97 protein-coding genes, 3 tRNA genes and 1 other RNA gene are annotated in these 90,100 nt (G+C 69.5%); 60 read left to right on the plus strand and 41 right to left on the minus strand.

Features of this window, described 5'->3' with window-relative positions; all coding sequences use genetic code 11:
• Positions 1 to 153 precede the first annotated feature (153 nt).
• The 3 genes from ACFC3F_RS06500 to ACFC3F_RS06510 are packed head-to-tail and all read right to left on the minus strand — an operon-like array spanning position 154 to position 2,081.
• A complete protein-coding gene (locus ACFC3F_RS06500) occupies positions 154 to 339 on the minus strand; it encodes a hypothetical protein (protein WP_376127782.1) in 186 nt (61 codons plus the stop codon).
• A gap of 12 nt (positions 340 to 351) precedes the next feature.
• On the minus strand, positions 352 to 1,347 hold the full coding sequence (locus ACFC3F_RS06505) for a hypothetical protein (RefSeq protein WP_376127784.1): 996 nt from the start codon (positions 1,345 to 1,347) through the stop codon (positions 352 to 354).
• A 41-nt stretch (positions 1,348 to 1,388) separates the two neighbouring features.
• On the minus strand, positions 1,389 to 2,081 hold the full coding sequence (locus tag ACFC3F_RS06510; RefSeq protein ID WP_376127786.1) for an NTP transferase domain-containing protein: 693 nt from the start codon (positions 2,079 to 2,081) through the stop codon (positions 1,389 to 1,391).
• A 195-nt stretch (positions 2,082 to 2,276) separates the two neighbouring features.
• Between ACFC3F_RS06510 and ACFC3F_RS06515 the strand changes: the two genes are divergently transcribed.
• The 3 genes from ACFC3F_RS06515 to ACFC3F_RS06525 all read left to right on the plus strand — a co-directional run bounded on the left by ACFC3F_RS06515 (position 2,277) and on the right by ACFC3F_RS06525 (position 6,175).
• A complete protein-coding gene (locus ACFC3F_RS06515) occupies positions 2,277 to 4,298 on the plus strand; it encodes an ATP-binding cassette domain-containing protein (RefSeq protein ID WP_376127788.1) in 2,022 nt (673 codons plus the stop codon).
• Positions 4,274 to 5,845, plus strand: a complete 1,572-nt coding sequence (locus tag ACFC3F_RS06520; RefSeq protein ID WP_376127789.1) for a hypothetical protein — start codon at positions 4,274 to 4,276, stop codon at positions 5,843 to 5,845. The genes ACFC3F_RS06515 and ACFC3F_RS06520 overlap by 25 nt, the downstream gene beginning before the upstream one ends.
• 63 nt (positions 5,846 to 5,908) lie before the next feature.
• Positions 5,909 to 6,175: a DUF3039 domain-containing protein gene (locus ACFC3F_RS06525; RefSeq protein WP_376127791.1), complete on the plus strand. Its 267-nt coding sequence runs from the start codon at positions 5,909 to 5,911 to the stop codon at positions 6,173 to 6,175.
• On the opposite strand, the gene ACFC3F_RS06530 is transcribed toward ACFC3F_RS06525, so the two are convergent.
• Complete coding sequence (locus ACFC3F_RS06530) at positions 6,154 to 7,482, minus strand: nicotinate phosphoribosyltransferase (protein WP_376127793.1); 1,329 nt, start codon at positions 7,480 to 7,482, stop codon at positions 6,154 to 6,156. The genes ACFC3F_RS06525 and ACFC3F_RS06530 overlap by 22 nt on opposite strands.
• Before the next feature lie 130 nt (positions 7,483 to 7,612).
• Here ACFC3F_RS06530 and murI point away from each other — a divergent pair, with 130 nt between their 5' ends.
• From murI to ACFC3F_RS06550, 4 genes are all read left to right on the plus strand, one after another.
• The gene (gene murI / locus ACFC3F_RS06535; protein ID WP_376127794.1) at positions 7,613 to 8,440 is read left to right on the plus strand and encodes a glutamate racemase; all 828 of its coding nucleotides are present in this window, start codon (positions 7,613 to 7,615) and stop codon (positions 8,438 to 8,440) included.
• A 52-nt stretch (positions 8,441 to 8,492) separates the two neighbouring features.
• Positions 8,493 to 9,230 carry a ribonuclease PH gene (rph, locus tag ACFC3F_RS06540; protein ID WP_376127795.1) on the plus strand — a complete coding sequence of 246 codons (738 nt, stop codon included), beginning with the start codon at positions 8,493 to 8,495 and terminating at the stop codon, positions 9,228 to 9,230.
• Positions 9,227 to 9,844 carry an RdgB/HAM1 family non-canonical purine NTP pyrophosphatase gene (gene rdgB, locus ACFC3F_RS06545; RefSeq protein WP_376127797.1) on the plus strand — a complete coding sequence of 206 codons (618 nt, stop codon included), beginning with the start codon at positions 9,227 to 9,229 and terminating at the stop codon, positions 9,842 to 9,844. Before rph ends, rdgB begins: the two co-directional genes overlap by 4 nt.
• Before the next feature lie 74 nt (positions 9,845 to 9,918).
• Positions 9,919 to 10,827 (plus strand): cation diffusion facilitator family transporter, encoded by a 909-nt coding sequence (locus tag ACFC3F_RS06550; RefSeq protein ID WP_376127799.1) that lies wholly within the window; start codon positions 9,919 to 9,921, stop codon positions 10,825 to 10,827.
• A gap of 6 nt (positions 10,828 to 10,833) precedes the next feature.
• Here ACFC3F_RS06550 and ACFC3F_RS06555 read toward each other — a convergent pair whose 3' ends face one another.
• The gene (locus tag ACFC3F_RS06555; RefSeq protein ID WP_376127801.1) at positions 10,834 to 13,488 is read right to left on the minus strand and encodes an ATP-dependent DNA ligase; all 2,655 of its coding nucleotides are present in this window, start codon (positions 13,486 to 13,488) and stop codon (positions 10,834 to 10,836) included.
• A 76-nt stretch (positions 13,489 to 13,564) separates the two neighbouring features.
• Here ACFC3F_RS06555 and ACFC3F_RS06560 point away from each other — a divergent pair, with 76 nt between their 5' ends.
• Positions 13,565 to 14,440, plus strand: a complete 876-nt coding sequence (locus ACFC3F_RS06560; RefSeq protein ID WP_376127803.1) for a Ku protein — start codon at positions 13,565 to 13,567, stop codon at positions 14,438 to 14,440.
• Positions 14,441 to 14,446: 6 nt separating this feature from the next.
• On the opposite strand, the gene ACFC3F_RS06565 is transcribed toward ACFC3F_RS06560, so the two are convergent.
• The 3 genes from ACFC3F_RS06565 to ACFC3F_RS06575 all read right to left on the minus strand — a co-directional run bounded on the left by ACFC3F_RS06565 (position 14,447) and on the right by ACFC3F_RS06575 (position 15,613).
• Entirely contained in the window at positions 14,447 to 15,172 is a 726-nt protein-coding gene (locus tag ACFC3F_RS06565) for a DedA family protein (RefSeq protein WP_376127960.1), read from the minus strand.
• Positions 15,173 to 15,263: 91 nt separating this feature from the next.
• Positions 15,264 to 15,345: transfer RNA gene (locus ACFC3F_RS06570), tRNA-Leu, on the minus strand.
• A 58-nt stretch (positions 15,346 to 15,403) separates the two neighbouring features.
• Positions 15,404 to 15,613, minus strand: coding sequence for a PLDc N-terminal domain-containing protein (locus tag ACFC3F_RS06575; protein WP_376127805.1), 210 nt, complete (start codon positions 15,611 to 15,613; stop codon positions 15,404 to 15,406).
• A 113-nt stretch (positions 15,614 to 15,726) separates the two neighbouring features.
• Here ACFC3F_RS06575 and ACFC3F_RS06580 point away from each other — a divergent pair, with 113 nt between their 5' ends.
• From ACFC3F_RS06580 to ACFC3F_RS06605, 6 genes are all read left to right on the plus strand, one after another.
• A complete protein-coding gene (locus tag ACFC3F_RS06580) occupies positions 15,727 to 16,902 on the plus strand; it encodes a CpaF family protein (RefSeq protein WP_376127806.1) in 1,176 nt (391 codons plus the stop codon).
• Positions 16,899 to 17,756 carry a type II secretion system F family protein gene (locus ACFC3F_RS06585; protein ID WP_376127808.1) on the plus strand — a complete coding sequence of 286 codons (858 nt, stop codon included), beginning with the start codon at positions 16,899 to 16,901 and terminating at the stop codon, positions 17,754 to 17,756. Before ACFC3F_RS06580 ends, ACFC3F_RS06585 begins: the two co-directional genes overlap by 4 nt.
• On the plus strand, positions 17,753 to 18,670 hold the full coding sequence (locus tag ACFC3F_RS06590) for a type II secretion system F family protein (RefSeq protein ID WP_376127810.1): 918 nt from the start codon (positions 17,753 to 17,755) through the stop codon (positions 18,668 to 18,670). Before ACFC3F_RS06585 ends, ACFC3F_RS06590 begins: the two co-directional genes overlap by 4 nt.
• A 19-nt stretch (positions 18,671 to 18,689) precedes the next feature.
• On the plus strand, positions 18,690 to 18,821 hold the full coding sequence (locus tag ACFC3F_RS06595; RefSeq protein ID WP_376127812.1) for a hypothetical protein: 132 nt from the start codon (positions 18,690 to 18,692) through the stop codon (positions 18,819 to 18,821).
• A gap of 242 nt (positions 18,822 to 19,063) precedes the next feature.
• Complete coding sequence (locus ACFC3F_RS06600; RefSeq protein ID WP_376127814.1) at positions 19,064 to 19,873, plus strand: hypothetical protein; 810 nt, start codon at positions 19,064 to 19,066, stop codon at positions 19,871 to 19,873.
• A 36-nt stretch (positions 19,874 to 19,909) separates the two neighbouring features.
• The gene (locus ACFC3F_RS06605) at positions 19,910 to 20,440 is read left to right on the plus strand and encodes a hypothetical protein (protein WP_376127815.1); all 531 of its coding nucleotides are present in this window, start codon (positions 19,910 to 19,912) and stop codon (positions 20,438 to 20,440) included.
• A gap of 31 nt (positions 20,441 to 20,471) precedes the next feature.
• On the opposite strand, the gene ACFC3F_RS06610 is transcribed toward ACFC3F_RS06605, so the two are convergent.
• The 9 genes from ACFC3F_RS06610 to ACFC3F_RS06650 form a co-directional block, all read right to left on the minus strand.
• Positions 20,472 to 21,299 carry a hypothetical protein gene (locus tag ACFC3F_RS06610; protein WP_376127817.1) on the minus strand — a complete coding sequence of 276 codons (828 nt, stop codon included), beginning with the start codon at positions 21,297 to 21,299 and terminating at the stop codon, positions 20,472 to 20,474.
• A gap of 163 nt (positions 21,300 to 21,462) precedes the next feature.
• Positions 21,463 to 21,768: a hypothetical protein gene (locus ACFC3F_RS06615; protein WP_376127819.1), complete on the minus strand. Its 306-nt coding sequence runs from the start codon at positions 21,766 to 21,768 to the stop codon at positions 21,463 to 21,465.
• Positions 21,769 to 22,036: 268 nt separating this feature from the next.
• A complete protein-coding gene (locus ACFC3F_RS06620) occupies positions 22,037 to 22,255 on the minus strand; it encodes a hypothetical protein (protein WP_376127821.1) in 219 nt (72 codons plus the stop codon).
• On the minus strand, positions 22,252 to 22,629 hold the full coding sequence (locus ACFC3F_RS06625) for a hypothetical protein (protein ID WP_376127823.1): 378 nt from the start codon (positions 22,627 to 22,629) through the stop codon (positions 22,252 to 22,254). Before ACFC3F_RS06625 ends, ACFC3F_RS06620 begins: the two co-directional genes overlap by 4 nt.
• A complete protein-coding gene (locus ACFC3F_RS06630; protein ID WP_376127825.1) occupies positions 22,626 to 24,515 on the minus strand; it encodes an AAA family ATPase in 1,890 nt (629 codons plus the stop codon). Before ACFC3F_RS06630 ends, ACFC3F_RS06625 begins: the two co-directional genes overlap by 4 nt.
• Entirely contained in the window at positions 24,512 to 24,652 is a 141-nt protein-coding gene (locus ACFC3F_RS06635; protein WP_376127827.1) for a hypothetical protein, read from the minus strand. Before ACFC3F_RS06635 ends, ACFC3F_RS06630 begins: the two co-directional genes overlap by 4 nt.
• The gene (locus ACFC3F_RS06640; RefSeq protein ID WP_376127828.1) at positions 24,649 to 24,861 is read right to left on the minus strand and encodes a hypothetical protein; all 213 of its coding nucleotides are present in this window, start codon (positions 24,859 to 24,861) and stop codon (positions 24,649 to 24,651) included. The genes ACFC3F_RS06635 and ACFC3F_RS06640 overlap by 4 nt, the downstream gene beginning before the upstream one ends.
• Before the next feature lie 114 nt (positions 24,862 to 24,975).
• The gene (locus ACFC3F_RS06645; protein WP_376127830.1) at positions 24,976 to 25,344 is read right to left on the minus strand and encodes a hypothetical protein; all 369 of its coding nucleotides are present in this window, start codon (positions 25,342 to 25,344) and stop codon (positions 24,976 to 24,978) included.
• A complete protein-coding gene (locus ACFC3F_RS06650) occupies positions 25,341 to 26,768 on the minus strand; it encodes a recombinase family protein (protein WP_376127832.1) in 1,428 nt (475 codons plus the stop codon). The genes ACFC3F_RS06645 and ACFC3F_RS06650 overlap by 4 nt, the downstream gene beginning before the upstream one ends.
• A 118-nt stretch (positions 26,769 to 26,886) precedes the next feature.
• Between ACFC3F_RS06650 and ACFC3F_RS06655 the strand changes: the two genes are divergently transcribed.
• The 4 genes from ACFC3F_RS06655 (at position 26,887) to ACFC3F_RS06670 (ending at position 28,534) form a co-directional block, all read left to right on the plus strand.
• Positions 26,887 to 27,297 (plus strand): TadE/TadG family type IV pilus assembly protein, encoded by a 411-nt coding sequence (locus ACFC3F_RS06655; RefSeq protein ID WP_376127834.1) that lies wholly within the window; start codon positions 26,887 to 26,889, stop codon positions 27,295 to 27,297.
• Positions 27,272 to 27,736 (plus strand): TadE family protein, encoded by a 465-nt coding sequence (locus ACFC3F_RS06660; protein ID WP_376127836.1) that lies wholly within the window; start codon positions 27,272 to 27,274, stop codon positions 27,734 to 27,736. Before ACFC3F_RS06655 ends, ACFC3F_RS06660 begins: the two co-directional genes overlap by 26 nt.
• Complete coding sequence (locus ACFC3F_RS06665; protein WP_376127838.1) at positions 27,733 to 28,164, plus strand: pilus assembly protein TadG-related protein; 432 nt, start codon at positions 27,733 to 27,735, stop codon at positions 28,162 to 28,164. The genes ACFC3F_RS06660 and ACFC3F_RS06665 overlap by 4 nt, the downstream gene beginning before the upstream one ends.
• A gap of 133 nt (positions 28,165 to 28,297) precedes the next feature.
• Positions 28,298 to 28,534: a hypothetical protein gene (locus tag ACFC3F_RS06670; protein ID WP_376127840.1), complete on the plus strand. Its 237-nt coding sequence runs from the start codon at positions 28,298 to 28,300 to the stop codon at positions 28,532 to 28,534.
• Positions 28,535 to 28,577: 43 nt separating this feature from the next.
• On the opposite strand, the gene ACFC3F_RS06675 is transcribed toward ACFC3F_RS06670, so the two are convergent.
• Complete coding sequence (locus ACFC3F_RS06675) at positions 28,578 to 28,940, minus strand: hypothetical protein (protein WP_376127842.1); 363 nt, start codon at positions 28,938 to 28,940, stop codon at positions 28,578 to 28,580.
• A 35-nt stretch (positions 28,941 to 28,975) separates the two neighbouring features.
• Positions 28,976 to 30,259, minus strand: coding sequence for an MFS transporter (locus ACFC3F_RS06680; protein WP_376127843.1), 1,284 nt, complete (start codon positions 30,257 to 30,259; stop codon positions 28,976 to 28,978).
• A 20-nt stretch (positions 30,260 to 30,279) separates the two neighbouring features.
• Between ACFC3F_RS06680 and prfB the strand changes: the two genes are divergently transcribed.
• Entirely contained in the window at positions 30,280 to 31,392 is a 1,113-nt protein-coding gene (gene prfB, locus ACFC3F_RS06685) for a peptide chain release factor 2 (RefSeq protein ID WP_376127845.1), read from the plus strand.
• A gap of 4 nt (positions 31,393 to 31,396) precedes the next feature.
• Here prfB and ACFC3F_RS06690 read toward each other — a convergent pair whose 3' ends face one another.
• Complete coding sequence (locus ACFC3F_RS06690) at positions 31,397 to 31,816, minus strand: Lrp/AsnC family transcriptional regulator (protein ID WP_376127847.1); 420 nt, start codon at positions 31,814 to 31,816, stop codon at positions 31,397 to 31,399.
• A gap of 68 nt (positions 31,817 to 31,884) precedes the next feature.
• Between ACFC3F_RS06690 and ACFC3F_RS06695 the strand changes: the two genes are divergently transcribed.
• Positions 31,885 to 32,517, plus strand: a complete 633-nt coding sequence (locus tag ACFC3F_RS06695) for a hypothetical protein (RefSeq protein ID WP_376127849.1) — start codon at positions 31,885 to 31,887, stop codon at positions 32,515 to 32,517.
• A gap of 48 nt (positions 32,518 to 32,565) precedes the next feature.
• Here the strand turns inward: ACFC3F_RS06695 and ACFC3F_RS06700 are convergent, their stop codons facing one another.
• Positions 32,566 to 33,975 carry a DUF222 domain-containing protein gene (locus ACFC3F_RS06700; protein WP_376127851.1) on the minus strand — a complete coding sequence of 470 codons (1,410 nt, stop codon included), beginning with the start codon at positions 33,973 to 33,975 and terminating at the stop codon, positions 32,566 to 32,568.
• Positions 33,976 to 34,193: 218 nt separating this feature from the next.
• On the opposite strand from ACFC3F_RS06700, the gene ftsE reads away from it, so the two are divergent.
• From ftsE to smpB, 3 genes are all read left to right on the plus strand, one after another.
• Positions 34,194 to 35,312, plus strand: coding sequence for a cell division ATP-binding protein FtsE (gene ftsE / locus ACFC3F_RS06705; protein ID WP_376127853.1), 1,119 nt, complete (start codon positions 34,194 to 34,196; stop codon positions 35,310 to 35,312).
• Positions 35,309 to 36,223, plus strand: coding sequence for a permease-like cell division protein FtsX (gene ftsX / locus ACFC3F_RS06710; protein WP_376127855.1), 915 nt, complete (start codon positions 35,309 to 35,311; stop codon positions 36,221 to 36,223). The genes ftsE and ftsX overlap by 4 nt, the downstream gene beginning before the upstream one ends.
• Positions 36,224 to 36,308: 85 nt before the next feature.
• The gene (smpB, locus tag ACFC3F_RS06715; RefSeq protein WP_376127857.1) at positions 36,309 to 36,785 is read left to right on the plus strand and encodes an SsrA-binding protein SmpB; all 477 of its coding nucleotides are present in this window, start codon (positions 36,309 to 36,311) and stop codon (positions 36,783 to 36,785) included.
• Positions 36,786 to 36,806: 21 nt separating this feature from the next.
• On the opposite strand, the gene ACFC3F_RS06720 is transcribed toward smpB, so the two are convergent.
• Together ACFC3F_RS06720 and ACFC3F_RS06725 are read right to left on the minus strand one after the other, a co-directional pair.
• Positions 36,807 to 37,478 (minus strand): SIMPL domain-containing protein, encoded by a 672-nt coding sequence (locus tag ACFC3F_RS06720; RefSeq protein WP_376127859.1) that lies wholly within the window; start codon positions 37,476 to 37,478, stop codon positions 36,807 to 36,809.
• Between the two features lie 25 nt (positions 37,479 to 37,503).
• Positions 37,504 to 38,109, minus strand: a complete 606-nt coding sequence (locus ACFC3F_RS06725) for a hypothetical protein (RefSeq protein WP_376127861.1) — start codon at positions 38,107 to 38,109, stop codon at positions 37,504 to 37,506.
• A 136-nt stretch (positions 38,110 to 38,245) separates the two neighbouring features.
• On the opposite strand from ACFC3F_RS06725, the gene ssrA reads away from it, so the two are divergent.
• Positions 38,246 to 38,615: a transfer-messenger RNA gene (gene ssrA, locus ACFC3F_RS06730) on the plus strand.
• A gap of 231 nt (positions 38,616 to 38,846) precedes the next feature.
• Positions 38,847 to 39,743, plus strand: coding sequence for a helix-turn-helix domain-containing protein (locus ACFC3F_RS06735; protein WP_376127863.1), 897 nt, complete (start codon positions 38,847 to 38,849; stop codon positions 39,741 to 39,743).
• A 100-nt stretch (positions 39,744 to 39,843) separates the two neighbouring features.
• On the opposite strand, the gene ACFC3F_RS06740 is transcribed toward ACFC3F_RS06735, so the two are convergent.
• Positions 39,844 to 41,349 (minus strand): FAD-dependent oxidoreductase, encoded by a 1,506-nt coding sequence (locus ACFC3F_RS06740; RefSeq protein WP_376127864.1) that lies wholly within the window; start codon positions 41,347 to 41,349, stop codon positions 39,844 to 39,846.
• Positions 41,350 to 41,418: 69 nt separating this feature from the next.
• On the opposite strand from ACFC3F_RS06740, the gene ACFC3F_RS06745 reads away from it, so the two are divergent.
• A complete protein-coding gene (locus ACFC3F_RS06745) occupies positions 41,419 to 41,973 on the plus strand; it encodes a helix-turn-helix domain-containing protein (RefSeq protein WP_376127866.1) in 555 nt (184 codons plus the stop codon).
• A 2-nt stretch (positions 41,974 to 41,975) separates the two neighbouring features.
• On the opposite strand, the gene ACFC3F_RS06750 is transcribed toward ACFC3F_RS06745, so the two are convergent.
• Positions 41,976 to 42,494 carry a hypothetical protein gene (locus ACFC3F_RS06750; protein ID WP_376127868.1) on the minus strand — a complete coding sequence of 173 codons (519 nt, stop codon included), beginning with the start codon at positions 42,492 to 42,494 and terminating at the stop codon, positions 41,976 to 41,978.
• A 45-nt stretch (positions 42,495 to 42,539) separates the two neighbouring features.
• Entirely contained in the window at positions 42,540 to 42,704 is a 165-nt protein-coding gene (locus ACFC3F_RS06755) for a hypothetical protein (protein ID WP_376127870.1), read from the minus strand.
• 127 nt (positions 42,705 to 42,831) lie between these two features.
• Here ACFC3F_RS06755 and ACFC3F_RS06760 point away from each other — a divergent pair, with 127 nt between their 5' ends.
• A complete protein-coding gene (locus ACFC3F_RS06760) occupies positions 42,832 to 44,955 on the plus strand; it encodes a catalase (protein WP_376127872.1) in 2,124 nt (707 codons plus the stop codon).
• Between the two features lie 31 nt (positions 44,956 to 44,986).
• Here ACFC3F_RS06760 and ACFC3F_RS06765 read toward each other — a convergent pair whose 3' ends face one another.
• Genes ACFC3F_RS06765 through ACFC3F_RS06775 form a run of 3 tightly spaced genes read right to left on the minus strand, consistent with a single transcriptional unit; the run spans position 44,987 to position 47,906 of the window.
• On the minus strand, positions 44,987 to 45,793 hold the full coding sequence (locus ACFC3F_RS06765) for an ABC transporter ATP-binding protein (RefSeq protein ID WP_376127873.1): 807 nt from the start codon (positions 45,791 to 45,793) through the stop codon (positions 44,987 to 44,989).
• A complete protein-coding gene (locus ACFC3F_RS06770; protein WP_376127875.1) occupies positions 45,790 to 46,869 on the minus strand; it encodes a FecCD family ABC transporter permease in 1,080 nt (359 codons plus the stop codon). The genes ACFC3F_RS06765 and ACFC3F_RS06770 overlap by 4 nt, the downstream gene beginning before the upstream one ends.
• Entirely contained in the window at positions 46,866 to 47,906 is a 1,041-nt protein-coding gene (locus tag ACFC3F_RS06775) for an iron chelate uptake ABC transporter family permease subunit (protein WP_376127877.1), read from the minus strand. Before ACFC3F_RS06775 ends, ACFC3F_RS06770 begins: the two co-directional genes overlap by 4 nt.
• A gap of 141 nt (positions 47,907 to 48,047) precedes the next feature.
• On the opposite strand from ACFC3F_RS06775, the gene ACFC3F_RS06780 reads away from it, so the two are divergent.
• Together ACFC3F_RS06780 and ACFC3F_RS06785 are read left to right on the plus strand one after the other, a co-directional pair.
• The gene (locus tag ACFC3F_RS06780; protein ID WP_376127879.1) at positions 48,048 to 49,037 is read left to right on the plus strand and encodes an ABC transporter substrate-binding protein; all 990 of its coding nucleotides are present in this window, start codon (positions 48,048 to 48,050) and stop codon (positions 49,035 to 49,037) included.
• Position 49,038: 1 nt separating this feature from the next.
• Positions 49,039 to 50,820 carry a siderophore-interacting protein gene (locus ACFC3F_RS06785; protein ID WP_376127881.1) on the plus strand — a complete coding sequence of 594 codons (1,782 nt, stop codon included), beginning with the start codon at positions 49,039 to 49,041 and terminating at the stop codon, positions 50,818 to 50,820.
• A gap of 13 nt (positions 50,821 to 50,833) precedes the next feature.
• Here ACFC3F_RS06785 and ACFC3F_RS06790 read toward each other — a convergent pair whose 3' ends face one another.
• Complete coding sequence (locus tag ACFC3F_RS06790; RefSeq protein WP_376127883.1) at positions 50,834 to 51,760, minus strand: DMT family transporter; 927 nt, start codon at positions 51,758 to 51,760, stop codon at positions 50,834 to 50,836.
• On the opposite strand from ACFC3F_RS06790, the gene ACFC3F_RS06795 reads away from it, so the two are divergent.
• Positions 51,759 to 53,162, plus strand: a complete 1,404-nt coding sequence (locus tag ACFC3F_RS06795) for a PLP-dependent aminotransferase family protein (RefSeq protein ID WP_376127885.1) — start codon at positions 51,759 to 51,761, stop codon at positions 53,160 to 53,162. The two genes, ACFC3F_RS06790 and ACFC3F_RS06795, sit on opposite strands and share 2 nt — an antisense overlap.
• Here ACFC3F_RS06795 and ACFC3F_RS06800 read toward each other — a convergent pair.
• Positions 53,159 to 53,311, minus strand: a complete 153-nt coding sequence (locus ACFC3F_RS06800; protein ID WP_376127887.1) for a hypothetical protein — start codon at positions 53,309 to 53,311, stop codon at positions 53,159 to 53,161. The two genes, ACFC3F_RS06795 and ACFC3F_RS06800, sit on opposite strands and share 4 nt — an antisense overlap.
• A gap of 93 nt (positions 53,312 to 53,404) precedes the next feature.
• On the opposite strand from ACFC3F_RS06800, the gene ACFC3F_RS06805 reads away from it, so the two are divergent.
• Positions 53,405 to 53,707: a DUF427 domain-containing protein gene (locus ACFC3F_RS06805; RefSeq protein WP_376127889.1), complete on the plus strand. Its 303-nt coding sequence runs from the start codon at positions 53,405 to 53,407 to the stop codon at positions 53,705 to 53,707.
• Between the two features lie 4 nt (positions 53,708 to 53,711).
• Here the strand turns inward: ACFC3F_RS06805 and ACFC3F_RS06810 are convergent, their stop codons facing one another.
• Both ACFC3F_RS06810 and ACFC3F_RS06815 read right to left on the minus strand, forming a co-directional pair.
• Positions 53,712 to 53,897 carry a hypothetical protein gene (locus ACFC3F_RS06810; protein ID WP_376127891.1) on the minus strand — a complete coding sequence of 62 codons (186 nt, stop codon included), beginning with the start codon at positions 53,895 to 53,897 and terminating at the stop codon, positions 53,712 to 53,714.
• 29 nt (positions 53,898 to 53,926) lie between these two features.
• Positions 53,927 to 54,085, minus strand: coding sequence for a hypothetical protein (locus tag ACFC3F_RS06815; RefSeq protein ID WP_376127893.1), 159 nt, complete (start codon positions 54,083 to 54,085; stop codon positions 53,927 to 53,929).
• A 96-nt stretch (positions 54,086 to 54,181) separates the two neighbouring features.
• Between ACFC3F_RS06815 and ACFC3F_RS06820 the strand changes: the two genes are divergently transcribed.
• Entirely contained in the window at positions 54,182 to 55,630 is a 1,449-nt protein-coding gene (locus ACFC3F_RS06820) for a phytoene desaturase family protein (protein WP_376127895.1), read from the plus strand.
• Here ACFC3F_RS06820 and ACFC3F_RS06825 read toward each other — a convergent pair whose 3' ends face one another.
• From ACFC3F_RS06825 to ACFC3F_RS06835, 3 genes are all read right to left on the minus strand, one after another.
• A complete protein-coding gene (locus ACFC3F_RS06825) occupies positions 55,631 to 55,873 on the minus strand; it encodes a hypothetical protein (RefSeq protein ID WP_376127897.1) in 243 nt (80 codons plus the stop codon).
• An 82-nt stretch (positions 55,874 to 55,955) separates the two neighbouring features.
• Positions 55,956 to 56,534 carry a hypothetical protein gene (locus tag ACFC3F_RS06830; RefSeq protein ID WP_376127899.1) on the minus strand — a complete coding sequence of 193 codons (579 nt, stop codon included), beginning with the start codon at positions 56,532 to 56,534 and terminating at the stop codon, positions 55,956 to 55,958.
• Between the two features lie 16 nt (positions 56,535 to 56,550).
• Positions 56,551 to 57,378, minus strand: coding sequence for an inositol monophosphatase family protein (locus ACFC3F_RS06835; protein ID WP_376127901.1), 828 nt, complete (start codon positions 57,376 to 57,378; stop codon positions 56,551 to 56,553).
• Positions 57,379 to 57,474: 96 nt separating this feature from the next.
• On the opposite strand from ACFC3F_RS06835, the gene ACFC3F_RS06840 reads away from it, so the two are divergent.
• Positions 57,475 to 57,547, plus strand: a tRNA-Lys gene (locus ACFC3F_RS06840).
• 59 nt (positions 57,548 to 57,606) lie between these two features.
• On the opposite strand, the gene ACFC3F_RS06845 is transcribed toward ACFC3F_RS06840, so the two are convergent.
• Positions 57,607 to 58,617: a PIG-L family deacetylase gene (locus ACFC3F_RS06845; RefSeq protein WP_376127903.1), complete on the minus strand. Its 1,011-nt coding sequence runs from the start codon at positions 58,615 to 58,617 to the stop codon at positions 57,607 to 57,609.
• A 219-nt stretch (positions 58,618 to 58,836) separates the two neighbouring features.
• Here ACFC3F_RS06845 and ACFC3F_RS06850 point away from each other — a divergent pair, with 219 nt between their 5' ends.
• The 9 genes from ACFC3F_RS06850 (at position 58,837) to ACFC3F_RS06890 (ending at position 67,541) form a co-directional block, all read left to right on the plus strand.
• Complete coding sequence (locus ACFC3F_RS06850) at positions 58,837 to 60,039, plus strand: substrate-binding domain-containing protein (protein WP_376127905.1); 1,203 nt, start codon at positions 58,837 to 58,839, stop codon at positions 60,037 to 60,039.
• A gap of 19 nt (positions 60,040 to 60,058) precedes the next feature.
• The gene (locus tag ACFC3F_RS06855; protein ID WP_376127907.1) at positions 60,059 to 60,823 is read left to right on the plus strand and encodes an ABC transporter ATP-binding protein; all 765 of its coding nucleotides are present in this window, start codon (positions 60,059 to 60,061) and stop codon (positions 60,821 to 60,823) included.
• Positions 60,820 to 61,566: an ABC transporter ATP-binding protein gene (locus ACFC3F_RS06860; RefSeq protein ID WP_376127909.1), complete on the plus strand. Its 747-nt coding sequence runs from the start codon at positions 60,820 to 60,822 to the stop codon at positions 61,564 to 61,566. The genes ACFC3F_RS06855 and ACFC3F_RS06860 overlap by 4 nt, the downstream gene beginning before the upstream one ends.
• A complete protein-coding gene (locus ACFC3F_RS06865; RefSeq protein ID WP_376127911.1) occupies positions 61,563 to 62,438 on the plus strand; it encodes a branched-chain amino acid ABC transporter permease in 876 nt (291 codons plus the stop codon). The genes ACFC3F_RS06860 and ACFC3F_RS06865 overlap by 4 nt, the downstream gene beginning before the upstream one ends.
• Positions 62,439 to 62,590: 152 nt before the next feature.
• Positions 62,591 to 63,643, plus strand: coding sequence for a branched-chain amino acid ABC transporter permease (locus tag ACFC3F_RS06870; RefSeq protein ID WP_376127962.1), 1,053 nt, complete (start codon positions 62,591 to 62,593; stop codon positions 63,641 to 63,643).
• On the plus strand, positions 63,640 to 65,205 hold the full coding sequence (locus ACFC3F_RS06875; RefSeq protein WP_376127913.1) for a class I adenylate-forming enzyme family protein: 1,566 nt from the start codon (positions 63,640 to 63,642) through the stop codon (positions 65,203 to 65,205). The genes ACFC3F_RS06870 and ACFC3F_RS06875 overlap by 4 nt, the downstream gene beginning before the upstream one ends.
• Positions 65,189 to 65,875, plus strand: a complete 687-nt coding sequence (locus ACFC3F_RS06880) for a TetR/AcrR family transcriptional regulator (RefSeq protein ID WP_376127915.1) — start codon at positions 65,189 to 65,191, stop codon at positions 65,873 to 65,875. The genes ACFC3F_RS06875 and ACFC3F_RS06880 overlap by 17 nt, the downstream gene beginning before the upstream one ends.
• On the plus strand, positions 65,872 to 66,624 hold the full coding sequence (locus tag ACFC3F_RS06885; RefSeq protein WP_376127917.1) for a 3-hydroxybutyrate dehydrogenase: 753 nt from the start codon (positions 65,872 to 65,874) through the stop codon (positions 66,622 to 66,624). The genes ACFC3F_RS06880 and ACFC3F_RS06885 overlap by 4 nt, the downstream gene beginning before the upstream one ends.
• A complete protein-coding gene (locus ACFC3F_RS06890; RefSeq protein ID WP_376127919.1) occupies positions 66,621 to 67,541 on the plus strand; it encodes an alpha/beta fold hydrolase in 921 nt (306 codons plus the stop codon). The genes ACFC3F_RS06885 and ACFC3F_RS06890 overlap by 4 nt, the downstream gene beginning before the upstream one ends.
• 6 nt (positions 67,542 to 67,547) lie before the next feature.
• On the opposite strand, the gene ACFC3F_RS06895 is transcribed toward ACFC3F_RS06890, so the two are convergent.
• A complete protein-coding gene (locus ACFC3F_RS06895; protein ID WP_376127921.1) occupies positions 67,548 to 67,802 on the minus strand; it encodes a hypothetical protein in 255 nt (84 codons plus the stop codon).
• 129 nt (positions 67,803 to 67,931) lie between these two features.
• Here ACFC3F_RS06895 and ACFC3F_RS06900 point away from each other — a divergent pair, with 129 nt between their 5' ends.
• From ACFC3F_RS06900 to serA, 9 genes are all read left to right on the plus strand, one after another.
• The gene (locus tag ACFC3F_RS06900) at positions 67,932 to 69,347 is read left to right on the plus strand and encodes a trehalose-6-phosphate synthase (RefSeq protein WP_376127923.1); all 1,416 of its coding nucleotides are present in this window, start codon (positions 67,932 to 67,934) and stop codon (positions 69,345 to 69,347) included.
• On the plus strand, positions 69,344 to 70,162 hold the full coding sequence (gene otsB, locus ACFC3F_RS06905) for a trehalose-phosphatase (protein ID WP_376127925.1): 819 nt from the start codon (positions 69,344 to 69,346) through the stop codon (positions 70,160 to 70,162). The genes ACFC3F_RS06900 and otsB overlap by 4 nt, the downstream gene beginning before the upstream one ends.
• A 9-nt stretch (positions 70,163 to 70,171) precedes the next feature.
• Positions 70,172 to 71,878 carry a dihydroxy-acid dehydratase gene (gene ilvD, locus ACFC3F_RS06910; RefSeq protein WP_376127927.1) on the plus strand — a complete coding sequence of 569 codons (1,707 nt, stop codon included), beginning with the start codon at positions 70,172 to 70,174 and terminating at the stop codon, positions 71,876 to 71,878.
• A 48-nt stretch (positions 71,879 to 71,926) separates the two neighbouring features.
• Positions 71,927 to 73,729 carry an acetolactate synthase large subunit gene (locus ACFC3F_RS06915; protein WP_376127929.1) on the plus strand — a complete coding sequence of 601 codons (1,803 nt, stop codon included), beginning with the start codon at positions 71,927 to 71,929 and terminating at the stop codon, positions 73,727 to 73,729.
• Between the two features lies 1 nt (position 73,730).
• Positions 73,731 to 74,240, plus strand: a complete 510-nt coding sequence (ilvN, locus tag ACFC3F_RS06920) for an acetolactate synthase small subunit (RefSeq protein ID WP_376127931.1) — start codon at positions 73,731 to 73,733, stop codon at positions 74,238 to 74,240.
• Positions 74,241 to 74,329: 89 nt separating this feature from the next.
• Positions 74,330 to 75,355, plus strand: a complete 1,026-nt coding sequence (gene ilvC / locus ACFC3F_RS06925; protein WP_376127933.1) for a ketol-acid reductoisomerase — start codon at positions 74,330 to 74,332, stop codon at positions 75,353 to 75,355.
• A gap of 163 nt (positions 75,356 to 75,518) precedes the next feature.
• On the plus strand, positions 75,519 to 76,043 hold the full coding sequence (locus ACFC3F_RS06930) for a DNA polymerase III subunit gamma/tau (RefSeq protein ID WP_376127935.1): 525 nt from the start codon (positions 75,519 to 75,521) through the stop codon (positions 76,041 to 76,043).
• Complete coding sequence (locus tag ACFC3F_RS06935; protein ID WP_376127937.1) at positions 76,040 to 76,414, plus strand: bacitracin resistance protein; 375 nt, start codon at positions 76,040 to 76,042, stop codon at positions 76,412 to 76,414. Before ACFC3F_RS06930 ends, ACFC3F_RS06935 begins: the two co-directional genes overlap by 4 nt.
• A gap of 123 nt (positions 76,415 to 76,537) precedes the next feature.
• A complete protein-coding gene (gene serA, locus ACFC3F_RS06940) occupies positions 76,538 to 78,142 on the plus strand; it encodes a phosphoglycerate dehydrogenase (RefSeq protein ID WP_376127939.1) in 1,605 nt (534 codons plus the stop codon).
• Positions 78,143 to 78,160: 18 nt separating this feature from the next.
• Here the strand turns inward: serA and ACFC3F_RS06945 are convergent, their stop codons facing one another.
• Positions 78,161 to 78,706, minus strand: coding sequence for a TetR/AcrR family transcriptional regulator (locus ACFC3F_RS06945; protein WP_376127941.1), 546 nt, complete (start codon positions 78,704 to 78,706; stop codon positions 78,161 to 78,163).
• A gap of 67 nt (positions 78,707 to 78,773) precedes the next feature.
• Here ACFC3F_RS06945 and ACFC3F_RS06950 point away from each other — a divergent pair, with 67 nt between their 5' ends.
• From ACFC3F_RS06950 to ACFC3F_RS06970, 5 genes are read left to right on the plus strand one after another with little or no spacing between them, the layout of a single operon-like run.
• A complete protein-coding gene (locus ACFC3F_RS06950) occupies positions 78,774 to 80,306 on the plus strand; it encodes an MFS transporter (protein WP_376127943.1) in 1,533 nt (510 codons plus the stop codon).
• A 9-nt stretch (positions 80,307 to 80,315) separates the two neighbouring features.
• On the plus strand, positions 80,316 to 81,368 hold the full coding sequence (locus ACFC3F_RS06955) for a 3-isopropylmalate dehydrogenase (protein ID WP_376127945.1): 1,053 nt from the start codon (positions 80,316 to 80,318) through the stop codon (positions 81,366 to 81,368).
• Positions 81,369 to 81,413: 45 nt separating this feature from the next.
• On the plus strand, positions 81,414 to 82,520 hold the full coding sequence (locus tag ACFC3F_RS06960; protein WP_376127947.1) for a branched-chain amino acid aminotransferase: 1,107 nt from the start codon (positions 81,414 to 81,416) through the stop codon (positions 82,518 to 82,520).
• Between the two features lie 3 nt (positions 82,521 to 82,523).
• The gene (locus ACFC3F_RS06965; protein ID WP_376127949.1) at positions 82,524 to 83,297 is read left to right on the plus strand and encodes a fumarylacetoacetate hydrolase family protein; all 774 of its coding nucleotides are present in this window, start codon (positions 82,524 to 82,526) and stop codon (positions 83,295 to 83,297) included.
• Positions 83,290 to 84,531: an MFS transporter gene (locus ACFC3F_RS06970; protein ID WP_376127951.1), complete on the plus strand. Its 1,242-nt coding sequence runs from the start codon at positions 83,290 to 83,292 to the stop codon at positions 84,529 to 84,531. The genes ACFC3F_RS06965 and ACFC3F_RS06970 overlap by 8 nt, the downstream gene beginning before the upstream one ends.
• On the opposite strand, the gene ACFC3F_RS06975 is transcribed toward ACFC3F_RS06970, so the two are convergent.
• Together ACFC3F_RS06975 and ACFC3F_RS06980 are read right to left on the minus strand one after the other, a co-directional pair.
• Positions 84,528 to 85,577, minus strand: coding sequence for an aminotransferase class V-fold PLP-dependent enzyme (locus tag ACFC3F_RS06975; protein WP_376127953.1), 1,050 nt, complete (start codon positions 85,575 to 85,577; stop codon positions 84,528 to 84,530). The two genes, ACFC3F_RS06970 and ACFC3F_RS06975, sit on opposite strands and share 4 nt — an antisense overlap.
• A gap of 73 nt (positions 85,578 to 85,650) precedes the next feature.
• Entirely contained in the window at positions 85,651 to 86,253 is a 603-nt protein-coding gene (locus ACFC3F_RS06980) for a hypothetical protein (RefSeq protein ID WP_376127955.1), read from the minus strand.
• Between the two features lie 101 nt (positions 86,254 to 86,354).
• On the opposite strand from ACFC3F_RS06980, the gene ACFC3F_RS06985 reads away from it, so the two are divergent.
• The 4 genes from ACFC3F_RS06985 to ACFC3F_RS07000 all read left to right on the plus strand — a co-directional run bounded on the left by ACFC3F_RS06985 (position 86,355) and on the right by ACFC3F_RS07000 (position 90,050).
• Positions 86,355 to 87,299 (plus strand): LysR family transcriptional regulator, encoded by a 945-nt coding sequence (locus tag ACFC3F_RS06985; RefSeq protein WP_376127964.1) that lies wholly within the window; start codon positions 86,355 to 86,357, stop codon positions 87,297 to 87,299.
• Between the two features lie 11 nt (positions 87,300 to 87,310).
• Positions 87,311 to 88,825 (plus strand): glutamate--tRNA ligase, encoded by a 1,515-nt coding sequence (gltX, locus tag ACFC3F_RS06990; protein ID WP_376127957.1) that lies wholly within the window; start codon positions 87,311 to 87,313, stop codon positions 88,823 to 88,825.
• Between the two features lie 72 nt (positions 88,826 to 88,897).
• Positions 88,898 to 88,969 (plus strand) — tRNA-Gln (locus tag ACFC3F_RS06995).
• Positions 88,970 to 89,240: 271 nt separating this feature from the next.
• Positions 89,241 to 90,050: a hypothetical protein gene (locus tag ACFC3F_RS07000; protein WP_376127959.1), complete on the plus strand. Its 810-nt coding sequence runs from the start codon at positions 89,241 to 89,243 to the stop codon at positions 90,048 to 90,050.
• Positions 90,051 to 90,100 lie beyond the last annotated feature (50 nt).

Raw genomic sequence — 90,100 nt, forward strand, 5'->3', positions numbered from 1 at the left:
GTATTACCCGCAGTCTCGGCGTCCCGTTGCAGTCTCGCGGGTTCCGGGGTCGGGGCCCGGGGGTCGGGGCCCGGGTCCGGGTTCCGGCATGCGGGGGTCGGGGTCTGGGGGCCCGGCATGCGGGGCCGGGGGCCGGCGGGGCGCCCGTCCGGGTCAGGACTCCGGGGCGGGGAGGGGGACCGAGACCGAGACCGAGGCGGTCGAGTCGGGGGCGAGGCCCAGCGAATCGAGCGACGTCGACGCGTCGAGGTGCGCGGCGGGCGGCTGCGCCTTCGCCGGCTCCGAGGGCAGGCCCGCCCACTCGGTGGGCTCTTCGGGGCGTTGCTGGAACAGTCCCATGTCCGTCTCCGTTCAGTCGTCGCCGTGGTCGTCGGGGTCTGCGCCGGCCGCGATCTCGCCGGTGCGCCGGCGCGGCGTCACGGCACGTCCGACCGTGCGGGCTGCCCCACCGACCGTGCGGGCTGCCCCACCGACCGTGCGGGCTGCGCCGCCGACCGCCGAGGCGCCCTTCGCGACGCCGCCGGCGATCGCGCCGCCCGCGCGGCGCACGGCGCGTCCGGCGGTGGCCTCGAGCGAGGCGGCGCCGGGGCGCGGCTCGAGTTCCGCCGGAAGTGTGAGCGGCGGCATCCCGAAGGCGCGCCGCGAATTGACCAGCACGCGTCGCCCGAGGATGTTGTTGCCCGCACCGCCGACGACGGCGCCCACGCCGAAGGGCAGGGCCTTGCCGATCCACGAAGCGCCGCCGCGCGTCGCGAACTGCCGCACGAACGCCGTCTTGAGCCGATCCACGAGCGGCCCGACCGCCGCGCGGGGGAGCGTCTTGGTGACCAGCTCGCCCCAGTATCTGTCGCGCCCGAAGCCCTTGCCCGACGCCTGCCCCGCAAGCTGGGCGACGAGGTCGGTGCCCTCCTTGCCGAGCATGAGCGTCAGCACGAGCGCTCGCGCACGCTCCGGATCGGCGACGGGGATGCCGTGCACCTCGGCGACGGACTGCGCGAACAGCGTGGTCGCCTCGAGGAACCCGACGGTCTCGACCCCGCTCAGCGCGAGCGTCACGCTCGTGCCGACGCCCGGGATCACGGCGGTCGCCCCCACGGCGGCGCCGCCCGTCGTGACGGCGGCGAGATAGCGCCGCTCGAGGATCCGGACGATTCCGTCGCTCGTCGCGTGCGGATGACGCAGACGGATGCTGCGCAGGTGCGCCAGCACCGCCGGTCGCTGTATCGCGAGCACGCGGTCCAGCAGGCGCACGGCCCGCGGGTGCTCCTCTGAGCCGACGGGCGGAAGTCCTCCCGCCCAGGGAGCGTCCTGGGGCAGGGAGTGGATGCGGTGCACCTTCTCGGCCATCACGCCGATCCTAGGATCGCCACTGTGGATGCCCGCTGAGATCAGACGAAGAGGTTCGCGCGCTCGAGGTCCTCGGCGAAGTCCACCTCGACCGCGTACAGGTCGGAGATGTCCATCGGCTCGAGCAGCAGTCCGTCTTCGGCGATGGCGAGTTCGAGTCCGCGCTCGAAGTAGTCCTGGTCCTCGACGCGCGACAGCTGACGGACGAACGCCTTCTTGTCGGCGCTGGAGATGTAGTTGATGCCGACAGCCTCGCCGATACCGCCCTTGACCGTCTTGGAGAGCTCGTCGATGAAGCCCTCGGCCGTGACCGTGTACTTGACCTCTTCATCGCTCACCTTGGCGGTGTTCACGGTCACGAAGGACTGGTCGCGCTGGATGAACTCGATCGCGCGCCCCAGAATGCGGGGATCGAAGACGACGTCGCCGTTCATCCACAGCACGCCGCTGCGGCCGGTCTTCGTGAGCGCGCGCAGCAGGCTCTTGGACGTGTTCGTCTGGTCGTAGCGGTCGTTGTAGACGTAGTCGGCCGAGGGGAAGGCCTCGACGATCGTCTCGGCACGGTAGCCGACGACGGTCGTGATGCGCGCTTCGTCGCCGAACGCGGCTCGGATGTTGTCGTGCTGCTGCTGCATGATGCTGCGGCCGTCGTTCAGCTCGGTCAGCGGCTTGGGGAGGCTGCGGCCGAGCCGCGAGCCCATGCCGGCCGCGAGGATGACGGTCTGAAGAGTCACGTTCTGCTCCTGGAGTGTGAGGTTCATCGACTGTTCGCCGACACGACACTCCTTCGTGCCGGCGTCAATGCTAACGACGGTGTCTGGGAAGGGGCAGGATGCTTGACCGTCGTTGCAGATTCGTGATAGCCGAACTGTCCGAAACGTGATGACATCCATTGCGATCATGTCGCACCCGGTTGATACCGTTGAACGGTGACAGCCTTTCTGCCGGTGCCACACGAGCCGCTTCCGGACGAGCCGGAAGAGACTGTCACGCACGGGAGTGGAGGGCGCATCGTCGAGTTGTCGAAGACACGAGCGTCGTCGGCGGATGCCACGGCCTCGGGCACGCCGAAGAAGCGCGGCTCCCGGCCCTCTCGGACCGCTGGTCCGCGGGCGATGAACCCGGCCGATCCGGGACCCCCGCCGCCGTTGCCTCACGAATTCGGTGATGCCGCCGACACGATCACGGTGCCGCCCAAGCCCGAACTGCCGGCCGACGTCGCCGCAGCCGCTGCGCCCGTGGCGCCGCCTGTTCCGCCCGCCGACGTCGCTGCAGCCGCCGTGCCGGTCGCACCGCCTCTACCGCCCGTGCCGGTCACACCGCCCCTGCCGCCCGCACCGACGCTGCCGCCCGCGGCGGTCGCGCCGCCGAAACCGAACGTCGCAGCCGATGTGGCCGCGGCGGCGTTCGAGACACCGCCGCCCGCCCCGATTTCCGAAGTGACCGAGGTCGAGCCCGACACCGTGGCGACCTCGATCTCGACGGCGGTCGATCCGGGCGACGAGTTCTCCGAAGCCGACATCGTCGAGTCTGGCGTCGAGTCCTCCGACGTCGACACCGTCGTGGCGGACGACGAGTCCTCCGGCGCCGACACCGTCGTGGCGGACGACGAGGTCTCCGAGGCCGACACCATGGAGTCTGGCGTCGAGTCCTCCGACATCGACACCGTCGAACCTGACGTCGAGTCTCCCGACGTCGATCTCGTCGAGTCCTCACCCGAGGCCGCTCCCGAGCCGCGCCTAGCCGATGCCTCGCCCGCGCTCGCGCCTGTCGAAGCGGCAGCGGTGCCTGTCGACGTCGAGCCTGTGCCCGTCGATGTCGAGCCTGTGCCTACCGACGTCGAGCCTGTGCCGGTCGATGTCGAGCCCGTGCCGGTCGACGCCGAGCCTGTGCCTACCGGCGCCGAGCCCGTGCCGGTCGATGTCGAGCCTGTGCCTACCGGCGCCGAGCCTGTGCCCGTCGATGTCGAGCCTGTGCCTACCGGCGCCGAGCCTGTGCCGGTCGATGTCGAGCCTGTGCCGGTCGACGCCGAGCCCGTGCCGGTCGACCTCGAGCCCGTGCCCACCGACGCCGACGTCCTTCTCTCCGGGCTCGATGAGCCGGTCGCCGAACCGGAGTCGTCGGTCGACGACAGCGACGCCCTCGCGGCCGTCTTCGCCGAAGCCCAGGCCGAGCTCGCCGCGGAGGACGACTCGGCGGCGCTGAGCCTGCGCGGCGTGTCGAAGAGCTTCGGCGACACGCGGGCCGTCGAAGAGATCGACCTCACGGTGCCGACCGGCACGTTCTACGGCCTCGTCGGGCCGAACGGCGCGGGCAAGACGACGACCCTGTCCATGATCGCCGGGCTGCTCACCCCCGATCGGGGTGTCATCCGCATCGCCGGCGTGGACGCGGCATCCGATTCTCTTGCCGCCAAGCGGCTCATGGGTGTGCTGCCCGACCGGCTGCGCACGTTCGACCGGCTGACCGGCCGGCAGCTGCTCTACTACTACGGCGTGCTGCGCGGGCTGCCGCGAGCCGTCGTCGAGAGCCGCACGGCCGACCTCGCGCGGGCCTTCGACCTCACCGACGCGCTCGGCCGCGTCGTGAGCGACTACTCGGCGGGCATGCTCAAGAAGGTCATGCTGGCGGGCGCCATGATCCACTCGCCGCGCGTACTCGTGCTCGACGAGCCGTTCGAGGCCGTCGATCCCGTCTCGAGCGCCGTCATCCTCGACATCCTGTCGGCGTACGTCGCGCACGGCGGTACCGTCATCCTGTCCAGCCACGGCATGGAACTCGTCGAGCGCGTCTGCACGCGCGTCGCCGTCATCGTGTCGGGCCAGGTGCTGGCCGAGGGCACGGTCGACGAGGTCCGCGGAGAGCTCACCCTCGAACAGCGCTTCATCGAACTGGCCGGTGGCCTGAGCGACGTGGAGGGCCTCGAGTGGCTGCACACGTTCTCCGGCTGAGGCTCGCGCTGCTCGTCGGCGCGCTGCGGGGGAGCACGGGCCGCACGGCCCGCATCGCGATGGCGCTGATCCTTCTCGCCGCCGTGATCTCCGCGGCCTGCTGGGCGCTCGTGTCGATGACGGATGCCGCGCCCGAAGCCCTTTTCGCCGTCACGGTGATCGGGGGATCGGCGCTCACTCTCGGCTTCGCGCTCGGACCCGTCATCGGCGGTGTCGACGACCCGCTCGATCCGCGCCGCTTCGCACTGCTCTCACTCGCGCACGGACGGCTCGCCGCAGTACTCGCCCTCGTCGGGTTCGTGAGCGTCCCCGTCATGGCCCTGATCGCGGTCGCGGTGACGTCCGCCGTCGTCTGGGGCGAGCACGGGTCGCCGCTCACGGCGGGAATCGCCTCCGTCGTGCTCGGAGTGACGACGTGCGTCCTGATGGCGCGGGTGTTCATGGGACTCACCTCGCTCTTCCTGCGCGAACGGCGGACACGCGAGCTGACGGGACTGTTCGTTCTTCTCGTCGTCGTCGTGCTCGTGCCCACCGGGGTCTTCCTCGGGTCGCTCGAATGGGACGGCACCGTGCCCGCCGCGCTCGCCGATGCCGTCGGTGTGCTCGCCGTGACGCCGCTCGGCGCCGCATGGGCCATCCCGGGCCGCGCGGCCGCCGCCGACGCGGATGTGTGGCCGGCGGTCCTGGTGGCGCTGCTCACCCTCGTGATCCTCGCGGTGGCGTGGCGCTGGATCGTCGGGCGACTGCTCACGACGACGGAGCGTCCGCTGTCGGTGCGCGAGCGCACGGGCCTCGGCTGGTTCGCCGTCGCACCCGGCACCCCGGGTGGAGCGATCGCCGCGCGCAGCCTGCTGTACTGGTCGCGGGACCGCCGCTACCTCATGAACGTCATCGTGATCCCCGTCGCCGCCGTCGTGACGGTCGTGCCGCTGATCGTGGCCGGCGTGCCGTTCGAGACCGCCGTGCTCGTGCCCGTGCTCTTCGCCGCGCTCTTCCTCGGCTGGCTCCCGCACAACGACGTCGCCTACGATTCGACCGCCGTCTGGATGCACATCGCCAGCGGCGTGCGCGGCTGGTCCGACCGCCTGGGCCGGATCGTTCCCGTTCTGCTCATCGGTCTGCCGCTGCTCGCGGTCGCCGTGCCGATCACGGTCGCGCTGCACGGCGATCCCACGGTGCTGCCCGCGCTCGCGGGCGTCACCGCGTCGCTCTTCTTCTCGGCGCTCGGACTCTCGTGCGTCGCATCCGTGCTCGCCCCCTACGCCGTGTCGCGTCCGGGGGAGAGCCCCTTCCAGCAGCCGCAGCGCACGGGCGCGGCCGGCGCGATCTCGCAGACCGTCGTCATGCTCGGTGCGATCGCATGCTCCATCCCGGCCCTGTGGTGGTGCTGGCAGGCGATGAACGGTGATGAGACACGCCTCACTCTCGCGCTGTGGGGCGGGCTCGGCATCGGACTCGGCGTCTTCGTGCTCGGCATCGCGGTCGGGTCGGTGCTCTTCGAACGGCGCGGCGGCCGGGTCATGGAGTTCGCCGAATCGACCGGCTGAGCGGATGCCGCGGCATCCGGATCGCCGCCCTGCAGTGCGGGCACGCCGTTAGACTGGCGAACCATGAGCACCCCTCTCGACAGCCCTGACCAGGGCGGGCTGGCCACCCTCGACCGCGAACTCGAAGAGCTCATCCGTGAGGAATCGATCGAGCCCGGCGATCACGAGCGCTTCTCGCACTACGTCAAGAAGGACAAGATCCTCGAGTCGGCCATCACCGGCAAGCCCGTGCGCGCACTGTGCGGCAAGAAGTGGACCCCGGGGCGCGACCCCGAGAAGTTCCCGGTCTGCCCCACGTGCAAAGAGATCTACGAGTCGCTGAACAAGTAGGCCGTCGGGATCGCGGGGTCGGACCGGCTGAGCGCGAGCGCACGAACGGGTAGCTCTTCGCGCACGCGCCCGTGATGACGGCGCGCCGGCTCGACGCCGTCTCGTCCTTCGAACCCGGGGTCGATCTCGCCGCCCTCGGCGAAGCGCACCTGCAGGGCCCGCGCGTCCGGATGCTCGGCGGGGGTTCGCAGCGCTTCGAAGCCGTCGGACACGACGATGATCTCCTTCGTCGCGGTGCCCTCGTCGAGTTCGCGGAACGCCGCCTTGCGTCCGCCCATCGAGGCCTTGTCGGCGGACGCCTTCGCGACGGGGATCCAACCGCCCGCGGCATCCTGCCGGGCGACGAGCTTGTAGACCATCCCGGCGGTGGGCACGCCCGACCCCGTCACGACCGACGTCCCCACGCCGTACGAGTCCACGGGCGAGGCCGCCAGAGACGCGATCGCGAACTCGTCGAGGTCGCTCGTGACGGTGATCGTCGTGCCGGTCGCGCCGAGTTCGTCGAGCTGCGCGCGCACGTCGGCCGCGACGATCGGCAGGTCTCCCGAGTCGAGCCGTACTCCGCCGAGGCCCGTGCCGGCGACCCGGATCGCCGTCTCGACGCCGCGGCGGATGTCGTACGTGTCCACGAGCAGCGTCGTGTCGACGCCGAGCGCCGCGATCTGCGACCGGAACGAGTCCTCTTCGGAGTCGTGCAGGAGCGTCCACGAGTGGGCGGCGGTGCCCATCGTGGGGATGCCCCACGTGCGCCCCGCCTCGAGGTTGGACGTCGCGGTGAAGCCGGCGATGTAGGCGGCGCGCGCCGCGGCGACCGCCGATGCTTCGCCCGCGCGGCGCGAGCCCATCTCGGCGAGAGGTCGATCGCCCGCCGCGATGCTCATGCGGGCGGCGGCCGTCGCGACGGCGGAGTCGTGGTTCATGACGCTGAGGGCGAGGGTCTCGAGCACGACGGCCTCGGCGAAGGTGCCCTCGAAGGTCAGGATGGGGGAGCCGGGAAAGTACAGCTCGCCCTCGCGGTAGCCGGTGATCGAGCCGGTGAACCGGTACTCGGCGAGGTAGTCGAGGGTTGCGGCATCCACCACCCGTTCGTCGCGCAGGAAGCGCAGTTCGTCGTCGCCGAAGCGGAAGTCGCGGATGAGGCTCAGCAGGCGGCCGGTGCCCGCGACCACGCCGAAGCGGCGCCCGCCGGACAGGCGGCGCCCGAACAGCTCGAAGACGCAGCGGCGCGCGGCCGTGCCGTCGCGCAGAGCCGCGTCGAGCATCGTCAGCTCGTACCGGTCGGTGAACAGGGCGCTGGAGGCGTGCATGCGGGTCAGCCTAGTGAGCCGCGCACGGAGGCCGTCTGCACGATGGAGTGCGGCGCGTGTCGTGTCGCTGGTCTCCGGCAAGGGGGGTCCTGCCGATCGCACGGGATCTGCTGGCGTAGGCTGGGGCATCGTGAATGACGCGCCGATCGGGATCTTCGACTCCGGAGTCGGCGGGCTCACCGTCGCCCGGGCCGTGTCGGCCCTCCTGCCGCGCGAATCGATCCTCTATGTCGGCGACACGGCGCGCTCGCCCTACGGTCCCAAGCCGATCGCCGACGTGCGCCGGTATGCGCTCGAGGTGCTGGACACGCTCGTCGAGCAGGGCGTGAAGATGCTCGTCATCGCGTGCAACACCGCATCGGCGGCGATGCTGCGCGACGCGCGCGAACGCTACGACGTGCCCGTCGTCGAGGTCATCGGTCCCGCTGTGCGCACCGCCATGTCGACGAGCCGCAACGGCCGCATCGGCGTCATCGGCACGGCCGGCACGATCGGCTCCCGCGCCTACCAGGACATGCTCGAGGTCAACGAGCACCTCACCGTCTTCGCCCAGGCGTGCCCGCGCTTCGTCGATTTCGTCGAGGCCGGCGTGACCGATTCCCCCGATGTGCTCGCCGTCGCCGAGGAGTACCTCGCGCCGCTGCGTCACGCGGGCGTCGACACGCTCGTGCTGGGCTGCACCCACTACCCGTTCCTCGAGGGCGCCATCAGCTACGTCATGGGCGAGGGCGTCAGCCTCGTCTCGAGCGACACCGAGACCGCGAAAGACGTCTACCGCCAGCTCGTGTCGCGCACCCTGCTCGCGGGCCCGGATGCCACGCCCCGGCACACGTACGAAGCGACCGGTGCGTCGGCCGATGAGTTCCTGCGCCTCGCCCACCGTCTGATGGGCCGCGAGGTGCGTGATGTGCAGCTCGTGCAGACCGGCGCGATCGACCTTCCCCGACCGACCCCCTGACCCCGATCGTGCAGCCCCGCCCCGGGGACCGCACACCCGAGAGGAACCCCGCATGACCGAGATCGTCCGCGCCGACGGCCGCACGCCCGAGCAGCTCAGACCCATCACGATCGAGCGCCGGTGGAGCGCGCACGCCGAGGGCTCGGCGCTCATCTCGTTCGGGGGCACGAAGGTGCTCTGCACGGCGTCGTTCACGAACGGCGTGCCGCGCTGGCTGACGGGCAAGGGCAAGGGCTGGGTCACGGCCGAATACGCGATGCTGCCGCGCGCGACCAATTCGCGCAACGACCGCGAGAGCATCAAGGGCCGGGTCGGCGGGCGCACCCACGAGATCTCCCGCCTCATCGGCCGCGCCCTGCGCTCGGTCGTCGACACGAAGGCGCTCGGCGAGAACACGATCGTCATCGACTGCGACGTGCTGCAGGCCGACGGCGGCACCCGCACGGCGGCGATCACGGGCGCGTACGTCGCCCTCGCCGACGCGATCGAGTGGGGCCGCGAGAAGAAGTTCATCGCCCAGAAGGCCACACCGCTGTTCGACTCGGTCGCCGCCGTGTCGGTCGGCATCATCGACGGTGAGCCGATGCTCGACCTCGCCTACGTCGAAGACGTGCGCGCGGGCACCGACATGAACGTCGTCGTGACCGGCCGCGGACTCTTCGTCGAGGTGCAGGGCACGGCCGAGGGCGCCCCGTTCGACAAGCGCGAACTCGACGCGATGCTCGAGCTCGGTCTCGCCGGATGCGCCGACCTGCGCGACATGCAGACCGCCGCGCTCGCAGCCTCATGAGCGGACGGGTCGTCCTCGCGACGCACAACCCGCACAAGGTCGCGGAGTTCCAGGCGATCGTCGCGGCGACGCGCCCCGACCTCGAGGTCGTCGGCTACGACGGCCCCGAACCGGTCGAGGACGGGGTCACCTTCGCCGAGAACGCGCTCATCAAGGCGCGTGCGGCGGCTGCCCACACGGGTCTGCCGGCGCTCGCCGACGACTCCGGCGTGTGTGTCGACGTGCTGGGCGGGGCGCCCGGCGTCTTCTCGGCGTACTGGGCCGGTCATGCGAAGGATGCCGTCGCGAACCGCGAGCTGCTGCTCGACCAGCTCGCTGACATCGCCGACCCGCACCGCACGGCCCGCTTCGTCTCGACGATCGCCCTCGTGAACCCCGCGACGGGCGGCGAGGACGTCGTCGAAGGCCGCTGGCCGGGACGCATCGCCCGCGAAGCGGCGGGTGAGGGCGGCTTCGGCTACGACCCCGTGTTCGTGCCCGACGAGCAGCCCGACGGCGCCGCCGCGGACCGCACGGTCGCCGAGTGGACGGCCGAGCAGAAGAACGCCGCCTCGCACCGCGCTCGGGCCTTCACCGCTCTCGTTCCGCTCCTCGAACGGCTCCCGCACGGGTGAGACTGAGAACCGTACTCATTCCCGACTGGCGGCACGATGCCCGGGCGCGAGTGAACGCGGCCTAGCCTGGGCATATGCATGATCACGCGCCGGGCGGCATCCGCGGCGCGAGCAACCGTCGCCTGCTCGCGATCTCGCTCGCGATCACGTCGGTCGTCATGCTCGTGCAGGTCGTCGGGGCCGTGCTCACCGGCTCGCTCGCGCTGTTCGCCGACGCGGCGCACATGTTCACGGATGCCGCGGCGCTGCTGATCGCCCTCGTCGCGAGCGTCGTCGCGGCCCGCCCGGCAGATGACCGGCGCACGTTCGGATACCAGCGCGCCGAGGTGTTCGGCGCCCTCGTCAACGGCGTGATCCTCATCGTGCTGTCGGTCTGGGTCGCGGTCGAAGGGATCCGGCGTCTCGTGGACCCGGGCGAGATCGAGATCCGCGGGGGGCTCATGCTCGTCGTCGCGGTCGTCGGTCTCGTGGCCAACGCCGTCGCCCTGTGGCTGCTCAGCTCGGCACAGCGGCGCAGCATCAACGTGCGCGGGGCGTACCTCGAAGTGCTCGGTGACCTGATCGGCTCGGCCGCCGTCATCGCGGCCGCCGTCGTCATCATCGTGACCGGCTGGGTGCCCGCCGACGCGATCGCCTCGCTGTTCATCGCGGCGCTCATCGTGCCGCGCGCCGTCTCGCTCCTGCGCGAGGTCGCGTCGGTGCTGTCGGAGTCGACGCCGCGCGGCATGCAGGTCGCCGAGATCCGCACGCACCTGCTGAGCAAGGAAGGCGTCGTCGACGTTCACGACGTGCACGTGTGGCAGCTCACGCGCGGCGCGCCGGTCTTCAGCGCCCACGTCGTCGTCGACGAGTCGGTGTTCCGCGACGGTACGGGCGCGCTGCTCGTCGCGCTGCAGGATTGCCTCGCGCACCACTTCGACGTCGAGCACTCGACGTTCCAGCTCGAACCGGCCGGGCACGTCGAGCACGACGCGCACGCGTGAAGCGCGTCAGCCCTCGCGCCGCACGGCGTCGGGGGACTTGTCGGGCCGCAAGCCCCGCCACCGTGGATGGCGCAGGATTCCGCCCGGTGTGAACTCTCCGTACTCGACCTCTCCGACGAGTTCGGGACGCACCCACAGCGCATCGCGTGCGTCAGCCGGCGGTACTCCCGTGAGCGGGTTCTCGTCGGTGCGCAGCGGGGTGAGGACGCGCAGCAGGTGGGCGAGTGCGGCATCGCTGAAACCCGTGCCGACCCGGCCGGCATACTGCAGGCCGTCGGCGCCGGGGATGCCGAGCAGCAGGGAGCCGAACGTGCCGGCGCGGCCGCCCTTGCCCGGGCGGATCCCCGCGATGACGACCTCCTGCGTCTGTGTGAGCTTGATCTTCAGCCAGGATTCCGAACGGATGCCGCGCCGATACGTCGACGCGGGATCCTTCACGACGATTCCCTCGAGCCGCAGCTGCTCACTCGCATCGAGGGCGGCGTCGACGTCGTCGAAGACGGGCGGCACCGCGATCGCAGGGATCGCCTGTGCCGCGAGCGTCTCGAGGATGCCGCGGCGTTCTCGCAGCGGCAGCCGGGTCACGTCGCGCCCCTCGTGCACGAGCACGTCGAAGAGGTAGTAGCGCACGGGCGTGCGGCGTGCTTCGCGCGCGATGTCACCGGACCGCTCGAGGTTCATGCGGGTCTGCAGCAGCGGAAAGCTCGGGCGCCCGTCGGGCTCGAGCGCGACCAGCTCGCCGTCGACGACGGTGCGGCCACCGCCTAGACCGGCGTCGACGGCGGTGAGCTCGGGATACCGATGCGTCATGTCGTTGCCGCTGCGGGCGACGAGACGCAGGCCGTTGTCGTCTCGCACTCCGACGGCGCGTATGCCGTCCCACTTGACCTCGACCCACGCACCCCACCGTGACGCGGCGGCGCGTGCGATCCCGGGGGTCGCCGGCGCGGAGTGCATGGGGCGCAGGTCGTTCGGCGGGGGCGGCCAGACCGTGTCGGTGGCGGGTGGCTCATGCTCCGATGCCGATGCCGATGCCGATGCCGGTGCCGGTGCCGGCGCCGGTGCCGGCGCCGCGGCCGCGGGCGTCGGTACCGCCGTCCCGGTGGCCGTCGGCGCCGGCGTGCGCGCGGGGGGCGAATCCTCCGCCGACACGCGCTCCGGTTCGCTCTCCGGCGCCGGCCTTCCGGGCATGCGCGGGGGCTCGTCCTCGTCACCCTGGCGGGAGGGTGAGACGGGCGTGGCGTCGGGCTGCGGCCGACCCGCGGCATCCGTCTTCATGCGGTGCAGCAGCCAGCTCGACTTCTCGCCTTCGCCCTCCGTGCGGATGAGCGCGAGACGCACGCGCCCGAGCGGTCCGCCGGGGCGGCCCTGAAGCGTTGCGATGATCTCGTCGTCGCGCCATTTCTCGAGCTCGTAGCGGCCCTCGTCCCAGATCGTGACGGTCCCGCCGCCGTATTCGCCCGCCGGGATCGTTCCCTCGAACGACGCGTAGTCCATCGGGTGGTCCTCGGTCATGATGGCGAGGCTGTTGCGCCGATAGGAGTGCGGAACCCCGCGCGGCACGGCCCAGCTCACGAGCACGCCGTCGCGCTCGAGGCGGAAGTCCCAGTGCAGGCGCGACGCGTGGTGCTCCTGGATGACGAAGACGGGCATGTCGGTGTCGGGCGTCTCGCCGAGCGGATTGGCGGGCACCGGCTCGGGTGTGCGCCCCGCCGTGCGCTTGGAGATGTAGGCCGACAGGGGACCGTGCTCGGCTTCGCGCGCACCGGCGTGGAAACCCAGGGCATCCATCGGGTCGCCGATGCGCTCCATGCGCTCGAGGACCTCGTCGAACGAGAGGTGCCGCAGATCGGGGGCGTCGAGCTCCTCCCACGTGCGCGGTGCCGCGACGGTCGGGTGCGGGCGGCCACGGAGCGAGTACGGAGCGATCGTGGTCTTGGCGCCGTTGTTCTGGCTCCAGTCGATGAGCACCTTGCCGCTGCGTTCGGACCTCTTCATGCTGCTCACGACGAGCTCGGGATGGTCGGCCTCGATCGCGCGAGCCAGTTCGCGGGCGAGGACCGAGGCGGCGTCGGTGGATTGCCCCGCGGGCAGCGCCGCGTAGAGGTGGATGCCCTTGCTGCCGCTCGTCACAGGGTACGGCTCGAGTCCCATGCCGGTCAGGATGCCGCGCGCCCAGCCGGCGACGAGGGCGCATTCGGCGAGACCCACGCCGGGACCCGGGTCGAGGTCGAGCACGAGCCGATCGGCGTCGCCGCGTCCGCCGTCGGGTGCGAAGCGCCACTGCGGCACGTGCAGCTCGAGGCTCGCGACCTGCGCGAGGTAGACGAGCGTGGGCACATCGCCGACGAGCGGGTAGTCCTTGGCTCCGCCCGAATGCTCGATCGGTCGACGCGCGACCCAGGAGGGAGCGCCGCGCTCGAGATCCTTCGCGAAGAAGACCGGCTCGGGATGCTCCTCGGTGCCGACCCCTTCGACCCACCGCTTTCGCGTCACGGGTCTGCCGACGATGTGCGGGAGCAGGAGCGGCGCGATGCGGGTGTAGTAGTCGATCACCTCGCCCTTGGTCGTGCCCGTCTCGGGATACATGATCTTGTCGAGATTGGTCACGCGCAGGCGGCGGCCGTCGATCCGCACGAGCTCACCGGCCGATTTCGCCATGCGCCCATCCTGCCGTGCCTGTCAAGGGGAGCGGCGAGGCTAGCCACGGGGCGTGTGACGGGTGTCTACTGGTGAGATGAGAGCGATCTGGAAGGGTGCGCTGACCTTCGGTCTCGTGAACGTGCCGGTGAAGGTCTACTCCGCGACCGAGGATCACGACGTGTCGCTGCATCAGGTGCACAACAAGGACGGCGGGCGCATCCGGTATCAGCGCGTCTGCGAGATCGACGGCGAGGTCGTGCCGTACCAGGACATCGACAAGGCCTACGACGACGGTGAGAAGACCGTCGTGCTCACGAAAGAGGACTTCGCCTCGCTGCCGTCCGAGCGCAGCCGCGAGATCGACGTCGTCGAGTTCGTGCCGAGCGAGCAGGTGGATCCGCTGCTGTTCGACCGCGCCTACTATCTCGAGCCGGATTCAGCCTCGCCCAAGGCGTACGTGCTGCTGCGCCGCACGCTCGAGCAGACAGACCGCACGGCGATCGTGCAGTTCTCGCTGCGGCAGAAGACCCGGCTCGCGGCGCTGCGCGTGCGCGGCGACGTGCTCGTGCTGCAGACGCTGCTGTGGGCCGACGAGGTGCGCGAGGCTGAGTTCCCGTCGCTCGATGAGAGCGTGCGGATCTCGGCGAAGGAGCTCGAGCTGTCGGCATCCCTCGTGGACAGCTTCGCGAGCGACTTCGCGCCCGAGGACTTCACCGACGACTACCAGCGCGAGCTGCGCACGCTCATCGAAGCCAAGCTCGACAAGGGCGACGCGCTCGACACCGCAGAGGCCTTCGGCGAGAGCGAAGAGGCGGATGCCGGTGGCGAGGTCATCGACCTCATGGACGCGCTGCGGGCCAGCGTCGAACGGTCGCGGGCGGCGCGGAACGGCGGCGGGGCGACGGCGCAGAAGAAGAGCGAGAAGAAGCCCGCGAAGAAGAAGACGGGCGGCAAGAAGAAGGCTTCGTGAGGCCGGTCAGGCCTTCGTGTCGCCCTCGGGCGTCTCGTCGAACACCTCGGGGTCGAGGACGAGCTCCTCGGCTTCGGCCGCGTCGGTCTCGGCGTCGCCGGCCGCAGCGGCCTTGCGGGCCTTGCGTCGCTCGGCGAGGAAGTGCCACAGCACGAAGATCGCGGTGCCCCCGACGGCAAGCAGCAGGATGACGTCGATGTACTCGGCGACGAGGTCACCGACGACGGGGATGTAGCCGATCGCGTAGCCGATCATCGTGAGGCCGAAGCCCCAGATGACGGCGCCGATGAAGTTGTACAGCGAGTAGCGCCGCCACGGCATATGGCCGACGCCGGCGGCGACGGGAGCGAAGGTGCGCACGATCGGCACGAACCGGGCGAGGATGACGGTCAGCCCGCCGTACCGCTCGAAGAACGCGTTGGTGCGCTCGACGTTGCGGCGGCTGAACACGCCTGATTCCTTGCGCTCGAAGACAGCCGGACCGCCCTTGTGCCCGATGAGGTAGCCGACCTCTCCGCCGACGAATGCCGACAGTCCGATCAGGAGCGCGACGACCCAGGCGCTGACGCCGAAGACGCCGTTCTCGGCGCCGGGGATCGGATGCGACAGCAGGCCGGCCATGATGAGCAGCGTGTCGCCGGGCAGCAGAAAGCCCACGAGCAGTCCGGTCTCGGCGAACACGATGAAGCAGACCACCGCCAGTGCCCACGGGCCCGCGGCGGCGATGATCATCGCAGGGTCGAGCCACGGGATCAGGGAGAGGTGCTGCACGAGGGGTCCCGTCGAGGTCGATCTTTCACGGTCGGAAGGGCACGAATGTGCGTGCGGAAGGTGGGACTCGAACCCACACGCCCGGAGGCACAGGAACCTAAATCCTGCGTGTCTACCAGTTCCACCACTCCCGCGAGTGAGATAAGTCTACTGACGCGCGCCGACGTCGCACGGGGTGCTGACCCCCGGATCTCAGTGCTTGATTCCGAAGAGGAAGTAGGTCGCCGGACCGATCCAATTCACGAGGATCGCGGGCACCCAGGCAGGTTTGGGGCCGCGCACCTCGCGCTTGTCGCGGTGTGCCAGATCCCAGAAGGCGAGGAACGCGAAGGCCACCTGCACGATCGCGAGTAACCCGAGCGCACCGCGCGCGGGAAGGGGAAGGTTCTTCTCGACGGACATGGGTTTCCTTTCCCTGGATGTCTCCATCCTGCCTGCCGATCGCCGCCATCACCAGAAGTGCGTGCTGTGGATAACTTCGCCGCGCCGATCGAGCCGCTTGCGAGGATGCTCCGGTGAGTTCCATCGTCGCCCCTGCCGCCCCCGCGGAGCGCGCCGCGCCTGCCGCCGTGCTGGTCGCCGAGCGCGTGCGCGAGCGCTTGCGGCGCGCGCAGAGCGACCCCTCGCGTGACCCGGAGTTCGCCGCGCGCGTCGCGCGAGACGAAGTCCGCCGTCACAACGATTTCGCGCTCGCCCGCGGACTCGTGCCCGTCGACGACGAGGCGGCGTGCGCGCGCGAGGCGCTCGCCGCCGTCGCGGGCTACGGTCCGCTGCAGGCCTATATCGACGACCCGACGGTCGAAGAGCTGTGGGTGAACGCTCCCGACCGCATCTTCGTCGCGCGGGGCGGGGTGTCCGAGCGTGTGCCGCTCGCACTGACCGACACGGTCGTGCGCGACCTCGTCGAGCGGATGCTGCACGCTTCGGGCCGCCGTATCGACCTGTCGCAGCCCTTCGTCGACGCTTCACTGCCGGACGGCAGCCGGCTGCATGTCGTCATCCCGGACATCACACGTCGGCACTGGGCGCTCAATCTGCGGAAGTTCCTGCCCGCGTTCCGCGACCTGGCCGGTCTCGTCGCGTCTGGAGCCCTGCGGCCGGAGGGCGCGCGGCTTCTCACGGATGCGATGCGTGCGGGGCGCAGCATCCTCGTCTCGGGAGCCACGCACGCGGGCAAGACGACCCTGCTCGGCGCGCTGATCGCGGCCTGTCCGCCCGGGCACCGGATCGTCACGGTCGAGGAGACCTTCGAGCTCGCCGTGGACGCTCCCGACCTCGTCGCGCTGCAGGGTCGGCAGCCGAGTCTCGAGGGCACGGGCGAGGTGACGCTGCGACGTCTCGTGAAGGAGGCGCTGCGGATGCGCCCAGACCGGCTCGTCGTCGGCGAGGTGCGCGATGCCGAGGCGCTCGATCTCGTCTTGGCGTTGAACACGGGGGTTCCCGGTACCGCGACGATCCACGCCAATTCGGCGCGCGAGGCGCTCACGAAGCTCGTCGCGCTCCCGCTGCTGGCCGGGCGCAACATCGACGCGGGCTTCGTGATGCCGGCGGTGGCGGGCTCGGTCGACCTCGTCGCGCATTGCGTGCGGGATGCCGGGGGTCGCCGTCGCGTCGCCGAGATCATCGCGCCGACGGGTGTCGAGGGCGGGCTCATCGCCGCGCGGACGCTGTATCGGGCGGACCAGTCATGACCGTCGTGCTCGGTGCGAGCCTCGCGGCCGGGATGCTGCTCGCGCTGTCGCCGTGGCTCTGGCCGGACGGCATCCGTCGATCGCCCGCTGCCGAGAGGACGCGCATCACGCGACTGCTCGAGGAGGCGGGGCTCGGACGGGTCGCCCCGTGGCAGCTCGCGGCGGTGTCGGTGTGCGCGGCATCGCTCGGCGGCGCCGTCGCGTGGCTCGTCGTTCCGGTCGCACCGCTCGCCGTCATCGCCGCGGGAGCGGGCGGGTTCGCGCCGGTCGTGGCGGTGCGCGCGCAGCGGACTCGGCGGCAGCGTTCCCGGCGCCGCCTCTGGCCCGATGTGTGCGATCTGCTCATCGCCTCCGTGCGTGCCGGCATGTCGCTGCCCGACGCCGTCGCGAGCCTCGCGGACTGCGCCCCCATCGAGCTGCGCGCCGGGTTCTCGGCGTACCGGCGCGACCTGGCGGCATCCGGTCACTTCGATTCGAGCGCGCGGCAGCTCAAGGCCGCGCTGGCCGACCCCGTCGCCGACCGCATCGTCGAAACGCTGCGGATGGCCCGCCAGGTCGGCGGCACCGAGCTCGGACCCGTGCTGCGTTCGCTCGCCGCATCGGTGCGCGCCGATGCGGCGCTGCGCGCCGAGGTCGAGGCGCGGCAGTCGTGGATCCGGGGTGCGGCGGTGCTCGGCGTCGCGGCGCCGTGGGTCATTCTGACGCTGCTCGCGATGCGGCCCGAGGGGGCGAGCGCCTACGCGAGCGCGGAAGGCGTCGTGCTCGTGGTCGCGGGAGCCGTCGTCTCGGTCATCGCATACCGGGTGATGCTGCGCATGGGGCGCCTCGCCGAGCCGCGGCGGTGGTTCGCATGAGCGCCGTGACCGATGTCGCCGTCGCCGTCGTCCTGGGCGCGGGTCTCGGCGTCGGAGTGTGCCTGCTCGTCGCCGTCGCCCCGCGCTGGGGAGCGATGTCTCTCGCACAGCGTGTCGGGCCGTATATCCGGGACGTGACCGACCCGCGCGGCACGACCGTGCCGGCGGCGCCGGACCTGTTCGCGCTGTGGCGAGCGGCGCAGATGCGGTTCGCGCGTGCCGTCGGGGGTGCGTCGTCGCTCGAACGGCGGCTGCGGCAGGCGGATTGGGCGATGGATGCCGCGATGTTCCGCGGGCGTCAGCTGACCTGGGGGATCGTCGGTGTCGGCCTCGGCGGCGTGCTCATGGTCGGACTCGCGCTCGTCGGCCGTGCCTCGGCGAGCGCGTGGATCCTGCCGCCCGTGGTCGGGCTCGTCGCCGTCGTCGTGTGCGACGTCGTGCTGACCCGTGCCGCGCGCGCCCGCGTCGCGCGGCTCGAAGAGGAGCTGCCGACCCTGTGGGAATTCCTCGCGCTGTGCCTGTCGGCGGGCGAGGGCATCCTCGATTCGCTCCGACGTGTCGGCGACATCGGTGCGGGGGACATGTCCGCCGAGGTGCGCGGCGTCGTCCTCGCGGTGGGGACGGGGTCGTCGCTGCCGGAATCGCTGGCGCGTCTGTCGGAGCGACTCGACGTGCCCGCGCTCTCACGCGGGGTCGACCATCTCATCGCCGCGATCGAGCGCGGCGCGCCCCTCGCGCATGTGCTGCACGCGCAGGCGCTCGACGCGCGCGAGGACGCCAAGCGCGGCCTGCTCGAACGCGCGGCGCGCAAGGAGATCGTCATGCTCCTGCCGCTCGTCTTCTTGATCCTGCCGCTCAGTGTGATCTTCGCCGTCTTCCCCGGGGTGTTCATGCTCCGACTCGGAATCGGCTGACCCGTAGGAAAGGACTCTCATGCGATACCTCTTCACCCGTGCGCACGCCGCACTGCAGGACCTCCGCGACGACGAGCGCGGCGATGTGCCCGGCTGGGTGCTCATCACCCTCATGACGGCCGGACTACCAGTGTCGACAGTGAGTGGGTAATTCCCGGCCTGACTATACGCCGCGGGGCATCCGGATCCCGAGCAAAGCACCCCCCGGCCAGCACAAATCGAAGACTGACGCGCCTGGCGACGCTCTCCGTCCTCACGAGTGAGCGAGGTCCGGGAGGATCGCGGCCTTCAAGCACACAGAGCGACGTCCTCGGATACGTTATGGCTAGTCAGCGCGAATGCCGGATAGCCAGACTGGGGAGATGGATGCACGTACAAACGAGGTCAATATGGGTGAGCGTCGCGAGCGGTGTCGGCGCTGTTGCTCTCATCGTCGGGCTCAGTGCGTGCAGCGCGGCGAGCAGGTCGGCGACGGCAGAATCCGCCAAGCCGAGTAGCCTCGCCACGCAGACTGCGACGCCAACGCCAACGCCAACGCCACCTACGCTGGACCTCGTCACCTTCAGCCTCGAGTGTCGCTATGAGGATCCGAGCCTCTACGACTGGAAGAAGGTTGGCTCCAGTCCTAGTGACGCGATTGTTCGGCTGAGCTTCGCATCCTTCCGCGATGCGTGGGCAGCCGCCAAGCCATTCGACAGCTGCGAGGCCACGCCTTCTGGAGGTCAGGACTATGGCGCAGAGCAGGTGGCAGCTGCCAAGGCAGCGGGCTATAGCGACCTGAGTCATCTGAAGTACCTCTACGCGCTCTGTGGGGCAACCTCCGGCTTCTACGTGACCAACGGGCCAGTCAGCGATGCGCAGCAGGCCGAGATAGCGGGGATGCTCGTTATTTGTCCCGACTTCCCCGGCGCTGACGCGTTGCGAGCCGCATCGGCTCAAGCGACACAGGCGGAACAGGAACGCGCGGCCGGCACTCGGTTTTGGGGCGCGGGCGTTTACGTCGTCGGTCAGGATGTGCAACCTGGCACCTACCAGGCGAGTGGCTCCATCAAGAATTGTTACTGGGCTCGCCTGGACTCAGCCGGTAACACGATCGACAACAACTTCATCCCTGCAGCGACCCAGGTCCAACTCACGGTAGCAACGTCGGACTATTCATTGGATATCCAGGGTGGTTGCGGCGAATGGGTACGGATCGGATAGCATGTCCGATTTCCGCTAGTCTGCGAGTGTGAACGCGTGACAGGTAGCGGACAGATCGGTATGACAAAAGTGGGCACACGAGGCGACGCGATGCAGAGAGCGGCGCAGGCATGGCACCTTCGCGTGCTCGGCAAGACATGGGCTGAGATCGCCGAAGCGGTCGGCTTCGCCAATGACGCCAACGCGATACGCGCCGTTCGGCGCTTCGTGGGTCGCCTTCCGGAGCCGAGTGCCGACGAGGCGCGCACGGTCTGGCGCGAGCGCATGGAGTACCTCTGGAGCGTTGCCGCCAGGGACGCCGCTGCAGGCCGCCCAGGCGCCCTCAGGGCGGGCGTGGCGGTCGCGGATAGGGCGTCGAAGCTTGACGGCCTAGATGCGCCCCAGCGGTTCGCCGTGACCCCAAACGAGGCTGAGTTGAATCGGCTTGTCGACATGCTGGTGGCGAGAAGCGGCCACGAAGAGATCTCGGATGCTGAGGTGATCGATCTCGACATCGTCCCGGCGATCGAGGCGCTCGAAAGCGACATTCGAGGCTGGGATGATGCCGACGGGGACGACGAGCGCTAGGCGTCGCCGTCCCCGCTTGCAGGTGCTCGGCCTACCCACCGAGACCCCCGTTTGTGACCCATCCCGCGGCGCGGGCGGCCTCAGCCTCCGCCTGGGCGCGTTCGGCTTCGATCGCGGCCCAGACAGCCTCTTGCGCTTCGCGGTGCTCGCGTCGTGCGCGCTCGGCATACTCGTTCCGGATCTGCGGATCCGTGACGGTACTCGGCCATGTCATGCGCGCTCGGTCCTTGATGGCTTCGAGTGCCGCCGGAGCGTATTGCCACGGCTGGTCGGTGCCGCTGTGGTCGTCGCCCGTGAGGTCGATGTATGCCCGGATGCCGAGTCCGTCGCCATGGAATCCTGCCGCGCCCGACAGCGCTTCGAGCGCGCAGCGGCGTCGGCTGTCGCGATCAGTCGGCTTCCCTCGGCTTTCCCAGACAGCAGCGCACGCGCGGCAGAGGGGCGCGTCGCTGCCGTCGGCCCATGTCTCGGGCGATGATCGCCAGCCGATCGACTTCGAGACGCCGCACCAGGCGCACGCTCCGTTGACGCATCGTCGCGGCTCATGTTGGGCTCGTACGCGATCGATCGCCTTCCGCAGCACTTCGCGGTCGGCATCCGTGACGTGAGCCCACGGGCGCGGCTTCTTCGCTCGGTGCTGCACGTCCGCGTGGATCGGGTCAGGGTGACGCCGCTCGATGAGCAGCGATCTCCGCAGCGAGCCGAGCGCGGCGCCCGCGATCTCGTACGGCAACGGTTCGTTGCCGAGGATCTCGGCGACGATTCCGCTGGTCGTGGCGCAGCCATCATGCCTGCGGCGCCAGCCGCAGAGGGCGGGCAGGTTGTTGATCGCACGCTCGCTGTCGACGTGGTCGAACACAGATCGCTCTCCCTGGGGCGCCCATGAATTCACGTTCGCAGCGATTCCTTCCCCCTCGTTGACGACGGCGCCGCACGCACCACAAAGAGCGCGTGGAAGGCGTGCGCGACGCTCGTCGTCTGCGGCTAGTAGTGCGCGGGCTCGCTCTCGAACGGCTTGGCGTTCAGTGGGCACGTTCGGTTCCTTCCTTGCGGTCGCGGTCCTGGCGAGCGCGCTCGCGGCGAGCATCGAGGCGCTCGCCCTCGACAGGCACGGCGCCGAATCCGGTCAACCGGCTCGCGATCGACCCCGCCAGGTAGAAAGTGGTCGGGCCTTGGGAGAGGCGAACCGCCCAGCCACCGGCCACACCCTGATCGAGGGCTCGCTCCGCAATCTCCACGTCCACGCTTAGGAGATCGGCTAGGGCCTCTGCCGTCCACGCATCGACACCGGCGTCCGTGTCGCGGTTCTGGTTCGTCGTCTCGTTCATCGCTTCCTCTTCTTTCTGCTTGAGCCCTTGCGGGCAGGTAGCCGATCGCGGGTTGGCGGCCGGTAGGTCACTGGGTCGGGCGGCTGAATCTCAGTGATTTCGCCCCCACCTAGCCGGGAGTACAACTCACGAGATCCGCACGTAAGTCGCACGACACGACCGGCACGCACCTCGGACTCGAGCAGCCGGAACGCCTGCAGGTGCGTAATCCCCGCGGCGTCGGCCAGCGCGTGGAACGTCCACCCGACAAGGTGTTGCGTCTCGGTAGTCATCGTCCGCGCCTGATCTCGCGAGCCTCGTCGAGCCATTGGCCGGCCCACACTTCCCTGACCTGGACGCCTGCGGCGGCGAGAGCCTCGCGCACACTGATTGGAGTTGCCCGGCTCGGGTCGAGCCGACTGAGCACGAGTTTCAGCACGGAATCGAGACTCGTGCGGAGACCCTCGACGGCGTTGGGCGCGGGCGGCGGGGCAGGGGTGGGGTTCATGCGATGTCTCCTACGAGGCTGCAGATGGCAGCCGTTGCCGCCGGGTCGAGATACGCGGTCATTCGCCGAGGGGGATGCCCGACGATGCAACGGGTCGCGTGGATAAGTTCGCCGCGCGACTCATGTGTGACGCCAGCAACCGCGCCGCAGCCCGGGCAATGGCCGGTGAGGTTCGCGAGCACTCGGCGGCGCATGATCGCGGTGTAGATTCCCGGTGCGTCCTCGGTGAGCGTCTCGATCACGCACGCGACCGGCCCGAGTGACCAGATCGAGATGCCGCCCTCGTGGCGGACCTCGACGAGATCGTCGACTGTGGCGCTCCGATTGGCCTCGAACGCGTTCGATGTAGCGGCTTTCAGCCTGGCGATTGTCATGCGCTCACCTCCACGCCAGACGACGACCTGCCCCGACCTGCCCCGACCTGCCCCGGGGGGAGGTCAATGACCTGCCCTCCTACCCCCGTCCCTAGACGGGGGGAGGTCAGAATGCCGATTGGGGGATGACCTTCCCCGATCGACGGGGGTAGGTCGCCCTCCCGGTATGGCTGCACGAGCGAGTGACAGCGGGCATTGCGCGAGCCGATCGAGATAGTGACGTTGCCCCTGTCCACAAGGGCGGCGATCGCGCGCGCCGCGTATCTCTTGTTGCCGCCAATGGCGGAGATGAGCCGAGCACCTGTGAGCGGCTCGATCGAGTCTTCGAGCGCACGTGATGCTCGCTCCATGAGCGTCGTCGGCTCAAATGCTCCCGAGATCGTCGCGACGGCATCCGGGGCGGCGAGCGTGAGACGCACGGTGCCGCCCTCGGGAGTGACATGCAGCAGAGCGACCTTCTGCCCGCGCGCATACGTGCCGTGCCGGTCCTTGGCAGTTACCAGCTTGGCGGCGCCTGCCTTCTCCCGCGAGAACGCACTCACGATCTCCTGCAGGTACTGAGCGCCGTCGATGGCGGCCCGCTTGCGCTGAGAGCCGATCGGCCATAGATCGTCGGCTGAGGACTTTGGCATGTGGTCGAGGATGAGCACGGCCGGCCCCGTGGCGGCGATCCGCTTTGGCGCCTCGCGGAACCATGCCGCGATCTCTTCGTCAGCGTTCGGATTCGCCCCCTCCAGCGAGAGCGATTCGCCGGTCGAGTCGATCACCACGAGAGCGGCATCCATCTTCTGGAGCGACGAGAGGAAGCGATCCGCGCCGACGTGGAAGCGGCTCTCAGGGTGGTGGTAGTGGAAGCGTTCCACGATGTGTCGCGGCTCCACTCCGAGCGCCAGCAGCCGCCCCACGATGTCGGCAGCGGAGTCCTCCAGGTCGACGTAGGCGACATGGCGGCCGTCGGCGAGCAGTTGCGCGGCGGCGAGTAGCGCAGTCCAGGACTTGCCTGCGCCCGAGTCCCCGTGGATGCCGTTGACCTTGCCCGGATAGAGCAGCGCTTGACCGTCTTCGCGCGTCAAGATCGACGGCGCGGCGGTCTCGACCGTCCCGTCGAGCAGTCCCGCGACGAGGTCCTCGAGCGGGATCTCGCCCCAATCCTCGCCCGCCTCGACAGTTGGTACGAGATCCTCGACGAGATCGTCGAGACTGCCGCCCGCGACGTAGAGGTCGGCGCTGTCCAGCAGCCCGCTCGCATCTCCGAACGTCGGCGGGGTACGCCAAACCTTGACTTCGGCGGCAACCCCGTCCAGCCGCGCCACCAGGGCGCGCAGCGCCCTTTCTCCAGGCTCGTCGGCGTCCGGGCAGATCACGACGGTACGGCCCGCGAGCGGGGAGAGGTCCACCTTGCCGACTCCGCCAGACCCGCCAGGCCATGTCGCCGCGCAGGTCGCCCCCATCCTCACGAGCGCATCCGCCGCCTTCTCGCCCTCGGCGAGCAGCACGACGGCAGATTCTGCGATCGGCCTCGATCCCTCTGGAATCCAGAGGGCCGTCGTCGTGGGCGTTCTTGTCTGCGAGATCCGTTTACCTTGCGGCGTCCGCGTCCGGGTGACGAAATGACCGGCGCCGTAGTTATACCGCGCGCGGCCGTCTGCATCGAACAGCTCCGCGAGCTGCAGCCCGAGCGCGTCGGCGATCTCGGCTTCGGAGCATGCCTGCGACCAGCAGCGCACGAGCACGCCCTGGTCGCCGCGAGCAACCGACAGGTTCAGATCGTCGCCGCCGTGCGCGGGGCACTGCGCTCGCGCCCTGTCGCGGCCGTGGGTTCGCATCTTCCAGCCGCCCGCGCTGAGCGCGGCTGTAACGCGCTCATACGCGGCGGATCGAGTCATGCGATCACCTCGCGCTCGTTGGCGTCTACAGCGGCTTCGGGCGGCTCGTGCGCAGCAGTCCGCGCACGCTCGCGGGCGGCATCACGAGCCTGCTGGATCTCGGTTTGCGCTCGGTAGAATCGATCGAGGCGGGTCATGCTGCACTGCCGCGGAGTCGGGCGGCGAGCGCCTCGGCTTGCTCATCGCTGAGCGCGGGAGCGTCCGCGAGTGCGCGGTCGATGGCGGCGGCGATGTTCGCGGCGGCGAGATCTCGGCGGGCCGTGGTCAGCGCCGGGTCAGTCCGGGAGCGTGACCGGGAGAGCGCGGCGACCTTCGCACGCGCGGGCATCGTGTCGGGTATTGACAAGGAACGCCTCCAACGGGGAGCGGAGGGCATTGCCCTCGCACGTTGCCCCCGTTGAGAGGCGTGGATGATGCGGTTTGCTTAGACCGGCCCACAACTGCCGGTGTGCTTCAAAGTCTAGTTGCTACCGGGCGATGCGGCGGCAATGAGATCCGCGAGCGCGATCCGCGTGTCGCCCCGATCTGCGAACGGTGCGAGCAGTGCGTTCATGGTTGACTGGCGCACTTGCAAGGAGAGCGCGCACCGCGGACACTGCAGCGTGAGCGTGTCGTGAGAGTCGCCGTCGAACGGCAGATAGGGCTGGACGGTGCTGGCCTTCACGATCGCCTCAGAGGCGCCCTGGAGCCCCCAGAACGGTCTAGGGTTCACAGGCTCGCCGTTGGCGTTCACCGTCGGCCACGCCTCGCCGAGGGTTCCGCGGGTGCCGAACCTCGCGACGGTCGATCGCTTGTGGCCGGTGGCGCACGACACCTTGATCGACGTCATCCGATGGCCTCGGCGTTCGCATCGAGCCAATCGAACTGCAGCCGCCGCAGGTCCACGATCGGCTTACCCTCGGCGTCCAGCGGGCGTCGACCGGGTCGAGATTTGTTGACCGTCACCTGCAGCCCGAGATCCTCGATGACGCGCCGTTTGTTGAGCACTGAGAGACCCTTCCAGCGGGTTGGGATCGAGCGGGCGAGCGCCAGATCGGTCAGCGGCGATTCCTTGCGCATCGCGGCCAGTCGACCGGCGAGAGCATCGATCCGGGCCGACAGATCTGCCGCCTGCTGGCGAGCCTTGCGGCGGTCCAGGATGCCTTCGGCGAGAAGATCGGTCACATCCTCTCGCCGCTTGCGCAGCGCGGCGATCTCAGCCTGTAGCGGCGCAGTATCTGGGACGTGGCGCAGCGCGTGGAGGACCTTCTTATCAGCCAGACGTGCGAGCACGATGCCCTCCACGACTGGCTCCACGTCTGCCCCGCGCATACTGACACACCAATTGGTCGTGCATGCGTAGACCTGATGCCCGCGATCGGGGCGCGCGAGCATCCGAGATCCGCAGACTCCGCAGGTCAGCATTCCACTCAGAAGATGTCGCGTCGTCGTGCTCCAGGCGCCCTTACGCCTGCGACCGACGCGGGTCTCGACGTAATCGCTCCAGGTGCGCTCATCGATTAGCGGCACCCACGACGGGGGAGCATCGACGCGATCACCCTGATAGGTCACGATGCCCGCGTAGTGATCGTTCCGCAGAATCTGGCCTACGCGCTTCATCGACCAGGCGCCATCGAACGTCGGCACGTCGCGCTCTGTCAGGTCCGCGGCGATCGCATAGAGCGACTCGCCCGCGATGTATCGCCGGTACAACTCGCGCACAATCTCAGCCTCAGCCTCGACGATCTCGACCCGGCCGTCGCGGCGCTCATACCCGTACGGGCGGCGTGAGAACTGCCAGTGTCCCCGCTCCGCTCGCGCCACGTTCGCCGCGCGCTGGCGCTCTGCCTTCTGCTCGCCTTCGTACTGCGACCACGCGGCTACAGTGCGCCCGACCGCGCGGCCAGCCGGGGTCGAAAGCTCCAGCGTCGAGGACACGACAAAGTGCACGCCGACGCCGAGATCGATCACCTTCTCTAGGTCGCTCGTGAGGCGCAGCAATCTGTCCTGGTGCCAAGCGATGATCGCCTCGGGCCGCGCCTTCAGCATCGCCTCGAAAGCGGGGCGGACCTTCCCACTCGTCGCGGACATGTCATTGTCGCGGTAGACCTTCTCGACGGCGAGCCCGAGTCGCTTCGCGAGCGCGCGGCACTCACGTTCCTGCGTCTCGACTTTCGTCGTGCTCCCATCGCGCGCCTGCGAGATCCGGACGTAGATGACGCACGAGTCCGGCCCATCGAGTAGCGCGGCAGAGCGTCGAGGCTTCGTTCCCATGCCATCCACAATACACCAACTAGGTCGTGACCGGTCTGGTCGTCGTGATCTGGGCGCTCGCCGGGCCCGCGCTCGCGGGGCTGTTCGAGCAGGCGATCTCGCGTGTCGCCGGGTTCTGATGCGCGGCATCCGCTCTCGCCTCGTCGCGGCGTTGCGCGATGACGGGGGATCGGCGCCGGTCGAGTTCGTGCTCGTCGGGGTGCTGCTGACGGCGCTCACGCTCGGCGTGCTGCAGTTCGGGCTCGCGGTGTACGTGCGCAACGTCGTGCACGACGCGGCGGTCGAGGGGGCGTACCACGCGGCGCTCGCCGACACGACCGCCCTCGACGGTGAGCGTCGCACCCGCGAGATTCTCACGCGCACGGTCGGAGGCGGCTACGCGACCGACGTGCGGGCGAGCGCGGTCCGCACCCTCGGCCACGACACCGTCGCCGTGACGGTGCGCGCGACGCTGCCCCTCATCGGGCTGTGGGGCGCGCCCGGGATGCTGGAGGTGACGGCGCATGCGCCCCTCGAGTCGTTCGGGTGAGGTCGACGACCCCGAGCGCGGCTCGGCGGCGCTGGAGTTCATCCTGGTCGGTGTCGTCCTGCTCGTGCCGGTGCTCTACCTCGTGGTGGCGCTGGGCATGATCCAGGCGCAGTCGCTCGGCGCCGAGGCCGCGGCGCGGCACATCGCGCGCGCGATCTCGACGGCGGATGGTGCGACGGATGCCGGTGCGCGCGCGGATGCCGTGCTCGATGCCGTCGTGCGCGAGTACGGCATGGACGCCGAGCGCGTGCAGGTCTCGATCGCGTGTGCGCCCGCCGTCGTGCCGTGCCCCGCGCCGGGTGCGACCGTCGTGGTGTCGTTGCGCACGACGGTGCCCTTGCCGTTCGCGCCGTCTGTGCTCGGGCTCGATCGCGTCGCCGCCGTGCCGGTCGAGGCGAGCGCGGTGCAGAAGGTCTCGCGGTTGTGGGGTGCACCGTGATCGGGTGGCTGCGATGCCGTCTCGCCCGCGACGACCAGGGCAGCGTGCTGCTCCTCACGATCGGGTACGCGCTGCTCGCCGCCGTCACGGTGTTCGTGTGCGTCGACGCCACGAGCTTGTATCTCGCGCAGAAGCGGCTCGACGCGATCGCGGATGCCGCCGCTCTCGCCGGCGCAGACGGCTTCACGCTCGAGATCTCGGGCGCTGAGCCGGTCGCGCGCCTGACCTCCGATGACGTGTACGCGCAGGCATCCGCTCTTCTCGACGTCGTCGCGAGCGACGCGCGCGTGGTGTCGGCGGCGACGCCCGACGGTGTCTCGGCGCGGGTGACGGTGGCGGGGGCGTGGCATCCGCCGGTCTTCACGCTCTTCGTGCCCGAGGGGGTGCCGTTGCAGGCCACCGCGACGAGTCGGACGGCGTTGCGCTGACGGACGGGTTCGGGGCGGATCGTGGCGCCGACACGCCGCCGGGCTGGGCGTGTCGGCTCGGAGATCCGCCCCGAATCCGTCAGCGTGGACGATGGCGAGGTGCGACGCCCCGCCGCGCGAAAGGAGTGCCGACGTGGCGGTGTACCTGAAGTACCGACAGATCTCGCAGGACGCGACCTCGGCCGAGTACGAGATCCAGACGAGCCCGACGGACGCGGATCCGCTGCGGGTGCGCGTGTCGGCGGCGGAGGACGCTCCACCGCCGGTCGTCGCGGGGGAGCGGATCGCGGCGAACAAGGCGATCCGGCAGATCCTGCAGCGTCACGTGACGGAAGGGGCCTGGCCGAAGGGCGGGATGATCCAGAGCTAGGCCGGACCGCGGCGAGTTCGCCCTCTGACCGCGCCGCGGCGAATCACTCGATCGGCAGGTGCCGGACGAAGATCGAGCTGTATCCCGCGTCCTCGATCATCGCGCGCAGCCGGTTCGCGTCGGCGGCCCGCTGCACGAACCACGTCACCGGGTAGCCCTGGCGCACCGCGTTCTGCAGCCCGGCACTGTCGCGATACGCCCCTTCCAAGCCGCCCTCGACTGGGCCCGCTCCGTCGAACTGCCGGGTGTAGTCCGCGATCGTCCAGACCAGGTGCCCGTCGACGAACCCGTCGAAGTCGTACGACAGACCGTTCATGGGGTCCTCGACGCGGTACTGGATTCCCTTCGGGTAGCCGGTGCAGGCCACCTTGTAGTCCTCGTCGGCGAGATGGTGCTGTTCGGACATCGAGCTCCTCCGTTTCGGCGGCGGGTCATCCGATGCTACGACGGCGTGAAGCGCGGCACCCAGCGGATGAAGGCGAGTGCGCCGATGAGACCGACGACGCCGATCACGCCGGTCGCGACCGAGAGGGATGCCGCGGCGGCGACGCCCGACACCACGAGGGGCGCGACCGCGCCGCCCGCATCGGTGAGCGTGCGCCAGGAGCCGAGGAACGGTGCGGGATCGGTCTTGGGGGCGGCATCCGCCCCCAGTGTGAGCAGGATGCCGCTGGAGAGGCCGTTGCCGACGCCGAGGACGGCGGCGAAGAGCGCGAACCACATCGCCGACTGCTCGAGGTCGTGGGTGAACGACAGCGCGACGAAGCCGGCGCCCATGAGGATCATGGCCGGGAGCGCGGCCCACAGGCGTCCGAAGCGGTCCATCACCTGACCGCTCGCGTAGAACAGGGCGAAGTCGATCGCGCCCGACACCCCGACGACCAGCGCGATCGTCTGCGCGTCGAGACCGATCGAGTAGCCCCACAACGGCAGCACGACCTGGCGCGCCGAACGGACGGCCGAGAGGGATGCCGCGGCGCTGCCGAGTCGGGCGAGAACCCCTCGATAGCGCCACATCGTGCGGAACACCCCGATGGGCGCGGCGGTCGGGATCGAGCCGGTGACCGGCTCGCCGGTGTCCTCGACGATGGCGGGGTCGGCGAGCGGCGCCGGAGAGACGGGCGCGAACTGCTTCTCGGGGTCGGGCCCCAGAAGCACGAGCAGGACCGTCGCGACGAGGCACGCCGCGAAGAGCCAGATCGCGGCGTGCTCGTCACCGAAGATCGCCAGGAGCGCGGCGGCGGCGAACGGGCCGATGAACATGCCGAAGCGGAACGTCCCGCCCAGCAGCGAGAGTGCTCGCGCGCGGAAGGCGATCGGCACCCGCGTCGTCATGAACGAGTGGCGTGCCAGGCCGAAGGCGGCGGCGCAGAAGCCGATCAGGAGGACCGCGAGCGCGAAGAGGCCGAGAGATGGGGCGAGTGCGAGCACGACGACCCCCGCGAGGGCCACCGTGCCGGCGATCGCCATCGTGAGCCGCTCGCCCATGCGCGCGACGGCCCAGCCTGCGGGAAGGTTTCCGCAGAGCTGTCCGACGACGAGAGCGGATGCCACGAGCGCGGCGGTCGCGAGATCGGCGCCCAGCTGCGCGGCGATGACCGGGATGAGCGGGATCACGGCGCCCTCGCCGAAGGCGAAGAGCACGGTCGGCGCATAGACCATGGGGCCGAACCGCCACAGCACGTCACGTGCGCGGACGGGGTCGGAGTGATCGGTCACGCCCATCCACGTTACTCTGGAGTGCCATGCTCGAACTCGATCTTTCCGACGACATCCAGGCGCTGCGTTCCACCTTCGACGACATTCGCGCCGTGGTGGACGTCGACGCACTCACCGGCGAGATTGCGCGCCTCAGCGAGGCCGCCGGCGCGCCCGACCTGTGGGACGACGTCGAGAAGGCGCAGAAGGTCACGAGCGCGCTCAGCCACCGCCAGTCCGAATACAAGCGCATCGCCGGCATCGAGCGGCGCCTCGACGACCTCGAGGTGCTCATCGAGCTCGCTCTCGAGATGGACGACGAGGACTCGGCCGACGAAGCCCGCAAGGAGCTCGCCGAGCTCGAGGGAGTCATCAGTCAGCTCGAGGTGCAGACGCTCCTCGACGGCGAGTACGACTCGCGCTCGGCCGTCGTCACGATCCGCTCCGGCGCGGGCGGCGACGATGCGACCGACTTCGCCGAGATGCTGCTGCGCATGTATCTGCGCTGGGCTGAGCGCCACAAGTACCCCGTCAAGGTCATGGACACGTCGTACGCCGAAGGCGCGGGCATCAAGTCGGCGACGTTCGAGGTCGACGCCCCGTATGCCTACGGCACGCTGTCGGTCGAGGCCGGCACGCACCGCCTCGCGCGAATCAGCCCCTTCGGATCGGCCGACAAGCGCCAGACCTCGTTCGCGGCGGTCGAGGTGATCCCGGTCATGGAAGAGGCCGTCGAGGTCGAGATCCCCGAGAACGACATCCGCGTCGACGTGTTCCGTTCGTCGGGCCCGGGCGGCCAGTCGGTCAACACGACCGACTCGGCGGTGCGACTCACGCACGTGCCGACGGGCATCGTCGTGTCGATGCAGAACGAGAAGTCGCAGATCCAGAACCGCGCTGCCGCCATGCGGGTGCTGCAGACGCGCCTGCTCCTGCTCAAGCGCGAAGAGGAAGCAGCGAAGAAGAAGGAGCTCGCCGGTGTCATCACCGCGAGCTGGGGCGACCAGATGCGGTCGTACTTCCTCTACGGGCAGCAACTCGTGAAGGATCTGCGCACCGGTTTCGAGGTCGGCAACCCGGCATCGGTGTTCGACGGAGAGCTCGACGGGCTCATCTCGGCCGGCATCCGCTGGCGCAAGCGCAAGGACGACGACGACTGACGTCTCAGCGCAGCGCGAGGCGCGTCTGCGTCTGTGCGCCGCCGGCATCCTTCTTGATCTTGCGAAGCAGCTGATCGAGGTCACTCATGTCGCGCACGCGCACGCGAAGCAGGTAGTCGTGCGGGCCGGTGACATGCACGGCGTCGCGTATCTGCGGCACACCCCGCACCCACGCCAGGAAGTCGTCTGAATCGCGATCGGCGTGCAGACGCACGTCGATGAAGCCCTCGAGATGGGCCGTGGGGTCGGGCGCATCCGTCGCCAGGATCGCCTGATACCCGACGATGACGCCCGTGTTCTCGAGACGTCGCACGCGGGCCGCAACGGCATTCGTGCTCAGGCCGATCTGCCGTCCGATGCTGCTGAACGATTCTCGGCCGTTCTCGCGCAGATGACCGAGGATCTTCTCGTCGAGGGCGTCCATACCGCCCATCATCCCAGGCGCACCGCGTATCGCTCTGTCGGATGTGGGCGCCGCATGATGCTGGGCGCATGGATGTCGGTGTCGCCTTGCTCTCGGGGCTCGTCGCGGGTTTCGCACTCGCCATACCGCTCGGTGCGATCGGGGTGCTCTTGGTCCAGGAGGGGGCCACGCAGGGCGGCGTGCGTGGACTGACGGCTGCCGCGGGTGTCGCGACGACCGACGTGATCCTCTGTGCGGTCGCCGTGGCGGCCGGCTCGACGGCGGCACCCGTGATCGCCGGCTGGGCGCCCTGGCCTCACCTCGCCGGAGGGTGCGCGCTGGTCGCGATCGGCGCGTGGCGGCTCGTGCAGGCACGGCGGTCTGCCGGCCTCGCGCCGGCAGACGAAGCCGGCACGTCGGCACGCCGATTCGCGCTGTTCGTCGGGCTCACCGTGATCAATCCGACCACGGTGGTCTACTTCGCGGCTGTCGCCACCGCGATCACCGAAGCGACATCGTCGTGGGGGAATGCGGTGGCGTTCGTCTTGGCCGTCGGTGGGGCTTCGTTCGCGTGGCAGGCGCTGCTGGTCAGCGTCGGTGCGGTGCTGCGCACGCGGTCGACACCACGATTGCTCCGGCTCTCGCCCTGCATCGGCAACGGCGTCGTCGTTGCGCTGGGGGTGGCGGTCGGCATCAACGCAGCGCTCACGTTCGCGCGCTGAGTCGCCGCCCGTCGAGCGGGAATCGATCGCGAGAGGGGGCGGGCGCCGTCAGGTTCTGAGTACCGCGTCTTGAAGCCGGGTCGGCGAGGTCGTGACGGCCCGCCATCGACCGCTGGAGTCGTACCACAGTGGTGCGCGCACCTGGGGCACACCCCGCACCATGCGGATCGACCAGCCGCTGGATTCGAGGAATCGATGATGGAACCAGCAGACCAGCACGCCGTTATCGGTGTGTGTGGGTCCGCCTGCCGCGTGCTCCATCACATGGTGGATCTCGCACCAGGCCGCCGGAACACCGCACCCGGGGATCACGCACCCGCCGTCGCGGAGCGCGATCGCCCGACGCTGACGGCGGTTGAAGACGCGCTCTTCGGTTCCGAGCCGCAGGATTCGGCCCTCGTCGTTCATCGTGATGCGCTGGATGACCGATCCGCAGGAGATGTGCAGGGCCGTCTCCATCGAGACGGGCCGCCCGAAACCGTCGATGTGCGCGTAGCCGGTGCCGCGCGCGGCGTCTTCTTCGCGCACCGAGACGACGAGAGTGGGTGCGGCGCCGCCGATCGTCGGCAGCTCGCCGCTCGCTGCGGCCACCGTCAACACGGTCGCGAGCACGTCGTGCTGTTTCTGCGCGCGCGAGCGGGTGTCGGCCGGCCCGGGTGGATCGTCGGCGTGAGCCGGCTCGTCGACGAAGCGCACGCCGTCGACGCGGGGCGACAGCATGGCGTCGCAGAGTCGCTGGAACTGCGCCGCGACTTCGGGCATGAGCGTGCCGCGGATGGGCACGCCCGCGTCGGTCGGTGCTCCGAGCGTGACACCGCGTCGATACGCGGCGAGGCGATCGCGGGGCTCGGCACCGTCTTGGTCGAGCGCGATCTGCCACGCCTGAGCCTGGACCCGCAGCAGATCCGCGCACGCCGGTGGCGCCCCGTCGGGCCCCTCACCGGTCGCCACGGCCGCGAGCAGCCGGTCGGCTTCGCAGAGCGCTTCACGTGAGGCCCGGCGTCCTGTCGCGAGGAGGGGTGTCGCGATCGCCAGGACGCCGTCGACGCCCACTGCGCCGTCGAGCATCACGCGACGCAGCGCCGGGAGCTTCGGTTCCAATCGCTCGCCGCTCACGAGCGCGCGCTCACCGCACACGCCCTTCGCCGCGCGCAGCAGGCGCCCGACGGATGCCGGACCCAGCAGCGTCGTGCGCTGCAGCAGCTCGTTGACGTCGTGGCATCCGAATCGCGAGGTCATCCGATCTTCGACGACTCCGGTCTCGGACCGTGCCGCGACCTCGTCGCCCGCTTCGATCAGCAGCGCATCGAGGCGGCGCTGCACCCGTGCCGCTGCCGACAGCACGAGCAGCACCTGCTCATCGGATGCCCGCCGCAGGCCGTCATCGTCGCTGTGCCGCTCGAGCATCTCGCTCGCGAGCGCATCGAGCGAGTCGAGCTGTGCCAGGAGCGGGTTCATGCCTCCATCCTGGTGACCCCCTCCGACATTCGGGCCTCGATTTCACCCAGATCCGAGGTCATTTCGAAAATCTGTGGAGAACGTCTTTCGTGCCGTTCTGTGGAGGAAGCGATGAGCGCCGCGGGGGTCTGTGCCACGCTGTCATCCGAACACTCGGATGGCGCCTCTCGGGTGTCGCTGGGAGCGCCCGCACCGAGCCCGCTTAGGCTCGATGAGCCATGATCCGGTTCGAAAACGTCACGAAGCGCTTCCGTGGCACCCCGAGGCCCGCCCTGAGCGAAGTCGACTTCGAGGTGCAACGCGGGGAGTTCGTCTTCCTCGTCGGCGCCTCCGGCTCGGGGAAGTCGTCGTGCCTGCGACTGATCCTTCGCGAGGAGGTGCCCTCGGAAGGTCGCGTCGTCGTGCTCGGCCGGGATCTGCGCACGCTGTCCAACCGCAAGGTGCCCTATTTCCGCCGTCACATCGGCGCCGTGTTCCAGGACTTCCGCCTGCTCCCGACCAAGACGGTGTTCCAGAACGTCGCGTTCACCCTGCAGGTGATCGGCTCGTCGCGCGGATTCGTGCAGCAGGCCGTGCCCGAGGTGCTCGCGCTCGTAGGCCTCGCGGGCAAGGAGAAGCGGTTCCCTCACGAGCTCTCGGGCGGTGAGCAGCAGCGTGTCGCGATCGCGCGGGCGCTCGTCAACCGACCGCAGGTGCTGCTCGCCGACGAGCCGACCGGAAACCTCGACCCCGCGACATCCGTCGACATCATGCAGCTGCTCTCGCGCATCAATGCGGGTGGGACGACCGTTGTGATGGCGACCCACGAGGCCGGCTTCGTCGATCAGATGCAGCGGCGCGTCATCGAACTGCGCCACGGCGAGATGGTGCGTGACGAGCGCCACGGCGGATACGGCGACACCTCGGCCATTCCGAGCCTGGCGCCCGAACCGGAGAAGGGCGCGGCCGCCGTCGCCGCCCTCACTGCCGTGCTCGAGCTGCACCGCGAGATCGTCGAGACCGGCGTCGTCGACTCCGAAGCCGTCGACGCCGCCGTCGCCGCCGCGACCGATGCGGCCGAGCCCGCGCTCGAAGCGCGTGCCGTGGCGGCGACGGATGCTGCGATCATCGAGTCCGCCGAACAGCTCGCGCAGGCGGAGGAGACGGCTCCTGCCGGTGAGCAGCCGGCGCCGGCGCCCGTCGCCGAGCCGCAGCCCGTTCCGGAACAGACCACCCCGCGCACGAATCCGATTCCCGTCGTCGAGGCGATCGAGATGGATGTCTCGGAGCTCGGCCTCGCCGACCGGCTGGGGCTTGCCGACGCGGATCGTGACGACGAAGTGGGGCCGACATCATGAGGGTCGGGCTCATTCTCTCCGAAGCGTTCTCTGGTCTGCGCCGCAACGCGTCGATGGTCGTGTCCGTCGTGCTCGTCACGTTCGTCTCGCTCACCTTCGTCGGCGCCGCCGTGCTCATGCAGATGCAGATCGGCACGATGCGCGACTTCTGGGTCGATCGGGCACAGGTCAAGATCTTCATGTGCACCGACGTCTCGACCGAGGCGACCTGTACCGACGGCGTCGCCACGCCCGAACAGTTGACCGATGTCGAAGCCAAACTCGAGAGCCCCGCGCTGGCGGGACTCATCCGCGGCGTCGAGTTCGAAGATCGCGAACAGGTCTACCAGAACGTCATCGACCTGCTCGGCGAGGACTACGCGAGCGTCGTCGCGCCCGAGAGCCTCAACGAGACGTTCATCATCAACCTCGTCGACCAGCGCCAATCCGACGTCATCGTCGAAGCGTTCTCGGGAACCCCGGGCATCGAAGAGGTGCGCGACGAGATGCAGTACCTCGAGCCGCTGTTCGCGGCCCTGACCGTCGCGACCTATATCGCGGTCGGCATCGCGGGTCTCATGCTCATCGCCGCGGTCCTTCTGATCGCGACGACGATCCGATTGTCGGCGTTCGCCCGGAGACGAGAGATCGGGATCATGCGCCTGGTCGGTGCATCCAATCGGTTCATCCAGACACCGTTCGTGCTCGAGGGCGTCTTCGCCGCGCTCATCGGGTCGGTGCTCGCGTCGGGAACGGTGCTGGCGGGTGTCCATTTCGGCGTCAACGGCTACCTGCGCGACCGCGTCAACTTCGTCACGACCTGGGTCGGGATGACCGAGGCGTGGCTCGTCGTGCCGATCCTGATCGTGATCGGCATCGCCCTCGCGGCGCTGTCCGCGGGCTTCGCGATCAGGCGATGGCTACGCGCCTGATTCTCGCGAGCACGCTCCGTTGATAGACTGACGGGCTGTCGTGCGCCGAACCGGTGGATGCGGCATCCGATATCGAGGAGCACTCATGCCCAGGGAACGCGGGGAGCAGGTCGTGGCGACCAATCGCCGCGCGCGCCACGACTATGCGATCGAGAAGACGTACGAGGCGGGGCTCGTGCTCACGGGCACCGAGGTGAAGTCCCTGCGCCAGGGGCGTGCGAACCTCACCGACGGCTACGCCTACATCGATGGAGGAGAGGCGTTCCTCGATGCGGTGCACATCCCCGAGTACTCGCAGGGGCACTGGACGAATCACGCCGCCAAGCGCACGCGCAAGCTGCTACTGCACAAAGACGAGATCGTGAAGCTCTCGCACGCCGTGTCGGCGGGCGGCTATACGCTCGTGCCGCTCAAGCTGTACTTCTCAGACGGACGAGCGAAGGTCGAGATCGCGGTCGCGAAGGGCAAGCGCGAGTACGAGAAGCGGCAGACGATCCGCGAGCGCGAAGACAAGCGCGAAGCCGAGCGCGCCATGCGCTCCCGCAACCGCCTCGGCGACTGAGCCGCGGTCACCCGTCGCGGGTCACTGTGCCGTGAACCGCGCCTCGACCGCGGCAGAGACCACGATGTCATCGGGCTCGAACTCGAAAGCCGGAGCCGCGGCATCCGCACTGAACGACGCCTTCGCCATGCGCAGCATCTCGGGAGCCGCCCCGCCTCCGTCGCTGCCGCGCGTGAGCAGGCCTACATCGGCGAGCTCGACGGGGGTCACCTTCGTCAGCCCGACGGCCGAGGCGTAGGCCGTCGCGCGATCGACCGCGACGCGCACCGCCTCCGCCGCGACAGCAGCCTCGGCGTGCCGTTCGGAGTTCGGCGTCAAGCGCCAGGCGACCCCGTCGATCTGCACCCCTTCGCGCTCGGCCACCTCGGTGAGCCACCACGACAGCGCCGCGAAGTCGGTGAAGGTGGCCGTCACCTCGACCGATGCGTAATGCACGAGCGAGAGCTGCTTGCCCTCGTTGTTCCACGGGCGGTTCGCCCAGAGAGAGACGCGCTGGCTCGACCAGTCGGCCAGCCCGCCCGCGAGCTTTCGCGCGGCGAGGTCGTCGCGCAGCGGGGCGGTGAGCGCGGAGATCCGCTCGACGACGTCGCCGCGCTCGGGCCCCTCGGTCCGCACCGTGAGGGTCGCGACGGCCTCTTCGGGCGCGACGCGCGTCTCGTGCTCTCCGCGGACGGTGATGATCACTTCGCTCATGCTGAGACTCTACGCGTGGCTGCGTTCAGTCGCCCTCCGGCGCCCACCCCTCGGGCACGCGCACGAGCATCAGCTCCGCGCGCGTGCCGGCCCCTGCGATCCATCCGTCCGCGAGAAGGTACGTGATCCCGTAGCCGTTCTCGTCGGTCACCATCGCGAGGCTCGGGTCGATCGTCAGATAGACCCCGTCGGGCGTCTCGTCGGACAGGAATTCGCCGCTGTCGGTCAGCGAGCTGGTGACGGCGGCCGCCTGCGCGGCATCCATCGGCGCCCATCCGAACCACGAGAAGTTGTCGGTGGCGACCGAGTGATCCAGCATCCACTGGCACGCCAGGCCGTCCTCGAAAGGCTCGCTGCCGACGGTCCACGGTCCGTTCGGACGTTCTTGACCCGTCCAGCCGAACGCGGCGAAGTCGGCGACGGCCTCGGGCGTGATGATCGTGTCGCACGTGAGTGCGAGCGGCTCGGGACTGGGCGTCGGGGTGGGGGTGGGCGTAGGCGTGGCCGTCGCAGTGGGAGAAGGAGTGGTGGATGCCGCGGGCGCAGTGCCTGCGGAGCATCCGGCCAGAGCGAAGGCGAGGCACAGGGCGACGGTCACTGCAGAAGTTCGGCCACGACGTTGCTGGCTCATGGCGCAAGAGTAGCGGTCAGAGCGCGCCGCGGGAATGGCGGGGGAGAGTGATCTGTTGTAGCCTGGGATGCTCGGGTTCGCCCGGGGAATGACAACTCCACAGAGTGACAGCGGTTCCCTTCGAGAGAAGGTTCACGGGGATGATCGGTTTCGACATTGCTTGCGAATCCACGAGAAGCGGGCCGAGGATGCAGGGTTATCTCGTGAACGCTCCCTGCAAACCTATAGTTGCCGATTCAAAGCGCAACGACTTCGCCCTCGCTGCATAAGCGAGCCCGATAGTCCGTCAGGCCGTGGCTGATTCCGACACGGTTCCTGGCGTCATCTAGGAATCTTGCTGTGTGACGGCGTCTGGACGTCACGCGGGACTCTTCCCAGGCTGGGCTTGTCGACTTAGTTGTCTGTGACAAAGGTCGGGGCCGAGTAGAACGTCTGCACAGACTGCGCCCGGAGAATGCGCGGAGACTCAGCGATGGACGGGGGTTCGATTCCCCCCATCTCCACAAGCCGCTGTCACGGAAGAGGGTCAGAAGCCCGCGGAACCACGCGGATTTCTGGCCCTTTTCGTTTGCTTGCGCCCGGCGCCGCTTCGCGACCCACAGTGTGCCCGCACTTTCGGGGCTCACCCTCAGCACCTGCGGAGGGTCGGGATCGTGCTGACGCCCCTGCGTGCGGCACCCGCTAGTCGAAGAGAACGGTGAGTGTCCGATTGGCCCTAGGTTGAATGGGAACGTCTGTTGCTGCGCGAGGAGATGAAGCTGACTGTGGACGGAGACATCCTCTCCCGGGTGCCGCTGTGGGTGGTCGGTGTAGCGATCCTGGTCGCCCTCCTCCTTGCCTGGGGGTTCTCGGGTGCCGCGCGTTTGCTCTTGCGTCGTCGTGCGCGGCTGCGCTGGTCGACGGCCATCGTGTTGTCGATCATCGGAATCGTTGCGGGGCTCCTGCTCGCCGATCTGGTCGCGCCGGATCCGCACCTCAGCAGCCCGCTCGCGTTGATCCTGCCGCTGGGCGTGTCGATCCTGTTCATCGCGGGCTATGGGGCGGCTGCCGCGCATTTGCAGAAGCCGGTGCGTGCCACTGTGGCCGAGTTGCTCATGGCAGGGGAGTCGGGCACCATCGAGTTCAAGTCCACCGCCCGCGTCAATCTCCGCACCGGTCAGAAGGACGAGCGGATGGAGCACGTGGTCGCCAAGACGGCTGCGGCGTTCCTCAACGCGGATGGTGGTGTGCTGCTCATCGGTGTCGACGATCACGGAACGCCCCTCGGGCTCGACTCCGACCTGGCGACGCTGAAGACCCCGGATGTCGATCGGTTCGAGTTGTGGCTGCGTGATCTGATCACGACGACGCTCGGGACGGCTGCCGCCGCCCTCGTGGAGGTCGACTTCGCGGAGGTCGACGGCGAGCCCGCCCGCACCGTCTGCCGGGTGCAGATGACTGCGTCACCGTCGCCGGTGTACCTGCGACCCGGCAGGAATGTGCCGCCTGAACTATGGGTTCGCGTCGGGAACTCCACCCGGCAGCTGACTGTGGATGATGCTGCGGCATACATCATGCAGCGCTGGCCGCTCGGACTCGGCGCGAGCGCCGCCGCTCAGGTGCGCGCCGCGGTCCGCTTCTCCGGCAACAGGTGAGGGCACCACGGGGGAGGTTCGACCTCTAGACGGCACCCGAACGGCTCCCGCCCCCGTTCGTCGAGCGGCGCGCTGAGAACGCCGGCACCCCTGCCGCGGCTCACACCCGCCGGCGCACCAGCACGACGGTGTCGTCGAGCGTCGAGGCTGAGCCGTCGGGGGCGGTCACCTCGCGAGTCCGGATTTCAGCGAGTTCGGTGATCCACGCAGCCGCGTCGAGCGCGAGCGCGGCGAGTTCGTCAGCGGGCGAGAGGAACACGTGGTCGTGACCGGGCCCTGTCCACGGCGGGGGACCGCCGTGCGAGACGATCAGCAAGCGCCCACCCGGCGCGATGAGATCCGTCGCCCGCCGCAGCGCGCCAGTGCGGTCCAGCTCGACCGATGAGTGGAAGAACGACGCGGTGACGAGGTCGTACGAGCCCTCGGTCACCGACTTGCTCAGATCCGCGACCTCGAAGCGCGCCGCCACCCCGGCCTCGTCGGCCGCGGCCCGAGCCCGCTCCACCGCGGTCGACGAGATGTCGAGGCCCGTGGCATCCCACCCCTGCTCGGCGAGCCAGATCACGTCGGCGCCCTCGCCGCAGCCGAGATCGAGCGCGCGGCCGGGGTCGAGTCCGGAGGCGACGTCGACCAGCGTGCGGTTCGGTCGCCCCGACCACATCGGGGTGGCGTAGCGCTCCTCCCAATGTTCGGCCGGCGACTCCACCGCACTCGCGAAATCCTCGTCGACGAGCGCGCCGTTGACAGCGGCGCCGGCCATGGCTCCCGCGCCCATCGACTGCGGCACGTTCGCCATCGGGCTCACGACGTTGCCGGCAGCCCAGATGCGCGGGGAGCTCGTCCGGCCCGTGGCATCCACCGCGAGGAACGCGCCGAACGGGGTTTCGGTGCGTTCGAGGTCGAGACCGGCGAGGAATCCGTCGTGCGGTGAAGCGCCGCCCATCGTGAAGATCGCGTCGACGGGCACCGTATGGCCGTCGCGCAGCCGGACGCCCGTGACGTCGGCGCCGTCGCCGAGCACCTCGACGACCGGATCGGTCACGATCTCGACGCCCCGCGCACGCAATCGCCGTTCGACATCGGGCTCGACGCCGCCGAAGACGACGATGTCGTCGCTCCACTGCCGCACGAGCTGCGCCTGGTGCGCCTGAAGCGGCGAAACGATCAGCACGCCCAACCGGCGATCGCGGACCTCCCACCCGTGGCAGTACGGGCAGTGCAGCACGCCGGTACCCCAGCGCTCGGCGAGTCCCGGGATGTCCGGCAGATCATCGGTGATCCCCGTCGCGACGACGAGGGTTCGCGCGGACTCCCTGCGGCCGTCGTCGAGTGCGACCGTGACACCCATCGGGTGCTCTTCGACGCGAAGAACGGATGCTGCGCGCACGACGACTCCATAGGGATCGAGCTCGACGCGGCCCCGGTGCAGGAGCTCGGCCGGCGGCGTGCCGTCCTGTCCCAGCACGCCGTGCACATGCGCCGCGAAGCGGTTGCGCGGCGATCCCGCATCGATGACGAGCGTCCGTCGGCGCGACCGGCCGAGCATCTGCGCGGCGCTGAGACCGGCCGCGCCGGCTCCGATCACGAGGGCATCCCACTGTTCCATGCCTCATAGCGTGCATGGCAGACTGCTGATTGGCAATCGCGTTTGCCGAAATGGCAAAGAGGAGGATCCGTGACGGATGAACTCGCACACGTGGGACGGCGCCTGCGCGACGTCCGACAGGCCAAGGCGCTCACGCTCGAAGAGGTCGCGACGCGGTCTGGCATGTCGGTGAGCACGCTGTCGCGGCTCGAGTCCGGCAAGCGTCAGGCGAGCCTCGCACTGCTTCTGCCCGTGACGCGCCAGCTCGGGATCCGGATCGACGACCTCGTGCGCGACGAGTCCGCCGATCCGCGTGTGCGGCGGCCGGTGATCCGGCGCAACGGGCTCGTGATCGCACCGCTGGCGCTCGAGGACTCGCCCGTCAGCACCTTCAAGATCACCTACCCGCCCGTGACCGAGCTGCCGGATCTTCAGGTGCACGACGGGTTCGAGTGGCTCTATGTCCTGAGCGGCCGGCTCCGCTTGCGGCTGGGCGCGCAGGATCTCGTGCTCGCGCGCGGCGAGGCCGCCGAATTCGACACCCGCACGCCGCATGCCTTGAGCGCCGCGGGCTCGCGCCCCGCCGAGGTGCTGAGCATCTTCAACGCCGACGGCGAGCGCATGCACACGCACGGCGCCGTCTGACATCAGCGGGTCTCGATGCCGATCGCCTGAGCCCATCCGGCCAGATCGACGTCGTCCTGCCAGACCTCGTTGGTGTCCGGGGGAGTGTGCTGCGCGAACTGCGCGGATGTCACCGTGCCGCGCAGCCACGAATCGACGCAGTTGCTGAGGAAGAGTGCGGTCCGGCCGATCTTCTCGAGGTCACCGGTCTCGATGCCCCGGTTCATGACGATCGCGAGATAACGCGGCACGGCGAGATCCTTCTTCTCGAGGTGCGCCGTGAACGCGTTCAGGGTCGACGAGAAGCGCACCGAGGCCTCTCGCGCGCCATCGTGGTCGTTCCGGGCCGCGGTGCGTTCGAGATCGGTGAGCGCTCGCACGAGCGCGACGATCTCGACGCGGGTGTGCGCACGCTCGCTCGCCGTGCGCTCGCGACGCGCGAGCCAGACCGCGATGCCCGTGCTCACCAGGATCGCCACGACCGGCACGACGACGGCGCCGATGACATCGAGCGGGTCGACCGCCAGCATCCTCACGATCATGTGCCGAATCTAGGGCGCAGCCATGATGACGTCTACGGCAGCGGTCTACCGATCGCTGCGAGCCCGGCCCCAGCGGGCGAGGAAGTCGACGCCGATCGCGAGCAACACCCCCGCGAAGAGCCACACGAGGGGGCGCTGCGGGGTCAGCAGCAGGATGCACGATGCGATGCCGAGAACAGGCACCCAGGTCCACACGCGGAAGTGACGCATAGGGGAGCACTTCCGGTGAGTCAACCCGCTGGAGCGAGCCGCGCCGTCGTGCCTAACCTCGGGGGACCTGTCCGACCCCGGCAGTCTCCCGGCTCCGGGCCGATACGACCCAGGGACCATGACGACCATGAGCAACGACGCCCACCCGCCCATTCCCGGAGCCCCCGCATCCGAGTCGCCTTCGCTGCCCGAGCCCGAGACGCCGCGCGGTCCGCTTCCCCCGAAAGCTGATCAGTCCGGGCCCGAAACCCGGTCGCCTACGGGTGCTGCCACCGGAGCACCGGTCGAGACGAACGCGCAGCAGGGCCAGTGGCTCACGACGGCGCAGGGCACCCGACTGCGCGACACCGATCACTCGCTGCGCGCCGGACCGCGCGGGCCCGTGCTCATGCAGGACCACCACCTGCGCGAGAAGATCATGCACTTCGACCACGAGCGCATCCCCGAGCGGGTCGTGCACGCCCGCGGCGCCGCCGCGCACGGCACGTTCACGGCCAACGGTGCCGCCGAGTCGGTCACCCGCGCCGCGTTCCTGCGTGCGGGTGAGAAGACGCGCGTCTTCGTGCGATTCTCGACCGTCGTCGGATCACGCGGGTCGATGGACACCGCCCGCGACACCCGCGGGTTCGCGACGAAGTTCTACACGTCCGAGGGCGTCTACGACCTCGTCGCGAACAACATGCCCGTCTTCTTCATCCAGGACGGCATCAAGTTCCCCGACATCGTGCACTCGGTCAAACCGCATCCCGATCGCGAGATCCCGCAGGCGACGGCGGCGCACGACACGTTCTGGGACTTCGTCTCGCTGCACACCGAGGCGCAGGCCCACGTCATGTGGAACATGTCTGATCGCGGCATCCCTCGGTCGTATCGGATGATGGAGGGCTTCGGCGTCCACACCTTCCGGATGGTGAACGAGGCGGGCGACACCGTCCTGGTCAAACTGCACTGGCGGCCCAAGCTCGGCACGCACGCGCTCGTCTGGGAAGAGGCGCAGATGGCCGGCGGCAAAGACCCGGACTTCCATCGACGCGACCTCGCCGACGCGATCGAGGCGGGCGCCCACCCGCAGTGGGACCTCGCGATCCAGGTGCTGCCGGACACCCCGGATGAGACCTTCGCCGGCATCGACCTGCTCGATCCGACCAAGTTCGTGCCGGAAGAACTCGCTCCGCTGCAGATCATCGGAACCATGACGCTCGACGCGAATCCGACGAACTACTTCGCCGAGACCGAGCAGGTCGCCTTCCACCCGGGCCACCTCGTGCCCGGCATCGACGTGACGAACGACCCGCTGCTGCAGGGCAGGCTGTTCTCGTACCTCGACACGCAGCTCTCGCGGCTCGGCGGACCGAACTTCGCCCAGCTGCCGATCAATCGCCCGCACGCCGACGTCAACGACATGCTTCGCGACGGGATGCACCAGACCGCGGTCCACGGCGGTGTCGCGCCGTACCACCCCAACTCCCTCGACGGCGGATGCCCCTTCCGCGCCGGCACGGCCGACGGTGCGTTCATCGACGTGCCGACCGTCGTGCCCGAGGCCGCGATCACGCGGGACAAGGCCGCGAGCTTCGACGACCATTTCTCACAGGCGCGGCTCTTCTACCTCTCCCTGACGCCGATCGAGCAGGAGCACGTCGCGGGCGCTTACGCGTTCGAGCTCGGCAAATGCTACGAACAGGCGATCAAGGAACGCCAGCTCGCCGCGCTCGCGAACATCGACGCCGATCTGTGCCAGACCGTCGCGGATGCCCTCGGTCTGCCCGCGCCCGCCGCATCCGCCGTCCTCGGCGACGTCGAGCCGAGCCCCGCGGTCAGCATGATCGGCCGCACGTGGCCGGTCGATGGACGCACCATCGGAATCCTCGCCGGCCCCGATGCCGACCTCGCCGAGGTGCAGGCCGTTCGCGAGGCGCTGCACGCGAAAGACGTCACGCCGCTCGTCATCGCCGAGCACGGCGGAACGCTCGGCGACATCCCGATCCAACGCAGTGCCGACACGGTGGCCAGCATCGAGCTCGACGGCATCATCGCGCTCGCACCCTCGACCGTGCCCGAGATCGTGCGCGCGTTCGAAGAGGCCTTCCGACACGGCAAGGCGATCGGCGCGACCGACGCGGGTGCGTCCGTGCTCACCGAGGCGCGGATCGACGGCGGTGCGGCGGGTGTTCTCACGGGCTCCGCCTCGACGATCGTGGACGGCATGCTCGACCTGCTCACGAGGCACCGTGTCTGGGATCGGCTCTGAGGCGCTCCGGTCGCAGAACCTGCGGGACCGCTCAGCGCACGGCGCGGCGGGGGAGCACGACCGGCGCGCCCGTGTCGGGGTCGGGGAACACCCGGGCCTCGACACCGAAGACCTCGCGCACGAGTGCCTCGTCGAGGATGTCGCGCGGGCGACCCTGCGCGAGGATGCGTCCGTCGCGCATCGCGACGAGGTGCGTCGCGTAACGGGCGGCGTGATTGATCTCGTGCAGCACCGCGACGACCGTCCGGCCCTGCGCGCGCAGCGTCGACACGAGTTCGAGCACATCGAGCTGATGCCCGATGTCGAGGAACGTCGTGGGTTCGTCGAGCAGCACGACCGGCGTCTCCTGGGCGAGCACCATCGCGATCCACACGCGCTGGCGCTGACCGCCCGACAGTTCGTCGACGTGCCGCGACGCGAGATCTGTCACGTCGGTGGCCGCCATCGCGGCATCCACGACCCGCTCGTCCTGCGTCGACCACGATGACAGCAGCGACTGGTGCGGATACCGCCCCCGGCCGACCAGATCAGCGACCGTGATTCCCTCGGGGGCGATCGAGGTCTGCGGCAGCAGTCCGACGCGACGCGCGACCTCTTTCGTCGGCAGCCGTCGGATGTCGTCGCCGTCGAGCAGCACGTGCCCGCTCGTGGGCGCGATCAGACGCGCGAGCGAGCGCAGCAGCGTCGACTTGCCGCACGCGTTGGGTCCCACGATGACCGTGAGCTCGCCGTCCAGCACGTCGAGATCGAGGTTCGCGAGCACGGCGCGTTCTCCGTATCCCGCGCTCAGGCTTCGCGCGGACAGGCGTCCCGTCGTGATCCTGTCGACTCCGGTCATGCCGGTCTCCCTTGCAGGTTGCGTCGGCTCTCGCGCGCGAGCAGCCACACCAGGTAGCCGCCGCCGAGGCAGACCGTGACAGCGCCCGTCGGCAGTGCTGTGCCGGGGATCGCATGCTGCGCGACGACGTCGGCGGCCAGCAGCAGCACGGCTCCGACGAGCGCGGATCCGAGCAGGTCGACGGATGCGCCGTGACCGGTCAGGCGCCGCGCGATCTGCGGCGCCGCGAGCGCGACGAACGCGATCGGTCCCGCGGCCGCCGTGACGAGGGCGATCGCTGCGACGCCCAGCACGATGAGGAGCGCCTTCGTGCGCTCCACCGGCACCCCCAGCATCGCGGCGGCGTCGTCGCCGAGTTCGAGACGTCGCATCCGTCGCTGAGCCATCGGACCGAACGCGGCGATGACGGCGAGCACGATGGCCCCGAGCATCACCGACCTCGCATCGACGAGTCCCAGGCTTCCCGCGCCCCACACGGCCGCGCGCAGTGCGAGATCGACGTCGACCTTGACCGAGAACCACGTGTTGACCGACGCGAGCAGCGCCGATACCGCGATGCCGACCACGATGAACCGGAACCCCTGCACGCCGCGCCGGAACGCGAGCACGTACACCGCGAACGCCGTGAGCAGCCCGCCCGCGAGCGCACCGGACGCCATCGCGGCGTATCCGCCGCCACCGAGGAACAGCACGACCACGACGCCCGTGTAGGAGCCCGTCGTGAACCCGATGATGTCGGGGCTTCCGAGCGGATTGCGCGTCAGCGATTGGAAGATCGCACCGCTCAGGCCCAGCGCCGCACCGAACACGAGGGCGCCGACGACCCGCGGCATCCGCCAGTCGAGCACGACCGTCGAGACGCGGTCGTCGGCCGTGCCGGCGAAGGCCGCGACGATGTCGCCGATCGAGAGGGGAAAGCTGCCGAGGGTCAGCGCCCACGCCGCGAGCGCGATCGTGACGACGAGGATGGCGACGCCCACGATGACCGCCCGGCGCGTCGTGCGGAATCCGACCGGGCCCGCGCGCACGACGAGGAATCCGGATGCTGCGGCCCGGACGCCGCTGTCCGCACTCACAGTGCTCTCGCGCGGGAACGCCGCACGAGTGCGATGAGCACGGGTGCGCCGACGAACGCGGTCACGACACCGACCTGCAGCTCGGCGGGGAAGACGACGAGCCGGCCGATGATGTCGGAGACCAGGACGAGGGCCGGGGCGAGCACGACCGAGAACGCGAGGATCCATCGCCAGTCGGGCCCCGTCACCCAGCGCACGGCGTGCGGGATCATCAGTCCGACGAACGAGATCGGCCCCGCGGCCGCCGTCGCGGCACCGCACAGCAGCGTGACCGCGACGACGACGAGCAGGCGCGTGAGCCCGATCTTCACACCGACCGAGCGGGCGAGCTCGTCCCCGAGAGCGAGCGCGTTGAGCGGACGGGCCGCGATCGCCGCGACGATGAGCCCGCCGACGATGAACGGCACGATCGTCGCGACCGTGCCCTCGGGGCGGTCGGCGATCGTCCCCGCGCCCCAGAAGCGCATCCGATCGAACGTCTCGGGGTCGATGAGGGTGAGCGTCTGCGTCACGCCCATGAGCACGGCGCCGAAGGCGATGCCGACGAGCGTCAGGCGCACGGGCGTCGGTGCTCCGCGGCCGCCGCTCGCGATGAGGTAGACCAGCGCCGTGGCGGCGATCGCGCCGATGAAGGCGAACGGCAGGTACTGGTCGATGCGGGTCACGCCGAACAGCGCGACACCGAGCACGATCGCGAATCCGGCTCCCGCGTTGACGCCGAGGATGCCGGGATCGGCCAGCGGGTTCCGCGTGAGTGCCTGGATGAGTCCGCCCGCGACGCCGAGCGCGGCTCCGACGAGCACACCGAGGATCGTGCGCTGCACGCGCGCCTCGGTCACCGTGACCTGCGCCGGCGACCCGTCCGGTGCGAAGAAGGCGTCCCAGACGACGTCGAGCGGCAGCATCGCCGACCCGACAGCCAGGCTGACCGTCGAGACGACGATGAGCAGCAGAACCGCGCCCGCGAGAGCGATGAGCCGTCTCGCTGTGCGCGGCGACGCGGAACGCGTCGGGCGCGGCACGGTCGTCAGGCTCATGTGGTTTCCGGGGGAGGGGCACGGTGGGTCGGTACGGCCGCGCGTGTCCGATTTTCAGAATCGACAGAGCTAAGCATAGCCTTGCCTTACTCGCCGCCTCGAGGGGTGGCATCCATCGAACATCCCACACTGCGAGGCCCCATGCACACCGCTCGTCCGCTCGCCGCAATCGCCCTCGTCGCCGTCCTGGGCCTGACGGGCTGCGCCGCATCATCCGACGCGCCCGAGACCGAGACGCCGGATGCCGCGGGCACGACGCACACCGTGACGACGGACTACGGCGATGTCGAGGTTCCCGACGACCCGCAGCGCATCGTCGTGCTCAACTACGCGCTGGCGGGATACCTCTACAACCTCGACGTGCCCGTGACCGCGACGATCCCCGAGGATGCGAACCAGTCCGAGGGGACCTACTCGGAGTTCTGGGCCGACGACGCCGAGGACGACGGCACGGAGTTCCTGCCGTGGAGCGTCGACGGATTCGACCTCGAGGCGATCCTCGCGACCGACCCCGACCTCATCATCGGCGGAGGCATCGGCTTCCCCCTCGCGCAGGCCGAAGAGGTCTACGACGAGCTGAGCGACATCGCGCCGACCGTCCTCGTCGGGCGCGATCTCGGCGACTGGCGCGCGCAGTTCGAGTTCCTCGCCGGCGTCTTCCAGCGCGACGCCGAATATCAGGAGGCGCTGGCGACCTATAGCGCGCGCGCCTCGGAGGTCGCCGCGGCGATCACGCCGCCCGAGGCGCCATCGGCCTTCCTCGCCATGACGTCGGACGGCACGGCGTACGCGCTCGTCGAGTCGCTCGGCCTGCCGACCGAGTTCACCGAGGTCGGCATCGAGCCCGCTCCGATCTTCGCCGACGGCGGCTTCGAGGTGTACGGCGGGGGCGGCGACATGTTCGAGCTCTCCACGGAGCAGGTCGGCCAGACGATCACCCAGCCGACCGTCTTCGTCATGGGCTTCAACGGCGACTTCGCCGACCTCGACGCGCTGCGGGCGAACCCCGTGTACGCCGCGCTCCCGGCCTTCCAGAGCGACAGCGTGCATGTGCTTCCGTACTGGGTGCTGCGCGGCGACTACGACGAGGCGCTGGCGCTGCTGGACATCATCGAGGAGCGGTTCTCCTGACATGGCCCAGCGCGCATTCTCGACGCATCCGCTCGTCGTCCGCCGCGTACAGGTGCGTCGCGTCACCGACGTGACCCCGCGGATGCGCCGCGTCACGATCGGCGGTGAGCAGCTCGCCGCGTTCGACCGCGGTGCATGGCGGCACCCCGCGTTCGCCGCCCCCGGCTTCGACGACCATGTGAAGCTGATCTTCGCGTCGGACGGCGATGTGACCGCCGCCCTTCCGGAGCAGGTCGAGCACGGCATCGAGTGGGGGCCGAGTCAGACGCGGGAGGGCCGCGACTACACGCCGCGCGCCGTGCGTGTCGACGACGACGGCGCGGTCGAGGTCGACCTCGACTTCGTGCTGCACGGCGACGGACCCGCGGCATCGTGGGCGATGCGCGCCGCGGTGGGGGATGACCTGTGGTTCGTCGGGCCGAAGTCGTCGACGATCCTTCCCGATGACGTCTCCCGCATCGTGCTCGTGGGCGACGAGACCGCTCTGCCGGCGATCGGCCGGTTCCTCGACGAGCGCCCTATCGAGGTGCCCGCGACGATCGCCGTGATGATCGGAGACCCCTCGGCACGGCAGCAGCTCGCTGTGCGTGCGGAGGACACCCTGGAGTGGATCGAGGCGGATGCCACCGACGCCGGCGCGTTGGACGACATCGTGCGGCGGGCGTGCGGCGACGACGGTACCGGGCTGTATGCGTGGCTCGCGGGCGAGAGCCGCGCGCTGCTGCCCGCCCGCCGCTTCCTCTCGCGCGAGCTCGGCCTTCCCAAGGCCCACATCAACGTGACCGGCTACTGGCATGCCGAGCCCCAGACGGTCGCGGACGGCGGCGCGGCGAGCGACGCGGAGCTGCCGCCGGTGGTGTCTCCGCTCGTGTGGCTGACGGTCCGCGCCGCGCTGCAGACGGGAATCGTCGACGCCGTGGCGGATGCACCGGGCCTGTCGGCCACCGACGTGGCGGCACGCTGCGCACTGGCGCGTCGCGACCTCGACCTGCTCTTGGGCACCCTGGTCACGCACGGAGTGCTGCGTGGGGACCCCGCCGAACTGCACCTGGGGGCCCTCGGTGAAGAGCTCATCGCCGACGAGCACGAACGCGAAGAGTACGACGGTCTCGAAGCCGACCGGCTGCTCGCACTGGCGTCGTTCGCGCCCGCCGTGCGGACCGGAACCTCTCCGTGGGCCGAGTATCACGGGACGACCCTCGATGACTGGGCCCGCTCCGACCCCGCGCGGTACGACGAACTCGTGCACGAGGCCGGCGCACTCGCCTACCTGCTCGACGGGCTGATGGCCGACCCCGTATGGGATGCCGCCAGGTCGGTCCGGCTGACGGGACCGGGCGCCGTGCTCGTGGCCGATGCGCTCACCGCCTCGGAGCGGAACCCTCGCGTCGACATCTGGGAATCCGCCACCGCCCTCGCCGCCCTGAGGTCCGAAGCCGACGATCTCACGGAGATCAGCTGGATCGAGCGTGACTCCGGGGCCGGCGCATCCGTCGATCTCGCCGTCGCGGCGCGCGCGCTCGCGCACCGGACCGACACCGAGGCATCCGTTCTGCTCGCCGAACTGGCGGGCGTCACGCGCGTGGCCGTCGTCATCGAGGATTCCCGTCCCGACGGGTTGAACCCGCACGCCGACGAGGAAGCGCTGCACGTCTTCGCCGCCACCGGTTCGCCGCCCCGCGACGCCGACGCGATCGGCGCCCTCGCGGGTGCCGCCGGTTGGCGCGTCTCGCGCGTCGTCCCGCTGGGCTGGGGCGTCGAGGCGACCGTGCTCGAGCGCTGATCGACGGCGCCGATCACCCCGTGCGGTTGCGCGATCGCACCGCGATCAGTGCGCACGAGATGATGGCGGCGGCGCCGAGGAGTGTCGTCCACGTGACTCGCTCGCCCAGCAGCAGGGCCGCCCACACGATGCTCAGGACGGCCTGCACGAGCTGCACCTGACTGACCTGCGCGATGGGACCGATGGCGAGGCCGCGATACCACGCGAAGAAACCCAGGAACATGCTCACGACGCCGAGATAGGCGAAGCAGGCCCATTCGATGACGGTCGCGGTGGGCGGCTGCTCGACGACCGCGACCCCGGTCAGCACCGCCATCACCGGTGACGCGACGACGAGCGCCCACGAGATCGTCTGCCACGACCCCAGCGTCCTCGACAGCACTCCGCCTTCGGCGTACGCCACGGCACAGAGGATCACCGCGCTGAACAGCAGCACATCTGTGCCGTGGATGCTTCCGAATCCGCCGCCCTGGATCGTCGCGAACCAGGCGGCGGCCACGGCACCCAGGGCTGCCGCGATCCAGAACGACCGCGACGGACGTTCGCGTGTGCGAAGCACGGCGACGACGGCTGTCGTCGCCGGAAGGAGCGCGATGACGACGGCACCGTGGCTCGCAGGGGCCGTGGTGAGCGCGAACGACGTCAGCAGCGGAAAGCCCGCGACAGCTCCTGCGGCCACGATGGCCACGCTCAGCCACTCCCGGCCGCGCGGCGCGCGTTGACGTGTGAGAAGCAAGGCGGCTGCCGCGAGAGCAGCGGCGATCACGGCGCGTCCGCTGCCCACGAAGAGCGGCGACATCCTCTCGCCTTCGACGGCGAGGCGGGTGAGCGGCACGGTGAACGAGAACGCGACGACTCCGAGGAGCCCCCACGCCAGGCCACTCCGGGCGCGGAGTACCGGCTGCGGGGGATATGCGATAGCGCTACTCTTGTGCGTCATGGAAGAGAGTAGCAGTGAGCGCGTCGCGGCGGATCTGCGCGCGTGGATTTCGGCTGCCGCGCCCGGAGCCCGGCTGCCCTCGACCCGTGACCTGACCGTGCGCCATTCGGTGAGCCCCGTCACGGTGCAGAAGGCGCTGCGGACCCTCTCACGGCACGGACTCATCGAGACGCGCCCCGGCGTCGGCGCGTTCGTCCGGACGGTCCGTCGTGCGCGCGCCCACGACTACGGCTGGCAGACCGCGGCGCTCGGGCCGCCCCCCGCGACGCTGTCGACGGTCTCGACAGCGTTGCGGCCGACCGTGCCGGAGGTGATCTCGCTGCATTCCGGTTATCCCGACCGCGAGCTCCTGCCCGAGCAGCTCGTCCGATCCGCGCTCACCCGGGCCGCGCGCAGCGATGCGGCAGTGGAGCGGCCGCCGTCGGCGGGGATGTTCGAACTGCGGTCCTGGTTCGCCGCGGAGCTCGCTCGCCAGACGTCCGCGGAGCTCGCCGCGCCCACGGCGCGTGACGTGATCATCCTGCCCGGGAGTCAACTCGGTCTCGGATCGCTGTTCCGCAGCATTGTCGGTCCCGGCGGCACTCTGCTGGTCGAATCGCCGACGTACTGGGGCGCGATCCTCGCGGCGAGCCAGGTCGGGGTGACCCTCGTTCCTGTCCCGACCGGTGCCGACGGCCCCGACCTCGACGCGCTCGAGAGGGCGTTCGTCGAGACCGGTGCACGCGGGTTCTACGCGCAGCCCACCTTCGCCAATCCGACCGGTGTGCAATGGCGACGATCGCACGCGGATGCCGTGCTCGACATCGTTCGGTCCCACGGCGCGTTCCTCATCGAGGACGACTGGGCGCACGATTTCGGCATCACGTCGGATGCCGCATCGCTGGCGGCACGCGACGACCACGGGCACGTCGTCTATGTCCGGTCCCTCACCAAGAGCGTGTCGCCCGCCATCCGCGTCGCAGCGGTGATCGCGCGCGGCCCCGTCCGGGAGCGGCTCCTGGCGGAGTTGCAGGCCCAGACGATGTACGTCAGCGGCGTCCTGCAGGCCGCCGCGCTGGATGTCGTCACTCAGCCGGCCTGGCGCACACACCTGCGGGGGCTCCGGCAACAGCTCGCAGCGCGCAGAGACCTGCTCGTCGACGCGGTCGGCGCACACATCCCCGGCGCGACCATCGAGGTGATTCCAGGAGGCGGGCTGAATCTCTGGGTCCGCCTTGACGACGGAACCGATCTCGCCCGCCTGGTGAAGGAGAGCGAAGCGCGCGGCGTGCTCATCGCAGCCGGCGACGAATGGTTCCCCGCCGAGCCGACCGGGAGTTACATCCGGCTCAACTTCGCGGGCCCGAATCCAGGCGCTTTCGACTCCGCAGCTCGTCTCATCGGCGAGGCCCTCGCCGCCTAGATCTCGACCGAGTCGACGGATTGGCCCTCTTCGTCGAGGATCGCCGGCGCGTCCTCGGGTTCGAGTCGAGCGTCGGTGTCGTCGGGCTCGGCGGCATCCGTCGTGTCGGGTTCGGGCCCCGGCTCACGGGGGATCGATCTGTCGTCCATGTCTCGAGCCCAACCGATACGCGTGCGGAGAGCAAGGGGTTGACGTCGGACGGCGCGGGCGACAAGTGTCGAAGCAGACGAAGGGAGCGACGCATGCGCGCAACGCTGGACGGAACCGTGATCGCCGAGGCCGAGCAGGACGACCTCGTGCGGATCGAGGGCAACTGGTATTTCCCACCGGCGAGCATCAGCGACGGCGCGCTCGTCGAGAGTCCCACGCCGTACACGTGCCCGTGGAAGGGCGCGGCGCAGTACTACCACGTGGTGGTCGACGGCGAGCAGCACGACGATCTCGCCTGGGCGTATCCGGATCTGTTCCCGAGCGCCGTGGAGCGGGTCGGGCGGGACTTCGCGGGCTATGTGGCCTTCGCGCCGCAGGTCACGGTGGAGGACTGAGCGTTCAGGAGCGGGCCGCGTCGGCGTCCGTTCCGGCGTCGTCGTCCGCGTCGGAGGTGTTCGCACGGACGGCGTCGTCGTCGACCTCGGTCGGCGGCATGTCGGCGAGGTCCGCGCGGTCTCGGTTCGGGTCGCCCGAATCCGCGTGCGTCGAGTCGGGCCCTTCAGGGGGGAAGGCGTCGTTGGACATGGTGTCTCCTCCGGGTCGGGTCTCGGGCATCACGTCTGGCGTCTGATGAACCGCATGAGCCAGGCGATGACGGCGATCACGAGGATCACGATGCCCACCCAGAGCAAGAACTTCACGGCTTCCACGAAGATGCCGAAGAACAGCAGCACGAGTCCGATGATCAGCAGGATGATGGCGAGTCCGGTCATGCGTTCCATGCTCTCCGAGCCCGTCTCGCGGCGTCCACGGGTTGACACGGTCCGACCTCTCATGCTCATGGCCGCGCGTGTGGGACGGTGGTGAACATGGACTCCCTGGACGCAGTGATCGTCGGTGCCGGCCCCAACGGACTGGCCGCCGCCGTCACGCTCGCTCGCGCGGGCCTCGCCGTGCGCGTCTACGAACGCGCCGACCAGGCCGGAGGCGGCGCGGCCACGCGCGAGCTGACGCTGCCCGGGTACCGGCACGACGTCTGCTCGGCGATCCATCCGATGGCGTTCGAATCCCGATTCTTCCGCGAGTTCGGGCTTCGCGACCGCGTGGAGTTCGTGACGCCCGACGTGTCTTTCGCCCAGCCGCTCGACGGTGGGCGCGCGGGCATCGCGTACCGCGACCTCGCGCGCACGCGCGACGAACTCGGGACCGATGGACCCGCGTACGAACGGCTCCTGCGCCCCCTCGTACGGCACGCCGATCGCGTCGCGGAGTTCACGGGATCGACGCTCATGCGCGTGCCGCGGCACCCGCTGACCGCAGTCGCGTTCGGCCTGCGCTCGCTCGAGCAGGGGAGCGGCGCGTGGAACGTCCGGTTCCGCGAAGACGTCGCCCCGGCGCTGCTGACCGGCGTCGCGGCGCACACGATCCTGCCGCAGCCGAGCATCGCGAGCGCGGGAGCGGGCCTCGCGCTCACGACCTACGCCCACGCGCGGGGCTGGCCGATCCCGGTCGGAGGCACCCAGGCGATCAGCGACGCGATGGTGGACGACCTGCGTGCGCACGGGGGCGAACTCGTGCTCGACCACGAGGTGACCTCACTGACCGACCTGCCGCGCGCACGGGTGACGTTGCTCGACGTCACTCCACGTGCGCTGCTGCGCTTGGCCGGCGACGCGATCCCCGCCGGTTATCGCCGGGCGCTCAGCCGGTTCCGCTACGGCGGCGGGGTGGCGAAGGTCGACTTCGCGCTGAGTGAGCCCGTGCCCTGGGCCCACGACGGAGTCCGGCGGGCGAGCACGGTGCACGTCGGCGGCACGCGAGCAGAGATGGCGAACGCTGAGAACGAGGTCAACCGAGGACGGCTGCCCGACCGGCCGTACGTCCTCGCCGCACAGCCCTCACTCTTCGACGAGACGCGTGCACCGCGCGGGCGCCACACGCTGTGGACCTACACGCACGTCCCGGCCGGCAGCGACATCGACCGCGAAGAGGCGGTCATACGCCAGATCGAGCGGTTCGCGCCGGGCTTTCGCGACACGATCCTCGCGTCGCACTCGCGGTCGGCGCTCGATGTCGAACGGCACAATCCGAATTACGTCGGAGGAGACATCGCCTCGGGCGCTCCGACCTTCGACCAGCTGTTGCGACGGCCCGTCCTGAGCCCTGACCCGTGGCGCACGCCGTTGCCGGGCGTCTACCTCGCCGGCGCGTCGGCGAGCCCGGGCCCCGGAGTGCACGGCCTGGCGGGGTGGTGGGCCGCGCTCAGCGCGCTGCGGCACGACTTCGGCACGCGGGCCCGCCCCGATCTGTCGCCGTGATCAGGGGTGGGTGAGCGCGGGCTCCTCCGGGAAATCGCGATCTCCGCGCGGATCGGCACCGCTCGCGATACGGTCGGCGGTCGCGCTGTCGACCTGATCGGGGTCGACGTCGGGATCGATCGTCGGTTCACCGTCGATCTCGCGGATCGGATCGTCGGGCTTCAGTCCGCCGTCGTCGCGGGAGGCGCTGTCGCGCTCGGGGTCGTTGGGCGGGATGATGGCGGCGGGCGGAGTGTTGCTCATGATCGGACCTCTCGTCGGTCTCACCGACGCTACGAGAGGCGGGCGGCGGATTCGACGGGGTTGACGAGCGTGCCGGAGCGTCCTAGCCGCGCGGCCATTCGATCAACAGGAGGCCCTGCTTGGTGTCCGCCAGTTCGACCGCGCCGTCGACGAAGAGGTACGTCATGCCGTATCCCTCGTCATCGACCTGGATCGTCGTCTCGGCGGGCTCGGTGATGTACACGCCCCCGGGGGCGTCTTCCCGGCGCCACCCCTGCGCGAGCAGGGAATCCTGCGCCTCCTGCGCGACGGATTCCTCGATGGGCGCCCAGCCGAAGAGCTGCAGGTGGTCGCCCGCCGGTGCCTCGAAGTCGGCCCACACGCACAGAAGCCCGTCGGGGACCTCGAGGTCGCCGATGTAGAAGCGGTCGGCCTGCGCGCTCCAGCCGAGGCTCTCGAAATCAGCGACGATGCTCTCGGGGACGATCGTCTCGCACGTCGGTTCCGCGTCCACGGGAGCGTCGGTCGGCGTCGTCGACGGTGCCGGCGTGGAAGCACTCGGTGTCGGCGCCGTCGTCTCGGCGCCGCCGGGGCCGGGGTCCGCCGACGCGGCACACGCCGTCAGCGCAAATGCCGCGGCTGCGAGGGTGAGAGCGGCGACGAGAGGGCGGGGTGAGGTCATCGGTGGCTCCACGAGGTCAGGGGGAGTGCAGCAGGTCGAGGAACGGCTGGTGGAGCGTGCCGTTCGTCGCGAGGGACGACCGCTCCGTGAGAGAGGCGGCCCCCGAGTAGGCGGTGAAGGATCCGCCCGCTTCGAGCACGATCGGCACGTGCGCGGCGATGTCGTACTCCTGCACGCCGAACTCCGCCACGAGTTCGAGACGCCCCTCGGCGAGGAGCATGTACGGCCACGCATCACCGTAACCCCGGTCGCGCCACACCGCCGACGTCAGTCGGCCGAGGGCGTCGAGTTCACCGGCATCCCGCCACTGCTCGATGCTCTGAAAGCTCACGCTCGCCCGCTCGATCGAGTCGACGTCCGACACCGAGATGCGTCGCGTGTCGCCGCTCGCCGTGCTGGTCCACGCACCGAGTCCGGATGCCGCCCACCACCGCCGTCCGATCGCGGGCTGGCTCACGACGCCGACACGGGGAATGCCGTCGATCGCGAGCGCGATGAGGGTCGACCACATCGGGATGCCCTTGAGGTAGTTGTGGGTTCCGTCGATCGGGTCGATGATCCACTGGCGCGATCCCGAACCGCTCGTGCCGAACTCTTCGCCGTGGATGCCGTCGTCGGGACGCTCGCGCGCGAGAACCGCTCGAATCGCCTCTTCGGTCGCGATGTCGGCCTCCGTGACGAAGCTCGCGTCAGGCTTGGCCTGCACGTCGAGATCGGGGGAGTCGAAGCGGGGCATGGATGCCGCGTCCGCAGCGTCGGCGAGCCTCAGCGAGAGCTCGAGATCTGCCCGCAGATCGCCGTCGAACGGCACGTCGAACGAGGACGCAGAGGAGAGGGCGGTCACGACATCAAGGATAACCGGCGCAGCCCTCGCCGCGATTTCCGGGTGACGCAATCGTGATGCTAATGTGGACCCTCGGTTCGCCTCATCGCGAATCATGCACCTCTAGCTCAATCGGCAGAGCAACTGACTCTTAATCAGTGGGTTCTGGGTTCGAGTCCCAGGGGGTGCACGGATAAGCCTCGGTCACTCTCGCCAGTGACCGGGGCTTTTCTGCTTCGCGGGCGACGTTCAGTCCATGGGCACCTCGGCCGCGCTGCGCGAGTACTCGCGCTGGAGCAGCGGGCCGAAGAAGCGCATGCCGAGGCAGGAATCCAGGTCGATGCAGTTCGCGGTCACCGGGTCCTTGGCGGCGTATGCCGAGAACCCGTCCACCTTGCGCTGGAGGGTCTCGCCGTCGAGGTTCACGTCGTAGTCCGCCGTCTGGTAGCCGATCGCCAGCGTCACGAGCTCCGCGTCGATGCCGGCGCTGCGCCAGGCTGCGCGGGCGAACGATGCACCGGTGGCATGGTCGGAGTGGTCGCCGCGGGAGAGCTCGCCCGCCTCAACGGGCATCCCGGTGACGATCTCGTCGGGATCCGCGTCGGCGATGATCTCGGCCAGCGAATGCGTGATGTCGTCGATCGTCAAGTGCTCGGGACCGTCGACATCGCGCACGGTCGGAATGGTGCCCGCCGCGAGCTTGCCGAGGCTCTCATAGCCCATCGCCTCGAACCCGCTGCCGTCGATGTTCCCGTCGACGAGCCGGAACGACAGCAGCACCAGTCTCGGGTCATCGGCGGGACGCCACTGCTCGACGGTCACGCCGGTCTCGAGCACGTCGGCCTCTTCGCCCCACGCGCCGCTGTAGCCGCGCAGCCTGTCGTACGCGTCGCGGATGCCCTGCTCCCGCCCGCGGGAGTACTCGACGCCGCGGCCCGCGTCTCCCGCGGACAGATAGGCGATCGTGACGCACTTGTCGGCTTCGAGCGCTTCCATGACGCGGCCGTGGCCGAAGATGAGGTCGTCGTCGTAGTGCGCCCAGATGGCGAGCATGCTTCCCGCATCGCACAGTCCGTGGGTCGGCTCGGGCTGCGGCGTCGCCGTCGGCGAGACGGTCGGCACGGGTGGATGCGTGTGGACGGCGGGCGTCGCGACGGCCTGCGGCCGGTCCTCTGACGGGGTGGGCGCACAGGCCGTCAGCCCCAGGATGCCGACGATGCCGAGAGCGGCCGCGGCGCGGCGAAGAGCGGTCGAGGTCATGGGGCTCCCTGGGTGCGATCCGCGCGGCCTGCGCGCGTCACAGCGTAGACCCGCCGCGGGCAGGTGCCCGTGGGTCCGTTGTCGCGAAACGGTAACGACTGCGCGGGTGCCGCCCGGGCGGACTTGACGACGGCGTGGGATGTGCTTACATTTCAGATACCTGAATCAGCTTTCAGGTCGCCCTCACGGGCATCCCTTCCAACGGTGAAAGGCACGCACATGCGGGTTACGAAGAAGTTGCTCCTGGGATCCGTGGTCGCCACGGCCGCCCTCGTCCTGGCGGCCTGCGCGCCGTCGGCCGATGCCGGCGGCGGCGACGGCACGACCCCCGAGGGTCCGAGCGAGGTCACGGTGGGGATCGTCACGAGCGAGACGGGTCCGCTGGCGGGCTATGGCAAGCAGTACCTGGACGCCTTCAAGGCCGGCCTCGACTACGCCACGGACGGCACGGGCGAGGTCGACGGCACGACGATCGTCGTCGAGTACAAGGACGACGCGGGCGACCCCGACAAGGCCGTCACCGCCGTCAAGGACTTCATCGGGCAGGGCGTCACGATCATCGCCGGAACGGCGGCATCGGGTGTCGCTCTCGCCGTTGCCGAACAGGCGGCGCAGAACAAGGTGCTCTACATCGCCGGTCCCGCCGCAGCGGACGCCGTCACGGGCATCAACGAGTACACGTTCCGCTCGGGTCGCCAGAGCGCGCAGGACGTCGCGACCGCCGGTGCCTTCCTCGATGACATCGAGGGCAAGACGATCACCGTCTTCGCCCAGAACAACGCGTTCGGCACGGGCAACGAGGCGGCCGTTCAAGCGATCCTCGGCGCTCAGGGCGCGACGGTGAACTCGGTGCTGGTGCCCGAAGACGCGACGGAGTTCACGCCGTTCGCGCAGCAGGTGCTCGCAGCGCAGCCCGACCTCGTGTTCGTCGCGTGGGCGGGTGCGACCTCGGGCGCGATGTGGCAGGCGATGAGCCAGCAGGGCGTCATGGACCAGATCCCCGTCGTCACGGGGCTCGGCGACGCCGCGACGTTCGGCGCCTACGGCGAGGCATCCGAGAAGATCAGCTTCCTCAATCACTACTTCGCCGGCGCTCCCGACAACGACGTCAACACCGCGATGGTCGAGGCGATCGAAGCAGAGGGCGGCACGGTAGACCTCTTCAGCCCCGACGGCTTCAACGCCGCCATCATGATCGTGCAGGCGATCAAGGAGGGCAAGGGCGACCCCGACGCGATGGTCGCGGCGCTCGAGGGCTTCGAGTTCGACGGACCGAAGGGCACGATGACCGTCCGCGCGGGCGACCACGCGCTCATCCAGGAGATGTACCAGGTCAAGCTCGTCGCCGACGGCGGAAGCTTCGTGCCCGAACTGGTCGGCACCGTCGCGGGCGAGGACGTCGCCCCCGCCGAAGCCGGTTGATCCGAGGCAGCGAACCATCATGAACACCCCTGTTCCGTCCGCGCTCAGGATCGAAGGCCTCGGCCTGCAGATCGGTGGCGCGACGATCCTGAAAGATGTCGCCCTCGACGTCGCCGCCGGCTCGCTCGTCGGCGTCATCGGGCCCAACGGTGCCGGCAAGACCACGCTGTTCAACGTGATCTCCGGCATCATGAAGCCCACGTCCGGGCGCGTCCTGATGGACGGCGCCGACATCACGTCGTCGTCGATCTCGGCCCGTGCGCGGGCGGGACTGGGGCGCACCTTCCAGACCTCGAGCCTGTTCCCGCGGCTCAGCGTGCTCGAGAACGTCCGCCTGGCCGCACAGGTCTCGCTCGGCGGCTCCGCATCGCTGTTGGGCTTCCCGAAGAAGACGGATGCCGCAACCGAACTCGCCCTCGACAAGCTCACCGCCGTGGGACTCGCGCACAAGCTCGACACGGCCGCGGGAGACATGTCGCACGGTGACAAGCGCAAGCTCGAGATCGCGGTGCTCCTGGCGACCGACGCCTCGATCGTGCTGCTGGACGAGCCCATGGCGGGCGTGGCCTCGGGCGACGTCGCCGGCCTCGTGCAGAACATCCGCGATCTGCACACCGAGAAGGGATGCACCGTGCTCATGGTCGAGCATCACATCGACGTGCTCATGGGCCTCGTCGACAAGGTGGCCGTCATGTACTTCGGCAGCATCATCGCCTACGACACGCCGCAGAACGTCATGAACGACCCGCTCGTGCAGAGCGCCTACCTGGGCACCGCGGCATGAGCGCCGAACCGATCCTGACGGTGGCGAACCTGCGCTGCACGATCGCGGGGCAGCAGGTCGTCGAAGACGTCTCCTTCGAGGTGCCGGCCACGGGAATCACGGCCGTCCTCGGGCGCAACGGCGTCGGCAAGACCTCGACCCTCCGCGGCATCCTCGGGCTCCTCCATCGCCGCGGTCGCGTGACGCTGGCGGGGGAGCGGATCGACGGGCTGGCGACTCACCGCATCGTGCAGCGGGGCGTCGGGTACGTGCCCGAAGACCGCGAAGTGTTCGCGAGGCTCAGCGTCGCCGAAAACCTCGCTCTCGCCGAGCGCCAGCGCAATCCGCGGCGTGAGTTCGTCGCCGAGCTGTTCCCGGATCTCGTGGCGCGGCGCGACCAGCCCGCCGGCACGCTGTCGGGCGGTCAGCAGCAGATGGTCTCGGTCGCCCGCGCGCTGCTCAACGACAACCGCATCCTGCTCGTCGACGAGCCCACCAAGGGCCTCGCCCCGAAGATCGTCTCCGAAGTGACCGAGGCTCTGCGCGAAGCATCCAAGATCGTGCCGATCCTGCTCGTCGAGCAGAACCTCGAGGTCGTGCGCCGTCTCGCCGGGCCCGCGATCGTCATCGGCGGAGGCCGCGTCGTGCACACCGGTCAGGCCGCCGAGATCCTCGACGACGACGACCTGACCCGTCGCCTGCTCGGCGTGCACGCCGAGACCCACGCATCCGAAGTATCCACCGACCGGGGGGAGTCGAAATGAGCATGATCGTCTTGACCCTCATCACGGGCGTCGGTCTCGGTGCCCTCTACTTCCTCGTCGCGAGCGGACTGAGTCTCATCTACGGGCTCATGCACGTGCTGAACTTCGCGCACGGAGCATTCCTCACCCTGAGCGCCTTCATCGGCTGGTGGGTCGCGCAGTCGCTCGGCACGGACTCGTGGGGTTCGTTCCTGCTGTCGATCCTCGTCGGCGCGGGCGTCGGCGCCGTGTTCGCGACCGTGACCGAGCTCGTCCTCATCAGACCGCTGTACGAGCGGCACATCGAGCAGGTGCTCGTCACGGTCGGCCTCTCGTTCGCCGCCGTCGCCCTGTTCGAGGGCATCTGGGGAACGGATGCGATCCACGTCGCCGGGCCCGCATGGCTCAAGCAGACGACGGAGGTCCTCGGCGCCCGCATCCCCAACACCTACTGGGTGCTCATGATCGCGGCCGTGCTCGTGCTCGCCTCGCTCGTGCTCTTCCTCAAGAAGACCCGCTACGGCATGATCATCCGCGCCGGTGTCGAGAACCGCTCCATGGTGACCGCCCTCGGCATCGACGTGCGCCGCTCGTTCACGCTCGTCTTCGCGATCGGCGGAGCGGCCGCCGGTATCGGGGGCGTCCTCGCGATGCACTACTCGACCTTCGTCTCGGCCCACCTCGGCCAGACGCTGCTCATCTTCGCCTTCATCGTGACGGTCGTCGGCGGGCTCGGGTCGCTCACGGGAGCCGCGATCGCGTCGGTCATCGTCGCGGTGCTGCAGCAGTTCGCGAACTTCTACCTCAACGGAACCGGCGACTTCATCGTCGTCATCCTGCTCGCTCTGGTCCTGCTCGTGCGGCCCACCGGACTCCTCGGGAGGAAGGCATGATCCTTCGACGCAAGGGGGCGACCCTTCGGCAAGCTCAGGGACCGGGTGGCGCTCAGGGACCGGGTGGTGCTCGGGGAACGGGTGGCGCTCAGGGACCGGGGGGGCTCGGGCGGTACGTGCCGGCGATCGTCGGCGGTGCGCTCGTGGCGTTCATGGCGCTGCTGCCCCTGCTGAACATCTCCATCCCCGGAATCCTGCCCACGCCCACCTACATGCCCGGCACGCTCGCACTGCTCTCGCTGTGCATGGTGTTCGCCGCACTCGCGCTGTCCTACAACCTTCTGCTCGGATCGGGCGGCATGCTCTCGTTCGGTCACGCGCTGTACTTCGGCGCGGGAGCGTACGGCCTCGGCATCGCGCTCGAGCACTTCGGCGTGCCGCTGTGGCCGGGCGTCTTCGTCGCCCTCATCGGCGGCATGATCATCGCCTTCGCGACCGGTGCCGTCGCGATGCGGGTCTCGGGCATCCCGTTCGCGATGGTGACGCTCGCCTTCGCGCAGGCGGGGTCCGTGCTCGTACGCCGCAACTCGCAGATCACGGGCGGAGAAGAGGGCCTCAGCCTCAACACGACGCACGTTCCGGACTTCCTCGTCGGGGTCGTCAACACGCGCAACCTGTACTGGTTCGCCCTGGCCGTGCTCGTCATCGTCTATCTCGTCACGCTGTGGGTCGACACGTCGCGACTGGGCCACCTCGCCCGGGCGACCCGGGAGAACGAACAGCGTGTGCGCGTGCTCGGCCTGCACCCGTACCGCGTGCGCCTGGCCGTCTTCGTCATCGCCGCGGTGCTCGCGAGCCTCGCGGGAGTGGCCTACATGCTGCTGCAATCCGGCACCGTGCCGCGCGCCGTCTCCGCCGATCTCACGATCACGGTGCTCGTGATGGTCGTGCTCGGTGGCGTCGGCTTCCGCTGGGGTGCCATCGTGGGCGGTGTGCTCTACACCCTCCTCGACCAGCGACTCACGGTGCTCGCGGGCTCCGAGGCGATCGCAGGACTGCCCGATGTGCTGCGCATCCCGCTCTCCGAGCCGCTGTTCCTGCTCGGCGTCCTCTTCATCCTCGTCGTGATGTTCCTCCCCGGCGGGATCGCCGGCACGATCGATGCCGCCGTGCGCCGCCGCCGGGGCGAGCGCGTGCGCGGCGCCCTGCAGACGATGGATGACGCGGATGCCACGGTCGATGCGCCCGCCGAGGTGCGGTCATGACCCCGGAATCGCTCATCGACGACGGCCCTCACACGATCGGCCGCTGGCTGCTCGACCGTGCGGCGCAATCCCCGCGCCGCATCGCGATCGACGACCGCGGCGTCACGATCGACTACGCGACGCTCGCCCTGCGCGCGTCGGAGCTCGCCGAGCAGCTGCGCTGCGCCGGATACGGTCCGGGCGATCGCATCGCCACCGTGTCGGGCAACTCGAGCGACCACGTCGTGGCCTTCTTCGCGTGTGCGATGGCGGGCGTCGCGTTCGTGCCGCTCTCGTGGCGGCTGACGCCGCGCGAGCTCAGCGACATCATGATGCGCACGGACCCCGCGCTCGTGCTCGTCGAAGACGAGCACGCCGCCCTCGCCGGTGAGGCGCTGCGCACCCTCCGGAACGCGCCGCCGGTCGCATCGCTCGGCACGACGGGGATCGAGGCGGTCGTGCCGCGGTCCCGCGCCCCCCGGCCCGTGCGACGGGTGCACGACGACGACCCGCTCCTGGTGATCTTCACGTCGGGCAGCGAGGCCGCGCCCAAGGGCGTCGTCCTGACCCACGCCAACTGCTTCTGGAACAACCTGGCCCTGGCCCAGGCCCTGCCGCTCACGCACGAGGACGTCGTCCTGGCGATGCTGCCGCAGTTCCATGTCGCGGCGTGGAACTGTCAGCCGCTGCTGGCATGGTGGGTCGGCGGGACGGTCGTGCTCGAGCGCTCGTTCCAGCCCGCGCGCGCCCTGCAACTCATCGCCGAGCGAGGCGTGACGGCCATGATGGGCGTGCCGACGCAGTACGCGATGCTCGCGGCGGATCGCGGCTGGGCCGAAGCCGACGTGAGCTCGCTGCGCCTGGCCCTCGTCGGCGGGGCCACGATGCCCGTCGCCCTCCAGCAGCAGTGGTCGGGTCGCGGCATCCCGTTGACGCAGGGCTACGGGCTCACCGAAGCGGCGCCCAACGTGCTGCACCTGCCCTCCGCCGACGCGTCGGCGTTCCCGGGTGCCGTCGGCCGGCCGTACCCGCACGTGGCGACGCGGATCGTCGACCCGGCGTCGTCGCTGCCGCTCGAGGGCGAGGCGACGGGCGAGCTGTGGGTCGGGGGGCCGAGCGTCTTCGCCGGCTATCTCGATGACGAGCAGGCCACGGCCGCCGCCCGTGTGGGGGACTGGCTGCGCACGGGGGACCTCGTCCACCGCGACGCCGCCGGCGTGCATCGCATCGTCGATCGCCTGAAGAACATCTACATCTCGGGCGGCGAGAATGTCGCCCCGGCCGAGGTCGAGCACGCGCTCGAGCTGCACCCGCTCATCGCCGAGGCCGCGGTGGTCGCCGTCGCCGACGAGGTGTGGGGCGAGCGTGGCGTCGCATTCGTCGTGCCTGCCGACGGTACCGTGCTCTCGGTGGACGAAGTGCTCGCGCACGCGCGCCGCAACCTCGCGGCGTTCAAAGTACCGGTCCACATCGAGATCGTCGAGGAGCTGCCCCGCTCCACGATCGACAAGATCGCCCTCCCGCTTCTGCGACGGCGAGCCGCGAGCCTGACGAAAGAGGTGCGTCATGACGCTGCCCGATGAGCTCATCGACGACACGGACCGCCCGGTGTCTTCGGCGACCGGCCGCCCGCTGACGAAACGCGGTGAGGCGACGCGGCGACGGCTGCTCGAAGCCGCCGAGCATGTCTTCGCCGAGCTGGGATACCACGAGGCATCCATCGTCAAGGTGACCGAGCGAGCCGGCATCGGCCTCGGCACCTTCTATCTCTACTTCGACAGCAAGCAGGCGATCTTCGAGGCTCTCGTGATCGACCTGAACCGGCGCGTTCGCCACTCCATGTCCGAAGCGATGGCAGTCGCGGATTCGCGTCTCGATGCCGAGCGCGCGGGATTTCGCGGGTTCTTCCGCTTCACCGCGGAGCATCCCGCGCTGTATCGCGTCGTGCGCGAAGCGGAGTTCGTCTCACCCGCGGTGCTGCGCCTGCACTACTCCCGCATCGTAGAGGGATACGAGGCCGGCCTGAGCGCCGCGCAGGAGGCGGGCGACGTCGACCGTGCACTCGACCCGGAGACGACCGCGTGGGCCCTCATGGGCATGGGCGAGCTCATCGGCATGCGCTTCCTGCTGTGGGAGAGGGACGCCGACGGCAAGCCGCCCGCCGAGCTCGACGCCGGCGTCTTCGACGCCATGATGCGCTTCATCGACAACGCGCTGGCCCCCCGGCCCGCGCAGGAAGGCGATCGAGCATGATCGATCAGGACCTCGCGGGCAAGCGCGCCCTCATCACGGGCGGCGCCAGCGGCATCGGCCTGGCGTGCGCCACGGAGTTCGCCGCGCGCGGCGCCTTCGTTATCGTGGCCGACCTGAACGCGGATGCCGCCGCCCAGGCCGCCTCGCAGGTGCAGGGTGAGCCGTGGGTCGTCGACCTGTCCGACACGGCGGCTCTCGACGACCTGATGCTCGACGTCGACATCCTCGTCAACAACGCGGGGATCCAACGCGTGAGCAGCATCCCCGACTTCGATCCGGACGCCTTCCGGCTCATCCAGCGCCTCATGCTGGAATCGCCCTTCCTGCTCATCCGCGCGGCCCTGCCGGCGATGTACGACAGGGGGTGGGGACGGATCATCAACATCTCGAGCGTCCACGGCCTGCGCGCGTCGGCGTTCAAATCGGCCTACGTCGCCGCCAAGCACGGCCTCGAGGGTCTGTCGAAGGTCACCGCGCTCGAGGGCGCTCCGCGCGGAGTGACGAGCAACTGCATCAATCCGGCATATGTGCGCACGCCGCTCGTCGAGAAGCAGATCGCCGATCAGGCGGCGCTGCACGGCATCGGCGAGGACGAGGTCATCGAGAAGATCATGCTCACCGAGACGGCGATCAAGCGGCTCGTCGAGCCCGAAGAGGTCGCCTCGCTCGCGGGATGGCTCTCGTCGGACAAGGCCGGTATGGTCACGGGCGCGTCCTACACGATGGACGGCGCGTGGACAGCGCGATGAGCGGGCACGCGTACCGCGCGGTCGACGTACCCGTCCCCGGCGGCGACCTGCGTGTCGGCGTGTGGGATCCCACGGGCGACACGACGGGCGAGGTCCTGCTCGTGCACGGCGTCACGTCGTCGCACCTGGTCTGGCCCTTCGTGGTCGACCGGCTCACCGGCATCCGCGCGATCGCTCCCGATCTGCGCGGACGCGGGCGCAGCAACGCCGTCGCGGGCTCCGCGGGCCTCGCGGCGCACGCCGACGATCTCGCGGCGACGCTCGATGCCCTCGGAATCGACCGCATCCTCGTCGTCGGACACTCGATGGGAGCCTTCGTCGCGCTCGCATTCGCGCACCGGCACCCCGACCGGGTCACCCGTCTCGTGCTCGTCGACGGCGGTATGCCGCTCGATGCCCCCGCAGGGCTCGACGCCGAGGCGATGGTCGCCGGGATCCTGGGGCCGACGGCCGCACGCCTGTCGATGCGGTTCGCCGACGTCGAGGCCTATCTCGAGTTCTGGCGCGAACATCCCGCGTTCTCGAACGCGTGGACCGACGAGCTGGACGCCTACTTCGCCTACGACCTCGTCGATGACGGCGAAGGGCGGCTGCGTCCCGCGACGAGCTATCAGACCACCGTCGACGACACCGTCGACATGAACACCGGCTCGACGCTCGTCGACGCGCTGGCGGGGCTGGGACATCCGACGCGGCTGCTGACGGTGCCGAGGGGTCTGCAGGACGAAGAGCCCGGGCTCTACGCTCCCGACCATCTCGCGAAGGTGCTGGCGCAGGTGCCGCACATCCTGCACGACCATGTCGACGGCTTCAACCACTACTCGATCGTGCTGTCGGAGGAAGGCGCCGCGGTGCTCGCACCGATCATCCGCGACGAACTCGCCAGCGCCGCGCGGCTCGGGAGCGACCCGGGCTGACCCGTCTCAGCGCGTGATGCGCCGTTCGAGGAGCTTCTTCTCTTTGCCGTGCACGGGGGAGTCGGTCGCGATGAGATGCCCGGTCGACGCGCGCCGCGTGTCGACGATCGCGCCGATCGCGAGCGCGAGGGTGATGCCCCAGCTCAGCCAGGCGAGGGCGGTGCGCCACGTGAACGGGGCATCGTCGCGTGTCGACCGCAACAACGTGAATCCGCTCAGGATCGCGCTGACCAGGCCCGTGCTGAAGAGGTATCTGCGCATGCTCTTACGCTAGCGCCACCTGGCGGTCAGGCGGCCGCCCTTGACACCGCGACGGCCGGCAGTCAAGGCCCGCGGGGCAGAACGTCGCCGCTGTTAGCCTGAGGACACACCCCGCCCCTCAGGAGTACCGTGACACAGGCCGATTTCGTCGTCGTCGCCAATCGACTCCCCGTCGACCGGATTACGGAAGGGGAGGATGCCGGAGGCTGGCGTCCGTCTCCGGGCGGCCTCGTCACGGCACTGGAGCCGGTCATGCGGCAGACGAAGGGCGCGTGGGTCGGCTGGCCCGGCCAAGCGGATCTGGCACTCGAGCCGTTCGACTTCGGCAACATGCACCTCGTTCCCGTCGAGCTGTCCGCGGCCGACGTGGAGAACTACTACGAAGGCTTCTCGAACGACACGATCTGGCCGCTCTATCACGACGTCATCTCGCCGCCGCGCTACCGTCGCGTCTGGTGGGACGCCTACGTCAAGGTCAACGAGCGCTTCGCGCGCGCCGCGGCGGACGCGGCGGTCCACGGCGGCACCGTCTGGGTGCAGGACTACCAGCTGCAGCTCGTGCCGCGGATGCTGCGCGAAGCACGCCCTGATCTGACGATCGGGTACTTCCACCACATTCCCTTCCCGGCATACGGCCTGTATTCGCAGCTGCCCTGGCGGCGACAGGTGCTCGAAGGGCTGCTCGGAGCCGACGTCATCGGATTCCAGCGGGTCGCCGACGCGAGCAACTTCGCTCGTGCCGTGCGGCGACAGCTGCGGTACGAGACGAAGGCAAGCGGCATCCGCGTTCCCGTCGGAGAAGGCACTTCGCGCATCGCCCTCGCGAAGGCCTTCCCGATCTCGATCGACGCCGCGACCTACGTGGAGATGGCACAGCGGCCGGACATCCGGGCCCGCGCGGCGGAGATCCGGGAAAGCCTCGGCAACCCCAAACGGATCCTGCTCGGCGTCGACCGGCTCGACTATACGAAGGGCATTCGCCACCGTCTCAAGGCGTACGGCGAGCTCATCAACGACGGCCGCCTCGATGTCGAAGACGTCACCCTCGTGCAGGTCGCGAGCCCGAGCCGCGAGCGCGTCCAGGCCTACATCGAGCTGCGCGACGAGATCGAGCTCACCGTGACGCGCATCAACGGCGACCACGACACGATCGGCCACTCCGCGATCCGCTACCTTCACCAGGGTTTCCCGCGAGAAGAGATGGTCGCGCTGTACCTCGCCGCCGACGTCATGCTCGTCACCGCCCTGCGCGACGGCATGAACCTCGTCGCCAAGGAGTACGTCGCTTCGCGCATCGACAACCGCGGGGTGCTCGTGCTGAGCGAGTTCACCGGTGCGAGCGATGAGCTGGGGTCCGCCCTGCGCGTCAATCCGCACGACATCGGAGCCCTCAAGGACACCATCATGCGCGCGATCGAGATGCCGTCGGCCGAGCAGGGGCGGCGCATGCGGGCGCTGCGCAGGAAAGTCCTCGACTTCGACGTCGCACGATGGTCGAGATCGTTCCTCGACGCCCTCGCCGCCGCGAAGGAGCGCACGCCGTGACCCGTCGCGATGACGCCGTGCGCCGGGTCGCGGCATCCGATCGACTGCTTGTCGCGCTCGATTTCGACGGCACCCTGTCGCCGCTGGTCGACGACCCCATGACGGCGCGGATGCTGCCCTCGGCGCGGGCGGCGATCGAGCGGCTCGCCGCGCTGCCCGACACGACCGTCGCATTCGTTTCGGGTCGCAGCCTCGTCGATCTGCGCGAGATCGCCGAGCACGGCGATGATTCGATCTACCTTCTCGCCGGCAGTCACGGGGCGGAGTTCTGGGTACCGGGCGATGGCGCGCTCGATCCCGAACCCGATGTCGTCGACGCCGACCTGCGCGATCGCCTGCTCGCCGATGCGCGTCACGCGACGGAAGGCCTCGACGGCGTGTGGATCGAGCCCAAGACGTTCGGGCTCGGCGTGCACACGCGCGTCGCCGATCCCGTCTCGGCCGACCGGGCCCACGCGGCCGTCGACGCGGTGGTCGTCGCAGAAGCCCCCCACTGGCGCCGCCGGACGGGAAAGAACATCGTCGAGTACGCGTTCCGTCACGAGGGCAAGGATTCGGCGATCCAGGCATTGCGCGAGCGGCTCGCCGCGACCGCGGTGCTCTTCGCCGGCGACGACGTCACCGACGAGGACGCGCTGCGCAGTCTCGGTGCAGATGACCTCGGCGTGCGCGTGGGCGATGGCCCGAGCGCCGCGAGTATCGTCGTGGCCGACATCGACGAACTCGCGAGCCTGCTCGGCGACCTCGCGGCGCAGCGCCGCGCGGCGCAGGGGCAGGCGCCCGCGGGGGCCGACGTGCGCGCCCCACGGGAATAGACTCAGGGGATGCCCGAGTCTCGCACTGACATCGACATCAAACCTCGCAGCCGTGTCGTCACGGACGGAATCGAAGCCACGACGTCGCGCGGAATGCTCCGCGGCGTCGGCATGGGCGACGACGACTGGGACAAGCCCCAGATCGGCATCGCGTCGAGCTGGAACGAGATCACGCCCTGCAACCTGAGCCTGGACCGCCTCGCTCAGGGCGCGAAAGAAGGCGTGCACGCCGGCGGTGGCTACCCGCTGCAGTTCGGCACGATCTCGGTCTCGGACGGCATCTCGATGGGCCACGAGGGCATGCACTTCTCGCTCGTCTCGCGCGAAGTCATCGCCGACTCCGTCGAGACCGTCATGATGGCCGAGCGCCTCGACGGCTCCGTTCTGCTGGCGGGATGCGACAAGTCCATCCCCGGCATGCTGATGGCCTCGGCGCGCCTGGACCTGTCGAGCGTCTTCCTCTACGCGGGCTCGATCGCGCCCGGCTGGGTCAAGCTGTCGGACGGCACCGAGAAGGAGATCACGATCATCGACTCCTTCGAGGGAGTCGGCGCGTGCCTCGCGGGGCGCATGAGCGAAGCAGACCTCAAGCGCATCGAGTGCGCGTTCGCCCCCGGTGAGGGTGCGTGCGGCGGCATGTACACCGCCAACACGATGGCCTCGGTCGGCGAGGCGCTCGGGCTCTCTCTGCCCGGCTCCGCCGCCCCGCCCTCGTCGGATCGCCGCCGCGACGTGTTCGCGCACCGTTCGGGTGAGGCTGTGGTGAACCTGCTGCGCCTGGGGATCACGACCCGGGACATCCTCACGAAGGAGGCCTTCGAGAACGCGGTCGCCCTCGCGATGGCGCTCGGCGGCTCCACCAACGTCGTCCTGCACCTGCTCGCGATCGCCCGCGAAGCCGAGGTCGATCTGAACCTGCACGACTTCAACCGCATCGGCGACAAGGTGCCGCACATCGGCGACCTGAAGCCGTTCGGCCAGTACGTCATGAACGACGTCGACCGGCAGGGCGGCATCCCCGTCGTCATGAAGGCGATGCTCGACGAGGGACTGCTGCACGGCGACGCGCTCACGGTGACCGGCAAGACGCTCGCCGAGAACCTGCGCGACCTCGACCCGGATCCCGTCGACGGCGACGTCATCCACTCCTTCGACAACCCCATCCACGCCACGGGCGGCATCACGGTCCTGCACGGATCCTTCGCGCCCGAGGGCGCCGTCGTCAAGACCGCCGGCTTCGACGCCGCGGTCTTCGAGGGTCCCGCGCGCGTGTTCGAGCGCGAGCGCGCCGCGATGGATGCGCTCGAGGCCGGCGAGATCGACAAGGGCGACGTCGTGGTCATCCGCTACGAGGGTCCGAAGGGCGGCCCCGGCATGCGCGAGATGCTCGCGATCACCGCGGCCATCAAGGGCGCGGGGCTCGGAAAAGATGTACTACTCTTGACGGACGGCAGATTCTCAGGCGGCACAACCGGCCTGTGCATCGGCCACATAGCACCCGAAGCGGTCGACGCAGGTCCGATCGCCTTCGTGCGCGATGGTGATCTGATACGGGTCGATATCGCGGCTCGCACTCTCGACCTACTCGTCGACGATGCAGAGCTCGCCTCCCGCCGCTCCGGCTGGGAGCCGCTTCCTCCGCGCTATACCCGTGGCGTCCTTGCCAAGTACTCCCGACTCGTGCGCTCCGCAGCTGAGGGCGCGACGACCGGCTGAGCCCGCGGCATCCGCATTCCGATCCGATCTCTGCGAGGACCATCACACATGCCCGCCGAATCCGCACAGGCCGTTCCCCGGCCGCCCGCCCGTACCGCTTCGGCGCCCGTGCTCACCGGAGCGCAGGCCGTCGTCCGATCGCTCGAGATGCTCGGCGTCACAGACGTCTTCGGTCTGCCCGGAGGAGCGATCCTGCCGGTCTACGACCCGCTCATGGACACCTCCGAGATCCGGCACATCCTCGTGCGTCACGAACAGGGCGCCGGACACGCCGCCGAGGGGTACGCCTCAGCGTCCGGACGCGTCGGCGTCGCGATCGCGACCTCGGGCCCCGGTGCGACGAACCTCGTGACCGCGATCGCCGACGCCTACATGGATTCGGTGCCGATCGTGTGCATCACCGGCCAGGTGTTCTCGAACCTGATGGGGACCGACGCGTTCCAGGAGGCCGACATCGTCGGCATCACGATGCCGATCACGAAGCACTCCTTCCTCGTGAAGGATGCCGCCGAGATCCCCGGCGCGATCGCCGCCGCCTTCGAGATCGCCTCGACGGGCCGGCCCGGTCCCGTCCTCGTGGACATCACGAAGGACGCGCAGCAGGCCGAGGCACCGTTCGAGTGGCCGCCGAGGGTCGACCTGCCCGGCTACCGGCCCGTCACCAAGGCGCACGGCAAGCAGATCCAGGCGGCCGCGCAGCTGCTCGCCGAGGCGAAGAAGCCCGTCTTCTACGTCGGCGGCGGCGTCATCAGGGCGCAGGCGGCGGCCGAACTGCTCGCTCTCGCCGAGACCACCGGCGTGCCCGTCGTGACGACGCTCATGGCTCGCGGCGCCTTCCCCGATTCGCACCCGCAGCACCTCGGCATGCCGGGCATGCACGGTACGGTGCCCGCCGTGCTCGCGCTGCAGGAGTCCGACCTCCTCATCTCGCTCGGCGCGCGGTTCGACGACCGCGTGACGGGCAAGGCGGCGCTGTTCGCACCGAACGCGAAGGTCGTGCACGTCGACATCGACCCCGCCGAGATCTCGAAGATCCGCACCGCCGACGTGCCGATCGTGGGTGACGTGCGCGACGTGCTCGTCGACCTCGACGCCGCCTTCCGCGGCGCCATCGAGGGGACCACGCCCGACTTCGCCGATTGGTGGGCGTACCTCGACGGCCTGAGGGACGAGTTCCCGCTCGGCTATGCGCCGACCACCGACGGTCTGCTCTCACCGCAGTACGTCATCTCGCGCATCGGCGAGCTGACCGGACCCGAGGGCGTCTACGCCGCCGGCGTCGGACAGCACCAGATGTGGGCCGCGCAGTTCATCAAGTACGAGCGCCCCAACGCGTGGCTCAACTCCGGCGGCGCCGGCACGATGGGCTACTCGGTACCGGCGGCGATGGGCGCGAAGGTCGCCCAGCCCGATCGTCACGTGTGGGCGATCGACGGCGACGGCTGTTTCCAGATGACCAATCAGGAGCTCGCGACCTGCGCGATCAACAACATCCCGATCAAGGTCGCCATCATCAACAACTCCTCACTGGGCATGGTGCGCCAGTGGCAGACGCTGTTCTACGACGGCCGCTATTCGCACACGAACCTCAACACGGGGCACGGCACCGTGCGCATCCCCGACTTCGTGAAGCTCGCCGAGGCGTACGGCTGTCTCGCGATCCGCGTCGAGAAGGAAGAAGACGTGGATGCCGCGATCCAGACCGCGCTCGAGACGAACGACCGCCCCGTCGTCATCGACTTCGTGGTGAGCGCCGACGCGATGGTGTGGCCCATGGTGCCGCAGGGAGTCAGCAACAGCTACGTCCAGTACGCGCGGGACCACTCGCCGTCGTTCGATGAGGAGGCCTGAGATGCCCACGCACGTTCTGAGCCTTCTCGTCGAGAACAAGCCCGGTCTGCTCACCCGCGTCGCGGGGCTCTTCGCGCGTCGCGGGTTCAACATCGAGTCGCTCGCCGTGGGCGTGACCGAGGTGCCGGGACTGTCGCGCATCACGGTCGTCGTCGACGTCGATCGGCTGCCGCTCGAACAGGTCACGAAGCAGCTCAACAAGCTCGTCAACGTCATCAAGATCGTGGAGCTCGAGTACGCGTCGTCGGTGCAGCGCGAACACATGCTGATCAAGGTGCGCGCCGACAATCAGAGCCGCTCGAACGTGCTCGAGGTCGTCAACCTCTTCCGAGCGCAGGTCGTGGACTACGCCTCCGATGCGCTCGTCGTCGAGGTCACGGGCGACAAGGGCAAGGTCGACGCCTTCCTGCGCGCTCTCGAGCCGTTCGGCATCAAGGAGCTCGCGCAGTCGGGGCTGCTCGCGATCGGCCGCGGCGGCAAGAGCATCACCGAGCGCGTCCTGCGCAGCTGACCATACGCACATTCCGGCTCCTGAGCTCGTCGAAGGACCGGTCACGACCCCTCGACCAGCTCGGGGACCGAAGCAAAAGGAGAAACACCATGGCTGAGATCTTCTACGACGCCGACGCCGACCTCTCGATCATCCAGAGCAAGAAGGTCGCGATCGTCGGCTACGGCTCGCAGGGTCACGCCCACGCGCTCAACCTGCGCGACTCGGGCGTCGAGGTCGTCATCGCGCTCAAGGACGGCTCGAAGTCGATCGAGAAGGCCTCCGACGAGGGCTTCGAGGTCAAGAACGTCGCAGACGCGACGGCCTGGGCCGACCTCATCATGATCCTCGCGCCGGACCAGCACCAGCGCGGCATCTACAACGACCACATCAAGCCCAACCTGGCGGCCGGCAAGACGCTCGCCTTCGCCCACGGCTTCAACATCCGCTTCGGCTACATCGACGCGCCCGAAGGCGTCGACGTCATCCTCGTCGCGCCCAAGGCGCCGGGCCACACGGTGCGTCGCGAGTACGTCGCCGGTCGCGGCATCCCGGACATCATCGCCGTCGAGCGCGACGCGTCGGGCTCGGCGTGGGCGACCGCGCTGTCGTACGCCATGGCGATCGGCGGCGCCCGCGCGGGCGTCATCAAGACGACCTTCACGGAAGAGACCGAGACCGACCTGTTCGGCGAGCAGGCTGTGCTCTGCGGTGGCGTGTCGCAGCTCGTCCAGTACGGCTTCGAGACGCTCACCGAGGCGGGCTACCAGCCCGAGATCGCCTACTTCGAGGTGCTGCACGAGCTCAAGCTCATCGTCGACCTCATGTGGGAGGGCGGCATCGCCAAGCAGCGCTGGTCGGTCTCGGACACCGCCGAGTACGGCGACTACGTCTCGGGGCCGCGCGTCATCGATGCGACCGTCAAGGAGAACATGCAGGCCGTGCTCGCCGACGTGCAGTCGGGAGCGTTCGCGAAGCGCTTCATCGACGATCAGGACAACGGCGCGAAGGAATTCATCGAACTGCGCGAGAAGGCGGCGTCGCACCCCATCGAGTCCGTCGGCCGCGAGCTGCGCTCGCTGTTCGCCTGGAAGCAGCAGGACGAGGGTTACACCGAGGGCAGCGCGGCACGCTAGAGCTGCGCTGACAGAGGTGCCGGGGTCGAGTAGCGCCGCAGGCGCGTATCGAGATCAGGGCAGCGCGGCACGTTAGCGCCGCGCTGACGTATGGGAAGGAGCCCGACCCTCACAAGGAGTCGGGCTCCTTCATGTCCGCGGGGCGACGAGTACGCTGAACAGCGTGACATCCGGACGTGAAGACGACGCGCTCTCCTGGGGCGACGACGATCCGACGCTCGATGACGGGGGAGGACGGGGCGCTGACTCGCTCTCCGAGCCCGGCACAGTCGTCCCCTCGACCACCGAGCCGCGCGGATACCCCGCGCTGCCGGACGGGTATCGTGCCGTCGGCGCAGGCAGCGATGCCCTTGACACCGAAGAGCCCGCCCTCATCGAGGCTGCTCCGGCGCAAGCCGGCAACGCGGCGCTGCTCGGTCTCGGAGTGCTCGGCGGGATTTATCTGCTCTACACGATCGGCTGGGTCATCGGCGGACTCCGCCTGCAAGGGCGGCGCCCGTTCCTCGTGACCGACTTCATGTACCAGGGGAGCCTCTGGCTCGCCGTGCTCGCGCCGCTGCTTTGGATCAGCACGACGCTGGTCTTGGCCAGACGCTCGCGGCCATGGGTGCGGTTCGCATGGCTTGTCGGTGGTGCCGCCCTCCTCATGCCGTGGCCCTTCATCATGATCGGGGCGGTAGGCCAATGAGCGACAGCACAACGAACGCCTCGGCGACGGCCTTCGCCCCGCGTGCGATGCCGGTTTGGCTCATCGCGACCGTTGCGGGCGTGCTCGGCCTGTTCTATGCCTACGCCGTGTGGAACGCGATCGGAAACCTGGTCGAAACGCTCTCCTTCTACGGCCAAGGCGGATTCACGCTGAACGCGCTCGGCTGGTTCGTGTGGATCTTCGCCGCCGTCTTCCCGCTTCTTGCGTGGGGCGCGGCGTTCGCGATCGGATGGCGCCGACGGCCGCACGAGCTGCTGCTCGTCATGCTCACCGGCCTCGCGCTGGTCGCAGTGTTCTGGCTCAACGTCATCGCTTACACGACGCTCAACACAACGTCGCTGGTCGGCTGACCGGGCGTCACACGGTCGGAGACGGCTCCCGCGGCGCGCTAGGCTGGGCGCCAGCCTCGTCCCAATGGCGTGCGGCGTGGCATCCGTCTGATCTGCCGTCGCACAGCACCCGAAGGATCCACCGTGACGAAGCCTGTCGTTCTCATCGCCGAACAACTCTCACCCGCCACGATCGACGCGCTCGGCCCCGACTTCGAGGTGCGGCACGTCGACGGGACGGACCGCCCCGCGCTGCTGGCCGCACTCGCCGACGCGAACGCCGTGCTCGTCCGCTCAGCGACGAAGATCGACGCCGAGGCGCTTGAAGCCGCTCCCGTGCTCAAGGTGGTCGCCCGTGCCGGCGTCGGGCTCGACAACGTCGACATCAAGGCGTCGACGACCGCGGGCGTCATGGTGGTCAACGCCCCCACGTCGAACATCATCTCGGCCGCCGAGCTGACGATCGGCCACATCCTCTCGCTCGCCCGGCGCATCCCGGCGGCGCACGCCTCCCTCGCGCAGGGGGAGTGGAAGCGCAGCGCCTACACGGGCACCGAGCTGTTCGAGAAGACCGTCGGCATCGTGGGCCTCGGCCGGATCGGCGCTCTCATCGCGGCTCGGCTGCAGGCGTTCGACATGCGCGTCGTCGCGTACGACCCCTACGTCACGAGCGCGCGGGCGCAGCACCTCGGCGTTCAGCTGGTCACGCTCGACGAACTGCTCGAGCAGAGCGACTTCCTCACGATCCACATGCCCAAGACGCCCGAGACGACGGGCATGATCGGCATCGAGCAGATGCGCCGCATGAAGCCGACCGCGTACGTCGTCAACGTCGCCCGCGGCGGGCTCATCGACGAGGAGGCGCTGTTCAAGGCCCTCACGACGGGTGAGATCGCCGGCGCGGGTCTCGACGTGTTCTCGACCGAGCCTCCCGTCGAGGGCGGCCCCGCGCGGATGCTGCTCGACCTGCCCAACGTCGTGGTCACTCCGCACCTGGGCGCCTCGACCGCCGAGGCGCAGGAGAAGGCCGGCGTCTCGGTCGCGCGCTCGGTGCGTCTCGCGCTCGGCGGCGAGCTCGTGCCCGACGCCGTCAACGTCGCGGGCGGCATCATCGACCCGTACGTTCGGCCCGGTATCCCGCTCGTCGAGAAGCTCGGCCAGATCTTCGCCGCGCTCGCGCACTCTCCGCTCACGTCGTTCGACGTCGAGGTGCACGGTGAACTCAGCGCCTACGACGTCAGCGTGCTCAAGCTCGCCGCGCTCAAGGGGCTCTTCACGAACATCGTCAGCGAGACGGTGTCGTACGTCAACGCGCCGCTGCTGGCAGAGCAGCGCGGCGTCGAGGTGCGTCTGCTCGTCGACGACGACAGTCCCGAGTACCGCAACATCATCACGCTGCGCGGCGCGCTCGCGGACGGCTCGCAGCTGTCGGTGTCGGGCACGCTGACCGGCACGAAGCAGATCGAGAAGATCGTCGGGATCAACGGCTACGCGATCGAGCTGCCGATCGAGCGCAACCACGTCGTCATGGTCTATCAGGATCGCCCCGGCATCGTCGCCGTCTACGGGCAGAAGTTCGGCGAGGCGGGCATCAACATCGCCGGCATGCAGATCGCGCGTCGTGAGGCCGGCGGACAGGCGCTCTCGGTGCTCACGGTCGACTCTCCCGCGCCCGACGACCTGCTCGACGAGGTGAGCGCAGCCATCGAGGCCGACCTCTTCCGTCAGATCGAGATCACCGAGTCCTGACGGCGCGAGCCGGTCGTCTCAGAGGCGGATCGCGCGTTCGACGAGGGCGACCAGTGCGTCGAGCTCGGCGCCCTGAGGCGTCGGGCCGGGGAGGGAACCGCCCGCGAGCACGGTGTTGAAGTAGAGCCCGTCGCTCACGAGCATCACGAGGTCGAGAGCTGCGCTGTCCGGCGCATACGGCCGGATCGCGTCCGCCCACTGCTCACGGATGTCGCGCAGCGCGTCACCGGCGGCGGCATTGCCACCCTGAGCGAGACGGGCGGATGCCACGATCGCCCGGTCCAGCGGCGTGCTTTCGAGAATCGATGAGCGTAGGAAGTACGCGACGGGGCCCTCGGGTGCCTCGAGGATCGCGGCGACATCTTCGGCAACGAGCAGCCGTAGGCGTTCGAGCACGCACTGCTCGAGAGCATCCTTCGATGCGAAGTGATAGAGCAGGCCGCCCTTGGAGACACCGGCGGCGCGAGCCGTGGCATCCATCGTCGCGGCACGCTCGCCGTCGTCGATCAGCAGCGATTCGAAGGCGTCGAGCACCTTCTCACGGGCGAGGGGAGGCCGGCTCACGCGCGAGCCTCGGACACGGTCGGCATCCTGTTACTATACCGTCTGGACGGTTTAGAAAGGCATCCTCATGACAACGGGCCCCATCACGGCCGCGATTCGCGCGGAACACCAGCAGCGTGTCGGCTGGCGTGGCTGGGCAGCCCTGGTCGTGCTCATGCTCCCCGTGCTGCTCGTGTCGGTCGACAACACGGTGCTGAGCTTCGCGCTGCCCGCCATCGCCCTCGATCTCGAGCCCTCGAGCGCGCAGCAGCTGTGGATCATCGACGCGTATCCCCTCGTGCTCGCGGGCCTCCTCGTCACGATGGGCACCCTCGGCGACCGGTTCGGACGACGACGGATGCTGCTGCTCGGTGCCACCGGGTTCGCCGCCGTCTCGGCGCTGGCCGCCTTCGCTCCGTCGGCGGCGCTCCTCATCGCCGCGCGGGCGGGGATGGGCGTGTTCGGTGCGATGCTGATGCCCTCGACGCTGTCGCTGCTGCGCACGATCTTCACCGACCGCGACCAGCGGCGCATCGCGATCGCGATATGGGCGTCGATGTTCTCGGCCGGATCGGCTCTCGGGCCGATCGTCGGCGGCATCCTGCTCGAGCACTTCGGGTGGGGCTCGGTGTTCCTCATGGCCGTTCCCGTGCTCGTGCCGCTGCTCGTCCTCGCCCCGTTGCTCGTGCCCGAGAGCCGCGACCCGAAGCCCGGTCGGATCGACCCCGTGAGCATCGTGCTGTCGCTGGCCACCATGATCCCGATCGTCTACGCGATCAAGGAGCTCGCGGTGTACGGGCCGCTCAGTCTCGCCCCGCTGCTGTTCCTGGCGGGGATCGTCTTCGGCTGGCTCTTCGTGCGCCGTCAGCTGCGCTCCGAGACGCCGATGCTCGACATGGGGCTGTTCCGCAACCCCACCTTCAGCGGTGCGCTCCTGGTGAACCTGCTGAGCGTCGTTGGTCTCGTCGGATTCCTCTTCTTCGTCGCGCAGCACCTGCAGCTCATCGTCGGACTGAGCCCGATGATGGCCGGCTTCGCGCTCGTCCCCGGGCTTGCCGCCATGATCGCGGCGGGACTGCTGGTCGTGCCGATCGCGAAGCGATATCCCGCGCACATCGTCGTGCCCTCTGCGCTCTCGTTCTCGGTGCTCGGCTATGTCATCGTCGCGTTCGCGACGGGGCCCGACAGCCTCGGGCTGCTCGTGGGCGCGTTCGTCGCCCTCGGGATCGGCATCGGTGCGGCCGAGACGATCTCGAACGAACTCGTCCTCGCCAGCGCGCCGCCCGCGAAGGCGGGAGCGGCGAGCGCCGTCTCCGAGACGGCCTACGAACTCGGGGCCGTGCTGGGTACGGCCGTGCTCGGTGGCATCCTGACGGCGCTGTACCGGGTGAGTCTCGTTCTGCCCGAGGGGCTGTCGGCTGCCGCCCAGAACGCGGCGCGAGAGACCCTCGCGGGTGCCGTGCACGTCGCGGACGGCCTCGAGAGCGCGGCAGGCCAGGCGCTGCGTGACGCGGCTGCCCACGCCTTCGACGCGGGCGTCGTCGTCACGGCCCTGATCGGCGCGGGACTCGTCGTCCTGGCGGCCGTCATCGCTGCCGGGACGCTGGGCCGCCGGCGCTAGGCTGAAACAATGTCGCGAGTCGTGAAGCTGGCCGTCATCCCCGGTGACGGGATCGGCCCCGAAGTGATCGCCGAGGCCGAGAAGGTGCTGGATGCCGCAACGGCGGGCACCGACCTCCGCTTCGACAAGACGAGGTTCTCTCTCGGTGCCGATCGCTACCTCGAGACGGGCGACACCCTCACCGACGACGACCTCTCGGCGATCGCCGGTCACGACGCGATCCTGCTCGGCGCCGTCGGGGGAGTTCCCGGCGACCCGCGGCTGAAGGACGCGAACATCGAGCGTGGACTCCTTCTCAAGCTGCGCTTCGAGCTGGACCATTACGTCAACCTGCGCCCCTCGAAGCTCTACCCCGGGGTGCCGGGACCGCTCGCCGCGCCCGGCGACATCGACTTCGTCGTGGTTCGAGAGGGCACGGAGGGACCGTACGTCGGCAACGGCGGGTCGATCCGCCGCGGGACGCCGCAGGAAGTCGCGAATGAGACATCCGTCAACACGGCGTTCGGCGTCGAGCGCGTGGTCCGCTACGCGTTCGACCTGGCCGAGCGTCGGCGCAAGAAGCTCACGCTCGTGCACAAGACGAATGTCCTCGTGCACGCGGGCGGAATCTGGAAGCGGATCGTCGACGCCGTGGCATCCGAGCACCCGGACGTCGCGGTAGATTACCTGCACGTCGATGCGGCAACCATCTTCCTGGTCACGAACCCGGGCCGCTTCGACGTGATCGTCACCGACAACCTCTTCGGTGACATCCTCACGGACCTGGCCGGCGCCGTCACCGGTGGCATCGGCCTCGCCGCTTCGGGCAACATCAACCCCGACGGCACGTTCCCCTCGATGTTCGAGCCCGTTCACGGTTCGGCGCCGGACATCGCGGGTCGGCAGCAGGCCGATCCCACGGCCGCGATCCTGTCGATCGCCCTGCTCCTCGACCACCTCGGACAGCAGGACGAGGCCGTTCGCGTCACCCGCGCCGTCGAAGCCGACATCGCCGACCGCGGCGGCCAGACCCGCACGACATCTCAGATCGGCGACGCGATCGCAGCACGCCTGCAGGCGTAATCTGTAACCGCACACCGCGTCGCCACCCACCAGCCAGGACGTGACATGACCCTCATCGATTCAGACACCGACGCCGGCCTCGATCCGCTCGAGTTCGCCGTCACCAAGAACCTCGCGGCGAAGACGCCGCAGCAACGCGCAGAGATCCTCGCCAATCCCGGGTTCGGCACGAACTTCACGGATCACATGGTCGATATCTGCTGGTCGGTCGGGGGCGGGTGGCACCGCCCGCGCGTGCAGCCGTACGGTCCGATCGCGCTCGATCCCGCCGCCGCCGTCCTGCACTACGGGCAGGAGATCTTCGAGGGCATCAAGGCCTATCGTCACGCCGACGGCTCCGTGCACACGTTCCGGCCCGAGCAGAACGCCCTGCGGATGCAGCGCTCGGCGCGGCGCCTCGCACTGCCCGAACTGCCCGTCGAGTACTTCCTGCAGTCGATCCGCGAACTCGTCGCGGTCGACGGCGACTGGGTGCCCTCGGGCGCCGACCAGAGCCTCTATCTGCGCCCGTTCATGTTCGCCAAAGAGGCGTTCCTCGGCGTGCGTCCCGCCCATAAGGTGGCCTATTACCTCATCGCGTCGCCGGCCGGCGCGTACTTCAAGGGCGGGGTGCAGCCGGTCTCGATCTGGCTCAGTGAGGACTACGCGCGCGCCGGACGCGGCGGAACCGGCGCGGCCAAGACCGGCGGCAACTACGCCGCGTCGCTCCTGCCGCAGTCCGAGGCGCACGAGAACGGGTGCGACCAGGTCGTGTTCCTCGATCAGGACCGCAACGTCGAAGAGCTCGGCGGAATGAACGTCGTCTTCGTCTACAAAGACGGGCGCGTGGTCACCCCGCAGTCCGACTCGATCCTCGAGGGCATCACGCGCGACTCGATCCTGCAGCTCGCCGCCGACCGCGGCCACACGGTCGAGGCCCGGCCGATGGCATTCGCCGAGTGGCGTGAGGGTGTGGCATCCGGAGACATCGTCGAGGTGTTCGCGTGCGGCACCGCCGCTGTCGTCACCCCGATCGGTGTGCTCAAGGGTCGGGACTTCGAAGACGTGCAGCCGCGCGGCGAGCTGGCCATGTCGCTGCGCGAAGAGCTCACCGACATCCAGTACGGCCGACGCGAAGACCCGCACGGCTGGCTCACCCGGCTGGACGGCTGAGCCGTGCGGATCGCGCGATTCAGGCACGACGAGACCATCCGGTACGGGATCGTCGACGAAGCCGACCTCGTCGTGCTCGCGGGTGACCCGATGTTCGCGGGCCTTGACACCACGGGCGAACGCGTGCCCCTCGCCGATGTCGCGCTGCTCGCGCCCGTCATCCCGCGCTCGAAGATCGTGTGCGTGGGCCGCAACTACCAGGACCACGCTGCCGAGATGGGCAACGAGGTGCCGACCGCTCCGCTGCTGTTCTTCAAGCCGAACACGGCCGTCATCGGTCCCGGTGACGCGATCGTCACCCCGCCGCAGTCCGAGCGCGTCGACTTCGAGGGCGAGCTCGCGGCCGTCATCGGGCGCGTCGCGAAGAACGTGCCGGCCGAGCGCGCGCTCGAGCACGTCTTCGGATACACGATCGCCAACGACGTCACCGCTCGCGACCTCCAGCAGACCGACGGGCAGTGGGCGCGGGCGAAGGGCTTCGACACCTTCTGCCCGCTCGGTCCCGCGATCGAAACCGAGTTCGACCTGACGGGCGACGCCGTGCTCACGACGCGGGTCAACGGCGACGTCAAGCAGCAGGCGCCGCTCAGCGACATGATCTTCCCGCTCGCGGATGTCATCGCCTATGCATCGGCGGCCTTCACGCTGCTGCCGGGCGACGTGATCCTGACCGGGACCCCCGCAGGGGTGGGCCCGCTCGCTCCGGGCGACATCGTCGAGGTGGACATCACGGGGCTGGGGATCCTGCGAAACGCCGTGCGCGCCGCGGATGCCTGACACGTCGTCGCTCCTCGAGCACGACGTCGCCCGCGTCCAGCGACGCTCCGTCTGGGTGCTCTCGCTCGGCCAGATCCTCGGCGGGATCGCTTTCGGGGCGACCATCTCGCTCGGCGCCGTATTGGCCGCGGAGGTATCCGGTGACGAGTCGCTCTCGGGTCTTGCCACAGCGGCCGTCACGTTCGGCACGGCGGTCGTCGCCGTGCCGCTCGCCGCGTTCGCGCGCCGTTTCGGCCGCCGCATCTCGCTTGCGATCGGGATGCTGGTGGCTCTGGTCGGTGTCGCAATGGTCATCGCCGCGGTCGGCGCCGGATCGTTCCCGTTCCTGCTTGCCGGGTTCCTGCTCATCGGCGGCGGACAGGCGGCCAATCTCCAGTCGCGCTTCGCCGCCGTCGACCTCGCGACAGATCGCACCCGTGGGCGCGATCTGTCGATCGTCGTGTGGGCGACGACGATCGGCGCTGTTCTCGGCCCGAACCTGACCGGGCCCGGAGAGGCACTCGGGTCGCTCATCGGCATGCCCGCGCTGACGGGTCCGTATCTCTTCACCGTCGCGGGGCAGGGCCTGGCGATCGTGCTGTACCTGCTCGTGCTGCGCCCCGACCCGCTCCTGCTCGCGCAGCGGGTCGTCGCCGATCGTGCGACGAGCATCGGCGCGGGCATCGCGAAGCCGGATCGCGCGCGCGTCGCGCGCTTCGCGATCTTCGCGATCGCGGCATCCCACGGCGTCATGGTGTCGGTCATGGCGATGACGCCCGTGCATCTCCTGCACCACGGTGCCGACCTCGTCGTGATCGGCATGACGATCAGCCTGCACATCGCCGGCATGTACGCGCTCGCACCCGTCTTCGGGATCCTGGCCGACCGGATCGGCCGTGTGCCCACGATCCTCGTCGGCCAGGCCCTTCTGGTCGCGGCGCTGCTCACAGCGTCGTTCGGCCAGGACTCGACGGCCGCCGTCACGGTCGGCCTCGTGCTGCTCGGACTCGGCTGGAGCGCATCGACCGTCGCGGGGTCGACGCTGCTGACCGAAGCGAGCTCCGAAGACCGCCGCACACGGCGCCAGGGGCTGAGCGACTTCGCGATGAGCCTCGTCGGGGCCGCCGGAGCGATCCTCGCCGGCATCGTGCTCGGCGGCATCGGCTACGGCGGACTCGCGCTCGTCGCGGGGATCGCCGTCATCGCCGTCCTCGTGCTGGCCCCGGCAGGCCGCTTCGTGACGGCGCGCGACTAGCGCCCGAGGGCACGCAGCGCCAGGTCAACGTCCTCGTCGTCGTTGAAGATGTGGAAGGCGACCCGGGTGCGGCCCGCGCGGCCCGAGGCCGTGACGCCGGCGGCCGTGAGCGCCGCAAGGTCGTCGCCCGCGGCATCCGCCCACGTCACGATCGCGCTCGCGCGCGGCGGATGCGGCAGCGCCATGCCGTCGCGGAAGCGGGCGGCCAGCCCGGTGGTCTCGTCGTACGCGGCCGAGCGGTCGAGCGCGGCGAACAGCGCGAGCGCGGGTTCGGCGCCGACGAACGCCTGCCACGCGGGCGACACGTCGAAGCGCCGTGCGTCGGGTGCGAGGTCGAACTCGTGGCCGTAGCACGACGCCCACGGGTCGGCCCCGGAGTACCAGCCCGCGAAGATCGGTTCGAGCTCGCGCGCGAAGCCGGGCGACAGAGCGAGGAATGCGACACCGCGCGGTGCGCACAGCCATTTGTACGCGTGGCACACGACGGCGTCGTAGCGTTCGGCGTCGACCGGCAGCCACCCGACCGCCTGCGTCGCATCGGCGAACGTGCGGGCGCCGACCGCGTCGGCGGCGGCCACGACCGCGTCGACATCGGCAACGATCCCTGTCGCCGATTGCACGATCGAGAACGCGACGAGCGATGTCGAGGGGGTGATCGCCTCGGCGAGCTGCTCGATCGGCGCCGTGCGCAGCCGGATTCCCCGGCCCGCATGAGCGAAGGGTCGCGCGACCGACGAGAAGTCGCCCTCGGGTACGAGCACTTCGCCGCCGTCGGGCACGGCGGTCGCGATGAGTCCGGCGAACACCGACGCCTGCGCGCCGATCGCGACGCGATCCGCACCGACGCCGACGAGGCGCGCGAAGTGCCCGCGCGTCTGCTCGACGACGGCGCAGTACCCGGCGATGTCGATGTGGCCGCGTGCTGCCGCGGTGGTGTCCGCGATGACGGCGTCGCGTGCGACGCGGGGAGGCAAGCCCGCCGTGCAAGCCGCGAGATAGCCGCGTCCGCCGTCGAAAGCGGCGCGCGCGGCGACGAGTGAGTCCATGTCCTCAGGCTCCGCCGCGTCGACTCATTCGTCTAGACCAGGTTATGGATCACATGCATCACACATCGTGATGTCACGATTCCCAGATCGAACTCTGCAGATCTGCCAGGAGGGCGGCGCCGTCGAGATTCGTCGCGGACTGGTAGATCCAGACATCGCCGCGCGTATAGACCGTTTCGACCGTGTCGACGGGGTACTGCGAGTTCGGCGTCGTCACACTGCACAGATCACCACCACCGGCACCGGGTCCGCAGGACCAGCCGTCGGCGGCGAGGGACGCGATGTACGAAGCGGATGCCGCGGCATCCGCTTCGCTGATGAGCACGAGGTAGCCCGTGGTGTCGCCGCCGAACCAATCGCACCCGAGCACCAGGGCGGCGTCGGGGGGAACGGGGCGGATGAAGCCCTCGCCGTCACCCTGCAGCACGAGGGGGTCGACCGTCTCGGCGCGTGTCTGAGTCGAGCCGACATGGTCGCACGACGTGGGCAGATTCGCCGCGGGCGGCTGTGGCGGCTCCGGGACGGGTGTCTCGGGCGCGGGGGAGAGCGAACGCGTATCGGTCGGCGCGGGCGTGGGTCCCGCCGGGTCGGGCGCGCACGCGACGAGACCGAGGGCGAACACCGCGGTGAGCACCGCTCCGAGCGCCGCGGCATGCGGTCTGTGGTGACGGATCATGACGTCCTCCTCGCTCGGGGTGAGCCTACGTCCGACGGGGAGGTTGCGGCAGGGGGTGTGTGAGCATCACGGCGGCTTATGCTTCTGGCGTGACCGATTCGATGACGGGGGACAGTGACTTCGACGTGCACGCGCTGCGCGTCGTCAAGTCGATCGCCGACGAAGGATCGATCACGTCCGCTGCCGCTCGCCTCGGCTACAGCCAGCCCGCCATCAGCCAGCTGCTCAAGCGGCTCGAGACCCGACTCGGGGTCGCGCTCGTGGAGCGCGTGGGGCGGGGCGTGCGCCTCACCGAGGCGGGCCGGATCCTCGCGCGTCATGCGCCCGCCGTCACGACGGCACTGGATGCCGCAGCCGAAGAGCTCGCCGAACTGCGGGGCCTGCGCTCGGGCCGCGTGCGGCTCGTCGGCTTTCCGTCGGCGTCTCCCACGATCGTGCCGCGCCTCATCGCCGACCTCGGGGCGCGGCATCCCGGAGTATCGCTCACGTACGTCGAGGCCGAGCCCCCCGAAGCGGTCGACGCCGTCCGCGAGAATCGCGCCGACATCGCGCTGACCTTCAGCTACCCGGGCGATCGCGACGACCCGCACGGGATGAGCGCCCGCGGGCTCTCGTTGCGCAGTGTCGGCACCGACGATCTCGTCGCCGTGCTGCCGGCGGGGCACCCCGCCGCGCGTGACGGCACGCTCGAGGTCTCGTCCCTCGCGGACGAGCCCTGGATCGCCGGATGCCCGCGGTGCCGAGGCCATCTGCTCGAGCTCTGCGGGCGCGCCGGGTTCACGCCGCGCATCGCGATCGAGACCGACAACGTCGTCGCCGTCGAGGGTCTCGTCGCACAGGGCATCGGCGTCGCGACGCTGCCCCGTCTCGCGGTGGACGCGTTCCCGCTCCTGCCGGGACTCACTGTGGTGCCGCTGCCCGGCGAGAGCCGCACGCTCCACGTCGTGACGGCGCACGGAGCGTCTCGCGTGCCGTCGGTCCGCGCCGCGCTCGATGCGCTCGACCGTGCGCTGACCGGCCCGGTCGCGACGGCCGCGCGCAACTAGACTGGGCGACGATGTCTTCTTCACCCGATCCCCGCACCACGACGGCCGACGGCGCCGACGTGCGCGTGCGCTTCTGCCCGTCTCCCACCGGTATTCCGCACGTCGGCATGATCCGCACGGCCCTGTATAACTGGGCCTACGCGCGCCACACGGGCGGCAAGCTCGTGTTCCGCGTCGAGGACACGGACGCCGAGCGCGACAGCGAAGAGAGCTATCGTCAGCTCGTCGACGCGCTCACGTGGTTGCGGATCGACTGGGACGAGGGTGTCGAGACGGGCGGTCCGCATGCGCCGTACCGTCAGTCCGAGCGCGGCGAGATCTACGCCGACGTGCTGCAGCGACTCGTGGCATCCGGGGCCGTGTACGAGAGCTACTCGACCGCCGCCGAGATCGATGCGCGCAATGAGGCCGCGGGCCGTGCCAAGCAGCTCGGGTACGACAACTTCGACCGCCACCTCACCGACGAGCAGAAGGCCGCCTTCCGCGCCGAGGGGCGCGAGCCGGCGTGGCGCCTGCGCGTGCCCGAGGGTGACGTCACGTATGTCGACCTCATCCGCGGCGAGGTGACCTTCCCCGCGGGGTCGTTCCCTGACTTCGTCATCGTGCGCGCCGGCGGGCAGCCGCTGTACACGTTCACCAACCCGGTCGACGATGCGCTCATGGGCATCACCCACGTCATCCGCGGCGAAGACCTCATGCCCTCGACGGCTCGCCAGCTCGCGCTGTACTCCGCGCTCATCGACGCCGGTGTCACGACGTTCGTGCCGCGGTTCGGGCACATGCCGCTCGTGCTCGGCGAGACCGGAACGAAGAAGCTCTCCAAGCGCGACCCCAAGGCCGACCTCTTCCTGCAGCGCGAGAAGGGCTTCATCCACGAGGGTCTGCTCAACTACCTCGCGCTCCTGGGCTGGTCGATCGGACCCGATCGCGACATCTTCTCGCTCGACGAGTTCATCGCCGCCTTCGACATCGTCGATGTGAATCCGAATCCCGCCCGCTTCGACCAGAAGAAGGCGGAGTCGATCAACGGCGACCACATCCGGATGCTGCAGCCCGCCGAGTTCGCCGAGCGCATCGTGCCGTACCTCGTCGATGCCGGCGTCGTCGCCGACCCGCCCACCCCGAGCCAGCTCGCACTCATCGCGGAAGCTTCCCCGCTCGTGCAGGAGCGCGTGCAGATGCTCGGCGAGGTGCCCGGCATGCTGGGCTTCCTGTTCACCGACGAGGTGGAGTACGCCGAAGACGCGCTCGGCGGACTTCCCGCGAACGCGGGGGAGGTGCTCGTGGCATCCGTCGGTGCGATCGAGATGATCCCCGAAGCCGAGTTCACGGCCGCGGCCGTGCAGGAGGCGATGTCGTCGGCGCTCATCGAGGGACTCGGTCTCAAGCCCCGTGTCGCCTACGGTCCGCCGCGGGTCGCCGTCAGCGGGCGCCGTGTCTCGCCCCCACTCTTCGAGTCGATGGAGCTGCTCGGCAAGGCGGAATCGATCCGCCGCCTCGGTGCGCTCGTGCAGAAGATCGGCTGAGACACGCCGGTTTGGTCTGCGCGCGATCGCGGGCTAAACTTGATCCTTGTGCGCGGCTCTGCCGCGCCACGGTGGGGTATGGTGTAATTGGCAACACGGCGGTTTCTGGTTCCGTTGTTCTTGGTTCGAGTCCAGGTACCCCAGCAAGACTAAAACCCTCGGTGATCCGGGGGTTTCTTGCTTTTCGCGGCCGGTGCCGGTGCCGGTGCCGATGTCCCCACGACCTGGCCGGTATCGAACGCCGACGTCGCCGGCTCGCTGGATGGGACGGTTGCTTGCCGTGAACGGTGGCGGGCTGCAAGGTCAGAGTCGTATGTGCTCAATGGCGAGAGGCCGAGGCAGCCGTCGAGATCAGTTTCCCAGAGCTCATCCGGCGCCGTGATCGCTTGCTCTCGCAAGGATCAGCAAGGGATACGTGAACATGAAACGAGATTCGCTACGTAAGCGGACTGCCGGACTCGTCGCTGCCGGAGTGGCGGTGGCGATGGCGTTCGCGGGGCCGATGCCCGCCGTCGCCGACGACATCAAGTCAGGGTCTTCGCTCGACCCGGCGCCGTACACCGGGCCACGGCCGCCGGTGATCGACACGATGCGCGGTAACGTGCTGCCGGTCACCGGGTACTACGTCGAGAACGTCACGGTCGGCGACAAGACGCGAACGAGCAAGGTGTACATCCCCGAAGACATGTACCTGCGCGGGTACTTCACCATCGTGAGCGTGCCGGATGGCTGGGACACCGAGGAGTTCCTCGACGAGAGCGGCTGGATCGACATCGCCGACGAACGCAACGAAGGACTGTTCATCCTCGAGGCCGACCAGGAATCCGGTGAGTGGGGAACCGTGGCCGCGGAATCGGCGTACATCACGGCGGCGCTGCGGGTCATGGAGGCGCGGAGCTTCTACTCGACGCACGGTGTGCACTACATCGCGGGATACGGGTCGGGCGGCACGGCGCTGCAGGACTATGTCGCCAACCACCCGCTGTTCGTCGCGAGTGCGGTGTTCATCGGCACCGAGGACCTCGCCGACATCGAAGAGATCGGCGAACAGATCTTCGCGCCGCAGCCGAGGTTCACCGATACGCATGCCGACCCGCGGTTCGTGGCGGAGCCGTACAACGAGGTGCCCGTTCCGGTCTGGTTCGTGAACGACGATGCCGATGACGTCGCCGAGTCGGTCTGGGCTTGTCAAGATTTCTGTGTAAGTGGGCATCAGCGGGGGTAGTTAGAGGTGGGGGTTGATGCGTTCGGGGTATGCGAGGGCGAGCTGCTCGA

Source organism: Microbacterium sp. NPDC055910 (assembly GCF_042271185.1).
Taxonomy (GTDB): domain Bacteria; phylum Actinomycetota; class Actinomycetes; order Actinomycetales; family Microbacteriaceae; genus Microbacterium.

Bases quoted from the DNA above. Each gene is read 5' to 3' on its own strand.
- ACFC3F_RS06880 (WP_376127915.1), top strand. From the start codon at position 65,189: ATGACGCTGCCCGATGAGCTCATCGACGACACGGACCGCCCGGTGTCT.
- ACFC3F_RS06740 (WP_376127864.1), bottom strand. From the start codon at position 41,349: ATGGAACAGTGGGATGCCCTCGTGATCGGAGCCGGCGCGGCCGGTCTC.
- ACFC3F_RS06820 (WP_376127895.1), top strand. From the start codon at position 54,182: ATGGACTCCCTGGACGCAGTGATCGTCGGTGCCGGCCCCAACGGACTG.
- ACFC3F_RS06985 (WP_376127964.1), top strand. From the start codon at position 86,355: ATGACGGGGGACAGTGACTTCGACGTGCACGCGCTGCGCGTCGTCAAG.
- ACFC3F_RS06750 (WP_376127868.1), bottom strand. From the start codon at position 42,494: ATGATCGTGAGGATGCTGGCGGTCGACCCGCTCGATGTCATCGGCGCC.
- ACFC3F_RS06630 (WP_376127825.1), bottom strand. From the start codon at position 24,515: ATGACTCGATCCGCCGCGTATGAGCGCGTTACAGCCGCGCTCAGCGCG.
- ftsX (WP_376127855.1), top strand. From the start codon at position 35,309: ATGAGGGTCGGGCTCATTCTCTCCGAAGCGTTCTCTGGTCTGCGCCGC.
- ACFC3F_RS06690 (WP_376127847.1), bottom strand. From the start codon at position 31,816: ATGGACGCCCTCGACGAGAAGATCCTCGGTCATCTGCGCGAGAACGGC.
- ACFC3F_RS06950 (WP_376127943.1), top strand. From the start codon at position 78,774: ATGACAACGGGCCCCATCACGGCCGCGATTCGCGCGGAACACCAGCAG.
- ACFC3F_RS06790 (WP_376127883.1), bottom strand. From the start codon at position 51,760: ATGACGCACAAGAGTAGCGCTATCGCATATCCCCCGCAGCCGGTACTC.
- rph (WP_376127795.1), top strand. From the start codon at position 8,493: ATGACCGAGATCGTCCGCGCCGACGGCCGCACGCCCGAGCAGCTCAGA.
- ACFC3F_RS06500 (WP_376127782.1), bottom strand. From the start codon at position 339: ATGGGACTGTTCCAGCAACGCCCCGAAGAGCCCACCGAGTGGGCGGGC.
- ACFC3F_RS06590 (WP_376127810.1), top strand. From the start codon at position 17,753: ATGAGCGCCGTGACCGATGTCGCCGTCGCCGTCGTCCTGGGCGCGGGT.
- ACFC3F_RS06585 (WP_376127808.1), top strand. From the start codon at position 16,899: ATGACCGTCGTGCTCGGTGCGAGCCTCGCGGCCGGGATGCTGCTCGCG.
- ACFC3F_RS06575 (WP_376127805.1), bottom strand. From the start codon at position 15,613: ATGTCCGTCGAGAAGAACCTTCCCCTTCCCGCGCGCGGTGCGCTCGGG.
- ACFC3F_RS06845 (WP_376127903.1), bottom strand. From the start codon at position 58,617: ATGACCTCGACCGCTCTTCGCCGCGCCGCGGCCGCTCTCGGCATCGTC.
- ACFC3F_RS06980 (WP_376127955.1), bottom strand. From the start codon at position 86,253: ATGATCCGTCACCACAGACCGCATGCCGCGGCGCTCGGAGCGGTGCTC.
- ACFC3F_RS06815 (WP_376127893.1), bottom strand. From the start codon at position 54,085: ATGACCGGACTCGCCATCATCCTGCTGATCATCGGACTCGTGCTGCTG.
- ACFC3F_RS06650 (WP_376127832.1), bottom strand. From the start codon at position 26,768: ATGGGAACGAAGCCTCGACGCTCTGCCGCGCTACTCGATGGGCCGGAC.
- ACFC3F_RS06725 (WP_376127861.1), bottom strand. From the start codon at position 38,109: ATGAGCCAGCAACGTCGTGGCCGAACTTCTGCAGTGACCGTCGCCCTG.
- ACFC3F_RS06760 (WP_376127872.1), top strand. From the start codon at position 42,832: ATGAGCAACGACGCCCACCCGCCCATTCCCGGAGCCCCCGCATCCGAG.
- ACFC3F_RS06890 (WP_376127919.1), top strand. From the start codon at position 66,621: ATGAGCGGGCACGCGTACCGCGCGGTCGACGTACCCGTCCCCGGCGGC.
- ACFC3F_RS06755 (WP_376127870.1), bottom strand. From the start codon at position 42,704: ATGCGTCACTTCCGCGTGTGGACCTGGGTGCCTGTTCTCGGCATCGCA.
- ACFC3F_RS06680 (WP_376127843.1), bottom strand. From the start codon at position 30,259: ATGGGCGTGACCGATCACTCCGACCCCGTCCGCGCACGTGACGTGCTG.
- ACFC3F_RS06625 (WP_376127823.1), bottom strand. From the start codon at position 22,629: ATGACAATCGCCAGGCTGAAAGCCGCTACATCGAACGCGTTCGAGGCC.
- ACFC3F_RS06595 (WP_376127812.1), top strand. From the start codon at position 18,690: ATGCGATACCTCTTCACCCGTGCGCACGCCGCACTGCAGGACCTCCGC.
- ACFC3F_RS06955 (WP_376127945.1), top strand. From the start codon at position 80,316: ATGTCGCGAGTCGTGAAGCTGGCCGTCATCCCCGGTGACGGGATCGGC.
- ACFC3F_RS06870 (WP_376127962.1), top strand. From the start codon at position 62,591: ATGGCGCTGCTGCCCCTGCTGAACATCTCCATCCCCGGAATCCTGCCC.
- prfB (WP_376127845.1), top strand. From the start codon at position 30,280: ATGCTCGAACTCGATCTTTCCGACGACATCCAGGCGCTGCGTTCCACC.
- ACFC3F_RS06765 (WP_376127873.1), bottom strand. From the start codon at position 45,793: ATGACCGGAGTCGACAGGATCACGACGGGACGCCTGTCCGCGCGAAGC.
- ACFC3F_RS06860 (WP_376127909.1), top strand. From the start codon at position 60,820: ATGAGCGCCGAACCGATCCTGACGGTGGCGAACCTGCGCTGCACGATC.
- ACFC3F_RS06795 (WP_376127885.1), top strand. From the start codon at position 51,759: ATGGAAGAGAGTAGCAGTGAGCGCGTCGCGGCGGATCTGCGCGCGTGG.
- ACFC3F_RS06970 (WP_376127951.1), top strand. From the start codon at position 83,290: ATGCCTGACACGTCGTCGCTCCTCGAGCACGACGTCGCCCGCGTCCAG.
- ACFC3F_RS06565 (WP_376127960.1), bottom strand. From the start codon at position 15,172: ATGATCATCGCCGCCGCGGGCCCGTGGGCACTGGCGGTGGTCTGCTTC.
- ACFC3F_RS06865 (WP_376127911.1), top strand. From the start codon at position 61,563: ATGAGCATGATCGTCTTGACCCTCATCACGGGCGTCGGTCTCGGTGCC.
- ACFC3F_RS06525 (WP_376127791.1), top strand. From the start codon at position 5,909: ATGAGCACCCCTCTCGACAGCCCTGACCAGGGCGGGCTGGCCACCCTC.
- ACFC3F_RS06560 (WP_376127803.1), top strand. From the start codon at position 13,565: ATGAGAGCGATCTGGAAGGGTGCGCTGACCTTCGGTCTCGTGAACGTG.
- ACFC3F_RS06895 (WP_376127921.1), bottom strand. From the start codon at position 67,802: ATGCGCAGATACCTCTTCAGCACGGGCCTGGTCAGCGCGATCCTGAGC.
- ACFC3F_RS06655 (WP_376127834.1), top strand. From the start codon at position 26,887: ATGCGCGGCATCCGCTCTCGCCTCGTCGCGGCGTTGCGCGATGACGGG.
- ACFC3F_RS06530 (WP_376127793.1), bottom strand. From the start codon at position 7,482: ATGCACGCCTCCAGCGCCCTGTTCACCGACCGGTACGAGCTGACGATG.
- rdgB (WP_376127797.1), top strand. From the start codon at position 9,227: ATGAGCGGACGGGTCGTCCTCGCGACGCACAACCCGCACAAGGTCGCG.
- ilvC (WP_376127933.1), top strand. From the start codon at position 74,330: ATGGCTGAGATCTTCTACGACGCCGACGCCGACCTCTCGATCATCCAG.
- ACFC3F_RS06775 (WP_376127877.1), bottom strand. From the start codon at position 47,906: ATGAGCCTGACGACCGTGCCGCGCCCGACGCGTTCCGCGTCGCCGCGC.
- ftsE (WP_376127853.1), top strand. From the start codon at position 34,194: ATGATCCGGTTCGAAAACGTCACGAAGCGCTTCCGTGGCACCCCGAGG.
- ACFC3F_RS06620 (WP_376127821.1), bottom strand. From the start codon at position 22,255: ATGAACCCCACCCCTGCCCCGCCGCCCGCGCCCAACGCCGTCGAGGGT.
- ACFC3F_RS06720 (WP_376127859.1), bottom strand. From the start codon at position 37,478: ATGAGCGAAGTGATCATCACCGTCCGCGGAGAGCACGAGACGCGCGTC.
- ACFC3F_RS06615 (WP_376127819.1), bottom strand. From the start codon at position 21,768: ATGAACGAGACGACGAACCAGAACCGCGACACGGACGCCGGTGTCGAT.
- ACFC3F_RS06660 (WP_376127836.1), top strand. From the start codon at position 27,272: ATGCGCCCCTCGAGTCGTTCGGGTGAGGTCGACGACCCCGAGCGCGGC.
- ACFC3F_RS06805 (WP_376127889.1), top strand. From the start codon at position 53,405: ATGCGCGCAACGCTGGACGGAACCGTGATCGCCGAGGCCGAGCAGGAC.
- ACFC3F_RS06505 (WP_376127784.1), bottom strand. From the start codon at position 1,347: ATGGCCGAGAAGGTGCACCGCATCCACTCCCTGCCCCAGGACGCTCCC.
- ACFC3F_RS06555 (WP_376127801.1), bottom strand. From the start codon at position 13,488: ATGGCGAAATCGGCCGGTGAGCTCGTGCGGATCGACGGCCGCCGCCTG.
- ACFC3F_RS06855 (WP_376127907.1), top strand. From the start codon at position 60,059: ATGAACACCCCTGTTCCGTCCGCGCTCAGGATCGAAGGCCTCGGCCTG.
- smpB (WP_376127857.1), top strand. From the start codon at position 36,309: ATGCCCAGGGAACGCGGGGAGCAGGTCGTGGCGACCAATCGCCGCGCG.
- gltX (WP_376127957.1), top strand. From the start codon at position 87,311: ATGTCTTCTTCACCCGATCCCCGCACCACGACGGCCGACGGCGCCGAC.
- ACFC3F_RS06800 (WP_376127887.1), bottom strand. From the start codon at position 53,311: ATGGACGACAGATCGATCCCCCGTGAGCCGGGGCCCGAACCCGACACG.
- ACFC3F_RS06695 (WP_376127849.1), top strand. From the start codon at position 31,885: ATGGATGTCGGTGTCGCCTTGCTCTCGGGGCTCGTCGCGGGTTTCGCA.
- ACFC3F_RS06785 (WP_376127881.1), top strand. From the start codon at position 49,039: ATGGCCCAGCGCGCATTCTCGACGCATCCGCTCGTCGTCCGCCGCGTA.
- ilvN (WP_376127931.1), top strand. From the start codon at position 73,731: ATGCCCACGCACGTTCTGAGCCTTCTCGTCGAGAACAAGCCCGGTCTG.
- ACFC3F_RS06975 (WP_376127953.1), bottom strand. From the start codon at position 85,577: ATGGACTCACTCGTCGCCGCGCGCGCCGCTTTCGACGGCGGACGCGGC.
- ACFC3F_RS06645 (WP_376127830.1), bottom strand. From the start codon at position 25,344: ATGACGTCGATCAAGGTGTCGTGCGCCACCGGCCACAAGCGATCGACC.
- ACFC3F_RS06915 (WP_376127929.1), top strand. From the start codon at position 71,927: ATGCCCGCCGAATCCGCACAGGCCGTTCCCCGGCCGCCCGCCCGTACC.
- ilvD (WP_376127927.1), top strand. From the start codon at position 70,172: ATGCCCGAGTCTCGCACTGACATCGACATCAAACCTCGCAGCCGTGTC.
- ACFC3F_RS06875 (WP_376127913.1), top strand. From the start codon at position 63,640: ATGACCCCGGAATCGCTCATCGACGACGGCCCTCACACGATCGGCCGC.
- ACFC3F_RS06780 (WP_376127879.1), top strand. From the start codon at position 48,048: ATGCACACCGCTCGTCCGCTCGCCGCAATCGCCCTCGTCGCCGTCCTG.
- ACFC3F_RS06825 (WP_376127897.1), bottom strand. From the start codon at position 55,873: ATGAGCAACACTCCGCCCGCCGCCATCATCCCGCCCAACGACCCCGAG.
- ACFC3F_RS06550 (WP_376127799.1), top strand. From the start codon at position 9,919: ATGCATGATCACGCGCCGGGCGGCATCCGCGGCGCGAGCAACCGTCGC.
- ACFC3F_RS06960 (WP_376127947.1), top strand. From the start codon at position 81,414: ATGACCCTCATCGATTCAGACACCGACGCCGGCCTCGATCCGCTCGAG.
- ACFC3F_RS06850 (WP_376127905.1), top strand. From the start codon at position 58,837: ATGCGGGTTACGAAGAAGTTGCTCCTGGGATCCGTGGTCGCCACGGCC.
- ACFC3F_RS06830 (WP_376127899.1), bottom strand. From the start codon at position 56,534: ATGACCTCACCCCGCCCTCTCGTCGCCGCTCTCACCCTCGCAGCCGCG.
- ACFC3F_RS06700 (WP_376127851.1), bottom strand. From the start codon at position 33,975: ATGAACCCGCTCCTGGCACAGCTCGACTCGCTCGATGCGCTCGCGAGC.
- ACFC3F_RS06810 (WP_376127891.1), bottom strand. From the start codon at position 53,897: ATGTCCAACGACGCCTTCCCCCCTGAAGGGCCCGACTCGACGCACGCG.
- ACFC3F_RS06935 (WP_376127937.1), top strand. From the start codon at position 76,040: ATGAGCGACAGCACAACGAACGCCTCGGCGACGGCCTTCGCCCCGCGT.
- ACFC3F_RS06675 (WP_376127842.1), bottom strand. From the start codon at position 28,940: ATGTCCGAACAGCACCATCTCGCCGACGAGGACTACAAGGTGGCCTGC.
- ACFC3F_RS06635 (WP_376127827.1), bottom strand. From the start codon at position 24,652: ATGACCCGCCTCGATCGATTCTACCGAGCGCAAACCGAGATCCAGCAG.
- ACFC3F_RS06885 (WP_376127917.1), top strand. From the start codon at position 65,872: ATGATCGATCAGGACCTCGCGGGCAAGCGCGCCCTCATCACGGGCGGC.